This window comes from Aeromonas sp. MTB, assembly GCF_056632455.1.
Genome location: NZ_CP147026.1, coordinates 932,843 through 1,048,185, shown reverse-complemented (window position 1 = coordinate 1,048,185; position 115,343 = coordinate 932,843). Strand labels below are relative to the sequence as shown.

Sequence of the window (115,343 nt, the reverse complement as noted above, 5' to 3'; positions counted from 1 at the left end):
GGATCCCAAGGCGCTGGACGGCTCTGCCTACACCAGTCTGGGCTCCCTCTACTATCAGGTGCCCGGCTGGCCGGTCGGCTTTGGCGATGACGAAAAGGCAGAACAGCTGCTCAAGCAGGCGCTGTCCATCAATCCGGATGGCATCGACCCCAACTTCTTCTATGGCGACTTCCTGCTGGATCAGGGTCGCAAAGCCGAGGCCAAAACCTATCTCGACAAGGCGCTGGCCGCCCCGGCCCGCCCGGGCCGCGAAGTGGCCGACGAAGGGCGCAGAATGGAGATCCGCGATCGACTGGCCAAGCTATAAAACCCTGATGGATCAAAGAACTATTTAAACTCTGCCCACCAGCTTGCATACTGGTGGGCAGGGTTGTTTATGCCACGGCACGCCCTGGCGCTGAGCCAGATCGCCACACCCAACAAACCAAGGGAGAAAAGAATGCGGATCCTGCTGGTAGAAGATGATGTGATGCTGGGGGATGGTATGCAGGATGCACTGCGCCATAGCGGCTATACGGTGGACTGGCTGCAACAGGGGTTGCCCGCTCTGGCAGCCCTCAAGAGCGACGAGTTCGCCGCCCTGATCCTCGATCTCAACCTGCCCGACATCGATGGCCTCAGCCTGCTGCGCAAGTTGCGGCGTGAAGGACACCAGCTGCCGGTGCTGATCCTCACCGCCCGCGATGCGCTGGACGATCGGGTAGTCGGCCTCGATGCCGGCTCCGACGACTACATGGTCAAGCCCTTCGCCCTGCAGGAGCTCAACGCCCGCCTGCGCGCCCTGGTTCGTCGCAGCAAGGGGCAGGCTCAGGCGGTACTGGAGTATGGCGACATCCTCATCTATCCCGAATCCCAGCAGGTCACCTATCAGGGGGAGGCGGTCAAACTCACCCCCCACGAATACAAGTTGCTGCAGGAGCTGATCAGCCAGAGCGGCCGGGTGCTGAGCAAGGATCAGCTGCAACAGAGCCTCTACGGCTGGGATGAAGGTGCCGAGAGCAACGCGGTAGAGGTGCATATCCACCATCTGCGCAAGAAGTTCTACAGCGACCTCATCCGCAATATTCGCGGGGTCGGCTACATCATTCCGCAGCTCGAACAGCCAAGCCGGACACCCGCACGATGAAACGCCCGCGCTCCATTCGCCGCTTTCTGCTCACCGGTATCCTGACGCTGGTGAGCCTGAGTCTTACCATCAGCGCCTTTATCGGCTACATGGAGGCGAGCCACGAAATGGAGGAGCTGTTTGATGCCCGCCTCGCACAGTCGGCCCGCATCACCAACCAGCTGCTGGCTCGCTACATGGCCCAGCAGGGGCAACTGCCCGCCAACGGCACCGTCTATCAGGAGTGGGAGGCGCAAAATCCCGATGAGTGGCAAAAAGACCCCAGCCTCAACCTGACCGGCGAGGATCGGGAGATCACCCCCTACGGCCACGAGTTCGAACGCAATCTCTACTTCCAGCTGCTCGATGAAAAGGGCGGCTTGCTGCTGCGCGCCCCCAGCGCCCCGGATCAGCCGCTGGTCACCCTGGCTATCGGCTTTGACACGGTCGAAAAAGATAATCACCAGTGGCGCACCTTCACCCTCTACAACCAGCAGGAGCAGACCTGGCTGGTGGTGGCCGAACGGGACGACGAGCGCAGCGAACTGGCCAGCAAGATGGCCACCCTCACCATGCTGCCGCTACTGATCACCCTGCCGTTCCTGCTGGCCCTGCTCTGGTGGCTCATCACCCGCGGGCTGGCACCCCTGCGCCAGCTGGCCCAGGCCATCAGCGAACGTCACCCCGCCAACCTGAGCCCCCTCAGCCTCAAGATAAGCGCTCAGGAGCTGACCCCCCTCACCAACGAGATCAACCGGCTGATGCAGGCGCTGGCGGAGACCATAGAGCGGGAGAAGCAGTTCACCAACGAGGCGGCCCACGAGCTGCGCACCCCGCTGGCGGTGCTGCGGATCCACAGTGAAAATGCCCTGACTGCCGAAGATGAAGTGAGCCGCCAGCAATCCCTGCACAAGATGCTGCAAGCCCTCGATCGCAGCGATCGGCTGATCCGCCAACTGCTGACCCAGGCCCGTATCGACAACCAGCAGGGACTGGTGCTGACCGAGCTGGAGATAGGCCACCTGCTGCAAGGCACCCTGGCAACGCTGGCTCCCATCGCGCTCAAGAAGGATCAGCAGCTATCGCTGGAGTGTGAATTTCCGCTGCTGGTGATGGGGCAGGCCACCCTGCTCGAACTGCTGTTCAGCAATCTCATCGACAATGCGCTGCGCTACACCCAGCCGGAGGGTGAGATCAGGGTGCGGGTACTGCGAGAGGGCAACCGGGTGAGGGTGGATGTGAGCGACAACGGCCCCGGCATTCCCGCCAGCGCCTTGCCCCGGCTGTATGAACGCTTCTTTCGGGTCAATCCCCAGCAGGGGGATGGCGTCGGCCTTGGCATGGCCATCGTCTCGCGCATCGTCCAGTTGCACGGCGCCGACCTCGATGTCCACAACCGGCCGGAAAGGGGGCTGGAGGTGAGCGTGTTACTCCCGCTCCCGCCGGCAAGATAAGCGATAAGTAAAGAGCCCGCGATGCGGGCTCTTTACTTTCAATGACAATCTGGCTGCACGGTAAAGGTTCGACTGGAATCCACCGGGCCCAGCTCGGCCAGCAGCCGGCGGCCCAGCAGCACCGGATAGATCATCTTGCTGCGATCCCGCAGGGTAAACCATTCCTCATACACCTTGTCCCCCAGACAGATGGACATGGTCACCGTTGGCCGCTGCTCCATACCGCCCGCCCCGCGCACCGTCACGCTGCGCTCGACCCTCCGTTCGAACTGTTGTTTGACCAGTTTGCCGCTGTCGGCATCGGTCACCACCAGCATGAAGCGCACCCAGGGCTTGCCATCCCGTTTGAATCTGGTGATGGCGCGTGCATCGAGGGAAGAGGTGAGCGCTCCGGTGTCAAGCTTCATCTTCACCGCCACGCCGCTAGGCAAAATAAGCCCCTTCTCGATCCAGCCATAGCTGGTCGGGGTCTCAGCCAGCGCACTGCCACACAGTGCCAGCATCAGGGTGATCCCCACCATCATCTTGCCCATTTTACTGCCCTGCCTTGTCAATCCTGCGCCCAGATCTACCACAGTCCCATTGTGGGTCAATCCGATTTATTTCAGCTACTTGGATAATATCTGGCGGGTCAGGAGAGAGACGACAAAGTGTGGCCGAACGGCGGCCCAAGCGGGCGGGAATATCGAAGGAGAGCAAGGCACCGAACAGTGCTGGATGAAACTGGTGGTTAACCTCAGGTTGTGACGCCAAAGGCTACCACAAGGATTTACAAATTATCAGTCTTGTTCTGAAGGGATTTTTGCCTACACTGTTGTAAACCGGAGGGCCTGAAAACCACCGGTTTTTTTGCGCCTGCCGAAAATTTGCCACTGCAAAAGTGACTTTCAACAAGGCTCAATAAGGAATTTGTAATGCGTATCGAAGAAGACTTGAAGCTCGGTTTCAAGGATGTCCTGTTCCGCCCCAAGCGCTCTACTCTCAAGAGCCGTTCCCAAGTAAGCCTGACCCGTCAGTTCACCTTCAAACACACTCAGACCCAATGGCAAGGCGTACCCGTCATCGCCGCCAACATGGATACCGTCGGCAGCTTCGCCATGGCGCGCACGCTGGCCGGTTTCGAGATGATGACCGCGGTACACAAGCACTACAGCCTTGAGCAGTGGCAAGCTTTCGTCAACGAGACCGACCCGGCGCTGCTGGGCCATGTGATGGTCTCCACCGGCACCTCGGCTGAAGATTTCGCCAAGACCCGCCAGATCCTCGCCATGTCCGAAGCGCTGCGCTTCATCTGTGTCGACGTGGCCAACGGCTACTCCGAACACTTCGTCGAGTTTGTACGCAAGATTCGTGAAGCCTGCCCCAACCACGTCATTCTGGCGGGCAACGTGGTGACCGGCGAGATGGTCGAAGAGCTGATCCTCTCCGGCGCCGACATCGTCAAGGTCGGCATCGGCCCTGGCTCGGTCTGCACCACTCGCGTCAAGACCGGTGTCGGTTATCCGCAACTCTCCGCCATCATCGAGTGTGCCGATGCGGCCCACGGCCTCGGCGGCCAGATCGTCGGTGACGGCGGCTGCACCTGCCCGGGCGACGTCGCCAAAGCATTCGGCGGCGGCGCCGACTTCGTCATGCTGGGCGGCATGTTGGCAGCCCACGAGGAGTGCGGTGGCGAGATCGTCGATGTAGACGGCGAACCCTTCATGAAGTTCTACGGCATGAGCTCCTCCAGCGCCATGGACAAACATGCCGGCGGCGTCGCGGAATACCGCGCCTCCGAGGGAAAAACCGTACTGCTGCCCTACCGCGGCCCGGTCGAGAACGCCGTGCGCGACATTCTGGGCGGCGTGCGCTCCACCTGTACCTACGTGGGTGCCAGCCAGCTGAAAGAGCTCACCAAGCGCACCACCTTTATCCGGGTACGCGAGCAAGAGAACAACGTCTACGGCAAGGAGTAACCTGCCACAGACCGCCGTCACACGCTGACGGTTAGAAGCCAGTCAACCGGTGTGCTACCCTGCGCACCGGTTTTTTTGCATCTGGGATCCCGAGCCATGAGAACTCCCCTGCCCCCGTTTGACTGGGACATCTTCTGCTGCGTCGTCGACAACTTCGGTGACATCGGCGTCACCTGGCGACTCGCCCGCCAGCTAAAACGGGAGGGGAATATTGCGGCACATGGCGATGAGGTTCAGGTGCGGCTCTGGGTGGACGATCTGGCAAGCTTTGCCCGCATCTGTCCGGGCCTCGACCCGGCGCAGGATGGCCAGTGGGTCGATGGCATCTATATCCAGCACTGGCATGAGACCCTGCCGAGCGACATGACACCGGCCAGGGTGGTGATCGAGGCCTTTGCCTGCGAGCTGCCCGCCCCCTTCATAGAGCTGATGGCGAGCCAACCCAGCCCCCCATGCTGGATCAATCTGGAGTACCTCTCGGCAGAGAGCTGGGTCGAGGATTGCCACGGCCTCGCCTCGCCCCAGCGGGTGGGCAACCAGAGCCTCAACAAATACTTCTTCTTCCCGGGCTTTACCGCTAAAACCGGCGGTCTCCTGTGCGAGCACGACCTCATCGCCGAGCGGGAACAGTGGCAGCAAGATGATGCGGGACTGGCAGCCTACTGGGCCAGTCTCGGTTTGCCGCCAAAACAAGAGCACGAGCTGCGGGTCAGCCTCTTTACCTACGAGAGCGATGCGCTGAAGAGTCTGGTCGAGAGCTGGTGCCAAAGTGCCACGCCCGTCACCCTGCTGCTGCCGCAGGGGCGCTCTCTCAACGATGTGCTCACCGGTGCCGGTCTGACTGATGCCATCCCTGCAGCCAAAGCGGGGGATCTGCTCCACTCGGGCAACCTCACCATCAAGCTGCTGCCGATGACAGATCAGGCCGGTTACGATCGACTGCTGTGGAGCTGCGATCTCAATCTGGTGCGTGGGGAGGACTCCTTCGTACGGGCCCAGTGGGCGGCTCGTCCTTTCCTCTGGCACATCTACCAACAGGAGGAGGAGGCTCATCTGGTCAAGCTGGAGCAGTTCCTCGATCACTACTTATCCGATTTGCCCGCCGAATGTGCTCAATGGCTACGCTGGTTCAATCTAGCCCTCAATCGTGGCGAAGATTGCGGCGAACTTTGGGCTCAATGGCCCCGATATAGCGCCATTTGGCAGCAACATGGGCGAAGCTGGTCACAGAAGTTGCTCCGGGATGGGGATCTCGTCACACGGTTGGTGAAATTTTTAGAAAGCCGTATATAATCTGGCAGTTTTTATCCGTCCGTTTCACGAACAGGAATTTTTTACATGAAAACCGCACAGGAAATCCGCGCTGGTAACGTAGTCATGATCGGCACCGAGCCGATGGTGGTTCAGAAGGCTGAATTCAACAAATCCGGCCGTAACTCCGCCGTGGTCAAAATGAAGCTGAAGGGCCTGCTGAACGGCAGCGCTACCGAGACCGTCTTCAAGGCCGACGACAAGCTGGACGTTGTTCAGCTGGAACGTAAAGAGTGCACCTACTCCTACTTCTCCGACCCCCTGTATGTCTTTATGGACACCGAGTACAACCAGTACGACGTAGAGAAAGACAACCTGGGTGACGTGCTGAACTACCTGGTAGACGGCATGGAAGACATCTGCGAAGTGACTTTCTACAACGAGAAAGCCATCTCCGTAGAACTGCCGACCACCATCGTGCGCGAAGTTGAGTACACCGAGCCGGCTGCCCGTGGCGACACCTCCGGTAAAGTGACCAAGCCTGCCCGTCTGAAAGGAACTACCTACGAGCTGGCTGTTGCCGCTTTCGTAGAGATCGGTGACAAGATCGAAATCGATACCCGCACCGGCGAATTCAAGCGTCGCGTCAACTAATTGACCGCTTTGAATTGATTGCAAAAAAGCGAGCCACCGGCTCGCTTTTTTATTGCTTGCGAGTTGCCATCGCACCGCTTGCCTTCAGAAAATCCCGCCGCAGCCGCTAACCCAGATAACCGGGGGAGCACACTATGGCCAGATTATCCTTATCACTGCTGTTATTGACCTTGCTGGCTGGCTATGGGGCAGAGGCGAGCGAGGTCGCGCCCCCCGTTGCCGAGCCAATGCCCCTCGATCACTGGCAAGCGAGCGACTGGAAAGGGCAACCCGAAGCCACCCGGATCGAAAAGCAGACGGTGCTGTTCGCCAGACACGACAGTGAAAACTATCTGGGGCTCGCCATTTTACTGCCCGACTGGCAGCGCAGCGGCCAGCTCTGGCAACTGACTCGCGCCCTCGTCGACTGGGCTTTGATACCCTGCTGCTGCTGCCCTCCCCCCAACAGACCGAACTGGACCCAGCCGCCGAGAAAAAAGCGAAAAACAGCGATGAGTTTCGCAAGCAGTTTGCCGAGCGGATCAGCAAGCTGGCCGATGCCAAGCTGCAGGAGGGGGGCTTCAAGCTGATCCTGGCGCAAGGTACCGGCGCCGCCTGGACAGCCAACCTCATCGCCAGCGAACAGTTGCCAGCCCCCGATGCGCTGGTGCTGCTCGATGGCTTCTTCCCCAACCAGCAGAGCAACCAGACCTTGGCCAAACAGGTGGCTCAGGCGGCCATCCCCACCCTGGACCTCTATCAGGAGGATGGCGGTCGCTGGCCACTGCTGGCCGCCGAGGCCCGCAAAAGCGAGAGCCGGCGCAGCAACAAGCTCAACTATCGCCCCTACGCACTGATGGAGCTGGAGGAGACCCCCACCCGCATTCAGGGCTGGCTCAACCATCTGGGCTGGCTCTAAACCAGCCGCCACCGTGGCGCAATAAAGCGCGCGCCAGCTCACATCTGCCGGATAAAGCCCAACCCTGCCACGGCGACGATCTGGCCCTGACCGCATCCTCTTTGGCATCATGGCCTCTCGAACCTGAACAATGGCAGGAAGGTCCATGCAGCAAATCGTATTTCTCGACAGCGATACCCTGGATGCGGGCATCACCCTGCATCACCCCGACTTCCCCCACCACTGGCAGAGCTATCCAAGTACTACCCCGGAACAGGTGGTGGAACGGCTCAAAGATGCCAGCATCGCTATCATCAACAAGGTACGGATCGGCGCCGCCGAACTGGCCCAGCTGCCAGAGCTCAAACTCATCGCGCTCGCCGCCACCGGCAGCGACAACGTGGATCTTGAGGCGTGCCGCGCCGCCAACATCGGGGTGTGCAATATCCGCAACTACTCGGGCCCCTCGGTGCCGGAGCACGCCATGGCGCTGATGCTGGCCCTGTCGCGCAACCTCTTCTGCTGGCGCCAGTCGCTGCTGGAGGGGCGCTGGCAACAGAGCGGACAGTTCTGCTTCTTCGACCACAACATCATGGATCTGCACGGCAAGCAGCTTGGCATCATCGGCAAAGGGACGCTCGGACAGGCGCTCGGCGAGCGGGCCAAGGGAATGGGGATGACGGTACGCTACGCCCAGAGCCAGGTCGGCGCCAGTCACGACGAGGATCGCTTGCCCCTCGACGAGTTGCTGCAAAGTTCGGATGTGATCAGCCTGCACTGCCCGCTCACCCCCTACACCCGCAACCTGATTGGCGAGCGGGAGCTGGATCTGATGAAACCGGGCGCCCTGCTGATCAACGTCGGCCGTGGCGGGCTGGTGGATGAGGAGGCGCTGCTGCAAGCGCTGGCCAACGGCCGCCTCGGTGGCGCCGGTTTCGATGTGGCAAGCGTCGAACCCCCGCCACCCGACCATCCCTTGATGAAGGCGCTGCAATACCCTCACTTCATTCTGACCCCCCATGTGGCCTGGGCCAGCGAAGAGTCGATGCAGCGTCTCGCCGATCAGCTGATCGACAACATCAACGCCTTTGCCGCCGGTCGCCGCCAGCACCGGCTGGTGTAACCGCACGAGCGAGTCACCGCAAAATCGAGTGACCACACCATGCAAAACGGGACCAACAGGCCCCGTTTTGCATCTTCCGCACTCACTGCACACGCATCAATCGTCGTCATGCCATCTGTGCTTTTTATGCTTTTTGTACTTCTTGTGGTGCTTGTGATGGTGATGATCGTCGTCATCATCGTAATAGCGATCCTGGCTCTTGTGACCATCGCCGGTCTTGGCACCGATGGCAGAACCGCTCGCCCCGCCGACCCCGGCGCCGATCAGCTGACCGGTATCACCACCGACACTCTTGCCGATGGCGGCACCGCCCAGCGCCCCCACCGCACCGCCAAGGGCCGCTTCATTCTTGTTGCCCTTGTTGGCCGTCGCCGCACCACCAGCAGCACCGCCCAATGCCGCCCCCACCAGCGCACCGGTATCGCCACCCAGCTCCTTACCGATCATGGTGCCCGCTACACCGCCTGCGCCGCCACCCAAAATGGTATTGAGGGTCTCGGAGGAGTGCACGGTCGTGCTGCCAGCCAGCAAGGCGCCCAGCAGTGCCAGTGCGCGAAGAGCACGCGAATTCATCTCCATGGGTACTCCTGTCAAACCTGATTAATATTCAGCGGCACTATACAAAGCGCCACGGGGTTCGCCAGCCAGTAGAAATGAGGGATGCGACAGTCAATGGCCGCACGGCTACTGCCAAAAATGGAAGAGTAAAATCAAGCGATTGAATTTAAAGATTAAAATCACCAAAAAGCCAAACTATTACGGCAGGGTGACCCACAATCTGGTTGTCGTGTCCCGGCACAGGCCCGCCGCGCTGGGACAAAAGCTGTCAGTCAGCAGCCTCATCCGCCAAATGCCAGCAGTCCCGGCCAGCCTCCTTGCTACGATAAAGGGCTGCATCAGCACGCTCGAAGATGGGGTCGGCAACGGGTGAATGGCAGGCGCCGCCGATACTCAAGGTGACCTGTCCCTTGTGCTCACGCCACTGTTGATGTCGCACTACGTCCAGCAGACAATTGAGCTTCTCCGCCAGCTCATCCTGTGGCTGTTGCAGCAGAGCGGCAAACTCATCGCCACCAATCCGGTAAACCGTGCTCACCCCCAGCACATCAGCAAGGCAATTGGCCACCCGACATAGCACCTGATCGCCGAAGGCATGACCCCGACTGTCATTGAGTCCTTTGAAGTGATCAATATCAAACAGCAGCAGCCAGAAGCGCTCCCCCCTCAGCTCCAGCGCGCTCTTGTGCTGCTCGAAGGCTCGCCGGTTCATGATACCGGTCAGAGGGTCCCGCAACAGCGCATCCTGCCCCTTGAGGAAGCTGGCCCTGACCTGATCGATCTCGTTCAGGCTGCGTCGCACAAACCAGGTATTGGCCTTGGTGATGGGGGGAGAACTCTCCAGATTGCGCACGATACCGGTCAGTGAACCCGACACCAGCGCCTGCTCCTGGCGGAAGATCCGCACCAGCAGACTAAGTGTGCAACACCAGATGGCAAACAGGGAGATCAATGGCAAAACCACCATCTGCAGCGCCTCATAGAGGCTGTTGCGAAACAGCACGGGCGGCAGATAGATATTGAGATCCCAGCCAATATCCGCCAGCTCGCGCTTCAGGAAAGTGCCATGACACAACACATCCAGACCGAGCCACTGCTGGCCCTGATGTTGCTCGATAGGGTGATCTGCCAGCAGATCCATATTGCTGCCCACCACCAGCTGGCCGCTGTCGCGCAAGGTAAGATAGAGTGCGGCCTGATTGCCACCAACCGTCCGCTGTAGCGCCTGCTGCAGCGAGTCGAACGACATGTCGACCATCAGCAGCCCCAGCAGTTGCCCCTGATCGTCCCGCACCCGTTTGATCAGGCTGAGTATCAATTCATTGGTATTGTATTCAGGGTAGGGGCCAAACCAGACGAGCTCGTCGCCCGGCATGGTGGTCACCTGATACCAGGGTCGCAGCGCCGCCTGATAACCGGGGGGCGGTAGCCAGTCCGGGTAGCTGTCGATACGATCCGCGTTCAGGTTGTAAAAGTAGATGTAGTGGTTACCTGGTTTGATCTTGTGCGCAATGGCCCAGATGGGGGAGTCGGCCAGCCCGCCGCGAGCGATCTTCTCCTTGTCGAGCGAGGCCTCCAACACTGCCAGTTGCCGCTCATTGACCTTCACCATCTCGTGGATCAGGGACGCTTCAACGGAGGAGGCCATGTGGCCGAAGCCGGATACCGTCATATCGATATCCCTCAGATAGCTGGCAATAGCCATGATGATCGTCACTATCAGGATCATCAAACCAATTAATGCAGAGAGGGGGACCAGCACATAGTAGCGTTTATTGAGATACGAACGGCTCACATCACATCCGAACCAAGAAAACATACGGGGATTGTGGGAGAGAAAGGAGAGTGAATCATTGATTAATATCACTTTCGCGCCCCTTAAATGACACTTCCAACACTAACGAAACGTCATGGTTCGCAAACGAATATCAACTGACAGGAAAAACGCTAGTTACCCCGGGTTAACCCCGCTCTGCATTGCGGGTGTTATAGTCTATACCTGATTCGGCCGGTGCTGGACAAACCGTCCATCACCGGCTGCAACGCCAAGCAGAACAAGGAGATGTTATGAGCAGTCCGTTTATCGAACAGATCAAAGCACGTCGTACCATCTATGCCCTGGGCGACCAGGTGTCCCACACACCGGAGCAGCTGACGGCCCTGATCCAGGATGCCATCAGGCACAGCCCCTCCTCCTTCAACTCACAGAGCTCCCGTGCCGTCATCCTGTTTGGCGCCCAGCACCACAAGCTGTGGGATATCGTCAAAGCCGAGCTGAAAAAGATTGTGCCGCCGGAAGCCTACGCCCAGAGTGAGGCCAAGGTAGATGGCAGCTTCCGCGCAGGCTTTGGTACCGTGCTGTTCTTCGAAGACACCGACGTCATCAAGGATCTGCAGCAAAAATTTGCCCTCTACGCAGACAACTTCCCCATCTGGTCGGAACATGCCACCGGCATCGCCCAGTTTGCGGTCTGGACAACGCTGGCGCAGGAGAAAGTCGGTGCCTCCCTGCAGCACTACAACCCGCTGATCGACGAGGCGGTACGCAAGGAGTGGAACCTGCCCGCCAGCTGGCTGCTGCGCGCCCAGATGCCCTTTGGCAGCATCAAGCAACCGGCCGGTGACAAGACCTTTATCGACGACGCTACCCGTTTCCGCGTTTTCAAATAACCGTTGAGAAAGCAAAACGCCCCCGCATCTCGGGGGCGTTTTTATTGCGGCATACAGTGTTGATGGCGATGGTTCATACCGCAATCTGCGGTCGTAATACGCTCTATCCACCGCTCAGGTGAGCAGCGTCACCAGCAGGGACTCGACTTTCCCCAACGCCACCTTCACCTCGCGCCAGTCGCGGATCACCGCCACCACCGCCGGATTGAGCGGCGCATCGTCCCCTACCTGCACCACGGTGCAACCTGCACGCAGGGCGCTCTCGATACCGGCCGAGGCATCCTCGAACACCAAGCAACGAGCGGGCGAGACGCCAAGCCGTTCAGCCCCCAGCAGATAGGGCTCGGGATCGGGCTTGCCATTGATCACTGCTTCGGCCCCCACCAGTACATGGGGCAGCGGCAAACCGGCACAACTCAGGCGATGGCGAGCAACCCGCTCACTGGCGGAGGTCACAATGGCCCAATGCTCTGGCGGCAAGCGGCGCAGCAACTCGCCAGCCCCAAAGATGGCGTCGCCACCGGTATGCAGCATCTCCAGCTCGTCGAGGCGCGCCGCCTCCCGCTCCACATCCAGCTGCGGGGCCAGCGCCCGGATCACCTCACGTGAACGCATACCGTGGCACATAACCAGTACCGGCTCTGGGGCAAGCTGATGATGCTGACACCAGAGCCGCCACACCTTCTCCACATCGCCGGTCGAGCAGACCAGGGTGCCATCCATATCGAGCAGCAGGGCGGATACCGACAGGGTGATCGTGTTCATGCCAGCACTCATACAGGCACCCCGGCCAGCTCGGGCAGAGAGCCAGAGAGTGCATCGGCAAAGGCCTGCTGCTGGGCGGCACGCTCATAACAGGCCAACGCCTGCTCGGCACTGCCAGCCCACACTTGCAAGGGGCCGACCACAAACCCCTGTTGCAACAGGCTGGCGAGCAGCTCCCCCGTCTCCGGGGCCACCAATGGCTGGGCCAGCACCAGCGTGCCCTTGATCAAAAAGAGATAGCGTTGGGTAGACATGATATGGCTCCTTGTTCCGGTTCAGAGGAGGGCGATTCCCCCCTTGCCACGCCATTAGAACAAGGCGATTAGATAATTTATAATCAATAAATCACTACTTTGGATAACCAATTGGAATGAAATTCGACTTGAGGCAACTGCAGGCGTTTGTGACGCTGGCCGACACCGCCAACTACCGGGAAGCGGCCAGCCGCCTCTTTATCACCCAACCGGCCCTCACCAAGCAGATCCAGGGGCTGGAGCAGACACTGGGCTGCACCCTGTTCAAGCGGGGTCGCCACGGCGCCGAGCTGACAGCGCTCGGTGCCCAGCTGCTCACTCAGGCGAGTGCGCTGGTCGAGCACGGTCGGGAGTTCGAAAGCCATGCGCTGGCGGTGGCGAGCGGCGTGGCCGGTCGGCTCAAGATTGGCTTCGGTCTGTCAAGTTTCGCACTGGCCCCTGCGCTGGTGGCCCGCTTCAAACAGCAGGTCACGGACGTGATGGTCCATCTGCAGGATATGCCCTCCGCCATCCAGCAGGAGCAGCTGCTCTCCGGCCAGTTGCAGCTTGGCTTTATGCGCAGACCTCAGACGCCGCAGTTGCAGGAGCACAGACTGCTGATCGACCGGCTGGTGCTGGCGGTGCCGACACGGATGAGCGAGCCAGACCCGACCGCATTCGACGTCCAGCAGGCACTGACCAGTCAACCCCTGTTGCAGATGGTGGGCCACCGCTGCCCCGGTCTCAGCCAGCAGATCGCCGGTTTTCTCGGCGCCAATCGGCTGACCGGCATGGTTCAGGAGGCCGAAGATATCCAGACGCTGGTGGCGCTGGTCGCGGCGGGCATCGGCAACGCCATCCTGCCGCGCAGCGTCAGCTTTATCGCAGGGCCCGATGTCACCCTCTATCCCCTCTCAGGCCCCAGCTCCGAGTGGGAGGTCAGCATGGTATGGAATCCGGACTTTGCCGACCCCATCCGGGATCACTTCGTCAGGCAGGTGATCGCCAGCCATCCCCTGCCGGTGTCGGCCACGCCCGAGCGCTGAAACCAACGCTCGCTGGTAGCCAACATCGTGCCACGTCAAAACAGTGCGCCCCCATCAAGGGGGCGCATGCAGGACAAAAGCGGCAATGCGGCTCAACAGCTGGCGCAGTGGCTACGGTTTTTACCCGCCCCCTTGGCGCAATAAAGCGCCGCATCGGCCGCAGCCAGCAACGCCCCTTCCCCCTCCAGCAGTTGCTCTGCCGTGTAGGTAGCAATGCCAATGCTGGCGCTAAGCTGAATATTATTTGCCACCACGATGTCGAGATCGTTGATGGCTTGGCGGATTTCCTCCGCAATCCGCTGGGCCGTATTTTGGTCGGTATTGCCGAGGATCAGGGCAAATTCGTCACCACCAAAACGGCAGGGCAGATCCGCCGGACGCTGGCAGAAGGATTGCAGAAGATGGCCCACCAGCTGGAGCGAGCCATCTCCCATCTGATGACCAAGATGGTCATTGCACGCCTTGAAGTTATCCAGATCCAGCATGATGAGGGAGAGCGGGGTATGTTCCCGCATGCTGCGCCGCCACTCGTTATGCAAAAAACTGTTGAACAGCCGCCGATTAGCCAGTCCGGTCAAAGGATCGTGGAGGGAGAGGCTTTCCACTTCCAGCTCCAGCAGCTTGCGCTCGGTGATATTGATATGGGCGATGGAAAAATATTCGGCATCAAGACCGGGGACCGGCGCGACTCGCATCATAAACCAGCGCTGGGTGTCGGGGCTGTGGCAGGGGTATTCCAGATAGAACTTCTCCTGCTGATGACGGATAACCCGGAGGATCCCCTCCACGGCAGCCAATCCAGAGGGCTCGGCTTCAGCGTCACAAGCCCCCATATAATTGACCCCAATCCAGTTATATCCCTTGGGCATGCCGTTTTGCTCGGCAAACAGATCCCAGGCGAGATTGGTGTAATGGATCACGCCATCCCGATCTATCACCGATATCTGGTCTTCCAGCGAATCCAGCAGCGCAGCCAGATGATGGGCTCGCTCGGCGAAGTGACTCTGCCGCTTCTGTATATCATCCGCCATGGTGGCCATCCTGTGGCAAAAGTGGCATACCGCCATCTATTAACAATTGAGTCAGCAGATAGAGTAAAGCACCCCATTCCCACTTAGCCAACTGAGACCAAATTTCACCATCGAACACCATCCGGCAAGGTTTCAGGCCAGTTTCCCTGTTCCGGATAACAAGAGCACATCATGAGCATATGTATTTGATAAGTCACATTTAATGACCACACCACTGATTTTCGCAAGGGATGCCATCGCCCTCTCCATCCATTTTGGTGTTCGGGCAATGTTGCAAAAACCAGATTGCCTCCTCGCAGGAGGTCATCTGGGAACAATGCTGCCGACCATCACACTGGCGAATAAAGGTCGTTGCCTGTGGCGTGCTGACCTCCTCCTGATTGAAAGAGGAGACCGGCAATGGCGCCATCGACTCGGCCGAGAAACGGGTATAGATGGAAAAAAGGCCGACGAGCACCAGCAGGGGGATCAATTTGCCACTCCAGCTGCTCTTGCGACGTCGATAGGGGTTACTCCGCTCTCTGGTAGAAGTGGGTCGTGGCGGCTGACTTACCGCCCGAAATGATGGCGCCGCCGATGATGCGGCCGAGGGCACGGCATCCGCCAACGTGAGCGGGCGATCGGGGAAAAAGACCTGTAACGCCCTTGGCTTGCCATCCTGGCCACTACCGATCAGATAGGTGACACGCTCCCCCGGCTCTGGCACCCGGCCATCTGATTGCAGCGCCGTAACATGCACAAACAGCCCCGCACTGCGTGATCCATTGGTTGCCTGCTCGGCGCCATTTTGCTCCGGCGTAATAAATCCAAAGCCGCGCGCCTCGTTCCAGCTCGCGATCCGTCCCTGATAACGCATCTGTCCATCCTTGTTGTTATCCATGTGAGCACTATCTTGCCCGACAATCATGTTGCCCAAAAGTGCTGCGGCCCGACAGGGGGCCGCAGAGTCAATCTCAAAACGGTGATCGGGTGCAGCCTGCGTTAAGGATCAAGCCAGCCGGGACACCTTGATGATCTCGGCGATGCGACCCAGCATCCGCAGCGAGGTGTGATGCTCAGTGGCATCTGCGGCGGCGCAGGCATCCTCCAGAATGGTGATGGCGTAGTCGCGATCGTGACCATCCCGCGCTGCCGCCTGAATGGCCCAGCTAGTGCTCACCCCGCACAGATAGAGGTGGTCGATGTGATTGGCCCGCAGCGCAGGCTCCAGCGCCGTGCCATAGAAGGGACTGACCCTGGGCTTGGTCAGCACCAGATCGCCGGGCGGCACATCCAGATCCGGATGAAAGTCGGTGCCGCTGTCAGCCAAAGAGAGCGCCCCCAACTGGTGAGTGCGACCAAACATGGGAGACCCCTTGGGCTGCAGTTGATAGCCGCCGTCAAAGCCCACCTTGATCAGCACAACCAGCCATGAGCGCGGGCATGGGCCAGCGCCTGATTGGCATGCGCAATGGCATCCTGCTCCACCACGTGGGCTGCGGAGGCGGCAATGCGCCCGTCGGGGTGGGCGATGTCGTTGATAAAATCGATCACCAGCAGTGCCTTGTTCATCACCTTTGCTCCTTCGCGCATTCAGCCCGTGCTATCTGGTTTCTACCTGTCAAACCAGCCCCAGTGCATAGCGCAGCGCCATCTCCTTTAAGGGGCCAGCTTTATCCGCCAGATTGAGGGCCAGATTGCGGGCCAGCTTGAGGGGGCCAATCTCGTTGCTGAATACCCCGTAGAAGAGATCCATTCCCGACTGCATCAGCAGGTTGTCGGGGCGACGGCGCCGCTCGTAACGCTCGGCCAACGCCAGTTGATGCCAGTCGGCGCCAGCTCCTTGCAGCAGATCAGCCCAGCAGGCTACATCCTTGAAGCCGAGGTTGACCCCCTGCCCCGCCAACGGGTTGATGGTGTGGGCAGCATCGCCAAGCAACACCACCCGACCGGCGTGATAGTCGTTGGCGTGGCGGCGCACCAGCGGGAAGCTCCCCTTGCCGGTGACGGTAAATCCGCCGAGCCGGCTTGGGAAGTGGCGACGCACCTCGGCGGCAAGCCCTTCGTTGCTCATGGCTGCCAGCGCCCGGATCCGGGCCGGGCTGTCATACCACACCAGAGAGCCGTGCTGGCCTGGTAGTGGCAGGAAGGCGCGCGGGCCGCTCGGGGTGAACTGCTGCCAAGTGATATCTTCCTGCGCAAAGTCGGTGTCGATATTGATCAGCATGCAGTGCTGGCGGTACTCGAAGCGCGATACGCCGATACCCGCCAGCTTGCGGGTGTGGGATTCGGCACCATCGCAAGCCAGCACCCAGCGGGCCGCCAGCTCGGTGTCATCGTCCAGAGTCAGCACAGCTTCATCTGCACTCTGGCGCAGGCTGGTCACCGCCGCCGGGGTGTGGGTCTGGATGGTGGGGAAATCCTCCATCCGTTTGAGCAGGGCGAGCTGCACCAGCCGGTTTTCGATGATGTAGCCGAGCTGGGGCAGACCGAGATCGGCGGAATTGAAGCGGGTGGCAAAACCGTCCAGCTCCCAGGTCTCCAGCCGGCGGTAGGGGCAGAGCCGCATCTGCTGCAGATGGTGCCAGGCACCGGCCTGCTCCAGCAGCGCCACCGAGGCCTGACTGATGGCGGAGACCCGCAGATCCAGCGGCTGCTCCGGCGCGTAATGCTCCGGCAGTTGGGTCTCGATGACCCGCACCGAGAGGCCCTGAGCTGCCAGCAGGCAGGCGGTGGCGGCGCCCACCATACCGGCGCCGACGATGGCGATATCACACTGTTCCATACATTTATTCCTGAAAGGGTGCGTCCGGCGACAGCGCCCGGACGTGAACCGGATGGCTGCATGATAGCGCAAGGGCGACTGATAAACAGTGAGACAAACGGGGAATTGCTGCGTCAAATCAAGGAGAAAGCTTATTGAGCTTGCTGGCAACAGGTATCGGGTGAGCACCATTGCCAGCTGGATATTAGCTAGGCAGTATCCAGATTGCGGAGTAAAATGCGCGGTCCTTTGACCATGCCGATTTCAAAACAAGTCAAGAGAAGCAATGAGCAAGAAACTTCACATTAAAACCTGGGGTTGCCAGATGAACGAGTATGACTCGTCCAAAATGGCCGACCTGTTGGATGCCAGCAATGGCTACACCCTTACCGAAGAGCCCGAAGAGGCAGATGTCTTGCTGCTGAATACCTGCTCCATCCGCGAAAAGGCGCAGGAGAAGGTGTTCCACCAGCTGGGACGCTGGAAAAAGCTCAAGGCCAACAAGCCCGGTCTGGTGATCGGCGTGGGTGGCTGTGTTGCCTCTCAGGAGGGCGATGCCATCCGCCAGCGCGCTCCCTATGTGGATATCGTGTTCGGCCCGCAGACCCTGCATCGCCTGCCCGCCATGATCAAGGAAGTGCAAGAGGGCCGTGGTGCCCAGGTTGATATCGCCTTCCCCGAGATCGAAAAATTCGACAGCCTGCCCGAACCGCGCGCCGAAGGGGCCACCGCGTTCGTCTCCATCATGGAAGGCTGCTCCAAATACTGTACTTACTGCGTGGTGCCCTACACCCGCGGCGAGGAGGTGAGCCGACCGCTGGACGACGTGCTCTACGAAATCGCCCAGCTCGCCCAGCAGGGCGTGCGCGAAGTGAACCTGCTCGGCCAGAACGTCAACGCCTACCGCGGCCCGACCTTTGATGGCGGCATCTGCACCTTCGCCGAGTTGCTGCGTCTGGTGGCCGCCATCGACGGTATCGATCGCATTCGCTACACCACCAGCCACCCGATCGAGTTCACCGACGACATCATCGAAGTCTACAAAGACACCCCGGAAGTAGTCAGCTTCCTGCACCTGCCGGTGCAGAGCGGCTCCGACCGTATTCTGACAATGATGAAGCGCCCGCACACCATCCTGGAGTACAAATCCAAGATCCGTCGCCTGCGTGCCGCCCGTCCCGACATCACCATCAGCTCCGACTTCATCGTTGGCTTCCCGAACGAGACGGACGAAGACTTTGAAGCGACCATGAAGCTGATCGAGGATGTGGGTTTCGACATGAGCTTCAGCTTCATCTTCAGTCCGCGCCCCGGTACGCCGGCCGCCGACATGCCCGACGATGTCGACATGGAAGTGAAGAAAGCCCGTCTGGCCCGCCTGCAGCACGTCATCAACAACCAAGCGATGCAGATTGGCCGCGCCATGCTGGGCACCACCCAGCGCATCCTGGTGGAAGGGCCCTCCAAGCTCGACCCGATGCAGCTGTGTGGCCGCACCGAGAACAACCGGGTAGTCAACTTCGAAGGCCAGCACACCCTGATCGGCGGCTTTGCCGACGTGGAGATCACCGAGGTACGTCCCAACTCCCTGCGCGGCAAGTTCATCCGCGGCGAAAGCGAGATGAACCTGCGGATCGCCACCGCCCCGAGCGAAATCCTGGCCCGTCGCCCGGATAACGTACCGGACGAGCTGGGCGTTGCCGCCTTCACTCCCCATTAATCCCCTCCTCCCCATGCGCCCGGCGGATGGGGAACGCCTTGAGACGAGGATATTTTGAGCCGACACATCTCGACCCTGAATCTGCATCTGGAGCCCGCCGACAACCAGCGCCTTGCCAGCCTGTGCGGCCCCTTCGATGACAATATCAAGCAGCTGGAGCGCCGCCTCGGCGTCGAGATCAGCTACCGTGACAGCCACTTCCAGTTGGTGGGCAAACCGGCCCAGCTGGATGCCGCCGCCGTCATCCTCAAGCACCTCTATGTGGAAACCCAGCCCCTCAAGGGTGGCAAGGTGACCGATATCACCCCCGACATGGTCCATCTGGCCATTCAGGAGTCGCGGGTGCTGGAGCAGGATGACGAACCGGCGCCGAGCATCCCCTATGGCAAGGAGGTGACGGTCAAGACCAAGCGCGGTCTCATCAAGCCACGCAGCCCCAATCAGGCTCAGTACATTGCCAACATCGTGCGCCACGATATCTGCTTCGGCATAGGCCCAGCCGGTACCGGCAAGACCTATCTGGCGGTCGCGGCAGCCGTGGATGCACTGGAGCGTCAGGAAATTCGCCGCATTCTGCTGACCCGCCCAGCGGTGGAAGCAGGCGAGAAGCTGGGCTTCCTGCCCGGCGATCTCTCCCAGAAGGTGGATCCTTACCTGCGCCCCCTCTACGACGCCCTGTTCGAGATGCTGGGCTTTGAGCGGGTCGAGAAGCTGATGGAGCGCAATATCATCGAGGTGGCGCCGCTCGCCTATATGCGCGGAAGAACCCTCAATGACGCCTTTATCATTCTCGATGAGGCCCAGAACACCACCACCGAGCAGATGAAGATGTTCCTCACCCGCATCGGCTTCAACTCTAAGGCCGTGGTCACCGGCGACATCACCCAGGTAGACCTGCCGCGCAACGCCAAATCCGGCCTGCGCCACGCGCTGGAAGTGCTGCCAAAGGTCGATGGTCTGTCGTTCAACTTCTTCGAGTCCAAAGACGTGGTGCGCCACCCGGTGGTGGCCCGTATCGTGCAGGCTTACGAGGCATTCGATGCCAAACAGGCAACCGAGAAGGTGGCCGGCCAAACAAACTCCAGCAAAGAGAGTGAGCAATGAGCGTAACCCTGGATCTGCAACTGGCCAGTGCCAGCACTGACGGCCTGCCCACCGAAGCCCAGCTGCAAGGCTGGCTCGACGGCACCATTCTCGGCTTCCAGCAGGAGGCTGAAGTGACGGTGCGCATCGTCGACGAGGCGGAGAGCAACGAACTCAACCTCACCTATCGCGGCAAGGACAAGCCCACCAACGTGCTCTCCTTCCCGTTCGAGGCGCCACCCGGTCTGGAGCTGCCGCTGCTCGGCGATCTGGTGATCTGCCGTCAGGTGGTAGAGCGCGAGGCCGAGGAGCAGGGCAAGCCCCTCATGGCCCACTGGGCCCACATGGTTGTGCACGGCAGTCTGCATCTGCTAGGTTATGACCATATCGAGGATGAGGAAGCCGAAGAGATGGAAGCGCTTGAGCGCGACATCATGCAGGAGCTCGGTTTTGCCGATCCTTATCTGAACGACGAAGAGTAAAACGCCGGACGGTCATCGACTTGAAACAGCATATGGCCATCCTTATATAACCCGAACTATTTCAAGTGTGTTCATACGAGTAACCAAGAGAGAAAATGACCGACGATCACCCTAGTACCGGCTCGCCGAAGAAAACCTGGCTCGACAAACTCAGCCAACTCTTCCAGGGCGAGCCAAAAGACCGCAATGATTTGGTAGACGTGATAGCCGATGCCGAAGAGCGCGACCTCATCGATCAGGATACCAAGGACATGATCGAGGGGGTGCTGGAGATCGCCGATCTTCGCGTGCGCGATATCATGATCCCCCGCTCCCAGATGGTGACCATCGAGAAGTCCCAACCGGTGGATGCGATCCTGCCAGTGATCATCGAGTCCGGTCACTCCCGCTTCCCGGTGATCAACGAGGACAAGGATCATGTGGAGGGCATACTGCTCGCCAAGGATCTGCTCCCCTTCGGGTTTGGCGGCCATCACGCCAGCGAGCCGCTGCAGCTCGAGAAAATCTTGCGCCCCACGGTGATCGTGCCTGAAAGCAAACGGGTTGACCGTCTCCTCAAGGAGTTCCGTGAAGAGCGCTACCACATGGCCATCGTGGTCGACGAATTTGGTGGCGTCTCCGGTCTGGTGACAATCGAAGACATACTGGAACTGATCGTTGGCGAGATCGACGACGAGTTTGACGACATCGAGGATGAGCCGGACGAAATCCGCCGCCTCAGCAAGCGGGTCTTCTCCATCAGCGCCCTGACCGAGATCGAGGATTTCAACGACTTCTTCGGCACCAAATTCAGCGATGAAGAGGTGGATACTGTGGGTGGTCTGGTAATGCACGCCTTCAGCCACTTGCCAAAGAAGGGCGAGGAGATTGAGCTGGACGGCTACCTGTTCAAGGTGATGCATGCCGACCGGCGCCGTCTGCAGCAACTGCAGGTGAAGATCCCCGAACACCACGCGGCGGCGCAATCCGAGCCGCAATAGGCAGCTCTGCTCGATGTGTGAAACAACGCCCCGACCTCGGGGCGTTGTGCTCTCTGCCACCGGCATCGAGGCTCGCCGTTGCCACGCTTACAGGTTAAGATACCGGCCATTCGACCCCAGTTGCACACCAAGACGAGCACCATCGCCCGTGAGAATATCCCCTGTTACTTCCAAAATTCTGTTAAGCCTTAGCGCGCTGGCCTCTGGCGCCATCGCCGTGCTGGCCTTCTCCCCCTTCGGCTACTGGCCGCTGGTGATCCCCTCCCTGCTTGGCCTCTACGCTCTGCTGGACAAAGCCACGCCGAAACAGGCTGCCTGGCGCGGTTTTGGCTACGCTATGGGACTCTTTTTGCCGGGCCTGTGGTGGATCCACGTCAGCATGACCGAGTTTGGTGGCATCCCGCTGCCGGTCGCCTTTGTGCTGCTGGCCGGGCTCTCCGCCTATCTGGCCCTCTACCCGACGCTCGCCTGCTGGGTCTTTGCCCGCTTTTTTGGCGGCCGTCACTGGAGCCGCTGGCTGCTCGCCTTCCCGGCCCTCTGGTTGGTGGCTGACTGGCTGCGCGGCTGGGTGATGACCGGCTTCCCCTGGCTCTGGTTTGGCTACAGCCAGATCGACGGCCCCCTCAAGGGCTTTGCCCCCATTCTCGGGGTACAGGGCATCACCCTTGCTCTGCTGTTCTCCGCTTCCGCTATCTGGCTGGTGTGGAAGTCCCGCTCCCCTCTCTGGCTGGCGGTGCCTGCCATGCTGGTGGCCGGTGCTCACGGTCTGATGCAGCTCAACTGGGTGACCCGTGGCGAGCCGGTCAAGGTGGCACTGGTGCAGGGCAATATCGCCCAGTCCCTCAAGTGGGATCCGGAGGCGCTGGCCCCCACGGTGCGCACCTATCAGGACTTGAGCCGCGAGAATCAGGATGCCGACATCATCGTCTGGCCGGAATCGGCGATCCCGGCCATCGAGAAGGCGATGGGCCCCTATCTGGAGAATCTGGACAAGGCGATGAAGGTGAACGATACCGGCCTGCTGGCTGGGATCATTCACTACGACGAGCAGCAACAGCGCTTCTACAATACCGTGCTCGGCATGGGGGTGCAGGATGCGGATGGCAAGGAGTCCTACTTCTACAACCACCCCAACCGCTACAACAAGTACCACCTGCTGCCCATCGGCGAGTTCGTGCCATTTGAAGATCTGTTGCGCCCCATCGCCCCCTTCTTCAACCTGCCGATGTCCTCCTTCAGCCGGGGTGACGAAGTGCAGCCCAACCTGATCGCCAAGGGGCTCAAGTTTGCCGCCGCCATCTGCTACGAGATCATCTTCCCGGAGGAGGTACGCCGCAACGTCAATGCCGATACCGACTTCCTGCTGACCGTCTCCAACGATGCCTGGTTCGGCACCAGCATCGGTCCCTGGCAGCATATGGAGATCGCCCGGATGCGCGCGCTGGAGCTGGCTCGTCCGCTGCTGCGGGACACCAACACCGGCATCACTATCGTCACCGAGATCGACGGCAGCATCATCGGCCAGATCCCGCAGTTTGAAGCGGGCGTGCTGCGCAGCGAGGTACGTCCCGCCCACGGCGAGACCCCCTACATGCGCTTTGGCAGCTGGCCCCTCTATGGCCTGACCGTACTGCTGCTGGGTCTGGCGCTGGCGCTGCGCCCCAAGGCCCACCCCTGGGCCCGCGAGCTGTAATGGCCATCCACCATCCCTGATAAACAACGAGGCGCCCGCAGGCGCCTCGTTTTTTTACGACAGCTAATCACGCATCTTTTTGCAGGCAGCAGATCACATAGCCGTAACTGCCCAGATATTGGCGGTGGATGGCCACTTCCCGACTCAAGTCCTGCCAGGCGGGGCTCTCCCCCAGCTCGTCTCGATAGCGCACCAGATTGACCTCGATAGGGTCCAGATAGTTGTTCCAGGCGCTCATCGGCAAGGGAGTGTGTGACAGGCAGCGGTAGCCTGCCGCTTGTACCGTCTCAAGCAGGCCCGCCAGCGTCTGCAAGGCGGGATAATCCTGCTGCCAGAATGCCAATGCCTCCTCGGGCGGGTTATCGGTCAGCCAGACCGCATCACTCAGCACGATGCAAGCCTGTGGGCTCGCAAGCAGCGGACGCCACGCCTTCAGTGCATTGGCAACCCCCATCACGTAAGCGCTCCCCTCTGCCCAGATGAGGTCGGCCGGGGCCAGATCGTCCGGCAGTGCCGCCATGTTGGCGCAGAGGGTGGAGACATGCTCAAAGCCTGCTGCACGGGCGGAGTGCGCCACGGCGGCCAGCGCCTCCTCTTCCAGATCGATGGCCACAATGGCGGCATCGGTCACCTGAGCCAGCGCCATGGTCGAGGCACCGCGCCCGCAGCCCATGTCGAGGATCCGGCGCGGCCGAATGGGCAAGGCGGCAAACTGCTGCTGGGTGAAGGCGCGATCCCCCGGCCCCCAGTAACTCATGCCATCCAGCAGCTGGATAAAGTCTTTGATGTAACGCTCATGTTCATTCATATCTTTGCTCAACCATTGCAAGTGGTAGCGATCTTTCTCGCTAAAACCCTGTTTCATCACCCACGCGAAGTAGGCCTCCGGTGCCTCGCGCTGCAGTTGCAGCTGCCAGGCCTTGAATTCCTCACCGGAGCGCGGGCGCAGCCCTGCCAGATCCGCCAACAGATCCCGGGCGCGCTGCATCCGCGCCAGCTCCTCATCCAGCTCCCTGACCCGGGCCTGCAATGCCGCCTGATCTATCTCGCCAGCCAGACAGGCGAGGCACTGCTTGAGGCTGAGACCACCTGCCTGCAGGGCCTGCACCATCTGCAGTCGCTGCAGATCCCCCTCGTCATAGTGGCGATAGCCGTTGGCGGCCCGGGTGCCGGCAATCACCCCCAGCTTCTCGTAATAGAGCAGGGTGGAGCGGGCGAGGCCGCAGCGGCGGGCCAGTTCGGATATTTTCATGGCAATCACTCACGGTGCGGGCCCTCAGGTGACCCGATAGAGACGAGCTTAAACTGTAAAGCTATAGACAGGTCAACGCCCTTTTCCAGAGATCCGCCAACAAAAACGGCCACCCGAGGGTGGCCGTTGTCAGCGATAGGGCTGCGATGCTCTTGACTCAGAGACCGGCTGCCTCCAGATGCTCCACCAGCAGCTGCACGCTGCGGTTGCCGCGCCACTCGTTGACGTCAAGCCGGTAGACAAGCCGCACCCGTTTGACCGTGGCATCGGGCCAGCGCTTGAGATCGACGCCAAAGGCGATGGCATCCACCGCGTGACCGGAATCGGTGGTCAGCATCATTTTGAGGTGTTTCTCCCCCACCAGCCGCTGCTGCACCAGCACGAACTCGCCGTCAAACAGCGGCTCGGGGAAGGCCTGACCCCAGGGGCCGGAGGCGCGAATCAGCTCCGCCAGCTCGATATTGAGCTCATCCGGCAACAACTCGCCATCGGTGAGCAGCACCCCGGTCAAGAGCTCCGGCATCACCAGCTCGCTGATGACCGCCTCAAAGGCCCGACCAAACGCCTCAATGTTGGCCTTGGGCAGGGTCAACCCCGCCGCCATGGCATGGCCACCAAACTTGCCCATCAGGCCCGGGTGGCGGGTATCGAGCAGTTCCAGCGCATCGCGCAAGTGCACGCCGGGGATGGAGCGGCCGGAGCCCTTGAGCTCGCTCTCGCTGCTCTCGGCAAAGGCAATGACCGGGCGGTAGTACTTCTCCTTCACCTTGGAAGCCACCAGCCCCACCACCCCCTGATGCCACTCGTTGCGGTGCAGCACTATGCCCGACGGCACCTCGCCATCGCGAAACCGGATCTGCTCCAGAGTGGCGAGGGCCTCCTGCTGCATCCCCTGCTCGATCTCCTTGCGCTCCTGATTGAGGCTGTCCATCTCGGCCGCAAGCTGGCGCGCCAGATTGAGATCATCGCAGAGCAGACAGGCGACCCCGAGGGACATGTCATCGAGACGGCCCACCGCATTGAGGCGTGGCCCCAGTGCAAAACCGAGGTCGGCGGCGGTGAGGCGACGACCATCGCGGCCCGACACATCCACCAGCGCCTGAATGCCGGGGCGACAGCGCCCGGCCCGGATCCGCTGCAAGCCCTGATGGACCAAAATGCGGTTGTTGCCATCGAGCGCCACCACGTCGGCGACCGTGCCGAGGGCCACCAGATCGAGGTAATCCGCCACATTGGGGGCTCGCAACCCTTGCCGTTCGTACCAGCCGAGCTGACGCAGATGGGTGTTGAGGGCCGCCATCAGGTAGAAGGCTACCCCCACCCCGGCCAGCGACTTGGAGGGGAAATCGCAACCATGCTGGTTCGGGTTGACGATGGCATCGGCGTCAGGCAGCTCCTGACCCGGTAAATGGTGATCGGTAACCAGTACCTGCATGCCCGCCGCCTTGGCTGCCGCCACCCCGGCGATGCTGGAGATGCCGTTATCCACCGTGATCAGAAACTCGGCGCCGCGGGCCACCGCCAGCTCAACAATTTCGGGGGTGAGGCCGTAGCCAAACTCGAAGCGGTTGGGCACCAGAAAATCGATGTGGCGACCCCCCATGGCGCGCAGGGCCAGCACACACAGCGCCGAACTGGTGGCACCATCGCAGTCGAAGTCGCCGACAATCAGGATCCGTTTCTGGGCAATCAGGGCATCCGCCAGCAGCGGCACCGCCTGCTCCATCCCATAGAGGCGCTGGGGCGGCAACAGCTGGCTGGCGCTGCGCTCCAGCAGGGCGGGATCCTCTACGCCACGGCTGGCGAAGATTTGGCGAAGCAGAGGATGCAAAGTGGCAGGCAGATGGGAATCATCAACTCGCGGACGACGACGGATTTGCAGGGACATCAATATGATCCAGTATCTTGAGCAGCTGTTCGGGGCTCTGATACCCGCGCACCAGATCCCCGTCGGAGGAGACCCAGGCCGGCAGTACCTTGACCCCCAACCATTGGCTCAGGCCAATATTTTGGATAAGGGTCTCACTACATGCCGTTTGAGGCAAATAGGCTTTTAACGGATCATTTTGCAGCAGGGGATCGCTGCACCAGTCGGCGGCCCGCTCGGCGTGATCAATCACCGGATAGAGTGCCACGCTCACCCCGGATGCCTGCAGGTGTTGCAAGGTGCCGGAGAGCTGACGACGTTTGGCATCCTGCTCGCCGAGAAACAGTGCAACCCGGTGACGCTCATCACGGGCCTTGAGCACGATGGGGGCATGAGCCACCTGCGCCAGCCCAAGTCGGCGCTGCTCGCGCATACCCGAGATGGTCAGGTTCTTCATGTCGCGAGTCATATCCAGCATGACCCCCTGCACCACATAATCCCCTTTGGCATCGCTGTAGAGCACCCCCTGTGAGGTGCCCAGCATATACAACCCCGCAATCGGGGTCGGTTCAACCAGATAGACGGGAACCCCCAGCCGGGCCGTGATGGTCTGTTTCAAGGCTTGGGTATCCATCCCCGCTCTGGCAGCAAATGTGCACAAAAGCATCATTCCCAGTAGTAAATACTTCACTTGTTTACTCACGTGGTATGAATGAATCGACCCAGCAAACTACAGCAGCACAGCTCATCATTCAACCAGCTACTTACCAAAAAATTAATATCACTTTGTACCAAAAAAATGGCTCCCCCCGATTGCCAAGGACTCATAACGCCCGCAAGCTAGTCAGGACGACAGGAATAACGCGGCTTAGCCTCTGTTTTTCCTGACAAGAGTTCGCCCTTTGGTAAGGGTAATCAACGCGCTATCTTGTTTAATTTCGGAGGAAATAATGAGTCTGATTCAAGAGTTCAAAGCCTTTGCCGCCCGCGGCAACGTCATCGATATGGCGGTCGGTATCATCATTGGTGCCGCCTTCGGCAAAATTGTCTCCTCTTTTGTCGGTGACGTAATCATGCCGCCCATCGGCCTGATCCTGGGCGGCGTGGACTTCAGCGACCTGGCGGTCACTCTGAAGGCCGCAGAAGGTGCAACACCCGCCGTAGTTATCGCCTATGGTAAGTTCATCCAGACCATCATCGACTTTCTGATCATCTCTTTTGCCATCTTCATGGGACTGAAAGCCATCAACACCCTCAAGAAAAAGCAGGAAGAGGAAGCCGCCGCCCCGGCAGGCCCAACCAAGGATCAGGAGCTGCTGACCGAGATCCGTGATCTGCTGAAATCCCAGCAAGGGAAATAAGCGCCATCTCCTGTCGTGTAGAGATAAAAAACCGCCTGCTGGCGGTTTTTTGTTTTTGGGAGGCCAGCCACTCAAGCTCTGGGGTGATGCTCCCCGTGCAGCGCCTTGAGTCGCTCGTTGGCCACATGGGTGTAGATTTGGGTAGTGGAGAGATCCGCGTGACCCAGCAGCATCTGCACAACCCGCAGGTCTGCGCCGTGGTTGAGCAGATGGGTTGCAAAGGCGTGGCGCAAGGTATGGGGGGATAGCTCGCCGTTAATCCCGGCCCGCAGGGCATAGAGCTTGATGCGATGCCAGAAGGTCTGGCGAGTCATCATACGGGCCTGCTTGGAGGGAAATACCACATCCGAGCTGGTGCCCCCCAGCAGCAGGGTGCGGGCCTCCCGGTAGTAACGCTCCAGCCAGTGCATCGCCTCCTCGCCCATCGGCACCAGCCGCTCCTTGTTGCCCTTGCCCACTACGCGCACCAAGCCCTGACGCAAACTAACATGCTCGGCAGTGAGCCCCACCAGCTCGGAAACCCGCAGCCCGGTGGCGTAGAGCAGCTCCAGCATCGCCTTGTCCCGCAACTCCAGCGGGTCATCCACCAGCGGCGCACTCAGCAACGCATCCACCTCCGTTTCGCTTAAATCGGAGGGGAGTTTTTTCGGCAGCTTGGGCCCCCCCAGCAGCACGGTCGGATCATCGCTGCGCAGCTTCTCACGGTTGAGATACTGATAGAAACGGCGCAGGGCCGACAGGAAGCGGGCCGTACTGCTGGCCGCAAACTGGTGATCGACCCGCCAGGCGAGGTAGTGCTGGATCTCGTCCATCCCCGCCAGCAGCAGCGAGCTCCCCTGCTCGTCGAGCCAAAGGGAGAACTTCTCCAGATCGCTGCGATAGGAGCTGACCGTGTTGTCAGACAATCCCCGCTCCAGCCAGAGGGCATCGAGGAAGGGTTCAATCAGGGGATGGGGGTCAGGCTTGCTCATGGTGCGCTGCAATCAGGGGAAAGATGGCCCATTGTAACGCGCCAACTCCTTGGAAAGACAAGGCACTTTCATTGGAAAGGTAAGGCTCGTATGCCACGCCCCTTGCCGGGCGGTGAAGGTCGAATGGCAATCTGCTAGACTGGCGCCCTCCCCTTACGTTACCCATCGTGTTGCCAACATGGCGCTGCCCACACGAGCATGCGAGAACGCGCCAAAAGCAAGCGAGAAAGCGCCAACAGAGAGAAGAGCGATGAAGATTGGTCTGTTTTACGGTTCCACCACCTGCTACACCGAGATGGCTGCCGAGAAGATCCGCGCCCTCATCGGCCCCGAGCTGGTGGATATTCACAATATCAAGGATGTCTCCCTGCGCCGGATGGAGGATTACGAGATCCTGATCCTCGGCATCTCCACCTGGGATTTTGGCGAACTGCAGGAGGACTGGGAGTCCCGCTGGGAAGATATCGCCGATCTCCATCTGGAGGGACGCATCGTGGCCCTGTTTGGCCTCGGCGATCAGCTCGGTTATGGCGAATGGTTCCAGGACGCCCTCGGCATGCTGCACGCTCAGCTGGTGCCAAAAGGGGTCAAGCTGGTGGGCTACTGGCCCAACGAAGGGTACGAATTCGATGCCTCCAAGGCACTGATCGACGATGGCCGTCACTTCGTCGGGCTGGCCCTCGATGATGCCAACCAATATGACCAGACCGATCCGCGCATCGAGCAGTGGGTCGAGCAGATCCTGAGCGAAATTCACGCCCTGCTCTGATCTTTCCCACGTTTTGGCAAAACGACCCTGAGCGCCTGGCCCTGGCCGCCGGGCGCAGTTATCGCACCGATTTTCTCAATCGGTATCATCGCATGACGCTATAGCGACTTTTTTGTGCTGGTCTGCAACAATGGACTCGACATCCCATAACAATCAGAGCCGGATGTCGGAAGCAAACGGACAGACCAGAAAAGGATATTCTATGACTCCATTCTCCCTGTTGGCCCCCGCTATCGCCCGCGACGTGCTCGATCACGCACTGGCACTCGGGGCCGATTTCGCCGAGCTGTTTGTCGAGCGCAAGCGCCGCAGCCAGCTCAGCCTGCTCTCCAGCCAGATAGAGAACATCAGCGGCGGCCTCGATTTCGGCATCGGTGTGCGCCTCTGTTACGGCCACAAGGTGCTCTACGGCTACACCAACCAAGCCAGCCGCGACGAGCTGCTGCGCATCGTCACCCTGCTGGCGGCCAAAGACCGCCGCGACCCCGTGGTGACCGCCACCGCCTTCGATTTCACCCGCCTGAGCGATCGCAACCCGGTCGAGCTGCCGCTCTCGGCAGACAAGCTGCTGGAGCAGAAGATCGCCTATCTGCACGCCATGGATGCGGCGGCCCGCGCCGAGAGCGGCAAGGTGAGCCAGTTCTCCGGCAACGTGCTGGGCTGGGAGCAGGAGGTGGAGATCTTCAACAGCGAAGGGGTGCAAGTGGCCGATCGCCGCCACTACAACCGCATCATGGCCCAGACCATCGCCATGGAAGGGAGCGAGCAGAGCGTCGGTTACGAGGCCCCCGGCGCCCTGATGGGCTGGGAGCATGCCGATCGCATCGATCCGCGCGAGCTGGCCCTCACCGCCACCCGTCAGGCACTGGTGAAGCTGGGCGCGGCTCCCTGCCCGAGCGGCGCCCTGCCGGTCATCATGGAGAACGGCTTTGGCGGCGTCATCTTCCACGAGGCGTGCGGCCACCTGCTGGAGACCACCTCGGTGGCCAAAAAGGCGTCGGTATTCCACGACAAGATGGGCCAGCTTATCGCCAATCCGGTGGTCAATGCGGTGGACGAAGGGCTGCAAGGCAACGCCTGGGGCTCCATCAACGTCGATGACGAGGGGATGGAGACCCAGCATACCCAGCTCATCAAGGATGGCGTACTGACCGGCTTTCTGGTGGACAGAATGGGGGCCCTCAAGACGGGCTACGCCCGCACCGGCTCCGGGCGGCGCGAATCCTACAAGTACGCCCCCACCTCGCGCATGCGCAACACCTATATCGAACCAGGCAACCACAGCCTCGACGATATGCTGGCCACGGTGGAGCACGGCATCTACGCCAAAAAGATGGGGGGCGGCTCGGTACAGCCCGGCACCGGCGAGTTCAACTTCAACGTGCAGGAGGCCTACCTCATCGAGCACGGCAAAATCACCAGACCGCTCAAGTCGGCCACCCTGATCGGCACCGGCCCGCAGGTGCTGAAAGAGATCTCCATGGTGGGCAGCAATCTGGCGCTGGCCGCCGGCATGTGCGGCTCGGTCTCGGGCTCGGTCCCCACCTCGGTGGGCCAGCCGGCGCTGAAAGTGGACAATATTCTGGTGGGAGGGAACGCCTGATGAGCCAACTCGACATGAACCAACTGCTCACCCGCCTGCTGGACAAGGTGGCCGAACTCAACGCCGAAGCGGACATCATCGCCAATCAGGAGAGAGCCTTCTCCCTCAAGGCCGACAAGGGCGAACTCGGCGAATACAAGGTGACCAGCAGTCAGCAGCTCGGCATTCGTCTGATCAGGGAGGGCCGGGTCGGCATCGCCTACTCGGAATCCCTCGATGAGGCGGCGCTCGATGCCATGCTGCAGGATGCGCTAGATGCCAGCCGCTTTGCCAAGGTAGACCCGGATCAGCGCATCTCGGTGGCCAGTAGCCGGCTCACCACAGATTGCGCCGAGATCAATCAACCCGATACTACGCCGATTGAGGAGAAGATCGCTCTGGCCCTGCGCCTGGAGTCAGACATGCTGGCCATGCCCGATGTGAGCGGCGCCCCCTACAACAGCTTCTTCGAAGGGGAGAGCCAGCTCTGGCTCGCCAACAGTCAGGGCACCCTCTGCCAGCACGGTGAGTTCAGCGTCGGCTGCTACACCTCGGCACTGGTCGAACGGGATGGCCGCCAGTCGATGCACTCGCAAGGGCTGTATGGCCGTTGCTTTGACGAGCTGGATAGCCAGCGGCTCATCGCGCAGATCTACGCCGTCGCCAGCGACCTGCTGCCGGGCGAGGCAGTACCAAGCGGTCGTTACAGCGTCATCTTTAGCACCAACTGCTTCGCCAGCCTGTTTGGCTGCTTTCAGGGTGTGCTGTCGGGCAAGTGGGCCCAACAAGGGATCAACCCCTGGCGCAGCAAGATCGGCCAGAGCGTGGCGTCACGCTGGCTCACTCTGGAGAGCAGGGTCTATATGCCGAGCGGCATGAACATCAAGGCGTTTGATGGCGAGGGGGCGGCCAGCTCGGATCTGCTGCTGATTGGCGAAGGGGAGCTGAAGACCCTGCTCCATAACAGCGCCACCGCCCGCCACTTTGGTGTGGCCAGCAACGGCTCGGCCGCCCGCGGTGCCCGCAGCGCCCTCGATGTGACCGCTCGCCACCTAGTGTTTGGCGCGGGCCCTCACTGTGAAGCGGAGGTGCAGAGCGGCGACTATCTGGAGCTGGTCAAGCTGGATGGCCTGCATTCGGGTGCCGATGCGGTGAGCGGTGACTTCTCCTTTGGCGCGTCGGGCTTCCTCTGCCGCGATGGGGTGCGACTGCAGCCGGTGCGCGGCATCACGGTAGCAGGCAACTTCTACCGCCTGCTGGGCGAGCTGGAAGCGGTCGGTGACACCATGCACCACAACGACAGCAAGGGCTTCTACGCCCCGCAGATCCGTTTTGGCGGCCTCTCCGTCGCGGGCAAGTAAACGCCCCGACGAAATCTGCAAGCAAGAAAAAGGCGCCTGATGGCGCCTTTTTGCTCGTTATCTCGTCCGCATTGATGGCATGACTCAGGGCGAGAGCGGCTCGCGATGATATTCGGCGCAGCCGCACTCAGGGCAGGTATCGAGCTGCTGGGGATGCAGCACGGTATGGCGCCAGCCACACTGGTCGCACACCATGACCCCGAGCCCCACCCAGTCACCCGCTTCGTAAACCCCCTTGTGCTCCAGCTCGTCGGCCAGCTCGCGCCACTCCACCTGGGCTCGGTCGGTCACATCCGCCAGCCAGGACCAGGCGGTATCTTTGAGCGCCAGCATAAAAGCAGACTCTTCGACCTGCGCACTATCGTCATGGCGCCCCTCGTCATAGTTGCCCAGATCCCGCTTCACATACTCGGCGATGAGCGCCAGTTCGTCCTGAGTCAGGTCACTTGCTGCCTCCAGATAGGCCTGCACCTTGGCAATCATCCGGTTGAGGCGCTCCCCCTGGAACTCTTCAGTCTCTTGCCACTGTTTTTGCAGCTCGGCAATGAAGGCTTCGTACCCTTTTTGACGTTTGTCCATGGCTCTAACTCCTCTACTAAACCCTGATCTGGCCCGGCTTAAGGCCCAAGGGACGCTGGCGGTTGTTGCCGCCGCAGGATATGGGTATTCTATTGCGATTTCCCAGCTGATTTATCTATTCATTTCACAGATCCGGATGTCACCAATGCAAGAGCAATACGTTCCCCAATCAATCGAACCAGCAGTGCAAAAGCACTGGGATGCCAAGAAAACCTTCAAGGCCGTGGAGAAGGTAGACAAGGAGAAGTTCTACTGCCTGTCCATGTTCCCTTATCCGTCTGGTCGACTACACATGGGGCACGTTCGTAACTACACCATAGGTGATGTGATCTCCCGTTATCAACGCCTCAATGGCAAGAACGTGCTGCAACCCATAGGTTGGGATGCATTCGGTCTGCCGGCCGAGAACGCCGCGATCAAAAACAATACCGCACCGGCGCCCTGGACCTACGAAAACATCGAATACATGAAGAACCAGCTGAAGATGCTGGGTCTGGGTTATGACTGGGATCGTGAAGTCGCCACCTGCAAACCGGATTACTACCGCTGGGAGCAGTGGTTCTTCACCAAGCTCTACGAGAAGGGTCTGGTCTACAAAAAGACCTCCTCCGTCAACTGGTGCCCGAACGACATGACAGTGCTGGCCAACGAGCAGGTGGTCGACAACTGCTGCTGGCGCTGTGACACCCCGGTGGAACAAAAAGAGATCCCCCAGTGGTTCATCAAGATCACCGACTACGCCGAAGAGCTGCTCAGCGACATCGACAATCTGGAAGGCTGGCCGGAGATGGTCAAGACCATGCAGCGCAACTGGATTGGCCGCTCCGAAGGGGTCAACATCAGCTTCGCTATCGAGGGTCAGGCTGAGCAGCTGGAGGTCTACACCACCCGTCCGGACACCTTCATGGGCGTCACCTATGTTGGTATCGCTGCCGGTCACCCGCTGGCGCTGCAAGCAGCCCAGAACAATCCGGAGCTGGCCGCCTTCATCGAAGAGTGCAAGAACACCAAGGTAGCCGAAGCCGAGCTGGCCACCATGGAGAAGAAGGGCATGGCCACCGGCCTCTATGCCGTTCACCCGCTGGATGGCCGCAAGGTACCGGTCTGGGTCGCCAACTTCGTGCTGATGAACTACGGCACCGGCGCCGTTATGGCGGTTCCGGCCCACGATCAGCGTGACTTCGAATTCGCCACCAAATATGGCCTCGACATCAAGGCGGTGATCAAGCCGGTTGATGGCGACGTCGACGTGAGCGAAGCGGCTTACACCGAGAAGGGCGTGCTGTTCAACTCCGGCGAGTTTGATGGTCTCGACTTCCAGGGCGCCTTCGATGCCATCGCCAGCAAGCTGGAAGGGCTGGGCAAGGGCAAGCGCACCGTCAACTACCGCCTGCGTGACTGGGGCGTCTCCCGTCAGCGTTACTGGGGCGCCCCCATCCCGATGCTGACCCTGGCTGACGGCACAGTGGTGCCGACACCGGAAGATCAGCTGCCGGTACTGTTGCCGGAAGATGTGGTGATGGATGGTATCCAGAGCCCGATCAAAGCTGATGCCGAGTGGGCCAAGACCACCTACAACGGTCAGGAAGCGTTCCGCGAGACCGATACCTTCGACACCTTTATGGAGTCCTCCTGGTACTACGCGCGCTACTGCTCCCCGGACTACGACAAGGGCATGCTGGATCCGGCTGCTGCCAACCACTGGCTGCCGGTGGATCAGTACATCGGCGGCATCGAGCACGCCTGTATGCACCTGCTCTACGCCCGCTTCTTCCACAAGCTGCTGCGTGACGCTGGCCTCGTGAACAGTGACGAACCGTTCAAGCGCCTGCTCTGTCAGGGCATGGTGCTGGCCGACGCCTTCTACTACAAAGACGAGAAGGGCGGCAACGTCTGGGTCAGCCCGACCGACGTCAAGGTAGAGCGTGACGAGAAGGGTCGTATCACCAAGGCCATCGACAACGAAGGCCGTGAGGTAATGCACTCCGGCATGACCAAGATGTCCAAGTCCAAGAACAACGGCATCGACCCGCAGCTGATGGTCGAGCGTTACGGCGCCGATACCGTCCGTCTGTTCATGATGTTCGCCTCTCCGGCCGAGATGACACTGGAGTGGTCCGACTCCGGCGTAGAGGGTGCCCAGCGCTTCCTGCGTCGCCTGTGGCGCGTCACCTTCGAACACGTCTCCGGTGGCGCCGTTGCCGCGCTGGATGTGGCTGCTCTCACCAACGAGCAGAAAGCGGTACGCCGTGAACTGCACAAGACCATCGCCAAGGTGAGCGATGACGTGGGTCGCCGTCAGACCTTCAACACCGCCATCGCCGCCATCATGGAGCTGATGAACAATCTGGCCAAGCTGGGCAACGACGAGCAGGACCGCGCCCTGATGCAGGAAGCGCTGGAAGCTGTCGTTGTTATGCTCTACCCCATCACCCCGCACATCGGCTTCGAGCTGTGGAAGATGCTGGGCAAGGGCGACGACATCGATCACGCAGCCTGGCCGGTGGCCGATGAAGCGGCCATGGTCGAGACCGAGAAGCTGGTGGTGGTGCAGATCAACGGCAAGATGCGCGGCAAGCTGACCGTGCCGGCCGAGATCAGCCAGGCCGACGTCGAGAAGCTGGCGATGGCCGATGCCTCGGTACAGAAGTTCACCGACGGTCTGACCGTGCGCAAGGTGATCTATGTACCTGGCAAGCTGCTCAATATTGTCGCTAACTAATTGGCTGCCAACTGATTGGTTACCAACTGATCATTGCCAATCTGTGACAGCAAACGGATGATAACGGCGGGCCCTGCGCCCGCCGCTTTCCCTTAATGCAAAGAGGATTTTCTATGGGCACCATCTTCACCCGCTGGATGGCCATCGTGCTGGCTGGTCTGCTGCTGCAAGGCTGCGGCTTTCACATGCGCGGCAACGGCATTCCGAGCGAGCTGATGACCATGAAGGTCGTGGGCGACAACAAGAGCGACTTCTACCGGATGGTTACCACCCGCCTGAAGGCCTCTGGCGTGACCCTGGCCGACAAGGAGGGCATTCCGGTGCTCACTCTGGGCGGCGTAGGCAGCACCAGTCAGGTCGCCTCGGTCAACGCGCTGGGGACGGACACCGAATATGTGCTGGGCTTTGGTACCCAGTTCACCATCTCGGTACCGGGCAAGCCGACTCAGGTCTTCCCCATCAACTTCAACCGCAGCTTCCTCAACAAGCCGGATGCAGCGCTCGCCTCCTCCCGTGAGCAGGAGCAGCTCAACCGCGAGATGCAGGAGCAGGCGGCCAATCAGGTGATCCGGCAGTTGAGTCAGGTCAGCTTCTGATGCGGATCTACCCGGAACAATTTGGTGACCACCTCAAAGCAGGGCTTCGGCCCTGCTATCTCGTTTTTGGCGACGAGCCCCTGCTGCGACTGGAGGCCATCGATGCCATCCGTCAGGTCGCCCGCAAGCAGGGTTTCGATGAGCGCCACACCTTCGTGGTGGAACAGGGGCTGGACTGGAATCAGGTCTACGATGCCTGTCAGGCCATGAGCCTCTTCTCCGCCCGCCAGATCATCGAGCTGGAACTGCCCGCCAAGGTGGACAAGGATCTGGCTGCCCGTATCAGCGAAATTGGCAAGCAGCTTCATCCCGACCTGCTGCTGGTGCTGAGCGGCGGGCGCCTCAACCAGACCCAGATGAAGGCGGCCTGGTTCGACAAGCTCTACCAGATTGGCACCTATGTGCCGGTCAACCATCCGGAGCCCAAGTTCTTCCCCCGCTGGATGAGCGCCCGTTTTGCGCGTTTCGGCCTCAAGGCGCTGCCGGATGCCATCAACTTCATGTGCCACTCCTACGAGGGCAACCTGCTGGCCGCCAGCCAGGAGATCGAGAAGCTGACCCTGCTCTCGCCGCCCCAGCCCATCAGCGTCACCTATCTGCAAGAGACCATTATCCGTCACGCCCACTTCACCCCGTTCCAGCTGGTCGATACCCTGCTGGAGGGCAAGGTGAACCGGGCCCAGCGCATTCTGGCCGCCCTGCGGGCCGAAGGTACCGAGCCGGGGATGCTGGCCTGGACCCTCTGCCGCGAGCTGGAGCAGCTGACCGAGCTGTCGTTGGCGATGCGCAACGGCCAGCCGCTGGGTGAGCACTTCAGCCGCCTGCGCATCTGGCAGAGCCGCCAGCAGCTCATTCAGCAAGCACTGACCCGGCTGCCATTTGCCAAGTTGCAGCAACTGTGGCAACTGATGGCCCAATCGGACGATGCCCAGCGCCGCTTCGATACCGAACAGGCCTGGCTGATGCTGCAGACCATTGCCCTCGGCTTTCGTGATGGCACCCCGCTGCCGCTGGTGATGGAGAGCAGCCCGTGCTGAAGGCGCCTGTCGGTTTGCTTGGCGGCACCTTCGACCCCATCCATATCGGTCATCTTCGCCCGGCCATCGAGGCGCGCGATGCCCTCGGGCTGGCCGAGATGCGGCTGATCCCGAACCATATCCCGCCCCACCGCGCCAATCCGTTCTGCTCGAGCGAACAGCGCCTTGCCATGGTCAAACTGGCGGCGGCGGAGAACCACCACTTTGTGGTAGATGAGCGGGAGCTGAGACGAAACAAGCCCTCTTACACCATCGATACCCTGATCGAGCTGCGTCATGAACTGCCCGATACGCCGCTCTGTTTTCTGATGGGGATGGATTCCCTGCTGAGCCTGCCAAGCTGGCACCGCTGGCAGGAGCTGCTCGACTATGCCCATCTGGTGGTGAGCGTACGGCCGGGCTGGCAACCGGATTATCCGGCCGAGGTGGCGCAGTTGCTGGCGCGCCAGCACACCACAGATGCCAACGCGCTGCATCTGCGTCTGGCCGGTCATATCTGGCTGGCGGACAACCAGCCCATCGAGCTGTCAGCCACCCGACTGCGGGCCTTGCTGGATGCGGGACAAGACACCCGCTACCTCTTGCCCGAGTCGGTTGCGCACTATATTGATCAAGAGGGGCTCTACCGCGCCAACCGCCGCTAGCCCCTGTCGTAATCCCGCCCCACCCGATGGGAAACGGGAGTGACCATGATATAATCCGCCGCCCTGACGCAAACGCTGCGCGCCGGAATACAGGAGAGACTCATTGCAAGGCCAAGAATTGCATGCCTTTATCATCGACAAGATCGATGACATGAAAGGCCGCGACATCATCACCCTCGATGTACGCGGCAAATCCAGCATTACTGACACCATGATCATCTGTTCCGGCAACTCCAGTCGTCACGTCAGCGCCATTGCCCACCATCTGGCCAGCGAGGCCCGCCACGCGGGTCTGGATCTGCTGAGCGTGGAAGGGCAACTGAGCGGTGAATGGGTGCTGGTAGATATGGGCTCGGTGATCGTGCATGTGATGCAGGATGAACATCGTGACTTCTACCAACTGGAAAAGCTGTGGAGCGGTGCCGCCCAAATGAATACGCAATAAGAGCACAAGTGTAACGACCATGAAGATCCAGTTGATTGCGGTGGGCACCAAGATGCCCGCCTGGGTAGAGCATGGCTTCGAAGAGTATCGTCGCCGCTTCCCGAAAGACATGCCGTTTGAACTCGTCGAGATCGGCGCAGGCAAACGGGGCAAAAATGCCGACATTCCCCGCATCCTGCAGAAGGAAGGGGAAGCCATGCTGGCGGCTGCGGGGCGCTCGCGCATCGTCACCCTCGACATTCCGGGCAAGCCCTGGACCACGGAACAGCTGGCGACCCAGCTGGAGGCGTGGAAACTCGATGGCCGCGATGTCGCGCTGCTGGTAGGCGGGCCGGAAGGTTTGTCCCCCGAGTGCAAGGCTGCCGCCGAACAGAGCTGGTCACTGTCACCGCTCACCCTGCCCCATCCGCTGGTGCGGGTGCTGGTGGCAGAGAGCCTCTATCGGGCCTGGAGCATCACCACCAACCATCCGTATCATAGAGAGTGAGCCATGCGTCTCTGGAGTCTCACCTCTCATATTCACCCCTATCACAGAGAGTGAACAATGCAGTTCCTGCTCTTATTGCCCCCAAGGGTCTTGAGGTAAAGGCATGCTGAAACAACGCATCGAAATGCGCGATCACAGTGCCGAGGGCAATCTGTTCTTCCGGCGCACCCTGGTAGCCTACATCGGCATCGTCGTGCTGATGCTGGTGCTGCTGGGCAATCTCTATTATCTGCAGGTCGAGTCCTACGACACCTACCAGACTCGCTCCAACTCCAACCGTATCCGCGTGGTACCGGTGGCGCCACCACGGGGCCTCATCTATGACGCCAACGGCGTGCTGCTGGCGGAAAACCGCCCGGTCTACAGTCTGGAAATTGTGCCGGAAGAGACCAAAGATCTCGAAAAAACCGCCGACCAGCTGATCACCCTGCTGGGTCTGCCAGAGGGCACCAAGGAGAAGTTCCTCGCCGAAGTGAAGCGCCAGCGCCGCTTCAAGCCGGTCCCCCTCTACGAAAAACTGACCGAATATCAGGTAGCCCTCTTCTCGGTCAACCAGCACAACTACCCGGGCGCCAGCATCGAGGCCTACCTCAAACGCTACTACCCGTTTGGTGACACCCTCACCCACGCTTTGGGCTATGTGGCCAAGATCAACACCCGTGACGTGGAGCGCCTCGAGAAGGAAGAAAAACTCGCCAACTACGCGGCCACCAAGGATATCGGCAAGCAGGGGGTGGAGAAGTATTACGAAGATGAGCTGCACGGTGTGGCGGGCTATCAGGAGGTCGAGGTGAACAACCGCGGTCGGATTGTCCGCACCCTCAAGTTCCAGCCGCCTATTCCCGGCAAGGATATCTACCTCAATATCGACGTCCGGATGCAGCTCAAGGCCCAGCAACTGCTGGCCGGCCAGCGCGGCGCCATCGTGATGATGGACCCGAGAACCGGCGCCATCATCGCCATGGAGTCGAGCCCCAGCTATGACCCCAACCTGTTCGTGACCGGCATCTCCAGCGCCAACTACTCGGCGCTGCTCAACGATCCGGCGCGGCCGCTGGTGAACCGCACCACTCAGGGCATCTATGCCCCCGCCTCCACCGTCAAACCCATGATGTCGGTAATGGGGCTCAACGAGGGGGCCATTACCCCGGGCTATCGCTATTTCGGCGGCCCGAGCTTCTCCATTCCCGGTACCACCAAGAAGTTTCGCGACTGGCGCCGCTGGGGTCATGGCTGGCTCGATGTCTATCGCGCCATCGAGGTCTCGGCAGATACCTACTTCTACGATCTCGCCTATCGAGTCGGCATCGACAAGATCCACAGCTACATGACCAAGTTCGGCTTCGGTCAGTACAGTGGCGTCGACCTCTATGAAGAGACCAAGGGGGTCATGCCGTCCCGTGACTGGAAAATGGCCCGCTGGCGTCAGCCCTGGTATCAGGGGGACACCATCTCCATCGGTATCGGTCAGGGTTACTGGAGCGCCACGCCAATCCAGCTGGCCAAGGCGATCAGCATCCTGACCCAGAATGGTCACGACGTCACCCCGCACCTGCTCAAGAGCACCGCCTCCCAAGCGGGAGTGGTCGATGCTCCGATCAACCCGAACATGGCGCTCAAAACCAAGAGCGACAGCTACTGGCAGGTGGCGCGGGAGGGGATGTGGCGAGTGATCAACGGCCACGAAGGTACCGGCCGTCGCGCTTTTGCCAACACCCCCTATGTGGCGGCAGGCAAGTCCGGCACCGCCCAGGTGGTCAACATGAAAGAGAATCAGGTCTACAACGCCAAAACCATGAAAGTGGAGCATCGCGACAATGCCCTGTTTGTCGCCTTTGCCCCCTATGAAACACCCAAGGCAGTCGTGGCGCTGGTGCTGGAGAACGCCGGTGGTGGCAGTACCAATGCGGCCCCCGTTGCTCGCCAGATGCTGGATGCCTATCTGCTGCCCCCTGATCCGCAACTGCCACCGGCACCGGAAAAGCCGTCCCAACCGAGTGAGGTCGCTCCCAATGAGTAATTCTGCCCGCCAGCAGAGCATCTGGTACAAGCTGCATATCGACTTGCCCCTGCTGCTCGGTCTGCTGGCCGTGATGACCCTCTCCATGGTGGTGCTCTACTCCGCCTCCGGTCAGGATATGGACTCCATCGTGCGCCAGCTGGTGCGCGGCGGTCTCGCCTTTGCCCTGATGATCGGCCTGGCCCAGCTGCCCCCCTCCCTCTACGCCCGCTGGTCGGTGCCGCTGTTCGCCGTGGTGGTGCTGATGCTGATTGCGGTGGACGTATTCGGCCACATCGGCAAGGGGGCCCAGCGCTGGCTCGATCTGGGCTTTATGAAGTTCCAGCCCTCCGAGGTGATGAAGCTCTCCATGCCCATCATGGTGGCCGCCTGGCTCAGTCGCCACTCGCTGCCCCCCAAGTTCAGCCATGTAGTGATCGCCCTCATCATGGTGCTGCTGCCCACCCTGCTGATCGCCGCCCAGCCTGACCTTGGCACCTCCATTCTGGTGGCCGCCTCCGGCTTCTTCGTCATCTTCCTGGCGGGGCTCAGCTGGTGGCTGATCGGCTTGGCGGTCCTGCTGATGCTGGCCTTTATGCCGGTGCTCTGGTTCTTCCTGATGCACGACTACCAGCGCCAGCGGGTGCTGATGCTGCTCGACCCGGAGAAAGACCCGCTCGGCCGCGGCTATCACATCATCCAGTCCAAGATTGCCATCGGCTCCGGCGGCGTCTTTGGCAAGGGTTGGCTGCAAGGGACCCAGTCCCAGCTGGAGTTCCTGCCTGAGCGCCATACCGACTTCATCTTCGCAGTATTCAGCGAGGAGTTCGGTCTGGTAGGGGTTGCCCTGCTGCTGGTGCTCTACCTCTACGTCATCAGCCGCTGCCTGTTTATCTCGATGCAGGCCCAGAACAGCTTCGAGCGACTGCTGGGCGGCGCCATCACCCTCACCTTCTTCGTCTATGTGTTCGTCAACATGGGCATGGTGAGCGGCATCCTGCCGGTGGTAGGGGTGCCCCTGCCGCTGGTGAGTTATGGCGGCACCTCCATGGTGACCCTGATGGCCGGATTCGGTATCCTGATGTCCATTCAGACTCATAGAAGACTGCTCGCCTGATGAGACGGGTTGGATTGCTGCTCTCGCTCGCCACCACGATGGCGACCGCCGCCGTGGCGCCGGATCGGTTGGCCCTGCTCGCCGACCAGCAGCAGGTGCCGCTGGCGGAGCTGCAGGCCGCGGTCGCCCGCGCCCAGTTGCGCCAAGAGGTGCTCGACACCATCAGCAAGCCGTGGGAGGCCAAACCCTGGCATCGCTACCGGCCGCTGTTTGTTACCCCGGAGCGCATCCGTGACGGCCAGCAGTTCTGGCAGCAACATGCCGAGACGCTGGCTCGCGCGGAGCAGACCTATCGGGTGCCCGCCTCGCTCATCGTGGCCATCATAGGGGTCGAGACCTTCTACGGTCGCCAGATGGGCCATCATCCGGTGCTCGATAGCCTCTACACCCTGGGGTTCCACTACCCGGAGCGCAGCGACTTCTTTGCCAAGGAGTTTGCCCAGCTGGTGGTGCTGGCCAAAGAGGAAGGGTGGCAACTCGATGCCCTCAAGGGCTCCTATGCCGGCGCCATGGGGATGGGGCAGTTCATGCCCTCCAGCTACCGCCACTACGCCGTCGATTTTGACGGGGATGGCAAGCGGGATCTGTTTGCCAACCCGGTCGATGCCATCGGCAGCGTGGCCAACTATTTTGCCAGCCACCAGTGGCGCTGGGGCGAATCCGTGGTGGAACCGGCCCAGATCGGGTTGATGGCAGTCGAACCTCTACTCAGGCCTGAGCCCGAGTTAACACAACAGTGGTCAGAACTGGCGGCGGCAGGGATTGAGCTCGCCACGCCGCTGGCCCCACAGACGCCGGTCAAGTTACTGGCGTTTGCCCAAGCCGATGGACCGGAATACTGGGTCGCACGGCATAACTTTTATGTGATCACCCGTTACAATCGCAGCCCACTCTATGCGATGGCGGTGTATCAACTTAGCCAAGCCATTCAGGAAGCGTATGCATCTTCGTCACAAACTCCTCCCGCTCAGCCTGAGCTTGTTGCTGGCCGCCTGTAGCAGCCAGCCGGAACAGAGCGCCCCCGTCGAGCCGCAAGCACCGGTCAGCAAGCCACCCGTTATCGAGATCCCGCAAGCCACCGGCGCCATTCCGCGCCCCGAGCCCCTGAGTGCCAGCGGCAACCGGGACTACTGGATCGGCAAGCAAAAGCACGAGGTGTGGCGCGACATCAAACACTACAGCGAAGAGGGCACCGCCAGCTGGCTGTCGCCGGATCTGGACGGCCAGAAGACCGCCAACGGCGATGTGCTGGACAGCAAGCTGTTCAGTGCCGCCCACCGCAACCTGCCCATCCCGAGCTATGTGCGGGTCACCAATCTGGACAACGGGCTGGAGACCATAGTGCGGGTCAACGATCGCGGTCCATTCAACAGCCCGCGCCTGATCGACCTCTCCTACGCAGCGGCCAAGCAGCTGGAGATGGTCGATAGCGGTGAGGCCCGAGTACGGCTGGAGCTGATCAGCGACACTCCGGATCAGATGGTGATCATGGAGCCGATGAAGCCCATCGAAATGACTCCGACCACTCCGGCTGCGGCCTCCAACACGCTGTCGCAAGATGGCTTCCTGGGTGAACCGACCGCACTGGCGATGGCTACTCCCGCCGCCGATCCGGCTCCTGTCAAGGCACCCGCCGCCAAGCCCGCCAAAGCGGTACCAGTCAAGCCAGCACCAGCCAAGGCTGCAGCGCCCGCCAGCAGTGGGGATGGCAAGATGATCCAGGTACTGGCCAGCGGCTCCCGGGATCGGGCCGAGGCGATGGGCAAGGTGATGACCCAGCGTTACGGCGTGCCCTACCGGATCGATGCCCATGGCGCCATTTTCCGGGTGCTGATTGGCCCGGTCGCCGCCGACCAGCAGGCAAGTGTGCTGGAAAAAGTACGTCAGGGCGGGCTGGAACAGGCCTTTATCGTGCCCTGATCGCCCCACTTTGCCGCGGATGTGACTAACCGCTTACTCACTGTCATCACGTCGTTTTATGGCGTGATGACAGGGAGTGATGGATAAAAAACCAGTTCTGATCGCCATCTCGGGCTATAACCTGCGGGCGCATCTGGTATAGTTAGGCCCGCATTTTATCCCCATCTGGCTCGCAGGAATTTCAAGATGTCCAAATTTGCCCGTTCAGTTCTTCTGGCCTCACTGATCAGCGTAACCGCCCAGGCCAATACGCCGGTGCCGACACCGACCCCGAATGCCATGCCCATGGTGGTTCCCGCCGCGCCGGAGATCTCCGCCAAGGCCCATATTCTGATCGACTACTACTCCGGTCAGGTGCTGGCCGAGCAGAACGCCGAAGAGCGTCTGCCGCCCGCCAGTCTGACCAAGATGATGACCTCCTACATCATCGGCCAGGAGCTGCTGAAGGGGAACATCAAGCGCACCGACATGGTGACCATCAGCCAGAACGCCTGGTCCAAGAACTACTCCGACTCTTCCAAGATGTTTATCGAGGTGGGCAAGCAGGTCTCCGTCGATGATCTCAACAAGGGCATCATCATCCAGTCCGGCAACGATGCCTGCGTCGCCATGGCCGAGTTCCTGGCGGGCAGCACCGACTCCTTCGCCAGCCTGATGAACAGCTGGGCCGCCAAGCTCGGCATGAACGACAGCCACTTCATGAACCCGCACGGTCTGGATGCGGAAGGTCACTACAGTACCGCTCACGATATGGCCCGTCTGGGTCAGGCGCTGATCCGCGACCTGCCGGAGGAGTACAAGATCTACTCCCAGAAATCCTTCGTGTTCAACGGCATCACCCAGCACAACCGCAACCGCCTGCTGTGGGATCAATCCCTGCAAGTGGATGGCATCAAGACCGGCCACGTCAGTCAGGTCGGCTATAACCTGGTCTCCTCTGCCACCAACAACGAAGGCATGCGCCTGATCGCCGTGGTACTGGGCGCCAGCAGCGAAGCCTCCCGCGCCGCCGAGAGCAAAAAACTGCTCACCTACGGCTTCCGCTTCTTCCAGAGCCTGACCCCGTACAAGGCAGGCACCGAGCTGGTTACCCAGAAGATCTGGATGGGCGACAAACCGGAAGTGAAACTGGGCGTCGACAAAGATGTCTCCGTGCTGGTCACCCGCGGTCAGGGTAACAACCTGAAGGCTGATTTCCAGCTCGACAGCGAGCTGAAAGCGCCGCTGGCCAAGGGGCAGCGCGTCGGTACCGTGTTCCTGAAACAGGGCGACAAAGAGATCAAGCAGGTGCCGCTGGTTGCCCTGGAAGAGGTGCAGGAAGGTGGCTTGATGAGCCGTCTGTGGGACTATCTGGTACTGCTGGTCACCAGCTGGTTCAAGTAATCCAACGCACAATCCTCACCAAACAGCGGCGCCAACAGGCGCCGCTGCTGTCTGTGACCGGCAAAGGCAGTGAATAACCCTGTAAACTGCAGGTTCCGCCTCACCCTGATTTGTGGTAAAAAGCAGCACTTCCATCCTTGTCTGACCGATCCTGGCCTTGATCCCGGTCCGGGCAGCGCCCATATAGTTATGAGCCGTGCCCATATAGACTTGAAATGGCGGCCTCCACGGGCCATCGGCCACTAGCCATCCAAGATGAAGTCATCCCGGTGATGACGAAAAAGGTGAGTAAATGAATACCAAGTTTGATGAACTGCTGGAGTTTCCCTGCAAATTCCCGTTCAAGGTACTCGGCGTTGCCGACCCGGCACTGCCGGAAATGGTGGTTGAAGTGCTGCAGCAGCACGCCCCCGGCACCTACAGCCCGACCGTCCAGCCCAGCTCCAAGGGCAACTACCACTCGGTCCGCGTGACCGTGACTGCCCAGAGCAAAGAGCACATCGAAGCGATGTACCACGCCCTTGGCAAGATCGAGCTGGTGAAATACGTACTGTAATTTCTCTCTCGCCCCGTTCTGCGGGGCGACTGTTTTTGGCCGCAGCACGCCGCGAGGACGCCATGTCATCCCAGATCCCCGCCCAGTCCAGCCTGATTGTCAGGCAGCTGGGTCGCCGCCCCTACCAGCCGGTATGGGACGCCATGAAAGCCTTCACCGACAACCGCACCAGCGACACCCCGGACGAGTTCTGGGTAGTCGAGCACGATCCCGTCTACACCCAGGGCCAGGCCGGCAAGGCCGAACACCTGCTCAATCCGGGCAATATCCCGGTGGTGCAGAGCGATCGCGGCGGTCAGGTGACCTATCACGGCCCGGGCCAGCTGGTGCTCTACGTACTGGTGGATGTCCGCCGCTGCAAATTCTCGGTTCGCGAGCTGGTGACCGCGCTGGAGACAGCCATCATCAACACCCTCGCCAAAAGCGATATCCAGGCCTATGCCAAGGCCGATGCCCCCGGGGTTTATGTGAAAAATGACCTTGGTATGGAGGCAAAACTGGCCTCGCTGGGTCTGCGCATCCGCAAGGGGTGCTCGTTCCACGGGCTGGCCCTCAACATCAACATGGACATGACCCCCTTCCTGCACATCAATCCGTGCGGCTATGCGGGCATGGCCATGACCCAGACCAGCGCTCTGGGCGGCCCGCAAAGCGTGGCCGAGGCGCAATCCATTCTGGTGGCCGAGCTGGCTCGCCTGATTGGCTATCAAACAATAACAAACACCGAGAGTGAATCATGAGCAAACCCGTTCGTATGGAGCCGGGCGTCAAGCTGCGCGATGGCGACAAGATGGCCCTGATCCCGGTGAAATTCATGCCGGATCCCAACGAAGAACTCCTTCGCAAGCCGGACTGGATGCGGATCAAGCTGCCCCCCTCCAGCCAGAAGATCGAACACATCAAGAGCACCTTGCGCAAGAACAAGCTGCACTCGGTCTGTGAAGAGGCTTCCTGCCCCAACCTGGCGGAGTGCTTCAACCACGGCACCGCCACCTTTATGATCATGGGCGCCATCTGCACCCGCCGTTGCCCCTTCTGCGACGTGGCCCACGGCCGCCCGCTGGCACTCGATCCGGAGGAGCCGAAGAAGCTGGCGCTGACCATCAAGGAGATGAACCTCAAGTATGTGGTGATCACCTCGGTGGACCGCGACGATCTGCGCGACGGCGGTGCTCAGCACTTCGCCGACTGCATTCGCGAGATCCGCGAGCACAGCCCGCAGACCCGCATAGAGATCCTGACTCCGGATTTCCGTGGCCGGATGGAGCAGGCGCTGGAGGTGTTCCGCGAGACCCCGCCGGACGTCTTCAACCACAACCTGGAAACCGCGCCGCGCATGTATCGCGTCGCCCGCCCGGGCGCCGACTACAAGTGGTCGCTGGAGCTGCTGCGCCGCATCAAGGAGATGCACCCTCACGTGCCGACCAAGTCCGGTCTGATGATGGGCCTTGGCGAGACCAACGAAGAGATCGTCGAGGTGCTCAAGGATCTGCGCGCCCACGGCGTCAACATGCTGACCCTGGGTCAGTATCTGCAGCCGAGCCGCCACCACCTGCCGGTCAAGCGCTACGTGCCGCCAGCAGAGTTTGACGAGCTGAAAGATGTCGCCATGGAGCTGGGCTTTACCCACGCCGCCTGTGGTCCTTTCGTTCGCTCTTCCTACCATGCTGATCTGCAAGCCAAGGGCGAAGAGGTCAAATGATCTCGCACGACAGAGAGGCCAAATAACCGCCTCCATCTCAATTAAAAAGAGCGCCTATTGGCGCTCTTTTTAATTGAGATCACTGACAGTTGCAGCTTGATGTACTCATCAGCCGTGGTCGAAGATCCCCTGCTGATGCCAGCGTTGCAGCTGGGCCAGCACCCGGGTCTCCCGCGCCGTCCACTGGGGACAGGGCCCCGCCAGCTGGGTCTTGTTGGTCTGCAGCGCCTCGTCGAGGGCAAACCAGCCGGGCACGAAGCCAAGGCGGATCTCGTAGGGCTGCGGCTGGGGCGCCACCAGCTGATCGCCAATCCGGCACAAGTAGTAGAGCGAGCGGATGCAGTAGGCATCGAACCCCGGCTCGCGGGCGGCGCGATATTCACGGGTTTCGCCAAGCAGGCCCCCCACTTCCCGCAAATCGGCACCGCACTCCTCCAGCAGCTCGCGAGCGAGCGCCACATGGTGGCTCTCCCCCGCTTCAATGCCGCCCCCGGGGAACATCAGATCGCCATTGACCCGGGAGTGCACCAGCAGCAGCTCGTCACCACGGGGCACCACGGCGCGCACCGTGAGGCGCTCCAGAGTACGGCCATCGGTACGTACCTCGCCATGAACGAAAGAGAGATCGAACGGATTGGGCCAGCAGCTGGCCGGGGAGAACATCGTCATCACTGCATCAGGGCCGGTAGTTGCCATGCTGTAGCTGCTCGACAATTTCGGCAGCCCGCACATCGTAGCCATCCTGCTCTGTCTTGCTCAGGGTGTGGTAGATGCCAAAACGCTTGGCAGAGATCTCTGGCGCATCCTGAAACGACTCGCTCACCTTGCCCCACAGATAGGCCAGCCCATACTGTTTCTGGCCCATATAGAGGGTGCTGAGGGAGGTGAATATGCGGCTGTTCACCTTATCCCCCTCCTGATAGAGGGATAGGCCGTGCTGCAGGGTGGCGATGGCCTTTTCGGGGTCGCTCTTGGCGTAGATACCGCCGAGCGCCAGTTGCAGCTCGGGTTCATCCAGCGCCTTGGTACCTTCCAGCGCCATAAACTGCTGGCGAGCCAGCTCGTTGGTGTTGTTGGTCCAGTGCCAGAGCAGCAGGTAGGGATCTTGTGAATTGCGGGTCGCCGCATCGAGCTGGGCCAACTGATCCCCGGCCGCCAGCATGCCCTCGACCCGTGGACTCTTCTGCTCGCGGGCATTCTTGTATTCAATGCTGGTGGAGCGCTCGGCACATTTGAGATAGCGCTCAAGGTTGCGCATCAGCTCGTACTTGCGCCGATCCGTCCCCTCCTCCTTGAGATAGAAGCGACTGCGGATCACATCGGTACGCTCGTAGCGACACCAACCATCGTCCACCAGATCCTGGCAGAGCTCGGGATGATTGCCACAGATGTTGTGGATCCGATCGTCATTGCAGCCAGCCACGGCAAGGCCGACTGAAAGCATGATGAAGGTCTGTCGCAGGGGGAAATTGGCCATGGTTCACATCTTGTTGGTAACGCGGGTTGGTAACAACTGGCGCCTTTACGGGCCACCTCCGGCTAGCAAACCGGTTACATATCCATTACAATGCGCGCGCCATATAAGGCCGCGATTGCAGAATAATATAACGAAATATACACCCCTACACTGATCTGCATTCGACGAATTTTCTATTTACACCAACAACGTGAAATAAAGGATCTGGTCAATGACCCACGAGCACTACTTGCAAGCGTGGCAGGAGAGCCAGGAGCTCGCCGAAGCCATGCAGCCCTTGATTGGTCGCCTCTACCGACAACAAGGGGTCGAGATCACCCTCTACGGCCGCCCGCTGCAAAACGCCTCCACCATCGATATCCTCAAGGCCCACCGGGTCGTCCGCCGCCACCAGGGCGCGCCCCTCCCCATCCAGCAAAGCTTCCCCCTGCTTCAGGCCATCGTTGCCCTCAAACCCACCGCCGCCGAGGTTGACCTTGGCAAGCTGGCGGTTGGTTACTGGCAGGATCATCAGGATGAGGCGGGGATCGAGGACTATCTGCAAGCGCGACTGGCACCGGCCCTTGGCCGCAGCCAGATGCCGCAGCCGACCGACGTGGTGCTCTACGGCTTTGGCCGTATCGGCCGCCTGCTGGCCCGCCTGCTGATCGAGCGTACCGGCGCTGCCAATCCGCTGCGCCTGCGCGCCATCGTGGTACGCGGTGGTCGCGACGGGGATCTGGAAAAACGCGCCAGCCTGCTGCGCCGCGACTCGGTGCACGGCCCCTTCAACGGCTCCATCGAGGTAGATGTGGAGCGCAGTGCCATCATCGCCAACGGCACCTTCATTCAGGTGATCTACGCCAATAGCCCGGCCGACATCGACTACACCGCCTACGGCATTCACGATGCGCTGATCGTCGACAACACCGGCGTCTGGCGTGACGAGGCAGGCCTCTCCGAGCACTTGAAGGCGCGCGGTGCCGCCAAGGTGCTGCTGACCGCCCCCGGCAAAGGGGAGATGAAAAACGTGGTGTTCGGGGTCAACCATGAGGTGATAGGCCCGGATGACAGGATCATCTCCGCCGCCTCCTGCACCACCAATGCCATCACTCCGGTACTCAAGGTGATGCAGGAGCGGTACGGCATCCGCCACGGCCACGTGGAGACGGTTCACTCCTACACCAACGATCAGAACCTCATCGACAACTATCACAAAGGCGAGCGCCGCGGTCGCAGCGCAGCTCTCAATATGGTGATGACCAGCACCGGCGCCGCCAAGGCGGTGGCCAAGGCGCTGCCGGAACTCAAGGGCAAGCTGACCGGCAACGCCATCCGGGTGCCGACTCCCAACGTCTCGCTGGCGATTATCAATCTGTCGCTGGAGCAGGCCACCGATCGGGAGAGCCTCAACGCCTATCTGCAACAGATGGCGCTAAGCTCGGCCCTCCATCGCCAGATCGACTTCAGCGCTAGTACCGAGCTGGTCTCCTCCGACATGGTAGGTTCCCGTTATGCGGGCATCGTCGACTCCCAGGCGACCATCGCCGAGGGGGATCATTGTGTGCTCTACGTATGGTATGACAACGAGTTCGGGTACAGTTGTCAGGTAGTGCGGGTGATGGAGCAGATGGCTGGCGTAGTCCGCCAGGATCTACCTGCATAGACCCCGATAGGGTCTACCTGCATGGCCCGTCAGATCCCGCAGTTTATGGCTCAATAGTTCAAGGAGAAGGCCGGATGTCGTTTCAACAGGGTGAGTTTTTGCAAGCAATCAGGCAGATGCCCGAAGAGGTGTACGAGCGGCTCAAAACCGCAGTCGAGCTGGGCAAGTGGCCCGATGGCAAGCCCCTCACCGACGAGCAGAAGGCCACCTCCCTGCAAGCCGTGATGGCCTGGCAGGCGATGCATCTCGACAATCCCGAACATATGAACATAGGTCGTGACGGCGAAATCGTGATGAAGAGCAAGAGCGAGCTCAAGCGGCTGTTTCGTGAAGAAAATCAGCCAGTTGAAGAGGAGATAGTGCGGGTCAATCTCAACCACTGAGACCGCTCGCCATCCCGTCTCGCGGCGGCCAATCGAATAGCGAGAGAGCAATACATAGTTCGATAAAGAGTGCGATAAATAGCAAAGAGGGGAGCCATCATGGCTCCCCTCTTTTTCCCTCTCTCTGCAGGGTGACTCATCCCCCTCATCCCCGGCCCTTCTCCCGCCAGGGGAGAAGGGAGCAGGCTCGCAGCCTGCAGACAGTAAGCGGGCCACCTGCAGGCGATCTTCATGGCAAGCCTCGTGGCCAACCGCACCTCGCTCTATTCCCTCTCCCGCCGGGAGAGGGTCAGGGTGAGGGCCGCAATGCTCAGGGCGTCAGCTCCCCGCGCAGGGACTGCTGCATCAACTCGCGAATGCGGTGGGAGGGCAAATCCTGGCTCAGCAGGAAGTGGAGCTTGGTGAGCGCAGCTTCGGCGGTCATGTCAAAGCCCGAGATCACCCCGGCCCGCGACAGGGCGTTGCCGGTGGCATAGCCCCCCATATTGACCTTGCCGTGCAGGCACTGGCTCAGGTTGACGATGATGACGCCGCGGGCCGAAGCCTCGGAGAGCAGCGCCAGCATGGCCGGGTTTTGCGGCGCATTGCCGACCCCGAATGACAGCAGGATCAGCGCCTTCACCGGCTGTTGCAGGATGTTGGCGATCACCTCGCTGGAGATCCCCGGATAGAGGGTCACCACGCCGATGGGCTGGGGGGTGATGTCGTGCAGCACCAGCGGCCGCTCGGAGGGCACGCCCAGCTCGCCCGCCTCCAGCGAGATGGCGATCCCGGCATTGAGCAGCGGCGGATAGTTGGGGGAGTCGAAGGCGTGGAAGCCGTCTGCATGCACCTTCTTGCTGCGGTTGCCGCGATAGAGCTGGTTGTTGAAGAACAGCGTCACCTCGTGGATCGGGTAGTTGGCCGCGATATAGAGGGCGTTGAGCAGATTCTGCTGACCGTCGGAGCGCAACTCGGCCAACGGGATCTGGGAGCCGGTGATGATGACCGGCTTGTGCAGATCTTCCAGCATGAAGGAGAGCGCCGAGGCGGTGAACGACATGGTGTCGGTGCCGTGCAGGATCACGAAACCATCGTATTTCTCGTAGTTGTCGCGAATATCCTCGGCGATGCGCTGCCAATCCGCCGGGGTCATGTCGGAGGAGTCGATGAGGGGCGCATATTCGTGGATATGGTAATCCGGCATCTCGGGGCGGTGGAACTCGGGCATCCGCGCCAGACAGTCTTCCATAAAGCCCGCCATCGGCACGTAGCCGTGATCGGAACGCTGCATCCCAATGGTGCCGCCTGTGTAGGCAATGTAGATAGACTTCTTCACACCCTCTCCTCTTGATGAAGTGAACACCGCCGGAACATGAACCATGTCGGGGTGAACCACAATGTCAACGCCCGCCAGCGCCTCTGCGTGCAGCGGAAACCGGCGAATTATAGAGACTGGCGCCCCAAATGACAGCCGTTCCATGCACCCTTTTCGGCTTTTCTGCCCTCTACCTACATAGTGCTAAATGTCACAATAAACCACTAAAACGAGCATTAATACGACAAAGATGGAATTAAACGATGCTTTTTGCTACAATCCGCCGGATTTTACTAAAATCTCATCTGGATGCCTGAGCATTTCAGGCCCGCACAAGCCCCATCTTTCCTGGGGCGGGGAGATGTTTCCCCTTCTTTGTTGGCGCATGAGCCACACTGTTTTCATCCCGGCTGAATCTGTAAGTCTTTTGCTATGAAAGACACAGCCAATCAACATGGGAGTACTGAATGTTACAACTTGATTCCTACGCAACGCTGGTCGCTGCCACTCTGGTATTGCTGCTTGGCCGGGTGTTGGTTACCCGAGTCGGGCTGCTGCGTACCTTCAACATCCCCAAACCGGTAGCCGGCGGCCTGGTGGTCGCGCTGGTACTGCTGCTGCTGCGCTCCACCCTGCAGATGGAGCTGCAATTTGATACCAGCCTGCAAACCCCGCTGATGCTGGCCTTCTTCGCCTCCATCGGTCTCTCCGCCGATCTCGCCAGCCTGAAACGCGGCGGCAAGGCGGTGGTTACCTTCCTGATGGTGGTCACCGGCCTGCTGCTGGTGCAGAACAGTCTGGGTGTCGGTCTGGCGACCCTGCTCGGTCTGGATCCCCACATGGGGCTGCTGGCCGGCTCCATCACTCTCTCCGGCGGCCATGGCACCGGGGCGGCCTGGAGTGCCACCTTCTCCGAGAAGTACGGCGTGCAATCCGCCGCTGAGCTCGCCATCGCCTGTGCCACCTTCGGTCTGGTGCTGGGCGGCCTGATCGGTGGCCCGGTCGCCCGCTATCTGGTGAAGAAAGTGCAGGTGCCCGGTGAGGAGCACAATCAGGATGAGGCCCCCCAGGGCTTCGAAATGCCTGATATGGAGCGCCCCCTCACCACTTTCAGCGTTATCGAGACGCTGGCATTGATCGCCATCAGCCTCAAGGGCGGCGAGCTGCTCTCTGCTTCCCTCAAAGGGGGCGCCTTCGAGCTGCCGATCTTTGTCTGCGTGCTGTTTGTCGGCGTGCTGCTGCGCAACGTCCTGACCCTGCTAAACTGGCATGAGGTGAGCGATCGAGAAGTCTCCCTGCTGGGCAACGTCAGCCTGTCACTGTTCCTCGCCATGGCACTGATGAGCCTGAAATTGTGGGATCTGGCCAGCCTGGCCCTGCCCATCTTCATTCTGCTGGCCGCCCAGACAGTGGCGATGGCGCTCTACGCCATCTTCGTCACCTTCCGGGTGATGGGCAAAAATTACGATGCGGCCGTACTGGCGGCAGGTCACTGCGGCTTTGGCCTGGGGGCCACCCCGACCGCGATTGCCAACATGCAGGCCATCACCCAGCGCTTCGGTCCCTCCCACCTGGCGTTTCTGGTAGTGCCCATGGTGGGCGCCTTCTTTATCGACATCATCAACGCCATGGTGATCAAGCTGTTTATGGCGATGCCATTCCTGTAATTCCCTTTCCGTCAGACGTATATGATCAGAGCCCACCTTTCGGTGGGCTCTTTGTTTGTTCTCTACTCGCCAGCTGACGCAGGCAGAGCCGTGGCACGTATCCGGTACCAGGGTGACCCGCGAGCAACCCGGACGGAGCTTAATCCCCACATCCCGCACTCCCCCCGAACAACAAAAAGCCCCGCACTCGACAGAGGGCGGGGCTTGTTTATGTCAGCCGGAACAGACCGGGACGTGCACCTTACAGGATAAAGGTCGACACCTGCTGGTTCAGGTCAGCAGCACGCCCTTTGAGGCTGTGGGCCTGATCCAGATCGCGCATGGCGGCGGCGGTGATCTCGTCACTCACATCCTTGATGGCGGTGGTGTTCTGGGTGATCTCGCCAGTCACCTGGGTCTGCTCCTCGGCGGCAGTGGCGATCTGACCCGCCATGTCGGAGATGAGGGAGATGGCGCTGGTGATCTCTTCCAACGCACGCACCGCCTGATCGGCATCCTGCACACTGTTGTCCGCCAGCCCCTGACTGGTCTGCATCAGGCTCACCGCGCGGGCAGTGGTCTGTTGCAGGGTCTCGATGGTGGACTGGATCTGCTGGGTGGAGTCCTGAGTACGGCGCGACAGCACCCGCACCTCATCAGCCACCACCGCAAAACCACGACCCTGCTCACCAGCACGGGCCGCTTCAATGGCCGCGTTCAACGCCAGCAGGTTGGTCTGCTCGGCAATCCCCTGAATGGTGGAGAGAATGCTGGTGATGGCCTGCGCGTGGCGGCTCAGCTCCCCGATCACCTCGGTCGCCTGCCCCACCTCTTCGGCCAGACCATTGATGGACTGGCGGGTCTTGTTGACCAGCATCTTGCCCTGCTCACTGCTCTGGGCAGATTGCTGGGCAGCGGCGGCGGTGTTCTCGGCGTTGCCGGCGATCTCCATGGTGGCGCTCGCCATCTCGGTGACCGCCGTGGCGACCATGGTCACCTCCTGCTGCTGACGCTGCAACTCGTCCACCGCGGCCTGGTTGGTCACCAGACTGCGCTCGGCATCGGCGTTCAACTCGTTGGCCAGCTGACGGATATTGCCGATCAGCTGATGCTGGCTGCCGACGAAACGGTTGAAGCTGTTGGCCAGTTGGCCCACTTCGTCGTTGGCGTCGATCTTGATACGCTGGGTCAGATCACCGTTACCATCGGCAATGCGGGCCAACGCCTGGGAGACCTTGGTGAGCGGGCCAAGCAGCATGCTGACCAGCCAGGAGATAGCGAGGATGCTACCCACCAGCACCAGTAGCGCCATCCCCAGCTGGGTCATCAGCAGGGAGGAGAGCGGCGCTTCCAGCGCGGCCTTGTCCAGCACCAGTACCAGTTCCCAGTCTGTGTCGGGGATATCAACCGCCCACAGCAGCTTGTCGCGACCTTCGTTGTCGAAATAGGCCGACACCAGATCCTTGCTCGCCTTGCTCTGCTCGATCAGAGCATTGGTCAGATCATTGTCGATCTCGCTGGCCGGTTTCATCGCCTTGGCAGCATCCTTGTAGGCGATGATGGTGCCATCCTTGTGCATCATGATGGCGAAACCGTCGGCAGGCAGCTGCATCTTGGTCACGTCTTCCACCAGCGAGGCGATGGAGAGGTCACCACCGACGACCCCGCCAGAAACCGGCTGGGCCAGGGTCACCACCATGATGTTGTAAGCCACGTCGAGATAGGGTTTGGTGACAATCAGGCCACCTTTGCTCATCGCCTCCTGATACCAGCCACGAGAGCGCGGGTCGTAGCCATCGCGGTTGATGGAAGGATCTGAGTCATTCATCTTGCCGCTGCTCTCACCGAAATAGGTGAGCTGGAAACGGCCGGAAACTTGTGCCTGTTGCAAGGCATTGAGGGGTTCGGCACTGGCCTTGTTGCCGAGCGCCTGGATCACGTCGCGACGGGCGGCGAGCCAGTCGCTGACTCGCTCGGCCTGCTGGGTACCCAGCCGTTGCAACTGCTCCTGGCTGCCTTGCAGCAACAGGGACTTCTGGCTGCTATAGCTCTGCCAGGAGAGCAACAAAATCACCAACGAAAGGGCGATCACCACTGACAACAGTATCTTCTGCTTGAGTGACAGGTTTTTCATCATGTGTTCTTCTTATTGAGGTGAGGAGCGGGTTTTTCCCTAAATTGCACAACACTACACGTAGTCATTAGCGACCCGAATGGCCAAAACTGAACCTGAAAATGGGTCGGCGGGCGATATTTTCTACCGAGGTGGAGAAAAGTGCACCAGAAATTGACGGCATGAGCCGCACAAGCCAAGGCAACCCTGTTTATTCCTTCCACAATTGGCTAGAATATCCCGTTTTTAAATCACATCGACCCTGAGAGTTTTCACGATGTTCGAAGTTAATCCCGTATTAAATAAACTTAAGGAGCTGTCTGAGCGGACCGAGCTTCTTAGGGGGTACCTTTGACTATGACGCCAAGAAAGAGCGTCTAGAAGAGGTCAACGCCGAGCTGGAACAGCCGGACGTATGGAATGAACCCGAGCGCGCACAGGCGCTGGGCAAAGAGCGCGTAGCGCTGGAAAACGTGGTCGGCACCATCGACACCCTGACCCAGGGCGTGGATGACGTCGAGATGCTGGTGAGCCTGGCCGTGGAAGGGGAAGACGAAGAGACCTTCAACGAAGCCATCGCCGAATCCGAACAGCTGGAAGCCAAGCTGGTGGATCTCGAGTTCCGCCGCATGTTCTCCGGTCAGCACGACGGCTCCGACTGCTATATCGACATCCAGTCCGGCTCCGGTGGTACCGAAGCGCAGGATTGGGCCAACATGGTACTGCGCATGTACCTGCGCTGGGGCGATGCCCACGGTTACAAGCCCGAGCTGATTGAATGCTCCGAAGGCGACGTGGCTGGTATCAAGTCCGCCACCATCAAGTTCACCGGCGAATATGCGTTCGGCTGGCTGCGTACCGAAACCGGCGTTCACCGTCTGGTTCGCAAGTCTCCGTTCGATTCCGGTGGCCGCCGTCACACCTCCTTCTGTTCTGTGTTCGTCTACCCCGAGATCGATGACGATATCGATATCGAGATCAACCCGGCGGATCTGCGGATCGACGTCTACCGCGCCTCCGGTGCCGGTGGTCAGCACGTTAACCGAACCGAATCCGCAGTGCGTATTACCCACGTTCCGACCGGTGTCGTGGTACAGTGCCAGAACGACCGTTCCCAGCACAAAAACAAAGACCAGTGTATGAAGCAGCTGAAAGCCAAGCTCTACGAGCTGGAAATTCAGAAGCAGAACGCTGAGAAACAAGCCCTGGAAGAGACCAAGTCTGATATCGGTTGGGGCAGCCAGATCCGTTCCTATGTGCTGGATGACTCCCGTATCAAGGATCTGCGCACCGGCGTCGAAACCCGTAATACCCAATCGGTGCTCGACGGTGACTTGGACAAGTTTATCGAAGCCAGCCTGAAATCAGGTCTGTAAACAAGCAGGAATCACCATGTCTGAACAAACCATCACTCCGGAAGTCGACCAAACTCTCGAACTCAACAACGAGATGACCGAGCGTCGTTCCAAGCTGGCCGCCCTGCGCGCCCAGGGTAATCCTTTCCCCAACGACTTCCGTCGCGACAGCCTCTCTGGCGATCTGCACGCAGAGTTCGACGACAAAAGCGCCGAGGAGCTGACGAGCCTGGGTAAACGGGTGAAGATTGCCGGTCGCATCATGACCCGCCGGATCATGGGCAAGGCTTCTTTCGCCACCCTGCAGGACATGGCCGGCAAGATCCAGGTCTACGTCACCCGTGACGACCTGCCGGAAGGTTTCTACAACGAGCAGTTCAAGAAGTGGGATCTGGGCGACATCGTGGGTGTCGAAGGTACCCTGTTCAAGACCCAGACCGGTGAGCTCTCCGTTCACGTTTCCGATATCCGCCTGCTGACCAAGGCGCTGCGTCCGCTGCCCGAGAAGCACAAAGGCCTGACCGACCAGGAAGCCCGCTGCCGCCAGCGCTACCTGGATCTGATCGCCAACGAAGAGTCCCGCAAGACCTTCATGATCCGCACCCAGGTGGTTGCCGGTATCCGCAAGTTCTTCAACGAAAAGCGCTTCATGGAAGTGGAAACCCCGATGATGCAAGTCATCCCGGGTGGTGCCTCCGCGCGTCCGTTCGTCACTCACCACAATGCGCTGGACATCGACATGTACCTGCGTATCGCTCCGGAGCTCTATCTGAAGCGTCTGGTGGTCGGTGGCTTCGAGCGTGTCTACGAGATCAACCGCAACTTCCGTAACGAAGGTATCTCGGTTCGTCACAACCCCGAGTTCACCATGATCGAGTTCTACATGGCCTACGCCGACTACATCGATCTGATGGACCTGACCGAAGAGCTGCTGCGCACCTTGGCGCAGGACATCCTGGGCGACACCAAGATCCGTTACGCCAAAGAGGGCGAAGAGGGCCTGACCATCGATTTCGGTCAGCCGTTCCAGCGCCTCACCATGGTCGAGTCCATCCTGAAGTTCAACCCGGATGTAACCCTGGACGATCTGGCTACCCTCGAGAGCGCCAAGGCCGTTGCCAAGCGTCTGCACATCGAGCTGATGAAGGGATGGGAACTGGGCCACGTGATCACCGCGATCTTCGAAGAGACTGTGGAGCACATGCTGCTGCAACCGACCTTCATCACCGAGTACCCGGCCGCCGTTTCTCCGCTGGCTCGCCGCAACGACGTGAACCCGGACGTAACCGACCGCTTCGAATTCTTCATCGGTGGCCGCGAGCTGGCCAACGGCTTCTCCGAGCTGAACGATGCAGAAGACCAGGCCAAGCGCTTCCAGGATCAGGTTGATCAGAAAGAAGCTGGCGACGACGAAGCCATGTTCTACGACGCAGACTTCGTCACCGCACTGGAACACGGCCTGCCGCCGACTGCCGGTCAGGGTATCGGTATCGACCGTCTGGTAATGCTGTTCACCAACAGCCACACCATCCGTGACGTCATTCTGTTCCCGGCCCTGCGTCCGCAGAAGTAAGGCCCACAGAAGCCAGCTAAATCCCTTGGGTCAATCCCGAGCGTGATAGCCCATAAAAACGCCCCGCGACTGCGGGGCGTTTTTTTATAATGCTCACAACAATTGACGAATGCTTACCGCTTATGAGGCTGGCGGTAGCAGCCACTCTCCCTGCCACAAGGTGACGGCCAGACCGGCCATCAGTACCCGCGCCTCCTGCAGTTCAAGCCGCAACTCACCACCACGGGCCGAAATCTGACGGGCCCGCAGTTGCCGTTTACCAAGCCGTTCGGCCCAGAAGGGCACCAGAGCGCAGTGGTTGGAACCAGTAACCGGATCCTCATCGACGCCCACCCAAGGGGCGAAATAGCGGGAGACAAAGTCATGGTTCGGGTCGTTTGAGGGCGCCGTCACTATCACCCCCCGTCCCGGCAGGGCGCGCAGAGCATGAAAATCAGGCGAAAGCGTACGGATCTCCTCTTCACTTGCCAGTTCCAGCAAGAACTTGGCCCCGACCGCCAGGGTCTGTCGTGGCTGGCAGCCGAGCGCGGCAGCATAGGCTAGGTCCAGAGTCAGTGGAGCCAATGCGATACGTGGAAAATCGAGCCAAATCCACTCATCTTCGCGCTGGGCCAGCAGCTCACCACTACGGGTCTCGAAGCGGATAGTCTCGTGTGCAGCTACCGCCCCTGTCTGCCACAACACATGAGCAGCCGCCAAGGTGCCATGACCGCAGAGATCAACCTCGACTTTCGGCGTGAACCAGCGCAACTGATAATGGGCTCTGCCAAGTTGTACCAGAAAGGCTGTCTCGGAGAGGTTGAACTCGGCCGCCATCGCCAGCTGGCTGGCATCCGGCAGGGCGGGTCCCAATACAACCACTGCGGGGTTGCCACCAAGGGGCTGCCGACTGAACGCATTGACATGAAACAATCTGATATTGGACATGGCACTTCCTGTGTTATCAAGTGGCTCTCATTTAACGCCCTTTATACCACGCCCCTCTTTTGCTGCGGGAACAGGCGTACCTCTGCCCCTTTAATGCATTAATAGAATAAAGAAGACATTTTTATTCTTTGTTGTTATCCAACACGCCCTTTAATCTGGCCAAAAATCAGACCATGGAAGACGCGTGTGATGCAATTGAAGGATTCCCCATTCAACCTCTCCCCTCTCTCTGACGAGCAGCAACGTCAGCTGGGCCAGGTACTCTCGACCCTCAATACCCAGCAACTGGCCTGGGTGAGCGGATATCTCTACGGCCTCTCCCAGAGCGGTCACCAGAACGTTGCTGCCAGCGCCGCCGTGGCTGCGCCCAGCGGCAGCCTGACCATTCTCTACGGCTCCCAGACAGGCAACGCCAAAGGGGTCGCCACTGCCATCAAGGCGCAGGCCGAGGCCCGCGGCCTACCCGTCACCCTAGCGTCGATGGCCGACTACAAACCCAAGCAGCTCAAGAAAGAGAGTCACCTGCTGGTGGTAGTGAGCACTTACGGGGAGGGTGAACCACCTGAAAGCGCCGTCGATCTGTTCGAGCAACTTAAAAAAGGCAAGCTTGGCAAGCTGGACGGGCTCAAGTTCGCGGTACTGGGGCTGGGTGACAGCTCCTACGAATTTTTCTGCCAGACCGGCAAAGATTTTGACAACTTCCTCGCCACCGCTGGGGCCGAGCGCATTTATGAGCTCGCCAGCCTCGATGTGGATTATCAGGATGCAGCCAAGTCGTGGGGCGAACAGGCGCTCAACGCCATTGCCGCGACCCTCTCTACCGGTGTGGCCAGCAGCAGCGTGACCAGCGCGGTGCAGCAGGCGGTTGGCCACAACCAGTACAGCAAGGAGAACCCCTTCCCTGCCCGCCTGTCGGTCAATCAGAAGATCACCGGCCGGGATTCCACCAAGGATATCCGCCATATAGAGATCAATCTGGCCGACTCCGGCCTCACCTATCAGCCGGGGGATGCCCTCGGTGTCTGGTTCGACAATGACGCCGAACTGGTGGGTGAAGTGCTGGCCCTGACCGGCCTCTCTGGCGATGAAGCCACGGCCCAGGGCACCTTGCGCGCCGCACTGACCAGTCACTTCGAACTGACCCGGCTGTACGGCGGCTTTATCACAGGACTCGCTGACATATCGGACAACGCAGCGCTGAAAGATCTGGCAGGCGACAAGGCCCAGGTCAATGCACTGGTGGCCTCCGCTCAGGTGGTGGATGTACTGAAACGCTTCCCGACCGCCCTCACGGCCGAGCAGCTGGTCAGCCTGCTGCGCCCCCTCACCCCGCGCCTCTACTCCATCGCCTCCGCCCAGAGCGAGGTGGAAGAGGAGGTGCACCTGACCGTCGGCGTGGTGCGCTACCCGCAGGAAGATGGCACAGTGCGCTCTGGCGCAGCCTCCTCCTATCTGGCGGATCGGCTGATTGAGGATGGCGAGGTGCGGGTATTCGTGGAGCACAACGACAACTTCCGCCTGCCTGCCAACCCAGATACCCCCGTCATCATGGTGGGTCCGGGCACCGGCATCGCCCCGTTTCGTGCCTTTATGCAGGAGCGGGAAGCTCAGGGCGCAGAAGGCAAGAACTGGCTCTTCTTCGGCAACCCCCACTTTACCCAGGATTTCCTCTATCAGGTGGAGTGGCAGCGTTATGTGAAATCGGGGCTGCTGTCGAAGATCTCGCTAGCCTTCAGCCGGGATCAGGCCAACAAGATCTATGTGCAGGACCGCCTGCGCGAGGCAGGGCTTGAGCTCTACCAGTGGCTGGAAGCAGGCGCTCACTTCTATGTGTGTGGCGACGCCAACAAAATGGCCAAGGATGTGCAGGAGGCCCTGCTGGATGTAATTGCCGAACACGGCCACAAGAGCCGTGAGGAAGCAGAAGAGTATTTGAGCGAATTGCGTCGTGCCAAACGTTATCAAAGGGATGTCTATTGATGAGCAAACAACCTCTTTCTCACCCAAAAGCGGGACCGGTCGAAGGGCCGCTGGCCGACAACGAGCGCCTCAAGCGCGAGAGCAACTTCCTGCGCGGCACCATAGAGCAAGATCTGCAGGACCCGCTCACCGGCGGCTTTAACGGCGACAACTTCCAGCTGATCCGCTTTCACGGCATGTACCAGCAGGATGACCGCGACATCCGCCCGGAGCGCGCCGCCCAGAAGCTGGAGCCGCTGCACAACGTCATGCTGCGTGCCCGCCTGCCGGGTGGGATCATCACCCCGGCCCAGTGGCAGATCATCGACAAGTTCGCCGAAGAGCACAGCCTCTACGGCAGCATCCGCCTGACCACCCGTCAGACCTTCCAGTTCCACGGGGTATTGAAGCGCGACATCAAGCTGATGCACCAGACCCTCAACAGCACCGGCATCGATTCCATCGCCACCGCCGGCGATGTGAACCGCAACGTGCTCTGCACCAGCAACCCGGTGGAGTCCGAGCTGCATCAGGAGGCCTACGAGTGGGCCAAGAAGATCTCCGAGCACCTGCTGCCCAAGACCCGCGCCTACGTGGAAATCTGGCTGGACGGTGAAAAACTGGGGCAGGATGAGGAGCCGATCCTGGGGTCCAACTACCTGCCGCGCAAATTCAAGACGACCGTGGTGATCCCGCCTCACAACGACGTGGATATCCACGCCAACGATCTCAACTTCGTGGCGATTGCCGAAGGTGGCAAGCTGGTAGGCTTCAACGTGCTGGTGGGCGGTGGCCTCGCCATGACCCACGGCGACACCACCACCTACCCGCGCAAGGCGAGCGACTTTGGCTTTATTCCGCTCTCTCACGTGCTGGAGGTGGCGGCCGCCGTGGTCAGCACCCAGCGCGACTGGGGCAACCGGGTCAACCGCAAGAACGCCAAGACCAAGTACACCCTTGAACGGGTTGGCGTCGAAGCCTTCAAGGCCGAGGTGGAGAGCCGCGCTGGCATCCAGTTCGGGCCGGTTCGCCCCTATGAGTTCACCAGCCGTGGCGATCGCTTCGGTTGGGTCGAGGGGATCGACGGCAAGCACCACCTCACCCTGTTTATCGAAAATGGCCGCCTGCTGGACTTCCCGGGCAAGCCGCTCAAAACCGGCATGCTGGAGATCGCCAAGGTGCATCAGGGGGATTTTCGCCTGACCGCCAACCAGAACCTGATCATCGCCGGGGTACCTGCCAGCGAAAAAGCCAGCATCGAAGGGCTGGCACGCCAATACGGCCTGCTGGATGACGGCGTAAGCGAGCAGCGCAAGCAGTCCATGGCTTGTGTAGCCCTGCCCACCTGCCCGCTGGCGATGGCCGAGGCCGAGCGCATGCTGCCCGCCTTTGTCACCGACATCGAAGGGCTGCTGGCCAAGCACGATCTCGCCGATGACGCCATCATCTTCCGGGTCACCGGTTGCCCCAACGGCTGCGGCCGCGCCATGCTGGCAGAAGTGGGTCTGGTGGGCAAGGCGCCCGGCCGCTACAACCTGCATCTGGGGGGCAACCTGGAGGGCACCCGCATTCCGCGCCTCTATCAGGAGAACATCACCGAGCCGCAGATCCTGGCCGAACTGGACGCGCTGATCGGCCGCTGGGCCACCGAGCGCAATCAGGGTGAGTGCTTCGGCGACTTCGTGATCCGGGTTGGGGTGATTGCCCCCGTTATCGACTCTGCGAGGGACTTCTATGCCGCTTAATCTGCCGCTTAATGTCACTGAAGATGGCCGCCTTGACCTGCAGGCACTGCTGGCCCTCGGCCGTGAGGAGCAAGTCGAGGCACTCGCGCCCCTCAACCGGGAGCTGGATCCCATGAGTGCCCCCGAGCGGGTGCGCTGGGCCCTGGCAAATCTGCCGGGGGAGCATGTGCTCTCATCCAGCTTCGGCATTCAGGCGGCGCTGATGCTCCATCTGGTAAGCCGCGAGCGGGCCGACGTGCCGGTAGTGCTGACCGATACCGGTTATCTCTTCCCGGAGACCTACCGTTTCATCGACGAGCTGACCGAGCGCCTCGCACTCAACCTGAAGATATACAAGGCCGCGTTGTCACCGGCCTGGCAGGAGGCGCGATTTGGCCTCCTGTGGGAGCAGGGGGTGGAGGGGATCACCCGCTACAACCAGCTCAACAAGGTGGAGCCGATGGACCGCGCCCTGCGTGAGCTGGGGGCCCAGACCTGGTTCTCCGGCCTGCGCCGGGAGCAGTCCGGCAGCCGTGGCAAGCTGCCGGTGCTCGGCATCCAGCGCGGCCGCTTCAAGTTCCTGCCGGTGATCGACTGGAGCAACAAGGATGTCTTCTACTACTTCAAGGAGTTCGACCTCCCCTACCACCCGCTGTGGGAGCAGGGTTATCTCTCGGTGGGCGATGTCCACACCACCGCCAAGTGGGAGCCGGGCATGAGCGAGGAGCAGACCCGCTTCTTCGGCCTCAAGCGCGAGTGCGGTTTGCACGAGGAAAATGGCGAGAACGACGGCTCAGGCATCTAATCCCGTCTTGAAAACCCAACAAAACAACAAGGGCATCCGAAGATGCCCTTGCTGTTATTTGCCCATTGGCATTCGTCCGTCAGCGGCGCTGCCAGGTCTCGAAGCTATAGGGGTGCGGGTTCTTCTCATCGGCAGGGTGGCTCTCGCAATCAACGCGTTGCCACTGACCATCGTCAAAAGCAGGGAAGCGGGTATCCCCCTCCACCGCCAGATCGATGCGGGTCAGGTAGAGACAATCCGCGCTCGGCAACATCTCGGCATAGAGATGACCACCACCGATCACCATCAACTCCTCCACCGAGCTGCCTGCCAACAGCGCCAGCGCCGCCTCGACGGAGCCCACCACCTCAATGCCCTCAGCCTGATAGTCGGGATTGCGGCTGATCACCAGATTGCGCCGTCCGGGCAGCGGTCGACCGATGGATTCGAAGGTTTTGCGCCCCATCAATACCGGTTTACCGAGGGTGACACGCTTGAAGTGGGCCAAGTCAGCAGGCATATGCCAGGGCATCAGGTTATTCTTGCCGATCACCTGCTTTTTCGCGAGGGCAGCAATCATAGAAATCTTCACGGTATCAGTATCTCACTTCACCATTCATATAATGGGGCGGTTACGATACACGACCAGAGACGGAATAGCCAAACCGAAACTGAGGGCACCGACGATAAAGAGCGCCTTGAGGCCGTTCTCCACCGCACTCTGGATCAACTCCATGGTCACGCCGTTGATGTTGAGCTCTACCACCGCAATCATGGTCTTGAACGCATAACTGCCCGGGATCATCGGAATGATGGAGGCAACGCTGAACACCGGACGCGGCGCCAGCAGACGGCGCGACCAGTAGACGCAGACAAAGCCGACCGTGGTAGCCGCCGCCAGCGTCGCCCACTCGATGGGCATACCATAGTGGATCAGCAGGGTACGTAAGCTGTGGGCCAGCGCGCCGCCCATGGCGCAATACTTCAGCATCCGTGGTGGCACGTTGAACAGCATGGCAAACCCCACCGCCGGAATGGAGGACCAGAAAGCATCCTTGGCCAGTAGCCAGAGCAAATCCATCATACTTTCCACCCCCAGATCCCCGTGACCGACATGGCGAGAATGATGCCGGTATTGATCCGTGCGCTGATGGTGAGCAGGGCAACCCCGTTCCTGCTGGCCGATACAGAGTCGACAGCCTTCATACCTTCCACCCCCAGATCCCGGTGACCGACATGGCCAAAATGATACCTATGGCGGCGCTGATGGTCAGCAGGGTCGCAGTCCCCCAGCGGGCCAGCCCCATGTTGAAGTAGCCCTTCACCATATCGGAGACCGCATTGATCAGCGGAAAGCCCGGCACCAGCAGCAGCACGCTGGCCGCCATGGCGAGATAGGGCTGGTCACCCCAGTTGAAGAAGGTGGCGCTGGAGGAGAGCAGGGTGGCAATAAAGCCGGTGGCGGCAAAGTTGATGAGCGGGCTGTGGTGATGGCGAGCCATCAGCTGGCGCACCCGCATCGCCACGGCAGATGAGAAGCAGGTCACCAGGAAGATGGGCCAGTCACCGCCAAACAGTAGGCTAAAGGCACCACAGGAGAGCCCCACCATGGGGACCACCAACCAGGGGTGATAGTGGAAAGGGACGATGGCTTCGAGGCGCTGGCGCACTTCACGGGCACCGATCAGCTCTTTTTCCGCCATGATGCAGATCCGCTGGATCTCGCACACCACCTGCATATTGATGCCATGTTCGCGCACCCGCCGGGTAGTGGTAACACAGCCCCCCTGATAGAGGCTGGTGAGCACGATGGCACTGGAAGAGATGGCCATCTCGACACTCTCCAGCCCCAGCGCCATCCCCAACCGCACCGTGGTCTGCTCGATGATCCGGCTCTCCGCCCCGAACTGGGCCAACATCTGACCCACCTTGACGATAATGCGGGTGATCTCTGTCTGTTGCTCCCGCGACAACACCCGTCTTGGTGTGATACTTCTCATAATCCCTTCGAGTCGTAGCAATAAAAATTTCGGCCATATTAGCCTAACTTTTACTGTTATTCATCCACCCCTATCACAACCTGACTAATTAGTTATTACAAGAAGGAGAAAAGAAATTACATCACAAATACATTACGACTAACATTAAAAACCATAACAATCAGGTCGCCAGGAATCCCCTTTATTATGGCCTCACCGATTTGGCTGAAATATCATTCAAGGGGGTTATTGCAGATTATTTACGACGTCGATAGTCCGCCAGACGGATTATTTTACCACTGCCATCGCTTTCAGGCGGAGGGTCCCCCTCTTCTCTGAACTGGCTCATTTCGCTGCGCATCAAATAAAAAGATTCCCGCATCATGTTGGTAATCCGGATACAGCTATCAAGATTGTTTTTCGCCAGACGGCGCTGACCATCAATCTTGAACTGCAGCCCGCGCAGACGGCGCTGCTGATCGGGGCTCGCTCGGGCCATCAACTGGTCGATCTGCTGCTCCAGAATCGCATCCAGCCGGGAGGGCTCACTCGCAGCCAACGCCTTCAGGGTGTCAAAATCAGGCAACTCCATATGCCCTCCTTGGCGACTATTGCTGGCAACACACTGCGGTACCACACCATCACGTCCCAGCCATATAAATCTGTATATACGATGCGGCGAAAAAGGGTTCAATCCATCCACTGGGGACTAAACCGGACAATGGTCACTACGAGGGTGTCTATCTATTTTAATTGTGTTTGGAAACAAGCGATTGTTTTTAATTCAGGCGAGATAAAACACTTATACATTTTAGGTTGTGATTTTCTGTTTTTTATTGCAAATAAAAATCCGGGTGGCCTTATTTTGCTTCATTCGACACTTTATTCTTCCCTCACCGACCCGCGTCATCTCCTGACGGTTTAACATATCTCACTGATTATGTTATTTTAATTGCCACTTTTATCGGACATTCAAGAGCAGACCATGAGCAAGGCAAAAATCGGTATCGTCACCGTCAGCGATCGCGCCAGCGCGGGCATCTATGAAGACCTCTCCGGCAAGGCCATCATCGACACCCTGAACGCCTATCTGACCTCGGAGTGGGAACCTGTCTATCAGGTGATCCCCGATGAGCAGGAGCAGATTGAAGCGACCCTGATCCGGCTGGCGGATGAAGAGCAGTGTTGCCTTATCGTCACCACAGGCGGCACCGGCCCGGCCAAGCGGGATGTCACGCCGGAAGCGACCGAGGCGGTATGTGATCGCATGATGCCGGGCTTTGGCGAGCTGATGCGGGCCGAATCCCTCAAGTTTGTGCCGACTGCTATTCTATCGCGCCAGACTGCCGGACTGCGCGACGATACCCTGATCGTCAATCTGCCGGGCAAGCCCAAATCAATCCGCGAATGTCTGGATGCAGTTTTCCCTGCCATCCCCTACTGCATCGATTTGATGGAAGGGCCGTATCTCGAGTGCGATGAAACTGTCATCAAGCCATTTAGGCCGAAAAAATAGCGAACCCGACCATAAAAAATAATGGCGAGCCACGGCTCGCCATTATTTTTAACTCATCTGTCTGCGCAGAGAAACCGCATCAATTATTTGCGGCCAAATACTTTTACGCCCGCTTTGCTGCGCTCTGAATTACCGTACACTTCGATTTTTTTCACACAACGGCGCGAGCCCAGTGATTTCCACTCGGTCTCTTTATCACTGCTCATTTCCCGATCGAAACGAATGGTCTTGGTACGATCACCACCATAGGTCACCACCACCCGATCCAGGGTCAAATCACGCTCCGCCTTCACCTTGATATATTTGGTCTGACGGCAAACCACCAAAGGAATTGTCGCACCATGATCACCGGCTCCCAGCAAAATAGTCCGCCCCAGCGTGAACTGATCGTCACCGGCATGGCTGGCTGACGCCACCACCAGCAAGACACCACCCAGCAAGCTGCGTGCAGAAAAACGGGAATTCCAGATAGACATCAAGGACATAACACCTCCAATAAAAAATGGAGTGTGATGATAAGGGTTAAACCATAACGGAAGCTGTATCACGGCTGAATTTGCTGCGAATGTGCGGGGATAAACAGAGAAAACAGCACGACTTTTCGGCAAAAAGAGAAGAGCCGCAGATAGCGGCCCTTGCGGCAAGAGAGCGCTTAGCGCTCCATGATTTGGGTCACGTCATCTTTCTTGATCATTACCTCGCGCCCTTCATGATCGTAATAGCGATACATGCCGGTGCTCTCGTCCAGCTTGGGTTTGCTCTCTGTGGTGATCATCTTGCCATCCTTGGTGCTCATGATGTATTGGGAGCTGCATGCCACCAGCCCCAGGGCACACACCAGGATCATCATCAGTTTTTTCATTGCGGCCTCTTCTGCGATCATCCTCACAACGAGGATGTTTCTTGAAGCCTAGTTCAATCGCACGGCACGGGATGGCGGGATGAGCAAAGCGGGATCGCCGTCAATAATCAGCGACTTAGCCTAGTTATCTGGCCGGGTGGCGAGCGCAATGAAAAAGGCCGGACATCTGTCCGGCCTCTTCTTTCAAGCGCAAATGCGCAATCATGACTTGGCAGGCTGACGCTCACCGGTCACGGTCGGGTTCTTGGGATCGGAACTCCACTCGTACCAACCACCGTCGTAGACGCTGATCTGTTTCCAGTCCATCAGCCAGGCGTAGAAGAAGGCCTCGGAGGCGCGCCAGCCGGTACCGCAGTAGAACGCCGCCTGCTGGGTTGGCTCGATGTCCCACTGGTCCCACATGGCGAGGATCTCGCGGGCCGGCTTCATGGTGCCGTCCGGGTTGTGGAAGTCGCTCATGCTGTTGGCATCGACGCCACCATGACCCCACTTGGCCCCCGGGATATCGCCCTTCGGCTTGATGTAGCTGTAACCTGAGGTGTTGCCGACAAACTCGTCCCAGGTACGCACACTGACCAGCGCGCTATCGGGCTTCTTGAGCAGCTCTTTCGCCTGACTTAGCGTGGTGTAGTACTCGGGGTGAGCGGGAATGGCCACGCCAAACTCCTTCACCGGCTCATATTTGTTGGGCAGACCCGTTTCGGTGCGCAGATGCTGGATAAACCAGGCATCCAGACCACCGTCCAGCAGGCGTACATCTTTCACCCCCGCATACATCATCAGGTGCGCGGCACGGGCAGCCGCCATGGTGTTTCGACCATAGAGGATGACGGTGGTGTCGTGACGGATGCCGTTATCCAGCAGCAGCTTCTTGAGCGCTTCGTCAGAGACCTTGTTCCACAGCGGCTCCTCTTCGAGGCTGTTGGTATCGATATAACCGGCCCCCGGGATGTGGCTGATGAGGTAGGCCTTGGGTGAACCCCAATCCACTTCAAACAGCTTCCAGTCACCCTTGGGCGCAGCGGCAACCGGCTTGCCCTCTTGCAGATCCGCCAACCAGCGCGGATAGACCAGCTGCTGCCAGCGTGCCAGCGACTCGCGCGGTGCGGCTTGCCACCCTTGCAGCTCGAACAGCTGCTTGATCCCCTGCTTGCGCAGCAGACGGGCCACCTCGGCCACTTCGCGGGACGCACCGTAGAGGGCAACCGGACGATCGGCCTTCAGCCCCTTGATCTCGAGCGCCTTTGGCCACTCTTCATCGCTGTATTTCCACTCGGCAGAGAGGTTCTCGGCGCCCACCACATGGCCGCCCTGCTTCTCCCCTTCCATCGGCCACCCCTGATAGAAGTAGCTGGCGCGGGTATCCAGGATGACAGCCTGTTTGGCCTTGGCATCGGCCAGCGAGAGCGGTGGCAACTCCCCTGCCACGGCGGGCAGGGCACACCAGAGCAGTAAGGTCGCCAGCGCGGCCTGCAGGAAGCGAAGATGTCGTTTCATGGTGATTTCTCGATTCATAGTGAACAAGGTTAAAAAATGGAGCGACCCAGCCGCTCGGCCAGCAGCTCCAGCGCCGCCGTGCCCGCCAGCGAGTTGCCAGCTTTGTTGAGCTCGGGCGACCAGACACAGACGCAGAGCTCGCCCGGGATCAGGGCGATGATACCGCCGCCGACACCCGATTTGCCCGGCATGCCGACCCGATAGGCAAAATCGCCCGCCTCGTCATAGAGGCCGCAGGTGGCGAGCAGGGCGTTGACCTGCTTGGTGGTACGGGCGGGCAGCAGCGGCACGCTCTCGCCCAGTGGCACACCACGGTTGGCCAGATAGATGAATGCCCGCGCCAGATCGACGCAGCTCATGCGGATGGCACAGGCATTGAAGTAGCTTTGCAGCACCTTGTCCACTTCGTTTTCGAAGTTGCCATAGGCCTTCATCAGATAGGCGATGGCGGCGTTGCGGGCAGAGTGTTGATATTCGGAGCGGGCTACCACCTGATCCGCCATGATGGCCGGATTGCCGGAAAGGCGGCGCACAAGCTCGAGGGTACGCTGACGGGGCGCAGTGAGGCGGGTCTCCAGCAGATCGCTCACTACCAGCGCCCCGGCATTGATAAAGGGGTTGCGGGGGATCCCCTGCTCGAACTCGAGCTGAACCAGCGAGTTGAAGGGCTGGCCGGAGGGCTCCTTGCCGACACGGGCCCAGATCTCCTCCTCCTGATAGAGGGTGAGTGCCAGGGTCAGGCTCAGGGCCTTGGAGATACTCTGGATGGAGAAGGGTTCAAAAGCGTCACCGGCGGTGAACAGCTCCCCCTCGACGGTACAGACTGCGATACCCAGCCGATCGGCAGGCACCTGAGCCAGTGCCGGAATGTAGTCGGCCACCTTGCCTTGTCCCAGCAACGGGCGCACCTCTTCAAGGATGCTGGCCAGTAATTCGGATGACAACACCATAAGCAATAAGCGATTCCATGACTAAAACAGCGGTGGAGATCCCATCCCCACTGACAAAAATCCCGCCAGCGGCGGGATTTTTCAGTTACCCACAACAAGGCGCCAGATGCGGCAGCCTTGTATCAGGCCGGTTCACCGTACCAGAGGTCGAACAGCTCGGTAACGACCACGGCTTCCATCCCCTTGCCTTCCAGCCAGGATTTGACGGCGGCGCGGTCTTCTTCGGTACACTTGCCCAGTTGCTGGGTACAGATCATCCCTTCCCAGGCCAGGTGACCGGAGCCGGCAAAAGCCAGTTTACGGGGTTCAACAACCTCATCGATCATCGCATCGACTACCGCATCGATGGTCTCTTCGGCAGTGCCGACCGGGAAGTTGAAACTGATGTCGAAACCCATTTCCTGGAATTCATCGACGCGCAGTTTCTTGCGCAGGCGGCGGCTACGATTGGCCATGATAGCTCCTCAAGTTAGTTGATACGCTAGGTGTGTTGACGTGCCAGCTTAGCTGACACGCTTGAAAATCAGATCCCAAACCCCGTGGCCGAGACGGTGGCCACGTTGTTCAAATTTGGTCAGCGGACGCCAGTCCGGACGAGGCACCCAGTTGCCGGTGGAAGAGGTGTTCTCGTAACCCTCGGCGGCGCTCATCACTTCCAGCATATGCTCGGCATAGTTTTCCCAGTCGGTCGCCATGTGGAACACGCCACCGATGGCCAGCTTCTGGCGAATATCCTGGGCAAATGCAGGCTGTACGATGCGGCGCTTGTGGTGACGGCTCTTGTGCCAGGGATCCGGGAAGAAGAGCTGCAGGCAGGAGAGTGAACCGTTCGGGATCATGTGCTCCAGCACTTCCACCGCATCGTGGCAGATCACCTTCAGATTGGTGACACCCGCTTCCTGAGCGGTACCCAGACAGGCGCCCACGCCCGGGGAGTGCACTTCAATGCCGATGAAGTTCTTCTCGGGGGCATTCTTGGCCATCTCTACCAGAGAGGCGCCCATGCCAAAGCCGATCTCCAGCACCACAGGTGCTTCACGGCCAAACAGTGCGACCAGATCGAGCTGCTTTGGCTCGAAATCGATGCCCATGACCGGCCAGAGCTCTTCCAGGGCCTTCTCCTGCCCTTTGGTCAGGCGGCCTTCGCGACGGACAAAGCTGCGGATCTTGCGCATGAACTTGCCGTCTTCGTTAAATACATCTTGGGTCACAGGCATAATGGTCTCGTTATTTCATCAATCCGGGTAATACATCTTGTGTTCGATCCCGAGCGGGACCGCTCGCGGCTCGGCATTTCATCGACCCGCGAAAACAGGGGAGCGAATTATCCCAAGATAGGCCCAAGGCGCAAGTGTTTCGCGCAACAAATATTCCGGCCATCCACTTCCCTGCTCCCTCACTGGCATCACCACACCGACTAACCGTCTAATATAATCCGCAGTAGAGTCGTTCCAGCCCTTTTTTGGCGATTTTTGTGACAATCATTGCCTCATTTCTGAAATCTGATACAAACGGATAACCTGGCGGTCGAATGGAGCGACCGCCCACATGCCGAGAGAATTGTCTATGCAGCCGTTTTTTGCCCAGCGCTTCGAGAAGGTTGAACCTTCCTTTATCCGTGAAATCCTCAAAGTTGCCGCCAATCCGGAGATCATCTCCTTCGCCGGTGGCCTGCCCAATCCCCACCTGTTTCCGGTCAAGGCGATCGATCAGGCCTGTCAGGATGTACTGCGCGAACAGGGGGCTGCCGCCCTGCAATATGCGGCGACCGAGGGCTTCGCCCCGCTGCGCCAATATATTGCCGACCGCTATCTGGCCCGCCACGGCATGCAGATCAATCCGGACAACATCCTCATCACCAGCGGCTCCCAGCAGGCGCTGGATCTGCTGGGCAAGGTGCTGATCGACGAGGGTCAGGATCTCATCATCGAAGAGCCGGGTTACCTTGGCGCCATTCAGGCTTTTTCTGTCTACCAGCCCACCTTCAAGCCGATCACCCTGGAAGAAGAGGGACTGGACCTGGCAGCGCTGGATGCGCTGCTGGCAAGCGGATCCAATGCCAAACTGCTCTACGGCGTGCCCAACTTCCAGAACCCGAGCGGTGTCTCCTACAGCCGCTCCAACCGCGAGGCACTGGCCGAGCGGCTGGTTCGCCACGAGCTGTTGATGGTGGAAGATGATCCCTACGGCGAGCTGCGCTTCGAAGGGGAGCATCTCCCCCCCATTGCCAAGCTGGCGCCAAACAATACCGTGCTGCTCGGCTCTTTCTCGAAAACCGTGGTGCCTGCCTTCCGTCTGGGCTGGATGGTGATGCCGGAGTGGCTGCGCAAGAAGGTGACCATCGCCAAGCAGGCGACCGATCTGCACAGCAACGCCTTCAGCCAGCAGGTGCTGCACCGCTTCCTGACCGACAACTCCCTCGACGCTCACTTGGAGAAAATCAAAGAGGTCTATGGTCGCCAGCGTGCCGCCATGGAGGCCGCGCTGGCCCGTCACTGCCCGCCCGGCGTCAGCTACACCCGACCGGAAGGGGGTATGTTCCTCTGGCTGACCCTGCCAGCCCACATCAGTGCCATGGCGCTGTTTGACGAGGCGATCAAGGAGAAGGTGGCCTTCGTACCCGGCGCCCCCTTCTACGTGCGACCCGAGATCAAGAACACCCTGCGCCTGAGCTTCTCCTGCGTCGATGAAGCGACCATCGAGGAGGGGGTCAAACGCTTGGCCCGCGCCCTCCAGCGCATGCTCTGATCGCCCAAGCCAAACCGTATCAACAAAAAAACCAGCGAGTGATCGCTGGTTTTTTATGCTCCCCATTCAACCGTTCAGCCAAACAGGGTCTTGCAAAACTGCTTCATCGGAATGGGGCGGCTGTAACGATACCCTTGCAGATAGTCAACGTGGCGCGCCCGCAGGTAGTCCGCCTGCGACTGCTTCTCGACCCCCTCCGCGATCAGGATCAATTCAAGTCGCTTCGCCAGATCAATCACGTTTTCAACGATATGACTGGAGAGTGCATCCGTGCCGATCATCTCTACAAAGCTCCGGTCAATCTTGATTGCATCGACCTGAAACTGTTGCAGATAGGTGAGACTGGAGTGACCGGTGCCAAAATCATCGATAGAGATCAACACGCCCAGTTTGCGCAACTCGGCAAACATCCGGGCCGTTGTCTCATCAGCCACCAGCAGTTCACGCTCAGTCAGCTCCAGCCCTAAATCAACGGGATTGTCCTTAAACGCGTCGAGAAACGCCTTGCAGTCAGCCAACAGGTCGAGATCCTGAAAGTGCTTGGCGCTGATATTGAAGCAAAAATGAAACTTTGCCGGCAGCTTGCGGGCATAAGGGGAGAAGTGGTCGCGCACCTGGGCCATCAACAGGCTGGTCATGGGCACGATAAGCCCGCTATCTTCCGCCAGCGGAATAAAGCGATCCGGCGAGATCATCCCCTGCTTGGGATGCTGCCAGCGCATCAGCACCTCACAGCCACGCCACTGCTCATCCTCACCGGAGACCACCGGCTGCAGGTAGGGGATAAACTCCTCTTCGATCAACGCCCGCTTGAGCTCCTCCGCTGGTGAGCTGCTACGCCCCATCAGCCTGAAGGTGCCGAATCCAATCAGCAGCGCCAGCAGCGGAGAGAGGAACAAGGTATATCTGGAGTAGCGCCATGCGTGACTCCAGTAGTCATGCACCGTGACCCGGGTGACGACCTGATAGGGGAAATCGGCCGAAGCGAGGGCAATATAACCCTCTTCTGTCGGAGAGGGCGCCGCCCCGACCTGACCTGAGCCAAACAGAGCCCTCTGCCCCACCACCAGAGCCATCGGGGAGTTCTTGCTGGAGATCTCCAGGGTATTGCGCAGGTAGTAGCCATCTACACCGATCAGCACACTCCCCTTGTCCGTTTCATGACGCAGCACGATCAAGGGGCGATCCGGTGTGACCTCATTGCCTGGCAGCAGTTGCAACCTGCCATCCACATAGCGGTCGGGATTGAAGGGGCCATCGTAGTCACCATAGAGCGAGGTGCAATAGATGTGGCTGCCGACAGCCAGATTGGCGGAACGGACATAAGGCACCGTGGCCACCTGTTCGCGCAGCAGTTGTGCCGCCTCCTTGCACGAGTGACCAAGCATCCCCTTCACATTGATGGCTGCCTGCCGGGCATGGCCGATGGAGCGCTCAAACATCACACGGGCATGCTGCAACCGTGAATCGGCATCACGCTCTGTCTCCGTCACCGTCTGCCAGATAACGGCAACAACCCCCAGCAGCAGGATCCCGCCCCCCATCAGCAGCGCCAACAAAATCCTCGAGTAAAGCTGGCGACGTTTCAAACGACGAAATGGCATGGCGGCCTCTTTGATGCTCGGATAATGGGTGACAGCCTCGGTGGACAGGCGAAAAGGGTCGCCATAATAGCGATTGTTCAACAAATGTCCACCCAACAAAAATCAATCAATTCAAACTATTGTTCAACAATATGTCGTAAGAAGAGGATAGAGTTAACAAACGTCAAACAGAAAACTCCCGAAGCACGTCTCACTTGTTGAAGGGAAGCCACACCATTAAAGTTGAGCAAACGGCAGCAGGAGCATGCAGCGATGAAGATTCTTATTACCGGAGGAACCGGCTTTATCGGCCGCAAGCTGGTTGCCCATCTCAAGGTCAATCACGAGGTCGTGGTCTTGAGCAGGCAGGGGAGCCGCGCCTACTCCCTGCTCGGTCACGATATCAAGGTATTGGATAACCTCGACCGGCTCGATGACCTCAATGACGTGGACGCGGTGATCAATCTGGCCGGCGAACCCATCGCCGCCGGACGCTGGAGCGAGTCGCGCAAACAGCTGCTCTGCGATAGCCGCTGGCTGTTGACCGAGCAGCTGGTGGATCTCATCAAGCTATCCAGCACGCCGCCCAAGGTGCTGATCAACGCCTCCGCCATCGGCTGGTATGGCAGACAGGGTACCGAAACCCTCGACGAGCAGTGCCGTTCTCCCAACGACGAGTTTACCCACCAGCTCTGCCAGCAGTGGGAGACCCTGGCGCAGGAAGCCCAGAGCCGCCAAACCCGGGTCTGTATCGTGCGGATCGGACTGGTGCTTGGCATGGATGGCGGCGCCCTGCCCAAAATGCTCCCTCCCTACCGACTCGGACTCGGCGGCCCCATGGGATCGGGCAGCCAGATGATGAGCTGGATCCATGTGCAGGACCTGGTGCGCGCCATGCTGTTCTTGCTGGATCACGAAGAGTGCAGCGGCATCTTCAACGGCACTGCCCCTCATCCGGTCAGCAACCGGGAGTTCAGCCAGACCCTTGCCACCACGCTGCACCGTCCACACATCTTCTTCGTCCCGGCGCCGCTGTTGCAACTGGTGATGGGGGAAGCGGCAGATCTGCTACTCACTGGACAAAAGGTGATACCAGCGCGGCTGCAACAGGCCGGTTTTCACTTCAGCTATCCCGAGCTGCCGAGTGCCCTCACCAATCTGCTGCGCGAGCCCCGCTAACTCACACCCGCTCGCGGCGTCCGCTCGTCAGCACCTCGCATAACAAGAAGCCCAGCCAATGGCCGGGCTGCTCGTTTATTGTGGCTGCGCTATTGCACCTTGTGTGCATCGGCTCGCGTTGGCGGGATTACAACAACCCCTGACCCAGTCCCCGCAGCCGATCGCTCAGGGTGCCAGCCAGCAGCTGGCGCTGCATCCCCTGCCCCGCCAGCGTCACCAGCAGTGCCCCCAGCGTCGGCAGGCCGAGCCAGATAGCCCAGTGGAACTGCCACTGCCCCTCGAACCACCACCACTGCAGGCCAAAGGAGCAGAGCTCCACCACCATGGCGGCACAGAGCCCCGCCAGCGCACCACTGGCCACCAGCTCCCAGCGCAGCATCTTTTTCAGTAGTTCGCTGCTGGCGCCCAAGGTACGCATCAGCAACAGCTCGCGCCGACGCTGGGCCATGCTGGCCTGAGTCTGGGTCAGCAGCACCAAGAGCGCCGCCACTGTCACCAGCCCCAGCATCAACGCCAGTGCCCGGCTCACCTGCTCCGATACCTGAGTGAGCCGCGCAATCAGGTCATCCACATCGATAAGACTCACCGTGGGGTGGCGGCGAATAAGCTCCACCTCGGCAGAGCGCCCAGCCTCGGGCAATCGGTAACTACCAAGCCAGGTTCGGGAGAAGGGTGCCAGCAGATCCTCGGAGAAGATCATGTAGAAGTTGGGGCGCATATTGTCCCACTTGATGCTGCGCAAACTGGTGACCCTGGCGCCGAAGCTGCGCCCCTCGATGGTAAAGGCGAGCATGTCCCCCAGCTTGATATCGAGTCGCTTGGCTAACTCGCTATCCACCGACACCTCGCCGGGCCCGGCAAGCCATTTACCGGCCACCAGCTTGTTGTCGATTGGCAGGGTTGCCGTGGTAGTGAAGTTGAGCTCCCGATCGACCCCTTCACGACCACTGCTGGCCCCCTCGCCCACCGCCTCACCGGCGATATGGGTCAGCCTGCCGCGCACCATGGGATAGAAATCGGAAGTGGTGGCCCCGGCTGCCGCCAGCTCGCTCAGGATCCCCTCCCGCTCGTTCTCGGCCACATTGACCAGAAAACGGTTGGGCGCATCGACGGGAAGACGTGCCGAAAACTCATCCAGCAGATCGACCCGGGCCGCCCATAGCAAGCCAAAGAGCATCAATGCCAGCGCAAAGCCCGCCAGCTGGAACAGGCCACTGCTGCGCTCGCGCGACAGGTGGGCCAGCGCCAGCCGCAAGGCATGAGGCCCGCTCACTCTTGCCCCCAGCCGCAACATCAGCGCCGCCAGCAGGGCCAGCAGCCCCATCAGCAAGCCCATGCCCCCCACCAGACCCAGCGCCAGCCGTACATCGGCGGTAAAGCCCCAGACCAGCGCAAACAGCCCGAACAGGCCGACCGGCAGGGCCAGCCAGGGGGGAATACCCGCCTCCAGCTCCCGGCGCAATACCCGCAGCGGCGGCACTTTCAGCAGCCGCAAGAAAGGCACAAAAGCGAGCAGCAGGGTGATAAAGAGCGCCACCGCCACCCCCAGCGCAAAGGGGCGCCAGGAGGGGGGGGGCAGATCCGGCGGCAGCAGGTCCCCCAGCAGCTGCAAGGTGATCCACTGCATGGCTGTGCCCGCCACCAGACCCAGCAACGCACCAATCAGCGTCAGCGACAGCAGCAGGGTTCCCATCAGTTGCCAGAGCGAGCGACGAGATGCCCCCAGGGTCTTGAGCAGCGCCACCATATTGGTCTGGCGCTCGGCAAAGTGGCGCACCGCAATCCCCATCGCCAACGCCCCCAGCAACACCCCGCTTAGCGAGGCAAGCCGGAAGAAACGCTCGGCATTGGCCAGCGAGCGACCCACTTGGGATTCGCTGTCATCCGGTTTGATCCACTTCTGTCCGGCCTGTAATTGCGGCAGCAGCCACTGTTCGTAACGGGCCAGCGATTCCCGCGGCCCCTTGAACAGATAGCGCCACTGCTGGCGGCTGCCGGGGAGCAGGGCGCCGGTCGCTTCGATATCGGCACTGTGGATCAGTGCACGCGGCGCCAACAGGAAGGGGCTGAAGCCCTGATCGGGCTCCTCGCCAAGCAGGCCTGCCACCTTGAGCACCGTATTGCCCACCTCCAGCTCATCCCCCGTTTTGGCCTTGAGCAGCTGCATCACCCGGGCGGAGAGCCAGATCTCGCCGGGAGCCGGGGCGCGGGCAGGTTCCAGAATGAGCTTGCCGTAGAAAGGGAAACCGTCGGGCACCGCCCGAATGGAGGCAAGCTGCAACGCATCACCGTGAAACAGCATGCTGTTGAAGCTGACGGTGGTCTGCACCGCCAAGCCATCCTGTTTCGCTCGGGCCAGCCAGCCATCCGGCAGCGCAGCGGCAGTGCGCAACACCCGATCCGCTCCGATAAAGTCTCGGCCCGACGCCTTGAGTCCGGCATCGAGCCGATCCGCAACCAGCGCCACACTCAAGACGCACGCCACGCTAAGCGCTAGCGCCAGCACAAACCAGCGCAGTTCGCCGCTGAAACCTTCCCGGCGAAGCAGTCGCCATCCCAATCGCCACTGCATCATCCCTTGCATCTCCCACCTGACCCGCAGCTCACCCCGTTACACCACATCATGGGGCACCTCGCGCTCCAGCCGACCCGCCGTCATGACCACTTGCCGCTGGCAACGCTCGGCCAACTGATGGTCATGAGTCACTACCACTAGCGTGGTGCCATGCTTTCGATTGAGTTCAAACAGCAGCTCGATCACCTTCTCGCCGGTCTTGCTGTCGAGGTTGCCGGTCGGCTCGTCCGCCAGCAGCAGGCTTGGACGAGTCATAAAGGCGCGGGCAATGGCCACCCGCTGCTGCTCACCGCCGGAGAGCCGTGGCGGCAGATGGTGCAACCGCTCGCCAAGCCCGACCGCCGCCAGCAGTTCACGGGCTCTTGGCTCGCAATCCCGCTCGCCGCGCAACTCGGCGGGCAGCATCACATTCTCCAGCGCCGTCATGGTCGGGAGCAGCAGGAACGACTGGAACACAAAGCCGATCTGCTCGGCGCGCAATCGGGCCCGCCCCTCCTCATCCAGCTCGCCCAAGGATTTGCCGAGGATTTCGATATCCCCCTGACTCGGCAGATCGAGCCCGGCCAGCAGTCCCAGCAGGGTGGACTTGCCGGAGCCGGAGGCGCCGACCAGAGCCACCGTCTCGCCGCTATTGACTTGCAGATCGATCCCTTCAAGGATGGTGAGGCTTTCCTGGCCGAGGCGAACCGATTTGCCGAGGCCCTTGACGACAATAATGGGGGTTGAACTCATGCTCTGTATCCTTTGTTCCAATCCCTTGATGACAATCCATAGCGGGAGTTGAATTGATGGTACGTATTCTGTTTGCCTTGTTGGTTGGCCTCGGCAGCCTGCTCTCGTCGGCTCAGGCCCAGACCCTGCTGGTACTGGGAGATAGCCTGAGCGCCGGCTATCAGATGCAGGTTGAGCAGAGCTGGCCCGCCCTGCTCAACCAGAAATGGCAGGAGGAGGGGGGCAAACACACTCTGCTCAATGCCAGCATCAGCGGTGAAACGACCCAGGGGGCGCTGGCCCGTCTGCCCGCTCTGCTGAAGGAGCACAAGCCGGACTGGCTGCTGATCGAACTGGGAGGCAACGATGGCCTGCGCGGCTTCGCACCGACCATTACCCGCCAGAATCTGGCCAGCATGATCGCGCTCGCCAAGGAGCAGCAGACCCGTGTGGTGTTGACCCAAATCCAGCTGCCCCGCAACTATGGTGCCCGCTATTTGCGCCAGTTCGAACAGATCTTTCCCGAGTTGGCCCTGGCTAACGATCTGCCCCTGCTGCCCTTCTTTATGGATGATATTGCGCTGCGCCCTGAACTTATGATGAACGATGGCATTCATCCCACCCCGGCGGCCCAGCCACAAATCCGCGATAAAGTCGCCCGCTTTATGGAGCCGCTGCTCAGCCAATAAGCCCGCCGTCTATCACCAATATCCCATAACAAAAAATCCCGCCAAAATCGGATGTTTTGAATGGTCGACGATCTCTGCGTGGCACCTTGATTCAACCTATCCATCGCCAATACCCAATAACAACACATCCCGCCGAAGCGGGATGTGTTGTTATTGATTTAGCATAACCGGCAGGCAGCTTCTCAGCTTTCCAGCACCTGACGCAGCCGCTCCTGGGCCACGCCGACCAGCAAATCGGGCTGGAATTTGGAGATAAAGCGGTCGCACCCCACCTTCTTGACCATGGCTTCGTTGAAGTTGCCGCTCAGGGAGGTGTTGAGGGTGATAAAGAGATCGGACATACGCGGATCACTACGCACCTCGTGGGTCAGGCGGTAGCCGTCCATCTCCGGCATTTCGGCATCGGTGATCATCAGCAGGATCTCGTCGGTCACCTTCTTGCCAGCATCGCACCACCCCTTGAGCAGGGTCAGCGCCTGTAAACCATCCTGACACTCGATCACCTCAAGCCCAAGCTGGCCCAGGGTCTCGCGCACCAGATTGCGGGCGGTGCTGGAGTCATCGACGATCAGCACTTTGCGTCCATGCATCTCGGGCAGGATCTCCCGATCCAGCACCTCTTCGGAGATGCGGATGTCATAGGTGATGATCTCCGCCAATACCTTCTCCACGTCGATGATCTCGACGATCTGCTCCACTCCATCTTCGGGAATGCGGGTGATGGCGGTGAGGTAGTTGGCACGCCCGGCAGAGCGCGGTGGCGGCAGGATATCCTTCCAGGTCATGTTGACGATGTTGGCCACCTGCCCCACCAGAAAGCCCTGAATGGTGCGGTTGTACTCGGTGATGATGAGGTTGGATTCACTGTCGATGGGCATGGGACGCATGCCGATGGCGCTGCGCAGGTTGATCACCGGGATCGAGGTACCGCGGATATTGGCCACCCCGCTGATATTGTGATGGGAGCCCGGCATCTTGCTCAGATGGGGCAACTTGACCACTTCCCGTACCTTGAAGACGTTGATGGCGAACATCTGACGGGTGCCGAGACGAAACATCAACAACTCGAGGCGGTTTTCACCCACCAGTTGAGTTCGTTGATCAACGGAATCCAATATACTCGCCATACGCTGATATCCATCTGATTATTAATCGACTCTATTATAGAGGCTGCCCGCCAGGAAAGGCAGGCGCATTTTCAACCAGAGCGACCAACCAGACAAAAAAAGTGAGGCCGAAGCCTCACTTATCTCATTGATTTTAAAATCAATAGCTACAGACAGACTTCCAGCTGCCATCGGTTGCCTTGGGCTCGCTGCTGGTCCACCAGTTCGCCTGCCACACTACCTTGTTATGGGTAATGCGATCACCGCCATTGGCATGATCCCCCTGCGGCCAGCTCGGATAGGCCTTGTAGGCCGCCGGATTGACGTTCTGGCTGCTGCAGCTGGTACCCGGATTCTCGCCGCCACCCGAGCCCAACACGGCCTCCGGCAGGGTCGGGAACTCGGCCTTGAGACCAATGGTCTGGCTGCCGCTGATGATGCGCATGCCGCTTGGCACGCCAGCAGCGGGCAGGTAGTAGGTCATGGCGACTTCAATCTCGGCCCCCGGCGCCAGAGTCTGCCAACCCGGCAGGTTCATGGCGACCTTGTGGAAATCCTTCTCATTGGCAATACCTTCCGAGTTGTCGTTGCCACCGCTCTCCACCACTTTCAGGCCCATGCCACTCTGATCCGTGATGGTGTCAGAGGTAGAGGTGGGCACCAGAAACTCGATGCGCGCGCCGCCCGGAATGGTCTGGGTCGACTTGTTGACCAGCTTGAGTTTCGGGTTGATCGGATAGTTGGAGTCCCCTTCCTTGAAGCCGGAGAGGCTGACCTGGATGTCGAGCTGGGCGCTCGGCGCGGCCAGATCGTTTTGCTTGGTGTTGTACGGAGTTGCCTTGGCAAACTTCTCATAAGCCAGGGTGGTCAGGGTACTGCCCATGCCGTACTCGTTCTTGGCCGGATCGAAGGCGTAATCACCCGCCATCTCCCAGAACATCACGCCACCCAGACCGCGCTTGATGATGTAGTCGAGCTTGTGGCCCATGGACTCTTCATCTTCGGTTGAGAGGAACACCTTCTTCTCTTCGTTCCACAGCCAGGGCGCGTGGGCCTTCTCATCGTAGTAACGCACATACTTGCCCTGCATCACGTGAGCCGGATTGTTGGGATCCAGACCCCAGGCAGTGCCATAACTCGGCAGCGTGGTGATGCCGAGGCTGGCTGCATGCTCCAGGTTTTTGGCATGCCACATGGGCACGGCGCCACCGCCGATCTCTTTGCCGTTCTTGTCGAGATCATGCCAGATGTTGTCGATGCCGACCGCCCCGTTGCCGCACGGAATGGTGCTGCCAGCTGTGCCCGGCTGGCACTCGTTCTGGCTCGGCAGGGCTGCCTTGCCACCCAGCCCATGACTGCCACCGCTCACCCCCTGCCAACCGCGGGTGTAATAGGGCACGCCAACGTTGATCTTGCCAGCCGCCAGCGCACCGCGGAAGTAGTGAGCAGACCAGGCGGCGTTGAGGTAACCGATACCGCCAAACTGGGTCTGGGTATAGACGCCCCAATGGGAGAGCTCGGGGTCGGCATTGTTGTCGAACAGGGCCGCGTTGTGACCGACAAAGTGGTTCCAGGCGCCGTGGAAGTCATAGGTCATCAGGTTGACGTAGTCGAGGTACTGGGTGACCTGGAAGTTCTCCATCCCGCGCAGCAGATAGGCCGAGGCCGGTGAGGCGATGGTCAGCATATACTTGCGGCCATCTTCGTTACCGGCGTTGTCGAGCCGCGCCCGCAAGGTCTTCATCAGCACCTCGTAATTGGCAAACAGCTTGGCCCGGCACTGGTTGGAGAGCGGGAAGTCGTTGGGATTGCCCGCATCCTTCATCGAGGTGGGGTATTCGTAGTCGATATCGACCCCGTCAAAACCGTACTGGCGGATAAAACTCACCGCCGAGTCAGCCAGGGTGTTGATACCGGCAGTATTGACCGAGCAGTCACCCTTGGTAGTGGCGGTGTAGAAGCCGCGGGTATCGGCCCAGCCGCCGACCGAGATGAGGGTCTTCACGTCCGGATACTGCTTCTTGTACTTCGACAGCAGGTTGAAGTGGCCCTTGTAGGCGAATTCAGGATCCATCTCGGCACCCGGCACGCCATCCCAAGTCATCTTGGTGGCTGCATCGTCCACCTTGATAGTGTGGCTCTGCTCATCCACCGCCGCGAAGGCGTAGTTGATGTGGGTGATCTTGTTCCATGGAATATCGCTCACCAGATAGGCGGGCAGGCCGTTCTTGCCTGTGCGCCATGAGGTGAAGTAGCCGATGACCCGACGGGCATGGTCATCCCCCATGCACTCGTAACCATCCGGGCGATAGATCTGGCGAATGTCACAAGAGAGGTTGCCACCGGTGGGCGGCAGCGCGGCCTCCTCGACATTGACGGTCACCGCCGCCGACTCGCCGCTCAGATTGGTCTTGTCAGTGGCCACCAGCTTGAGGGCGGCACTGCCTTTGGCATCCGGTGTCCAGTTAACCTGCCAGGGGGCAGTGGTATCTTCGCCCACCTTCTTGCCGTCGACATAGAGCTCGACTTTGGCCACATCGTTGTTGGCATCGGTGACGTTACCGCTCACCGCCACACTGCGACCCAGGGTCACCTTGGCGCCGCTGGCCGGGCTGCTGATGCTCAACTTGGGCCCCTCTGGCGCGACCACGGCGGCGACATTGAAGCTCGAATCCGCCTCGCTCAGCACCTTGCCATCTTTATCCAGCGCGCGAGCTTTGAGGGTATGGCCCCCCACTCCGGCGGCGCTCCAGCTGGCACTCCAGGGCGAGGCGCTCGCCGTGGCGACCAGCGTGCCGTCGACAAGATATTCCACCCGGGCCAAGGCCGTTACCGGGCCGCTCAGGCTCACCGCCAGCGCCACGCTGGCTCCTTCGTTGAAGCTGGCACCGGCAGCCGGTGAGCTGATGGCTACGCCGAGCGCAGGAGGAGGCACCTCGCCACCATAGGGCTTCCAGGCATCTGCCCAGACCACACCGACACCCGGCTCATAGTGATAGGGGGATGCCCCGCACCAGCCTGAATAGGGAAACTCTTTGCACTCGTAGAGGGCACCGACGTTGCTGACGATATCGCCAGCCTTGTAGGCAGTACCGGATTTATAGGCGGGATAAGCGGCCTGAGCCCAGGCGGGCGCAGCCGCAAGGGCGACCAGCATGGCAAGCCTGCTGGGTCTGAAGAGCTGTTGCATATTGTTATCTTCCTTGTTTTGTCTTGGCTTGGTCACCAAGGCAAAGAACAATCGCAACCTGCATGATGGGCGCAGACAACTGGCAATGGACCTGCCACAAAAACCACCCCTCACCCAGGGAAACCCCGCTATCTGGATCCACGAGCGAGACCGGAAGCATTGCGCCCCGACATCACTGCCGGTTTGCCCTTTACCTGGGTTCCGTGAGGAACGAACCCAGTATAGGAAGGCGACAAGATCCCCTCAATCTTTATTCTCAAAGAGAATTATCCCCTGCCACGAAAGCGTCATGATCTCAGGGTTAAAATTGATTGAATTATCAAAAAAATCATATCGTTACTGGGATCATAAAAACGCTTTCCCGCACCTTCCCAGATTCATTTAATGTGCGTTGGCTCACTGGTATGACATGCCAGAAATGTGACAATGCGCGCCCTTGGTCAACGAGCCAAGGCTATGGAATCACTGGCAAAAATAAAAAAGGAACACCTATGAAAGGTACTCGTACCCTGCTGTCGCTGGCCGTGGGGCTGGCACTTGCATCCTCAGGCGCCCATGCGGCATTTGTCTGCCCGTCCGATCCGGCTCAACTCACCCCCATCCCGACCATTCAGGGTACAGGCTCCGCCAGCGCGCTGGCTACCCAGACCGTGACCGACAATAACGGCAAGGTGACCGGCAAAATCAGCCCGGGCACCTTCAATGTTCGCGGTATCGTGACGACGCTTGGCCAAAGTCTGACCAAGGGTTTCTATCTGACTGACCCGGTGGGCGATGGCAATCCGGCCACCTCTGATGGCATCTTTGTCTATCTGAACGACAAGGACTTCGCGACCAAATATAAAGACGTCAAACCGGGAAGCGAAGTCTGTCTGGAAGCACAGGTGCAAGAGTTTTACGGCGGCACCCAGCTGACCCCGTTAGTCGACAAGGCCACCAAAAAAGTCCACTTGCAAGTCACCGCACAAGGGCTGAATGTGCCGACCAGCGTATTGCAGGTCAATGAAGGGGAGACGCTGGCGCAGGCACTCAATCGCCACGAAGGGATGCGGGTACGTCTCGACAGCAGCAGTGACCTGCACCTGACCCGCAACTACGGCTTCGACTACAAGGTCTATCGCAACAACGTAGAGTTGGCCCACAAAACCCCGCAGATCAAACCGACCCAACTTCATGTTGCCAACAGTGCGGACGCTGTCGCACTAGCCACCCAAAATAGCAGCAACCGTCTGGTAGTCGAGTCTGATTACAAAGCGCCGGATGGCGTACTGCCCTGGTTCCCTGGCTGGGATGCCGATCAGGGTTATCTGCGCATCGGTGATCAACTGACCGGGCTGGAGGGGGTGATCGTATACAACAAGGATGCCTTCCGTCTGGTGGTACCGAGCGATGTCACCCTGACTGCCGGCGCCCTGCTGCGCAGCCCTGAAGAGGATCGTCAAGACGCGCCGGCTCGCCTCGCTGGCAGCGATCTGCGGATCGGCAGCTTCAACGTGCTCAACTACTTCACCAGTCACTCCAGCATCGGCGGTGCACTCAATATCCTGTGCAAGGATCAGGCGGATGCCGACAACGCCAAAGGTTGCAACCGGGGTGCCAAGAGCCAGCCCGAGTTCGAGAAGCAGCGCACCAAGATCGTCAATGCCATTACCGCAATGGATGCCGATCTGCTCGGCCTGATGGAGATGGAGAACAACGGCTTCGAGGATAACTCGGCCCTCCACAATCTGGTGACCCGCCTCAACGAACAGCAGAAGGATGCGAGCAAACACTACGCCTATGTCCGCCTGCCGGTCACTGCCCTTACCGATGGCAAGTTCTTCGGTGGAGACGCCATCATGGTGGCAATGCTCTACCGTCCTGCCCTGCTCACCCCCAGCGGGGATGCCAGCGTCATCAAGCTGCCGGAGCAGCGCTACACCACTGGTGGTGTGGCCAAGACAGCCGGTCAGCGCGACTCGCTGGTTCAGACCTTCACCCTCGCCAAGAGCAAGGAGCCGCTGACACTGGTGGTCAACCACCTCAAATCCAAGGGGTCAGGCTGCTACGAAAATGGCGATGGCAAGTCAGAACCGGCCGACCTGCAGGGCAAGTGCACCGAGTTCCGGGTCTCTGCCGCCAAGGTGCTGGGTGAGGCGGTCAGCAAACTGCCGGGCCAGGTGCTGCTGGTGGGCGACTTCAACTCCTACGCCAAGGAAGATCCGATCCGGGTACTGACCGACTACAACCCGGCCACCAGCGAGCGGAAGATCGTATCGGCCTCCCACACCTTTATCGGTGAGCAGTCCTATGAACAGCTCGGTCGCGAAGTGACTCGCAGCTACGGCCTGATCGATCTCAACGTCAAATTCAACAAGGAGAAAGCCATCTCCTACAGCTACGACGGGGAGCTGGGCACCCTGGACTATGCCCTCGCCAACCCGGCGCTGGCCAGCAAGGTGGCAGGTGTCGCCGACTGGCACATCAACTCCTTCGAGAGCTCCCTGTTCGAATACGGCAGCCAGTACACCGGCTCCCTGCTCAAGTCTGACAACCCCTTCAGTGCCTCCGACCATGATCCCATCATCGTCGACCTGAGACTGGAGAGCGATGCCACCAAACCGGACACCTCCTCAGGCGGTGGTGCACTGGGACTCGGCCTGCTGGCCCTGTTGCCGCTGGCCTGGCGACGTCGCCGTTAATCACAGGCGCATCTGAATAGTGCAAGCAAAGCCCGCGACTCTCGCGGGCTTTTTCATTCAGGTCATTGGATTTACAAATGAAAGGCGCGGACGTATGGAGAAAATAAATGATGGAGAAAACAAAAAGGCCACCGCGATGCGGTGGCCTTTTGCTTCTTGTAACAAGAATTTGGTGGAGCTACGCGGGATCGAACCGCGGACCTCTTGCATGCCATGCAAGCGCTCTCCCAGCTGAGCTATAACCCCGATTTGTGTGAATGACCGGCAGTCACTCTGAATTTGGTGGAGCTACGCGGGATCGAACCGCGGACCTCTTGCATGCCATGCAAGCGCTCTCCCAGCTGAGCTATAACCCCAAATTCGGTACTGAACGAATGGTTCTGGCGGCCATTCATCCTAAATAATGGTGGAGCTACGCGGGATCGAACCGCGGACCTCTTGCATGCCATGCAAGCGCTCTCCCAGCTGAGCTATAACCCCACAAAGGTCGGCTTGGGTGATACACACCACACAGCCCTGGGTATTCAATACAACAATCAAGAATCTGGTGGAGCTACGCGGGATCGAACCGCGGACCTCTTGCATGCCATGCAAGCGCTCTCCCAGCTGAGCTATAACCCCTTTGATTCCAGATTGTTCGAGGAGAATTTGGTGGAGCTACGCGGGATCGAACCGCGGACCTCTTGCATGCCATGCAAGCGCTCTCCCAGCTGAGCTATAACCCCAACTCACCTCGGCGCTGACGAAGTTATCTCCGGCAACGGAGGCGCATGATAGGCATCACCCGCTTTGCTGTCAACCCTAAAATAACCGCGACTGATTCGTTTAGTCAAAATTGCAGCAGTTCGCTGTTTTTACCAGCAAGGCGCGTGCTATCTCTCTGTTTTATGTCACAAATCGGCTCAAGCACCTATAAAGGAGAGGCCGTGCAGCAAGCCTCTTTCCCCGTGCAACGCCCCCCGCTCTCAGACCTCTCTATGCTGGCTGGTAATCAGCTTCTCCCCCGTCACCTCGGGAAAGCCTTTCCATAAAGGGCATTGCATTTGAAAACCCTTTCCATGATTTTTGTAAATTTACAACACGGAAAGTTGATCTGGCTCACAAATGACCATAGGATCAAACCGTGACCCAGGTCACACACCATAACCATAAATGACAGAGCGATGAGGTAAACCATGTTTGAGAATCTGGCAGTCCTGTTCCACCTGCGCGGTGCAACCACCAAGAACGGCGTTGTAGAGAAAGATGCCTATGCCCCCTCCACCCGTGAATACTACTTCCGCTACGGCAAGTAATTGCTGAAAGCCTTTCACGGAAAACGTAATAAAACTACAACACACATCATCACACAGCCCTTTCGAGGCGCTGTCCTGTCCGGGCCAGATGTTCCACGGCCAAACCTGAACTCCACCAAACAAGAATGGGGCCCGCAGGCCCCATCTTTTATTGCTCCGGATTGTCAGCTGGCTTGTCGGCAAACCTTGTAACCCTGAAACGGCTCAGAGCTTGATCCAGGCATCGGCCCAGGCCGTACCCTTGCCCGGCTCATAAGCCCAGGCGGCACCGGCGCACCAGCCGGTGTAGGGGTGCGGTTTGCACTCGTAGCTGGCACCGCCGTTGCTGACCCGCTCGCCCGCCTTGTAGGGAGTCCCCTCTTTATAGACGGGATAGTCAGGCGGCGTTACGCCCCCCTCCTCCCCTTTCACCAGCAGGCTATGGGTGGCGCTACGGCTCAAGCTCCCTTCATCGGTCACCGTCAGTTTGATCTCCAGCTTGGTATCGCTGGCCGGCTTGGGCAGAGTCAACTCCAGAGTGACCTGATCCAGAGCCGGGGCAGAGGCACCGGCTGGGATTGTCCAGGCATAAGTCAGCGGCTTGCCTTCCGGATCGCTGGAGTGCTGGCCGGAGAGAGTCACCTTGCTGCCACCTTCGGCCTGCGCCGGGCCGGTGATATTGGCCACCGGCGGCAGGTTAGTGCCACCGCCGTTATCCTCGATCACCACCTCCGGATAGAAGTGCTGAACGCAGCGGCTGTAATCCCCTGCCTTGAAGGCGCTGAAACGGGTCTGGTAGCCCACCAGCTTGCACGCGTAACTCTTGCCGCCGTTGGGGTTCTCTGCCACATAGCTCCAGTCCTGCTCCCAGTAGATGGGCAAGGCACCAGCGCCATTGTCGTCAAACACCTTCATATTCTTGCAACCCAGCACCTCGTCGGATGGCACCGCCACCCCGAGGTAGTTGGCAAACTCGCGGTAGTAGTTGATGCGATTCTGGGACTGGGCATGCTCGACCGGACCGCCGCACTCCACCCCGCCATTGATGATCTGGGTGGTGACCCCGAAGCCCGGCACCAGACCGTTCTGCTTGTCATGGTCATTTGGCTGCCAGGTGCCATCGATGACATGGAGCATGGAGGGCTTGGGCGGCTGCGGATAGGTATAGAAGAACACCGCGCTGGCGAGGTTCAGCCAGGTGTCGGCCACCAGATCGGGACGGTCGAGCAGGGTGCGCACCGTGCCGAACATCGCCTCGGAGAAGGGGCCATAGTTGTAGTTGTAGGAGAGCTGTTTGGCGCCGCGGCCAAAGTAGCTCTTGAACTCGCCATTGTCGAACGTACCGCACGGCCACTGCTGACCCTGCCACACATCGGGGCGGCACTCGGCGTTGTAACCACCGCGCATGGTCTCATTCCATCCCATCTCGCGCACGTAGACCAGCGCCTGACGCCACTCGGCCTCCGGGCGCCAGTTTTCATGGCCACCGGTCTCCTGGGCGAAGTGGGCGAACATAGTTGCCAGCGTCTTGCGGCAGATGGCGTCAGCATCGCGGCCGTCGCTGTAGTCACTGCACAGGGCCGGGAACTTGGCCGCCGCCTGCAACAGGCCACGATAGGTGTACTCGGGGGCGCGTAGCGGGAACAGGTAGTTGAACTGGCTCTCGCTCAGCAGGCTTTCGACCCGCTTGACGTTGCCCGGGTTGTCGGCACGGCCCGGCTGCACCGCCTCGACCACCAGATTGTCCCGGGTAGCGATGGAGGCCTTGACCGCTTCCATCGCCGGGAAGTCGGTCAGCGCCTTCTCTTTGGCATCCAGCTCGGCCTGGCTCATATAGACGGGGGTGGTGCTGCCATCCGGCGGGGTAGGCGTCGGCGGATTGGGCTTGTCATCGCCACCGGTGTCCGGCGGGGTCACTTCCCCTTCGCCGACAAGCTTCCACGGGGTATCCCACTCATTGGCGGCCGCCATGCCCGGAGTCTGACCCGGGTTGACCCACCACTTGGCCTCGAAAACCTGGCCGTTGTAATTGACCTGGCTGCCGCCCGGGTAGGATTTGTTGATGTCGTATGCCTCGGCCGCCCACAGGTGGCCGCTCAGCATCATGCCGGCAAGCAGAAGGGTGATGCGGTTTTTTTTCATTATTGTTGCTCTCTATGGTTTTGTGGCAAAAGGCGGAGTCCGCCTGAACAGGCTCCGCCATCTTCATCATGGACTCAACCTAGGGGCAGCTTGCCGCCCCGACATCCAGCCAGACATCGTGCTTGCCCGGCTCGTTGCCTTGAGTCCACCACTTGGCCTTCCACTGACGGCCATTGTGGTTGGTCAGCTCCCCGCCGTTGTAGGCAACGGTAGCGCTCCAGCCCAGCTCAACCTGACTCGCCAGCGCCCACTGATCGGCGGCGCGGCCCGGTTCATTGCCCTGAGTCCAGTACTTGGCACGCCATACCAGCTGGTTGTGGCTCACCTTGTCGCCACCGTTGTAGACCTTGCTGGCCTGCCATGCGGGAACATTCGCCGCTTCCGGATCTGTGGTGTTGCAAGAGCCGTCGACCACGGGCTCCAGCGTCAGCACGATGCGCCCTTCGCTCTGATGTACCCCGTCCGAGACGCTCACACTCAGCTCATGCTGCTCGCTGGTGGTGACAACCGGCGGTAACAGACGCAGGTTGGCACTGGTCTCGCCCTCCGCCTGCCAGCCCGCCGGGAAGTGCCAGCGGTAGCTGAGCGCATCCCCCTCGGGATCGTTCGCCTCGGCGGTGATGGTCAGCCACTCACCACCGATGCCGCCGAGTTGTGCCGGCACGGTTACTACCGGAGGCTGGTTCTCCACCACGCCCTGATCCAGCGGCCGCCCGTTGACGGTAAATGAGAGGGTCTGCTGCGGTGGCAACAAGCTCTGCTGTACCAGTGTCTGGCCACGGCACTGGATAGTGGCGCGACCGGGCTCGCTGGCGGTGGGCAGGTTGATGTGGAACTTGTTCATGACGCTGCTCGCCGCTCTGTGATTGGCCAGCCTGAAGCGCTGCAGACCATCGCGGGTCTCCACCTGCAACTGGCAGTCATTGCCGGACAGGGTGTTGCTGTCATCCGGATAGGTGAAGCCGTAAGCGCCGTACAGAGCCGGATAGATGTAGCTGCGCAGGGCTCCTTGCGGATCGTAATAGCCCACCAGGGTGGTCACCGGCACGCCGAACTGCTCGGGCTTGCGCGCAACTTTGGTATCGATGGGGGAGACCTCCACCCAGCTCTGGCCATCCGAGGTGAAGCTCTTCTTGAAGCCCCTGCTCACCAGGATATCCTTGCCGTTGATAAAGAGGTGGCTGTTGTAACTGGCCCCGTGATCGATGGTCAGACTGCGTCCCCGATTGTCCGCAGAGGCAACCGGCACCCGGATATCACGGGTCCAGCGACCATCCCACATGGCGACCCTGACCAAGCCGTAGTCCGCCAGCAGGGCACTCAGTCCTGCCTCGCTCAAGGCATCCATGGGGGCATCGACCTTCTCGATCCCCTCGATTGTGTGCTGATAGGGCTCCATCCTGGCCGTCGCACTGTTCCACTTGCTAAAGCCGGTGGCCGAGTTGGCATCGAACACCGCCTTGCTCTCCAGAAAACGCTGGATAATGGCGGCCGAATTGGGGGTATAGAGGGTGAAACGGTTGGCGCCGGAGAGAGGGCGGCCGCCCGCCATCGCATCGTGCCCAAACTTGCGGCCATCGAACGGTGGCTGGCACTGGCCATCCAGACAGGCATCCTCATTGGTGCGGGTCGGCGAGAAGTTGGGGATGAAACGGTGTTTGTCACTGTCCCAGCCCCAACTGGAGTTGAGCTGATCGGCACTGCGATGAACCGAGCCGCGGAAACCATCTACATAGTGGCCAAGGCCGAAGTTGTGACCCACCTCGTGGCTGAACTCGTTGCCCAGCGAATCATCCAGCGTGACGATGCCACCGCCACCGGAACCACCGTGCACCTGAACCCCATTGGCATACTTGCCGCGACTGTTGTGCGCCGTCAGCTGGGCCACCACAAAGGGATGGCTCCCCTCCCCTTCACCGGCGCTGCTGTTGATGCCGTAGTTGGCATTGTCGATCCCGTGGGAGATAAGCTCCTTGCCGATGCGCTGACGCATGGTGCCGCCAGCCCCCTTCGCTCGGGTCAAAATCGGTCAGCAATGTACCGTTGGGCAGCATCACCTCAGGTAGGGAGAGCGGTGCATACTGACTGACAATCATCCGGCTGGCCGGAATGGTCTGGAAGTATTCGCGATGTGCCTCCTTGTCATTGGCAAAGGCAAAGCGATCCCGTGGCGTGGTGAGCATGCCAATGTCGATGGTGTGCAGCAGCAGCTCGCCGGGGGCGCCGACCTTGATGTCACGCAGTTCACCACTGAGATTGCCCTGACGAACGGAGAGGTTCAGTCCGGGCTGGATCCACTCGGCAGGCAGCTCGCCGCTCCAGGTATCCGCTGCATAGGTGATGCGGTTGTTCTCCAGCTCCCCCTCACGGAACCACTGCCCATTGGCAAACTTGAACTGCAGGGTCTGGCCACGGGAGACGGTCACCTGTCGCTCGCCATAGAAGGCCGTCGAGTTATAACCGGCGCTGGAGCGGATCCGCACCATCTTGCCCTCCAGCTCCGGGCTTACGGGCAGGTAAATATCCCGAACCCAGCGGCCGTCGGCGGTCTGGATCTCCACCAGCGCGCGCCCGGTCAGCCGTTCCTTGAGGAAGGCGCCGCTCTTGTCGTTCAGTTTGGCCAAATCAGCACTGCTGCTGATGACGGCAGTGCTGCCGCTCTCCGGGATGAAGCTCACTCCCCCTTCGGGAACCCCCGCGAGGTGGTAGACAGTCTCGGGCAGCGCCGATGGCGGTGACAAGGTCAGGGTGCCAAGCAGCGTGCCACTGCCGTCACGGGCCTCCACCGTCATCTGGGTCACCCCGTCGGCCTGGAGCGGTTTCACCAGCAGCAGGCTCTTGCGCAGGCTGGTCAGGATGGGTTGGCGATCCCCCTCCTTGGGATGAGACGGCAGGATCTGGCTCTGGGCAAACTGCACGCTGGCAGCCAGGCTGCCGGTCAGATCGCTTTGCGGTGTCGTCTCATTGAATATCAGGGGCGAGGTGGTGGCAGACAAGGGGCCAGCCGCCAGGGTTGCCATGATGAGGGCAGCGATTCGGGTCACATTTGTGGTCATTGTCGGGTTCTCGTTCATATTGCTACCGGGAATGAGGGGCATGTCGCCATGCCCCGTCATCGGTGAGGAGGCCTCAGTTACAGCTTGCTGCCCCGATAACCAGCCAGACATCGTGCTTGCCCGGCTCATTGCCTTGAGTCCACCACTTGGCCTTCCACTGACGGCCGTTGTGGTTGGTGAGATCCCCGCCGTTGTAGGCAACGGCTGCGTTCCAGCCCAGATCAACCTGACTCACCAGCGCCCACTGATCGGCGGCTCGGCTCGGCTCATTACCCTGAGTCCAGTACTTGGCACGCCATACCAGCTGGTTATGGCTCACCTTGTCACCGCCGTTGTAGACCTTGCTGGCCTGCCATGCGGGAACGTTGGCTGCTTCCGGATCTGTGGTGTTGCAAGAGCCCCCTTCACCGCCTTCGTTGATTGGCGTGACGGTGAGACGGGTGGCCGCGTTGGCATCGAGTGCGCCATCGGAGACGGTCACAGAGAGGTCATAACCGGTTTCGACATCCACCGCCGGACCGGTGACCACCAGGGTGGCGCTGTTCTGGCCGGTCGCCGTGATACCGGCAGGCACTTGCCATTGATAGATCAGCTCGTCGTCGTTGGGGTCGGATGCCTTGGCAGTGATGGTCACCTGCTTGCCCTCTTCCACCTTGACGCTGGCAGGCAAAGTCACCACCGGAGGCAGGTTGGGCTGCGGCGCCTTGTTGGTCACCACCACCTGATCCCTGGCGGTCAGTTGATGGTCATCAGTCACAGTCAGTTCGAATACCAGCGCGGTATCTGCACTGACGGCATTCACATCGACCCGCACCTTGGCCTGCGTGGTATCGCCCAGCACAGCTTGCGGGCCGGAGACCTGCTTCCAGCTGTAGGTCAGAGAGCCTTTTTCCGGATCATGGGAGGCTGAGCCATCCAGCGTCACCTCGGTCGGGCCGGTGACACTCAGATCGCTGCCCGCGTTGGCTACTGGCGGCTTGTTGGCTGGCGGGGTAACCCCTTCACCGTGACCGAGACCTTCATGCATGGCGTTGAGGATGTCGCCGTTGTCGGCATCGATCTCCCAAGAGAAGAGCCCGCCCAGCTTGTTGGCCAGCACGTATTGGCCTTTCGCCTTGACCGAGCGCTCGTCGTCATAGGTGATCAGCTCGCCGGTGGAGGGCTTGAACAGGGTGGCCGCTTCGGCAGTCTCGTCGTAGTTGTACTCCCAGCCCGCCCCCATGTGGCTGTTGACGATGTGGCGATAATCCAGCACGCCATCTTCCCAGGTGCCCTTGATCTTGCCGGTGGCGGTGCCGGTGAAGGGGTCATTGCCCTGATAACCGCTCACCCCTTTCCAACCGCGACCGTAGGCGGCGGCACCGATCACCAGCTTCCCGGAGTCGACCCCCTGCGCCAGCAACTGCTGCACCGCTGCATCAGTGTTGTAGCGCTTGTTGGCCGAGCCGTTGGTGGCCTGATAGAGGTTGGCCTGATGACCCAGGGAGGTATTGCTCCAGGCACCGTTGTAGTCGTAACTCATCACGAAGAGGTGATCCATGTACTGCTGGGCAGCCTTGTAATCCACATCCTCAATCTTGTCGTAACCGGCACCGATGGCAGAGGTGAGCTGATAGGTGCGACCGGTCTCGGCCTCCAACTCGTCGAGCATGGCGCGCAGATCCTTCATGATCAGCACATAGGTTTCACCATCTTTGGTCTTGTCCCCCAGATTGGGGTTGGCACCGTCGCCGCCCGGGAACTCATAGTCGATATCGACACCGTCGAAGAACTTCCAGGTCTGCAGGAACTCCTTGACCGAGGCGACGAACACGTCACGCTTGGCCTTGTCATGCATGAAGAAGAAGGGGTCGGAGAGGGTCCAGCCACCGACGGAGGGGAGGATCTTCAGGTCCGGATAAGCCTGCTTGAGAGCCATCAGATTGCCGAAGTTGCCCTTGTAGGGCTCATCCCAGGCGACCAGTGACCCCTGCCCTTTTTGCAGCGCGGCCCAGGGATCGTGAATGGCGACCTGGAAATCCTTGCGCCCGGCACAGGCACGTTGCAGCGCCTGGAAGCTGCCGGCAATCTCTTTGAGGCTGTCGTTGAGGCCATCACCGCCACAGATCGGGGTGAAGCCATAGAGGATATGGGTCAGGTTCTGGGCCGGCAACTTGTCCACGGTGAAGTTGCGATCATAGACCCCCCACTCCACATAGTAGGTACCGACCACCTTGCCGGACTTGTTGACATAGGGTTTGTTATTCTCCTGCAGGGCAGGCTTGAGCGGTGCGAGGTGGCTGCCATCGGTATCGGCGACCACGATCTCCTTGGCATCAGACAGGGTGCAGCCATCGCCGTTGCACAGCGCGACCTGCATCTGATAGCGGCCCCCCTTGTGCACCTTGAAGGTGGCTGTGCCAGCGCCGGAAGAGGGACCGGACCACACCTCCTTGCCATCCAGCAGCACCTTGGCACTCTGGCCGATATCGCCGTTCCAGATATTCCAGGTGACGGTCACATCGGCGCCATTCTTCACCTTGACCAGCTCGTTATAAGCGGTCGCGGACTGGCTGACTTCGACGATGGCAAACTTGGTGGGGCCCCAACCGATGGCGGGTTTGCCGGGAGCCGCCGCATAAGCGGCGGCGGAGGCGAGCAGGGTGCCGACCATCATGGCCAGCAGTGCAGGTTTTGGACTTAGCATATTGCTTTCCTTTTCGTTATTGGAAAAACGAAAGGGCAACGCAACACGACAGGTGACACAAAAACGGCCACCCCTTGGCAAAGGCAGCCTGCATTCTACTGTGGTGGCCCCGCTATCCTAGGCCGTCTTGACCCTTAGACCGGAAGCTTTGCGTCCCGACTTTTCAATCGGTTTGCCCTTGTCACAACGTTATTTCTGGCGATAAATAATCGCCGATTGACTGTAGGGTAATTCTGATAAGTAAGCAAATCGGACCATTGCCAGCCCACCAGTTACCAACCCTGACAATTACCCACTTTCAAGAAATTAATGTTTAAAAAACAGCCGGATATGCAGACCTAATCTCATCACCTCCAACCAGATACCTCACACCATTTTTTTGATCTGCATCACACCAAATTGAGAAAAATCAATGAGTAAGAACAATATGCGACAAAAGACCCATCTGTGTCGCAACTAATGAATTTATAATCGCCGCTTTGCATGGCCAGCAGGTGTCTTCATGCCCAACGAACTGCCCTCACGCACCCGGTTATCCAGATACGACAAATTTGTTCGTTTGACGATTTATGCCTTGCCACTGGCCGGGATGATCTGGCTTATCAACAGCCTCAATGGCTGGCAAAGGGCGCCGCTTGCCAGCACCTTGCTAGTCCAGAGCTACCTTATCTGCACCTTCTGGCTCTATCGCCACTACCGCTACCATCTGCACCGCCAGTGGCAGCATCTGAGTGAGGCGCTCAAGATCAACGAAACCACCGCCGAACTGGCCCGCAACTCGGCGCAATACCAGACCGAAGAGGCCTTTCTGGAGGATCTGCTCAGACGAGCCGTAATGTTGATCCCGGGAGCCGAGATGGGCTGCCTGATCAAGCTGCTGCCGGGCACAGGCATGTTGAGATATGAAGCGGCCATCGGCATGGATCTGGTGAAACTGCGGCGGATCAATCTGCCGCTGGAGCACACCTTTCAGTACAAGCTGACTCAGGGGCGCTGCAACAAAACACTGCTGATCAACGACCTGTCGAAGATAAATGCCACCATGCCCCTGTCCGAACAGGACAGAGAGCTGCTGGTCAACTGCACCGACCTGCCCATCCAGGCCACGCTGGCGACCCCGATCCATATCGATGGTCAGCTCTACGGCATGATCAATATGGACAGCAGCAAACGTAATGCCTTTACCCGCTACGACAGCCACCTGATGGCGATCCTGGCGCGGGATATTCGCCACGCCATCACCATTTATCAGCAGTCCCGCCGCATCTATCAGCTGGCCAATACCGACCAGCTGACCGGGCTCGCCAATCGACAGCAATTCGAACTCGCTCTGCAAGCACAGCCGGAAGGCACCCTGCTGCTGATCGACATGGATAATCTCAAGCAGCTCAATGACAGCAGTGGCCATTTGGCCGGTGATCAGGCCCTGCGCCTTATCGCAGATGGCATACGCCAGCACTTCGGTCAGGGGGTGATTGCCGCCCGCTTCGGCGGGGATGAGTTTGTGCTGCTCACCACTCTGACACCGACCGAGCTGCAACAGACGATGGCCAGGCTGACGGCCATGCTGGCCAGCGCCTCCCCGACTATCTCGTGCAGCATGGGGATGGCCCCCTATCGCGGCGACTTTGCTGCCGCGTTTGCCAGAGCCGATGCCGACATGTATCAACACAAGCGGCACCACAAAGAGCAGCGTGCGGCACAGATGCCAGCAAGCGGGGAGAGCATTAATCACTAGCCCGGAAGGGCCGCTTTGCAGGCACAAAAGAGAAGCTGGGTGGGGAAACCGATTGGCAGACCCGCCAGAATGTGGCGAAGCGGGGAGAAAAAACGGGGCATGACTGGCATGCCCCGCCACCATTCAATGCTTATTTACAGCTGGCGGCTCCCACATCCTGCCAGACGTCGTGTTTGCCGGGCTCATTGCCCTTGGTCCAGTACTGCGCCTTCCACTGACGGCCGTTATGGGTGGTGAGCTCGCCACCGTTGTAGGCCACATTGGCATCCCAACCCAGTTGCACCTTGCTCACCAGCAGCCACTGATCCGCGGTGCGACTAGGCTCGTTGCCCTGGGTCCAGTACTTAGCCTGCCACACCAGCTGGTTATGGCTCACCTTGTCGCCGCTGTTATAGGTGCTTGCCGCTTTCCAGACTGGCCAGTTGGCCGCATCCGGATCGGTCGCCGTGCAACCACCGCCGCTGCTGGCCGGTTTGACCGTCAGACGGGTTGCCGCACTGGCATCCAGCCCGCCGTCGGAGACGGTGACGCTCAGGTCATAGCCGGTGTCGCTGGTGACGCTCGGGCCGGTGACTACCAGAGTGGCGCTGTTCTGGCCCGTTGCGGTGATGCCTGCCGGCACGCTCCACTGATAAGTGAGCGGATCACCGTTCGGATCGGAGGCGGTCGCCTTGATGGTCACCTGCTTGCCCGCCTCCACAGAGGCCGTGGCAGGTAGACTCACCACAGGCGCCAGATTGGCCTGCGGCGCCTTGTTGGTCACCACCACCTGATCCTTGGCACTCAACAGCTGGTCATCGGTCACCGTCAGCTCGAACACCAGATTGATGTCGGCAGTCACCGCATCGAGTACAACACGGGCCTTGGCCTGAGTGGCATCGAGCAGGGCAGCCTGCGGGCCGGAGATCTGCTTCCAGCTGTAGCTGAGCGCGCTGTTTTCCGGATCGTGGGAGGCCGAACCATCCAGCGTCACCTCGGTCGGGCCGGTCACCTTGAGGTCACTGCCCGCGTTGGCCAGCGGCGGCTTGTTGGCTGGTGGAGTGGTTCCCTCGCCGTGACCCAGACCCTCGTGCATGGCATTGAGGATGTCGCCGTTGTCGGCGTCGATCTCCCAGGAGAAGAGGCCACCGAGCTTGTTGGCCAGCACATACTGCCCCTTGGCCTTGACCGAGCGATCGTTGTCATAGGTGATGAGATCGCCGGTCGCCGCCTTGAACAGATAGGGCGCCTCGGCCACCTCGTCGTAGCCCTTCTCCCAGCCCGCCCCCATCCGGTTGTTGACGATGTCGCGGTAATCCACCACCCCGTCCTCCCAGGTGCCTTTCACCTTGCCGGTCGCCTTGCCGGTGAAGGGGTTGTTGCCCTGATAACCGCTCACCCCGGTCCAGCCACGGCCATACATGGCGGCACCAACCACCAGCTTGCCCGGTTCAACCCCCTGCGCCAGCAGCTGATTCACTGCCTTGTCGGTGGTGTACTTGGTATCGGGGTCCCAGCTCGCCGCATAAAGGTTGGTCTGGTGACCGAGCTCGGTGTTGCTCCAGGCACCGTTGTAGTCGTAGGTCATCATGAAGATGTGGTCCATGTAGGGCTGGGCCGCTTTGTAGTCCACATCCTGGATCTTGTCGCCCCCCGCTCCAATGGCGGAAGTGAGCTCATACTGGCGACCGGTCTCGGCCTCCAGCTCGTCGAGCATGGCCCGCAGCTCCTTCATCAGGGCCACATAAGTGGCACCATCACTCGGGCTGCCCAGTTTCGGGTTGGCACCCTGTCCGCCCGGGTACTCCCAGTCGATATCCACACCGTCGAAGAACTTCCAGGTCTGCAGGAACTCTTTCACCGAGCCGACAAACACATCGCGCTTGGTTTTGTCACCGAGGAAGTAGAAGGGATCGGAGAGGGTCCAGCCACCGACCGAGGGGAGGATCTTGAGGTTCGGATAGGCCTGCTTGAGCGCCATCAGGGCGCCAAAGTTGCCCTTGTAGGGCTCGTCATGAGCAGTGAGGTTGCCTTGCGGCATCTGGATGGCGGCCCAGGGATCGTGCATCGCCACCTTGAAGTCCGCCCGGCCGGCGCACGCCCGTTGCAGCGCCTGGAAGCTCCCTTCGATCTCCTTGAGGCTGTCGTTGAGGCCATCCCCGCCGCAGATGGGGGTGAAGCCATAGAGGATATGGGTCAGGTTCTGGGCCGGGATCTTGTCCACCGTAAACTTGCGGCCATAGACTCCCCACTCCACATAGTAAGTCCCCACCACCTTGCCGGACTTGTTGGCGTAGGGCTTGTTGTTCTCCTGCAGCGGCGCCTTGAGTGGCGCCAGATGGCTGCCGTCGGTATCGGCGACCACGATCTCCTTGGCATCAGAGAGGGTACAGCCATCGGCGTTGCACAGCGCCACCTGCATCTGGTAGCGCCCCCCTTTCTTCACCTTGAATTTGGCGCTGCCCGCTGCGGTCGAGGGGCCGGACCACACCTCCTGACCATTGAGCAGCACCTTGGCACTCTGGCCCAGATCGCCGCTCCAGAGGTTCCAGTTCACCTCCACATCGGCGGCATCCTTTACCTTGACCAGATTGTTGTAGGCAGTAGCCGCCTGATCGACTTCAACGATGGAAAACTTGGTGGGGCCCCATCCGATGGTCGGCTTGCCGGGCGCCGCAGCATAAGCGGACGAGGCGCAGCACAGACCGACCGCAAGGGCCAGCATGGTAGGCTTTGGACTTAGCATTTTTTATATTTCCCTATTTCGTTATGTTGGCAACGAAAAGGGCTACGCCCTGACAGGTAACGCAGACGGCAGTGCGGCCTCTTGGCAAAGGTGCACAACAACCTGTGGTGGCCCCGCTATCTCAAGTACGGCTCATCCCTGGACCGGAAGCTTTGCGTCCCGACCTTGCGATCGGTTTGCCCTTCGGTTACTTCATTTGCGATGCAAAAAATCGCATCCCGACTATAGAGTGAGCCAATCCGGTCTGCCACTGTCGGCGTTGAACGACAGTGGCAAGCCAATACTGTAACTGGCGGCGATTGCGCTGGAAGATGAAGAGATCTTCGCCAATAAATCTCTGTTTTCGGCATTCATCCATGACCAGGGCCTGCGGGATCATTGCACGGTTTTGTGAGCCGGTTCACGGCTAGCTGCCCCGGATGCGGCTAGCGCAGCAGCAGGCTGTTCATCAGGGCTCGCAGTTTGAGTGGTTTGACCGGTTTGCTGATGTAGCCATACCCACGCTCGCGGATCTGCACCTGCAGCTCGCTCTTGCGATCAGCGCTGATGATGATGCCTCCCAGCTCGTCGCCACACACTCGCTGGAGGGCTGCGAGCGCCTCCAACCCGGTCTTGCCATCATCGAGGTGGTAGTCGGAGAGCACCAGTCTCGGCACAAACCCCTCTGCTACCAGCGCCTCGGCTTCGGCCAGATCGACGGCGCAGCGCACCTCGCAGCCCCAACGGCCGAGCAGGGTGCTCATGGCGGTCAGAATGTCCCGCTCGTTGTCGATACAGAGCACGGCTACACCTTCCAGCTGGCTGTCACGCACCACCGGCGCCGCCAGCTGATGGGCCGTGACCGGCCGGGTCGCCAGATTGAGGGTCACCGCAAAGACAGATCCCTTGCCCGGCCAGCTCTGCAATGTGAGCTGATGACCGAGCACCTGCGAGATGCCGCGGGCGATGGCGAGCCCCAGACCTAGCCCCTGCTCCTTGGCGGTGCGGGAGTGATCGAGGCGGGAGAACTCGTCGAAGATCGCCTCCTGCTTGTCTTGCGGGATACCGGGGCCGTTGTCCCATACCTCAATGCGGATCTTCTCCCCCATCCGGCGGCAACCAAGCAGCACCCTGCCGCCCGGGTTGTAGCGAAACGCATTGGTCAGGAAGTTCTGCAGCACCCGGCGCAGCAGCCGCACATCGCTGTGCACCGCGTGCTTGCTCTCCACCACCGAGAAGTGGATCCCCCCCGCCTGCGCCAGTACGCCAAACTCCGCCTTGAGGTTGTCGAGCAGATCGCGCAGGGCAAAGTCGAGCTTCTTGGCCTTGAACTTGCCCGCTTCGAGCCGCGAGATATCGAGCAAATCGGTGATGAGATCCTCGGTCGCCCCCAGCGCATCGTCGATATGGCGGGCGATGCGGGCCTGCTCACCAGCATCGGGCAGCATCTCCAGCAGGGAGGAGGTAAACAGCTTGGCGGCATTGAGGGGCTGGGTCAGATCATGGCTGACCGCCGCCAGAAAACGGCTCTTGGATTGATTGGCCCGCTCCACCTGCTGGTTCACCAGCAGCAGTTGACGGTTGAGATCGGAGAGCTCACGGGTGCGCTCGGCCACACGCGCTTCCAGATGTTCGTTCGCTTCGCGCAGCACCCGCTCCGCATCGCGAAACGGCGTGATGTCGGTAAAGGTCATGACAAAACCGCCGGCTGGCATGGGGTTGCCCTGCATCTCGATCACCCGCCCGTCCGGGCGCTCCCGCGCCGAGATATGGGCGCTGCCCCGCTTCATAAAGGCGACCCGCCGCGCCACGTGATCCTCGATATCACCGGGGCCACAGAGCCCCTGCTGGGCGTTGTAGCGGATGATCTCTTCAATAGGACGCCCTGCCTGAATAAGCCCCGGCGGATAGTGGAACAGCTCGATGTAGCGGCGGTTCCAGGCCACCAGACGAAGCTCCCTGTCCACCACCGAGATCCCCTGCCCGATATGCTCGATCGCCCCCTGCAGCAGGCCACGGTTGAAGCGAAACACGTCGGAGGCCTCATCGACTATGGTGGCGATCTCCTCGAGCTGCATGTTGCGCCCCTGCAGGGCCGAGGCGAGCACCAGCCGTGCCGATGAGGTACCAAACACCCCCGCCAGCAGCCGCTCGGTGTGGGCAATCAGCTCGGCCGAAGCCTGCATCTGGGGCGCCAGGGTGCCGCCCCGCTCACCGGCGAAACGACCAAAGGCGCGTTTGACCCGGCTTGAGCCGACAAAGCGGGCCGCCAGCATCTCCAGCTCCTTGACCGAGACCCGCGCCTGATAGAGGGCGGCGGTATCGCGACTCGGCTTGCCGACAAAGTTGGCCGCCTGCAGCCGCTCGCTCACCGCCGGACGGGAAAGCAGCGAGCCAGCCACATAGCCGAGCAGGTTGAAGAGCAGGCTCAGGAAGATGCACCAGGCCCCGAGACTCAGCTCGCGAAACGCGGGCCAGTCCGGCGGCGCCAGCAGCTCGGCCAGTGGTGAACCGGCCAGCAGCCCGCTCTCCACCAGCAGGGTGACGAACCAGAGGCTCACCCCGAGGCTCAACCCAAGATAAACCCCCTTGCGATTGCCGTGACGCCAGTAGAGGCCGAGCAGCAGGGCCGGCGCAAACTGGGCCACCGCGCCAAAGGAGAGATAGCCGATGCGCGACAAGCTGGTGAGATCGCCGAGCCAGAGGTAAAGCCCCCAGGCCGCCAGCAAGATCAGCAGGATGGCACCACGGCGCACCTGCAACAGCAGCCTTACCAGCCGCTCGTCGCGCCCCTGCCGCCAGAAGCGGCGCAGCAACACCGGCAGCACCAGATCGTTGCTCACCATGATCGCCAACGCGATGGTGCAGACGATCACCATGCCGGTGGCCGCCGAAGTGCCGCCGAGAAACGCCAGCATCGCCATGCCATCGAAACCGAGGGCCATCGGCAAACTGATCACATAGGTGTCGGAGGCCATATCGGCACCCACCCACTGCTTGCCCGCCAGCGCCAGCGGCCAGATAAAGAGTCCCATCACGAACAGGTAAAGCGGGAAGATCCAGCGCGCCCAGTGAAGATCCTGCCCCTGATTGTTCTCCACCACAGTCACATGAAACTGGCGCGGCAGGCAGATAACGGCGCACATCGCCAGCACCGTATAGATGGCAAGCTCCAGCAGGTTGCCGGGGCTCACCGCCACCACCTGCGCAAAGAAGTCGCGGGTCACCTGCTCGTGAGCTTCGCCGGGTTTGCTCAAGATCAGCCAGAGAGCGAAGCCCCCCACCGCGATAAAGGCCAGCAATTTGACCACCGACTCGAAAGCGATGGCCACCACCATCCCCCTGTGGTGCTCGGTGGCATCGAGATGGCGGGTGCCGAACAGGATGCTGAACAGCGCCAGCAGCAGGGTAACCCCGAGCGCCAACTCGCTGGTATTGCTGGTCGGGCTGATGCCGCCGCTGTTGACCATCAGCAGATCCAGCCCGGTGACGATGGCTTTGAGCTGCAACACCAGATAGGGGAGGATCCCCATGATGGCGATAAGGGCGATCACCATGGCGAGCCGCTGGGATTTGCCGTAACGGGCAGCAATAAAGTCGGCGATGGAGGTGATGTGTTCCCGTTTGGCTACCAGAATAAGGCGTGCCAGCAGCCGCCAGCCAAACAGAAAGACCAGCATGGGGCCAAGGTAGATGGGCACCGGCGACCAGGGCGATTCACTCGCCTGCCCCACGGTGCCGAAGAAGGTCCAGGAGGTGCAGTAGACCGCCAGCGACAGGCTGTAGAGCAGCGGTTGCCCCTTGAGACGGTGCCGTTTGTGCTTGTCTGCCACGAAGGCGATCAGAAACAGCAGCCCCAGATAGGTGAGCGACAATCCGATCAGCAGCCATCCCTGGTGCATCGATAACTCCTTGTCCATGTTGAGTTTTTGTATACAACCTCGCCAGTCTAGAGAGGCTGCAGCCAAAAGTCATCCCCTTCGGACAGATTGAAATTATCGTTTTTCAATAAGTTTTATCTTGACTGTATATCGCAAAACAATAAACATTGCCGGTGTGAATATTGATAAACGATAAACTTTACCTTTCAGATAAAACCATCACAGTGAGGAATGAGATGATCTCCAACAAACTCGAACGCTCGAGCATGCTGATCGAATGGCTGCTACTGTTGGCACTGCTGGCGACCCCTTTGATCACCTTGCTGGAGGTGTGGACCCCCTTCGGTGGCGCCGATTTTCTGCAGGAGAAGCTCAACACCATCTTGAGCCGTCCCGGCATCAATCCTGCCGACTATCCCCTTCACTTCTCCACCCGGCTGCTCGGCACCCTGGTACAGCTGTTGCCGGATCTGGTCTTTATGATGATGCTCTGGCAACTGCGTCAGCTGTTTCGCGGCTACCGCGCCGGTCTGCTCTTCACCTTCGAGCAGATCCGCCGCTACCGGCAGATCGGACTGCTGCTCTGTGCAACCTTCCTGGTCGAATTGATCCTGACCCCCTTGCTGGATACGGTGCTCACCATGAGAGGCCCGGAAGTACTCGGTACCATAGCGCTGAGTACCTCCGATTTCCGGGTACTGCTGGCGGGACTGATCGTACTGGCGCTGGCACTGGTCATGCGCGAGGCCAAACTGCTGGCCGATGAACAGCAACTGACGGTGTGAGGAACGTATGCCCATTATCATCCGACTCGATGCCCTGCTGGCCGAGCGCAAAATGACCGCCCGCGAGCTGGCCCAGCGCATCGACATCACCGAGGCCAACCTCTCGATCCTCAAGAATGGCCACGCCAAGGCGGTGCGCTTCTCCACCCTGGAGGCCATCTGCCGTGAACTCAAATGCCAGCCCGGCGATCTGCTGGGCTACGAGCAGGAGCGCTAATCCCTTATGAGTCGTCATATCACCCTGTTTGCCCTGTGGCTGCTGCCGCTGTGGGCCTGCGCTGGCAATGACGCGAGCGGCCCCCGCTACCATATCGAGCAGGGCGCCAGCGCCAATGTGCTGCAAGTGCGCCTCACCATGCAGGGCAAACCTCCCTTTACCCTGCTACCCGCTCGTCAGTTGCCGGGCAGTGCCACGCCGGTTTCCCCCGCGCTGATCTGCCTTGCAGACAACCAGCCGGTTGCCCTCAACCAGCCCTTCTCCTGCAAAGAGGTTGGCTGGCAAATCACGCTCACACCCGCTCCGGCACTGGGTGCAGATGCCTCGGCCCAACAGTCGCTTCTGTTTGCTCCCAACCAGTGGCTATTGACCGAGTGGGGTAACTTTGTGCGCCAGATGGGGAGTCGCCAAGGAAAGGTTTGTCTGCCGGATGGCAGCTGCCAACCACTGCCGGATGTCAACCAGCCGCCGCTGATCCTGCCGTTTGGTCTGGACACAGTGCCCGTCACCAAGCCGGATCCGCGGCTGGTGCTGAGCCATGACGAGACCGCCAACCAGCTCGATCTGCCGGCCTTGCAGCAGCAACTGAATGAGATCATCGACTATCTGGCCTTCCAGCTCGATGTGGATCCTCCCACTCATCCATGGCAACTGGTGTGGCTGGGGCGGGATGTGGCGACCCGCTCCCTTGGCGGCGCCGCCGGAGATCAGGTGTTTGTCGCCAACTATCCCACCGAGGCTGGCAAACCGACGCCACAGGCCCCCTTGCGCCTGCTGCGCACCTCGGCCCACGAGGCGGTGCATATCCTCAGCGCTCGCCACTCTGCTCCACAACCCACCTGGGTCAACGAGAGCCTCGCCGAGTACCTCGCCATCAAGGCGCTGCGCCGCTTTCGGCTGCATCAGGTCACGGCGGTCAACGAGCTGGCCGAGCGGGGCAAACTGCTACCCCATAGCGAGAGCGGCCTCTATCGGGCCGCTCGCGAGGTGCTGGCGGGCGATCGCTCCTACTACCCGCTCTTTTACATCAAGGGGAGCGCCTTCTGGGAAGCGCTGGAGCGGGAGCTGCAGCACAATGACGTAACGCTGGCCCAACTGCTGCCCCAACTGGGCTGGCTGCCGGATGGCCGCTTTGATGCTGCATCCAATGAGCTGCTTGCTGGCACCATCGGCTCGGATACCTGGCACCGCCTCAGCCGCCTCTATCTGGGCGAGCAGCAGTAACGCCGCAAACCGCAGCAACGAAAAAGGGAGAGCCGTGGCTCTCCCTTTTGTTAGGTGAAATAGACAAATATCAGGCTGGAGCACTCTCCTGCGCAGACGGCGCAAAGGGGCGCAGCCGCAGGAAGAACACCGGCAACACCACCAGCACCATCAGGAAGAAGATGCCACCGCCGAGAGGCTCGAACAGCACGCCGCAGAGCGCCATCAGGGCCGCCACCGTCATGCCGAGGCCAAGGGCCGCATAGAGCGCCTGAGTCGGGATCAACTGCTCGGCCGGTAGCTGACGGGTCATAAAGCGCACCGCCCCCAGATGGCTCATGCCAAAGGTGACCGAGTGGAGCAGTTGCCCCAGCACCAGTACCCACAACTCGGTCGAGGCCCCCAGCAATACCCAGCGCCCCACACAACCGATGGCACCGGCGATAAAGAGACTCTGGGCGCCAAAGCGTTGCAGGAAACGCTTGTCGGCGGCGAACATGCAGATCTCCGCCACTACCCCGAGCGCCCAGAGATAGCCGATGATGGTGCCGCTATACCCTTGCGCCTTCCAGTAGATGGCGCTGAAACCGTAATAGGCGGCGTGGCTCCCCTGCAGCAACGCCGTCAGCAACAGGAAACGGCGCACCGGTGCGCTGCGCAGAGTCGCCAGCAAAGAGGCCTTGGCCCGCTCGCCCTGACTATCCTGTGGCGCCGGATAGAGCGGCAACCAGCTGAGCAGCAGCATCAGCGCCAACCCCGCTACCATGGTGTGCAAAATCCAGTCGCTACCAAAATTCCCCACCAGCGCCCCCACCAAGGTCGAGGCGACAATAAAGGCAAAGGAGCCGCACAGCCGCACCTTGCCGTAATCGAGGTGCGCCTGCACCACCATGCGGGTCGCCAGCGCCTCCCCCACCGGCATCAGGGTCGGATAAATAAAGTTCGCCAGCAGGGTCAAGCCCACCAGCCACCAGAGGTTATGACTGAGATAGAAACCGAGAAACGCCAGCAAACTGAGCAGGGAGAGCAACCGGGTAACCGGCAACAGATGGCCCGCCCCCTTGATCTGCCCCATCACCATCAGGTTGCCGGCAAAGCGGATCGCCATCCCCGCCCCCAGCAGGAGACCAATCATCTCGGCGCTGACGCCCACCCCCTCCAGCCAGAGCGACCAGAACGGCAAGTAAGCGCCGTAGACAAAATAGAAGGCGCCGAAAAAGAGCGCTAACCAGGAGAACGCGGGCATAAATCCTCTGCAACCGGATGACGGGAGCAGAATGATAACCCATCCGCCCCCGCAGATCCCGATGGAAACCCCGCGAAGAAAACGAAAAAACTTCAATAAAATTGAACTATTACCGAAGAGGTGGGGTCTACTTGGTAACACCTCCTCCTGGTTAGTGTTGCAATCCTTCCACCCGCCCATGGCGGGTTTCTTTTTTAGGCAAACATCTGCTCTGCTCCATCGTCACAACATTGCGGCGACAAAAAAGGGGCCGAAGCCCCTTTGATCATCTGCGTCTGTTGTTTGCTCTTTAGAATATGTATTTGACCCGTGCACTCAGGTTGCGGCCCGGTTCGGTCATCATGCTGTTATCGGAGCCCTCGGCACGACCGGCGATACGCTCGTAGCTGGTGTACTCCTTGTCAAACAGGTTGAAGACCCCGACGTTGAGCTGCAGGTCGGTCATCGGGTTGAACTGGGCGTACATATCTACCACACCCCAACCGGCGCTCTTCACGTAATCCTTGCCTTTGCTGTCTTTACGGACTTTGTCCATGTCGTCAGCAAAGCGCAGCGCGGTGTTGAAGTTCCATTGGGACTGTTCCAGACGCACACCGACGGAGCCGTTGAGCGGGCTCAGGCTGTTGATGTAGTTGCCATCCCCATCCTTGCCTTCGATGTAGGCGAGGTTGCCCCATACATTGACGATGTCGTTGAGCCAGTAATCCGCCTTGGCTTCGACCCCTTTGGTGGTCGCCTTGCTCAGGTTCTGGTACTGGTAGACGGCGGTTCTCCCCTCTTTGCCCACTTCCACCATCTCGATGAAGTCTTCGAACTTGTTGTAGAAGCTGGCTACTTCATAGCTGAAGCCGTTGCTGCTGCCACGCACACCGAGATCGATGCCGTCGCTGCTCTCCGGATTGAGGTTCGGGTTGGGCTCGATGCGATAGCCGTACGCCTGATGGTTCAGGGTGGAGAAGGCGCTGTCATACATGGGGGCCTTGAAGCCGTGGCTGTACTGGGCGAACAGGTTGGCCGCCTCGTGGGCCTTGAACACCAGACCCAGCTTGGGTGACAACTCCCCTTCCGAGAACTTGTGCAGCTTGTCGCCTGTGTAGGCCGGATCGTTGTCCGGAGTCATCCGGTAGTAGTCATAACGGGCACCCGGGGTCAGTACCCAGCGCTCGCCAAACTTGATCTCGTCAAAGGCCCACAGGGCGCTGCGCTCGCTGGTGGTAGCCGGGAAACTCAGCTCGTTGTAGCCGACAAAATCACCGGGAGTCGTCGGCCCCTTGTAACGGGTACGTTCGTTGTCGGTGTGTTCGTATTCAGCCCCCCAGGCCAGGCGGTGGTTGGCGACCGCCTTGTGGAACTGCAGCTGGGCGCCGATGTTCTTCTGATCGAACACGTTGTGATCCAGCGAGTTTTTGGTCACATAGGGGTTGCCGGGGCTGACCGGATACTTGGATGAGGCGTACTGATCCAGCGTCTGCTTGGTGCGGGCGAAGTAAACCTTGCTATCCATCCGATCGGCCCAACCTTGATTCAGCGCGATGCCGTGATCCAGCACCACAGAGAGGTTGTCGGTCTGCTTGTCGGTGATGGGCTGATCAAAGACACGGGCAGTACCGGTACCGACCTTGTTGAGCTTGACCGCATCCGGCTCCTCGCCATCGGTCAGGTAGTCAACGGTCAGCTTGAGGAACTGCTCATCGGAGAGGTTCCACTTGCTCTTGAGCAGCAGGGCGTGGGTACCGATATCGAAGTCGTTTTTGGTGGAGTCGAAATTCTGGGTCACACCGCCATCGCGCCAGGTGTAGCGCAGCAGGTTCTCCACTTCACCAGTGCGCAGGGCGCCGGTAAAGCCCGCCATCTTCTGGTGGCTGCTGGAGGCGTAACCGCTGGTCACATCCAGATAACTATCCTTGCCCTTGAGGAAGTCGCTGGCATCCTTGGTGGTGATGGCAATCACGCCACCCAGCGCATCGGAGCCGTAGGCCGCAGAAGCGGGCCCCTTGGCCACTTCTACCTGCTTGATCATGTCGGTATCGAAGTAGCTCTGGCCAACACCGCCCTTGCTGTAGGCATCATTCTGGCGCACACCGTCGCGCACCACCTTGACCCGGTTTTCACCCATGCCGCGGATGATGAAGGTCTGCGCATCACCCTGACCGCCGAGCACGGTCACACCGGGTTCGTAGCGGAACAGGTCGGCGACGTTGGTGACGACCTGCTCTTCAATCTGCTTGGCGGTGATCACCGAGATGGGGCCGGAGACATCTTCCAGTTTTTGCTCCATCCGTGAGCCGCTGACGACCACGACTTCATCCGCCTTCTGGGTGGCAGCAAAGACCTGGGAGGAGAGACCGGCCGCCACGGCGAGGGCAACCAGAGAGAGTGCGTTATGATGGGTCACAGCGAATCCTTATTGAGAACTATTATCAAACAGACCGCATATTACCCGGCTCCCGACAAAGATCAACAGGAAACGAAATCATTCTCATTTGTTTTGAACCAAATTGGTTTTACACTGTCGCCCTGTGTTGCCCTTATTCTCTATTAGCCCCCCGAGATGCACCGGCATCCGGGCATATCAGCCGTGAGATCCCATGATTAGACGACTTCCCCTGCTCGCCCTGCCGCTGCTACTGGCAGCCTGTGCCACCCCCACCCAACCGACCCAGTCATCACAGTTGCAGACGCTCTATGACTACCGGCTAAGCGGCGAAAGAGAAGCAGACCTGACGCTGGAGCAGGCAATCGCGCGCATTGCCGACGCCGACATCATTCTGGTGGGTGAGCTGCACAGCCATCCCGCCGTGCATCTGTTGCAATCGCGCCTGCTGAGCGGGCTCTACACCGCAAGTCAGCAGCACGGTCGGCCATTGGCCCTCTCCATGGAGCAGTTCAGCCGCGCCGATCAGAAGACGCTGGATGCCTATCTGGCGAATCAGATTGGTGAAGCGGCCTTGATCCGCGAAGGCAACGCCTGGCCCAACTATCCGAGCGACTACCGCCCGCTGGTAGAGTTTGCCAAGGCTCACCGGATGCCGGTGATCGCCGCCAACGCCCCCAAGCCGCTGGTGAGCTGTGTCGGTCAGGAGGGGGCTGAGTGGCTCGACAAACTGCCCGCGTCGCGTCGCAGCCAGCTGGCCCGCCAGCTGACGCTGGGGGATGATCCCTATCGCCAGAAATTTATGGCCTCCATGCACCACGGCGATGCCGACAGCAACGCCCGCCGCTTCGCCGCCCAGACCAGTTGGGATGACACCATGGCCGAAAGCATGGTGGATTATCTCGCCAAGCACCCGGGCCAGCAGATCATGCATATCGCCGGCAATTTCCACGTCGAGGGGGGGCTTGGGCTCGCCAGTCGCATCGCCAGCCGCAATCCTGCCCTCAAGGTAGCGCTGGTCGTGCCCCGTACAGATGAGACCTCTGTTGCAGATCCCGCAGCCGATGTGCAGGTAACCATCATGCCGCTGCCTAAGCGCTGGCAAAACAGTGACGAGATGAAGCAAGATATGGGCGCGCTGCATCAATCCCGCAGTCGTGACTGCAGCCAGTGGCTGCAACCCTAATCTTCCAGGAAACGGCGGGTAAAATATGGATGTGTTACTGATCATCGATGTGCAGCAAGGCTTGTTCAACGAGCCCCGTTACCGCCAGGAGCAAGTGCTGGCCAATATCAATCGGGCTGCGGCCCATGTCAGGCAGCAACAGGGACGGGTCATCTATATCCAGCATGACTCGCCCCCCGGTACCGAACTGGAACCGGGCACCCCGGGTTGGCAGTTGCACAGTGCGCTGCAACCGGCCAAGGGGGAGAGCCGGGTACGCAAGACAGCCTGTGACAGCTTTCTCGATACCGAGCTTGCCTTCCTGCTGGCCGAGCAGCCGGTCGATCGGCTCATTCTCTGTGGCTGCGCCACCGATTTTTGCGTCGATACCACGGTGCGCAGTGCGGCCTCCCATGGGTTCGAGGTGCTGGTGTTGAGCGATGGTCACACCACCGCCGATCGCCCCCACCTGAGCGCGGCCCAGATCACCGAGCACCATCACTGGATGTGGCGCCACCTCAGCCTGCCGGAGGGGCACAGTGTGACCCTGCTCACCACCGACGAGCTGCTGGCAGTAACACCCGCCCTGCAGCCGTGCTAATCTGCGAGCCTCGCCTCGTTTCTCACTGGAGTCTGTCGTGCGCCTGTTGTCTGCCACCCTGTTGTTGATTGTTCCCCTGCTGTCGGCCTGCTCCAGCTTGCCCGGACAGAAGTATGACGGGCCGGAGCCCCTGTTTCTGACCCACATCAACGAGGAGGGGAGCAAGCGCTTCACCTTTGAAGCCGCGCCCAACGACACCTTGCCGCGCGGCCTATCGGCAGCCCAGAGCCAGCGGCTGCTGGAGCAGCGGGAGGCGTTACAGGAGAATCTGCTGACCGAGACCCTGGCGACCAAGCAGTATTGCCGCCAGGGCTACATCGTACTGAGCCAGACCTCCTGGAAGGTGCGGGGAGAGTGCAACGAAACGGCCACCGACGCCGATCGTCGCGCTTTTCCCAACAAGGCCAGCTGGCAGGATTGATCAGGCCGGATGAGATAACGCAATAAAAACGGGCAGCCAATTGGCTGCCCGTTTTGTTATGACGGCTGTCGTGGTCGACAGGGATCGTCAGACCGGCGCATCGGCCGGGCTGGTGAGCTCGGCACCGTTGTCGATGCGCTTGTGCCCCTCCACCAGATGGACGAAATCCACCAGCTCGTCACCGGAGACCGCGAACGCCTGACCGAAGCCCTTGACGAACAGCCCCTGCTCCGGCTTGAGGCGGAACAGTTTGAAATCCTTGAGGTTGGAGAGACCCTTGATGATCTCGCCAAAACGCCCCTCCAGCGCAGCGACCGCCTTGCTCCAGCGGGCGTCGTCACGGGCAACCACTTCAGCCACCGCATCGAAGGTCAAGCGCTTGCGGGCAAACAGCTCGCGGGCACCGCTCTCATCCTCGATCAGCATCAGGGATACCCGCGGCACCTGTTGCAAGTTGCGGGCGTGGCGGGCGATCTCGGAGATCAGCACATAGTAGCCATCTTCCTGCAGCACGAACGGGGCATAGCTGGCGTTGGGATTGCCTTCGCCATCGACGGTGGCGAGCTGCAGGGTGCGGCAGCTGTCGCGAAACTCGCGGATCTCCGGTTGCAGGCGGTTCTGCAGACGCTCCTGACGTTCACTCATGCTTTGACTTCCTCTTGAGAGTTGTGGCGCAGCGCCATAAAACGGGTGACCTGATCGTCCAGCAACTGGCGTTTCTCGTCGCGACCCAGATAGACCTTGAAAATGCAGCGGCCGGAGTGACCGAAGAACTGGAAGGAGTGCCCCTCCTTGCCCATGAACAGCTTGCTGACCAGCGCAATCCCCGCCACGTTGTCGAGCTTGAGATGACCATGCAGCTCACCGTCGCGGCCCATCAGGTTGTAGTAACCGCGTGCGTCCTTGCCTTTCGGGAAGGGGGCTTTTACCTCGAAGATGGAACCTTCTGATTCGACGATGGTGGTCACCGGGCCCCAGTCGGCCAGATCTTCCAGCAGACCTTGTGCGCGATCGGCGGGTAGCAGGGTCACCAGCTCGGCGGGCAGATGGCGAACCACCTCCCATTCGCTGATGGCAAGCTGGGCCGCCAGGGTGGACGGATGAGCGCCGGGATCCTGCTCCAGCAGCGCGTGAATGCGTTGTGCAATGCTCATGTTTTCTCCCTCTGCGGGACCAGGTCGTCCCGCTGTTTATCATGGCGGCTACTCTAATAAAGCACCGAAACCAATGCAATTGATAATTGCTATCATTATCAGTGCATTTTTTCCAAAGCCTTGATATTCTCGGCGGCACACCCGTTTCATTCACCCCTTCGGAGGTTAGCATGGGCCGTCGTCTTGCCCTCGCCATCACCCTGCTCTGCAGTTCACTGTCCCCATTCTCTGCCGTTGCCGCCGACGGACAGAAAGAGCGTATCGTCAGTATCGGCCCCGCCACCACAGAACTCATTCTGGCACTTGGTGGTGAATCGAGCCTGATCGCCACCGATGTCAGCAGCCCCTTGCCAAAAGGGTTGCCCAAGGTGGGTTATCACCGGGCGCTGGCCGCCGAAGGGATCCTGAGCCTCTCCCCCACCCGACTGGTGGGCAGCGACGAGATGGGGCCGGCCCCGACCCTGGATCAGCTGCGTCGTGCCGGGGTCAAGGTGGAGGTGCTGGATACCGCGCCGACTCTCGCCAACCTCAACCAGCGTATCGACACCCTCTCCAGCCTGCTGGGCGATAAAGCCGCTGGCGATCGCCTGAAGGCAGAGATCCAGGCCCAGACCGATCAGCTGGCGGCGCAAGCCAAACAGAACAAACCGCTCAAGGTCGCCTTCCTGCTGCTGCACAAGGGGCAACCCACCAGCATCGCCGGAGGGGACACCACAGCCAGCGCGCTGATCTCGCTGGCAGGCGGCATCAATCCGGTCGCCGAGTTGCGCA

The 115,343-nt window shown here is 60.2% G+C and carries 95 protein-coding genes, 5 tRNA genes, 3 pseudogenes and 3 riboswitches (2 of these 106 running past the window's edge); of the genes and pseudogenes, 54 read left to right on the top strand and 49 right to left on the bottom strand.

All coding sequences use genetic code 11. The features are described 5' to 3' along the window. The 3 genes from WBR25_RS04905 to WBR25_RS04895 form a co-directional block, all read left to right on the top strand. Positions 1-307, top strand: the 3' portion of a protein-coding gene (locus WBR25_RS04905) for a tetratricopeptide repeat protein (RefSeq protein WP_479749496.1). It extends 326 nt beyond the left edge of the window; only the last 307 of its 633 coding nucleotides appear in the window; its start codon lies beyond the left edge, outside the window; it ends in the stop codon at positions 305-307. Between the two features lie 132 nt (positions 308-439). Further along, entirely contained in the window at positions 440-1,126 is a 687-nt protein-coding gene (locus WBR25_RS04900) for a response regulator (protein ID WP_005335091.1), read from the top strand. Continuing rightward, the gene (locus WBR25_RS04895; RefSeq protein WP_479749495.1) at positions 1,123-2,559 is read left to right on the top strand and encodes an ATP-binding protein; all 1,437 of its coding nucleotides are present in this window, start codon (positions 1,123-1,125) and stop codon (positions 2,557-2,559) included. The genes WBR25_RS04900 and WBR25_RS04895 overlap by 4 nt, the downstream gene beginning before the upstream one ends. Before the next feature lie 38 nt (positions 2,560-2,597). Here the strand turns inward: WBR25_RS04895 and rloA3 are convergent, their stop codons facing one another. Continuing rightward, positions 2,598-3,092, bottom strand: a complete 495-nt coding sequence (gene rloA3, locus WBR25_RS04890) for a retropepsin-like aspartic peptidase RloA3 (protein ID WP_323910935.1) — start codon at positions 3,090-3,092, stop codon at positions 2,598-2,600. A gap of 381 nt (positions 3,093-3,473) precedes the next feature. Here rloA3 and WBR25_RS04885 point away from each other — a divergent pair, with 381 nt between their 5' ends. The 5 genes and pseudogenes from WBR25_RS04885 to WBR25_RS04865 all read left to right on the top strand — a co-directional run bounded on the left by WBR25_RS04885 (position 3,474) and on the right by WBR25_RS04865 (position 8,422). After that, a complete protein-coding gene (locus WBR25_RS04885) occupies positions 3,474-4,517 on the top strand; it encodes a GMP reductase (RefSeq protein ID WP_005348017.1) in 1,044 nt (347 codons plus the stop codon). Between the two features lie 96 nt (positions 4,518-4,613). Continuing rightward, positions 4,614-5,810, top strand: a complete 1,197-nt coding sequence (gene earP, locus WBR25_RS04880) for an elongation factor P maturation arginine rhamnosyltransferase EarP (RefSeq protein ID WP_479749494.1) — start codon at positions 4,614-4,616, stop codon at positions 5,808-5,810. 45 nt (positions 5,811-5,855) lie between these two features. Next, complete coding sequence (efp, locus tag WBR25_RS04875) at positions 5,856-6,422, top strand: elongation factor P (RefSeq protein WP_005362323.1); 567 nt, start codon at positions 5,856-5,858, stop codon at positions 6,420-6,422. 134 nt (positions 6,423-6,556) lie between these two features. Continuing rightward, positions 6,557-7,320, top strand: a pseudogene (locus WBR25_RS04870) (DUF3530 family protein). A 145-nt stretch (positions 7,321-7,465) separates the two neighbouring features. Then, positions 7,466-8,422: a D-2-hydroxyacid dehydrogenase gene (locus WBR25_RS04865; RefSeq protein ID WP_236288913.1), complete on the top strand. Its 957-nt coding sequence runs from the start codon at positions 7,466-7,468 to the stop codon at positions 8,420-8,422. Between the two features lie 96 nt (positions 8,423-8,518). On the opposite strand, the gene WBR25_RS04860 is transcribed toward WBR25_RS04865, so the two are convergent. Next, on the bottom strand, positions 8,519-9,001 hold the full coding sequence (locus WBR25_RS04860; protein ID WP_069526422.1) for a YMGG-like glycine zipper-containing protein: 483 nt from the start codon (positions 8,999-9,001) through the stop codon (positions 8,519-8,521). 247 nt (positions 9,002-9,248) lie between these two features. Then, positions 9,249-10,799, bottom strand: coding sequence for a sensor domain-containing diguanylate cyclase (locus WBR25_RS04855; protein WP_162516197.1), 1,551 nt, complete (start codon positions 10,797-10,799; stop codon positions 9,249-9,251). Positions 10,800-11,047: 248 nt separating this feature from the next. Between WBR25_RS04855 and WBR25_RS04850 the strand changes: the two genes are divergently transcribed. Then, a complete protein-coding gene (locus WBR25_RS04850) occupies positions 11,048-11,650 on the top strand; it encodes a nitroreductase family protein (protein ID WP_005348028.1) in 603 nt (200 codons plus the stop codon). Between the two features lie 114 nt (positions 11,651-11,764). Here WBR25_RS04850 and WBR25_RS04845 read toward each other — a convergent pair whose 3' ends face one another. Further along, on the bottom strand, positions 11,765-12,415 hold the full coding sequence (locus WBR25_RS04845; protein WP_479749493.1) for an HAD-IA family hydrolase: 651 nt from the start codon (positions 12,413-12,415) through the stop codon (positions 11,765-11,767). 8 nt (positions 12,416-12,423) lie between these two features. Next, positions 12,424-12,669, bottom strand: a complete 246-nt coding sequence (locus WBR25_RS04840; RefSeq protein ID WP_129503447.1) for a hypothetical protein — start codon at positions 12,667-12,669, stop codon at positions 12,424-12,426. A gap of 116 nt (positions 12,670-12,785) precedes the next feature. Here WBR25_RS04840 and WBR25_RS04835 point away from each other — a divergent pair, with 116 nt between their 5' ends. Next, on the top strand, positions 12,786-13,694 hold the full coding sequence (locus WBR25_RS04835; protein WP_257124470.1) for a LysR family transcriptional regulator: 909 nt from the start codon (positions 12,786-12,788) through the stop codon (positions 13,692-13,694). Between the two features lie 92 nt (positions 13,695-13,786). On the opposite strand, the gene WBR25_RS04830 is transcribed toward WBR25_RS04835, so the two are convergent. The 4 genes and pseudogenes from WBR25_RS04830 to WBR25_RS04815 form a co-directional block, all read right to left on the bottom strand. Further along, positions 13,787-14,725, bottom strand: a complete 939-nt coding sequence (locus WBR25_RS04830) for a sensor domain-containing diguanylate cyclase (protein WP_307896341.1) — start codon at positions 14,723-14,725, stop codon at positions 13,787-13,789. A 199-nt stretch (positions 14,726-14,924) separates the two neighbouring features. Beyond that, complete coding sequence (locus WBR25_RS04825) at positions 14,925-15,581, bottom strand: cold shock domain-containing protein (protein ID WP_307896821.1); 657 nt, start codon at positions 15,579-15,581, stop codon at positions 14,925-14,927. 132 nt (positions 15,582-15,713) lie between these two features. Continuing rightward, positions 15,714-16,276: pseudogene (locus WBR25_RS04820) on the bottom strand (cysteine hydrolase family protein). Between the two features lie 49 nt (positions 16,277-16,325). Next, positions 16,326-17,489 (bottom strand): FAD-dependent oxidoreductase, encoded by a 1,164-nt coding sequence (locus tag WBR25_RS04815; RefSeq protein ID WP_307896340.1) that lies wholly within the window; start codon positions 17,487-17,489, stop codon positions 16,326-16,328. A 265-nt stretch (positions 17,490-17,754) separates the two neighbouring features. On the opposite strand from WBR25_RS04815, the gene miaB reads away from it, so the two are divergent. The 5 genes from miaB to lnt all read left to right on the top strand — a co-directional run bounded on the left by miaB (position 17,755) and on the right by lnt (position 23,426). After that, complete coding sequence (miaB, locus tag WBR25_RS04810) at positions 17,755-19,188, top strand: tRNA (N6-isopentenyl adenosine(37)-C2)-methylthiotransferase MiaB (RefSeq protein WP_005335132.1); 1,434 nt, start codon at positions 17,755-17,757, stop codon at positions 19,186-19,188. A gap of 54 nt (positions 19,189-19,242) precedes the next feature. Further along, positions 19,243-20,292, top strand: coding sequence for a PhoH family protein (locus tag WBR25_RS04805; RefSeq protein ID WP_157162094.1), 1,050 nt, complete (start codon positions 19,243-19,245; stop codon positions 20,290-20,292). Next, the gene (gene ybeY / locus WBR25_RS04800; RefSeq protein ID WP_005354089.1) at positions 20,289-20,753 is read left to right on the top strand and encodes an rRNA maturation RNase YbeY; all 465 of its coding nucleotides are present in this window, start codon (positions 20,289-20,291) and stop codon (positions 20,751-20,753) included. Before WBR25_RS04805 ends, ybeY begins: the two co-directional genes overlap by 4 nt. Before the next feature lie 95 nt (positions 20,754-20,848). Continuing rightward, the gene (gene corC / locus WBR25_RS04795; protein ID WP_005354092.1) at positions 20,849-21,733 is read left to right on the top strand and encodes a CNNM family magnesium/cobalt transport protein CorC; all 885 of its coding nucleotides are present in this window, start codon (positions 20,849-20,851) and stop codon (positions 21,731-21,733) included. A gap of 148 nt (positions 21,734-21,881) precedes the next feature. Then, positions 21,882-23,426, top strand: a complete 1,545-nt coding sequence (gene lnt, locus WBR25_RS04790) for an apolipoprotein N-acyltransferase (protein ID WP_307896339.1) — start codon at positions 21,882-21,884, stop codon at positions 23,424-23,426. Between the two features lie 67 nt (positions 23,427-23,493). Here the strand turns inward: lnt and WBR25_RS04785 are convergent, their stop codons facing one another. From WBR25_RS04785 to WBR25_RS04775, 3 genes are all read right to left on the bottom strand, one after another. Continuing rightward, a complete protein-coding gene (locus tag WBR25_RS04785; protein ID WP_307896338.1) occupies positions 23,494-24,678 on the bottom strand; it encodes a MerR family transcriptional regulator in 1,185 nt (394 codons plus the stop codon). A gap of 157 nt (positions 24,679-24,835) precedes the next feature. Next, positions 24,836-26,566, bottom strand: a complete 1,731-nt coding sequence (recJ, locus tag WBR25_RS04780) for a single-stranded-DNA-specific exonuclease RecJ (RefSeq protein WP_479749492.1) — start codon at positions 26,564-26,566, stop codon at positions 24,836-24,838. Continuing rightward, positions 26,532-27,179 (bottom strand): disulfide isomerase DsbC N-terminal domain-containing protein, encoded by a 648-nt coding sequence (locus WBR25_RS04775; RefSeq protein ID WP_005335146.1) that lies wholly within the window; start codon positions 27,177-27,179, stop codon positions 26,532-26,534. Before WBR25_RS04775 ends, recJ begins: the two co-directional genes overlap by 35 nt. Before the next feature lie 316 nt (positions 27,180-27,495). Between WBR25_RS04775 and mscL the strand changes: the two genes are divergently transcribed. Continuing rightward, entirely contained in the window at positions 27,496-27,906 is a 411-nt protein-coding gene (mscL, locus tag WBR25_RS04770) for a large-conductance mechanosensitive channel protein MscL (RefSeq protein WP_047438040.1), read from the top strand. A gap of 71 nt (positions 27,907-27,977) precedes the next feature. On the opposite strand, the gene xerD is transcribed toward mscL, so the two are convergent. Further along, entirely contained in the window at positions 27,978-28,877 is a 900-nt protein-coding gene (gene xerD / locus WBR25_RS04765) for a site-specific tyrosine recombinase XerD (RefSeq protein WP_307896336.1), read from the bottom strand. Positions 28,878-29,127: 250 nt separating this feature from the next. Between xerD and fldB the strand changes: the two genes are divergently transcribed. The 3 genes from fldB to WBR25_RS04750 all read left to right on the top strand — a co-directional run bounded on the left by fldB (position 29,128) and on the right by WBR25_RS04750 (position 32,589). After that, complete coding sequence (gene fldB, locus WBR25_RS04760) at positions 29,128-29,646, top strand: flavodoxin FldB (protein WP_307896335.1); 519 nt, start codon at positions 29,128-29,130, stop codon at positions 29,644-29,646. Between the two features lie 202 nt (positions 29,647-29,848). Beyond that, positions 29,849-31,249, top strand: a complete 1,401-nt coding sequence (locus WBR25_RS04755; RefSeq protein ID WP_479749491.1) for a TldD/PmbA family protein — start codon at positions 29,849-29,851, stop codon at positions 31,247-31,249. Beyond that, positions 31,249-32,589 (top strand): TldD/PmbA family protein, encoded by a 1,341-nt coding sequence (locus WBR25_RS04750; protein WP_479749490.1) that lies wholly within the window; start codon positions 31,249-31,251, stop codon positions 32,587-32,589. Before WBR25_RS04755 ends, WBR25_RS04750 begins: the two co-directional genes overlap by 1 nt. An 84-nt stretch (positions 32,590-32,673) precedes the next feature. Here WBR25_RS04750 and WBR25_RS04745 read toward each other — a convergent pair whose 3' ends face one another. Then, positions 32,674-33,168 carry a zinc ribbon-containing protein gene (locus tag WBR25_RS04745; protein WP_005335155.1) on the bottom strand — a complete coding sequence of 165 codons (495 nt, stop codon included), beginning with the start codon at positions 33,166-33,168 and terminating at the stop codon, positions 32,674-32,676. A 145-nt stretch (positions 33,169-33,313) separates the two neighbouring features. Here WBR25_RS04745 and leuS point away from each other — a divergent pair, with 145 nt between their 5' ends. From leuS to lipA, 14 genes are all read left to right on the top strand, one after another. Beyond that, a complete protein-coding gene (leuS, locus tag WBR25_RS04740) occupies positions 33,314-35,890 on the top strand; it encodes a leucine--tRNA ligase (RefSeq protein ID WP_479749489.1) in 2,577 nt (858 codons plus the stop codon). 113 nt (positions 35,891-36,003) lie between these two features. After that, a complete protein-coding gene (locus WBR25_RS04735; protein ID WP_005335160.1) occupies positions 36,004-36,486 on the top strand; it encodes an LPS-assembly lipoprotein LptE in 483 nt (160 codons plus the stop codon). Continuing rightward, positions 36,486-37,523, top strand: a complete 1,038-nt coding sequence (gene holA, locus WBR25_RS04730; RefSeq protein ID WP_479749488.1) for a DNA polymerase III subunit delta — start codon at positions 36,486-36,488, stop codon at positions 37,521-37,523. Before WBR25_RS04735 ends, holA begins: the two co-directional genes overlap by 1 nt. After that, complete coding sequence (nadD, locus tag WBR25_RS04725) at positions 37,517-38,167, top strand: nicotinate-nucleotide adenylyltransferase (RefSeq protein ID WP_479749487.1); 651 nt, start codon at positions 37,517-37,519, stop codon at positions 38,165-38,167. The genes holA and nadD overlap by 7 nt, the downstream gene beginning before the upstream one ends. Positions 38,168-38,270: 103 nt before the next feature. Next, entirely contained in the window at positions 38,271-38,612 is a 342-nt protein-coding gene (gene rsfS / locus WBR25_RS04720) for a ribosome silencing factor (RefSeq protein WP_005335165.1), read from the top strand. A gap of 19 nt (positions 38,613-38,631) precedes the next feature. Then, positions 38,632-39,099: a 23S rRNA (pseudouridine(1915)-N(3))-methyltransferase RlmH gene (rlmH, locus tag WBR25_RS04715; RefSeq protein WP_005335166.1), complete on the top strand. Its 468-nt coding sequence runs from the start codon at positions 38,632-38,634 to the stop codon at positions 39,097-39,099. Between the two features lie 103 nt (positions 39,100-39,202). Further along, the gene (gene mrdA / locus WBR25_RS04710; protein ID WP_040066816.1) at positions 39,203-41,119 is read left to right on the top strand and encodes a penicillin-binding protein 2; all 1,917 of its coding nucleotides are present in this window, start codon (positions 39,203-39,205) and stop codon (positions 41,117-41,119) included. Continuing rightward, on the top strand, positions 41,112-42,215 hold the full coding sequence (gene rodA / locus WBR25_RS04705) for a rod shape-determining protein RodA (RefSeq protein WP_005335170.1): 1,104 nt from the start codon (positions 41,112-41,114) through the stop codon (positions 42,213-42,215). The genes mrdA and rodA overlap by 8 nt, the downstream gene beginning before the upstream one ends. Beyond that, on the top strand, positions 42,215-43,213 hold the full coding sequence (gene mltB / locus WBR25_RS04700; RefSeq protein WP_421290381.1) for a lytic murein transglycosylase B: 999 nt from the start codon (positions 42,215-42,217) through the stop codon (positions 43,211-43,213). The genes rodA and mltB overlap by 1 nt, the downstream gene beginning before the upstream one ends. Further along, positions 43,155-44,135, top strand: a complete 981-nt coding sequence (locus tag WBR25_RS04695) for a septal ring lytic transglycosylase RlpA family protein (RefSeq protein WP_479749486.1) — start codon at positions 43,155-43,157, stop codon at positions 44,133-44,135. The genes mltB and WBR25_RS04695 overlap by 59 nt, the downstream gene beginning before the upstream one ends. Positions 44,136-44,321: 186 nt before the next feature. Beyond that, positions 44,322-45,518: a D-alanyl-D-alanine carboxypeptidase family protein gene (locus WBR25_RS04690; RefSeq protein WP_005335176.1), complete on the top strand. Its 1,197-nt coding sequence runs from the start codon at positions 44,322-44,324 to the stop codon at positions 45,516-45,518. Between the two features lie 292 nt (positions 45,519-45,810). Further along, a complete protein-coding gene (gene ybeD, locus WBR25_RS04685; protein ID WP_005335178.1) occupies positions 45,811-46,074 on the top strand; it encodes a DUF493 family protein YbeD in 264 nt (87 codons plus the stop codon). 62 nt (positions 46,075-46,136) lie between these two features. After that, a complete protein-coding gene (gene lipB / locus WBR25_RS04680) occupies positions 46,137-46,814 on the top strand; it encodes a lipoyl(octanoyl) transferase LipB (RefSeq protein WP_040066806.1) in 678 nt (225 codons plus the stop codon). Further along, positions 46,811-47,776 carry a lipoyl synthase gene (lipA, locus tag WBR25_RS04675; RefSeq protein WP_005335190.1) on the top strand — a complete coding sequence of 322 codons (966 nt, stop codon included), beginning with the start codon at positions 46,811-46,813 and terminating at the stop codon, positions 47,774-47,776. Before lipB ends, lipA begins: the two co-directional genes overlap by 4 nt. Positions 47,777-47,884: 108 nt before the next feature. Here the strand turns inward: lipA and WBR25_RS04670 are convergent, their stop codons facing one another. After that, entirely contained in the window at positions 47,885-48,445 is a 561-nt protein-coding gene (locus WBR25_RS04670) for an NUDIX domain-containing protein (protein ID WP_139494096.1), read from the bottom strand. A 7-nt stretch (positions 48,446-48,452) separates the two neighbouring features. Continuing rightward, positions 48,453-49,253: a DUF2989 domain-containing protein gene (locus tag WBR25_RS04665; protein WP_139494095.1), complete on the bottom strand. Its 801-nt coding sequence runs from the start codon at positions 49,251-49,253 to the stop codon at positions 48,453-48,455. Positions 49,254-49,464: 211 nt separating this feature from the next. On the opposite strand from WBR25_RS04665, the gene WBR25_RS04660 reads away from it, so the two are divergent. Both WBR25_RS04660 and WBR25_RS04655 read left to right on the top strand, forming a co-directional pair. Then, on the top strand, positions 49,465-50,898 hold the full coding sequence (locus WBR25_RS04660; RefSeq protein WP_479749485.1) for a glyceraldehyde-3-phosphate dehydrogenase: 1,434 nt from the start codon (positions 49,465-49,467) through the stop codon (positions 50,896-50,898). Positions 50,899-50,972: 74 nt separating this feature from the next. Then, on the top strand, positions 50,973-51,281 hold the full coding sequence (locus WBR25_RS04655) for a YeaC family protein (RefSeq protein ID WP_479749484.1): 309 nt from the start codon (positions 50,973-50,975) through the stop codon (positions 51,279-51,281). 310 nt (positions 51,282-51,591) lie between these two features. On the opposite strand, the gene ansA is transcribed toward WBR25_RS04655, so the two are convergent. After that, the gene (gene ansA, locus WBR25_RS04650) at positions 51,592-52,599 is read right to left on the bottom strand and encodes an asparaginase (protein ID WP_005335195.1); all 1,008 of its coding nucleotides are present in this window, start codon (positions 52,597-52,599) and stop codon (positions 51,592-51,594) included. A 446-nt stretch (positions 52,600-53,045) separates the two neighbouring features. On the opposite strand from ansA, the gene gltS reads away from it, so the two are divergent. After that, positions 53,046-54,245 (top strand): sodium/glutamate symporter, encoded by a 1,200-nt coding sequence (gltS, locus tag WBR25_RS04645; RefSeq protein ID WP_005348115.1) that lies wholly within the window; start codon positions 53,046-53,048, stop codon positions 54,243-54,245. Positions 54,246-54,486: 241 nt separating this feature from the next. On the opposite strand, the gene WBR25_RS04640 is transcribed toward gltS, so the two are convergent. Further along, positions 54,487-56,358: a methyl-accepting chemotaxis protein gene (locus WBR25_RS04640; protein ID WP_479749881.1), complete on the bottom strand. Its 1,872-nt coding sequence runs from the start codon at positions 56,356-56,358 to the stop codon at positions 54,487-54,489. A 256-nt stretch (positions 56,359-56,614) separates the two neighbouring features. On the opposite strand from WBR25_RS04640, the gene prfB reads away from it, so the two are divergent. Beyond that, a protein-coding gene (gene prfB, locus WBR25_RS04635; RefSeq protein WP_100645262.1) for a peptide chain release factor 2 occupies positions 56,615-57,713 on the top strand; the annotation gives its coding sequence in 2 pieces (ribosomal slippage) (positions 56,615-56,689 and positions 56,691-57,713; 1,098 coding nt in all). A gap of 16 nt (positions 57,714-57,729) precedes the next feature. Next, positions 57,730-59,265: a lysine--tRNA ligase gene (gene lysS / locus WBR25_RS04630; RefSeq protein ID WP_005335201.1), complete on the top strand. Its 1,536-nt coding sequence runs from the start codon at positions 57,730-57,732 to the stop codon at positions 59,263-59,265. A gap of 120 nt (positions 59,266-59,385) precedes the next feature. Here lysS and WBR25_RS04625 read toward each other — a convergent pair whose 3' ends face one another. Further along, entirely contained in the window at positions 59,386-60,192 is an 807-nt protein-coding gene (locus WBR25_RS04625) for a PhzF family phenazine biosynthesis protein (RefSeq protein ID WP_167573416.1), read from the bottom strand. 189 nt (positions 60,193-60,381) lie between these two features. Between WBR25_RS04625 and WBR25_RS04620 the strand changes: the two genes are divergently transcribed. The 3 genes from WBR25_RS04620 to WBR25_RS04610 are packed head-to-tail and all read left to right on the top strand — an operon-like array spanning position 60,382 to position 64,680. Continuing rightward, entirely contained in the window at positions 60,382-62,172 is a 1,791-nt protein-coding gene (locus tag WBR25_RS04620; RefSeq protein WP_479749483.1) for an assimilatory sulfite reductase (NADPH) flavoprotein subunit, read from the top strand. Continuing rightward, positions 62,172-63,896, top strand: coding sequence for an assimilatory sulfite reductase (NADPH) hemoprotein subunit (gene cysI, locus WBR25_RS04615; RefSeq protein WP_479749482.1), 1,725 nt, complete (start codon positions 62,172-62,174; stop codon positions 63,894-63,896). The genes WBR25_RS04620 and cysI overlap by 1 nt, the downstream gene beginning before the upstream one ends. After that, positions 63,886-64,680: a phosphoadenylyl-sulfate reductase gene (locus WBR25_RS04610; RefSeq protein ID WP_479749481.1), complete on the top strand. Its 795-nt coding sequence runs from the start codon at positions 63,886-63,888 to the stop codon at positions 64,678-64,680. The genes cysI and WBR25_RS04610 overlap by 11 nt, the downstream gene beginning before the upstream one ends. Positions 64,681-64,759: 79 nt before the next feature. Here WBR25_RS04610 and folA read toward each other — a convergent pair whose 3' ends face one another. The 5 genes from folA to WBR25_RS04585 form a co-directional block, all read right to left on the bottom strand. After that, positions 64,760-65,251 carry a type 3 dihydrofolate reductase gene (gene folA, locus WBR25_RS04605; protein WP_041234339.1) on the bottom strand — a complete coding sequence of 164 codons (492 nt, stop codon included), beginning with the start codon at positions 65,249-65,251 and terminating at the stop codon, positions 64,760-64,762. Positions 65,252-65,275: 24 nt separating this feature from the next. Further along, the gene (locus tag WBR25_RS04600) at positions 65,276-65,743 is read right to left on the bottom strand and encodes a threonine/serine exporter family protein (protein ID WP_026035076.1); all 468 of its coding nucleotides are present in this window, start codon (positions 65,741-65,743) and stop codon (positions 65,276-65,278) included. After that, positions 65,740-65,865, bottom strand: coding sequence for a hypothetical protein (locus WBR25_RS04595; RefSeq protein ID WP_479749480.1), 126 nt, complete (start codon positions 65,863-65,865; stop codon positions 65,740-65,742). Before WBR25_RS04595 ends, WBR25_RS04600 begins: the two co-directional genes overlap by 4 nt. After that, on the bottom strand, positions 65,862-66,659 hold the full coding sequence (locus tag WBR25_RS04590) for a threonine/serine exporter family protein (protein ID WP_005348133.1): 798 nt from the start codon (positions 66,657-66,659) through the stop codon (positions 65,862-65,864). The genes WBR25_RS04595 and WBR25_RS04590 overlap by 4 nt, the downstream gene beginning before the upstream one ends. A 235-nt stretch (positions 66,660-66,894) precedes the next feature. After that, positions 66,895-67,230, bottom strand: coding sequence for a DUF3135 domain-containing protein (locus WBR25_RS04585; protein WP_201932310.1), 336 nt, complete (start codon positions 67,228-67,230; stop codon positions 66,895-66,897). A 393-nt stretch (positions 67,231-67,623) separates the two neighbouring features. Between WBR25_RS04585 and mog the strand changes: the two genes are divergently transcribed. Next, the gene (gene mog, locus WBR25_RS04580) at positions 67,624-68,154 is read left to right on the top strand and encodes a molybdopterin adenylyltransferase (protein ID WP_005348144.1); all 531 of its coding nucleotides are present in this window, start codon (positions 67,624-67,626) and stop codon (positions 68,152-68,154) included. 83 nt (positions 68,155-68,237) lie between these two features. Here mog and WBR25_RS04575 read toward each other — a convergent pair whose 3' ends face one another. The 6 genes from WBR25_RS04575 to trmB all read right to left on the bottom strand — a co-directional run bounded on the left by WBR25_RS04575 (position 68,238) and on the right by trmB (position 72,680). Further along, on the bottom strand, positions 68,238-68,639 hold the full coding sequence (locus tag WBR25_RS04575; protein ID WP_040066783.1) for a DUF2541 family protein: 402 nt from the start codon (positions 68,637-68,639) through the stop codon (positions 68,238-68,240). A gap of 167 nt (positions 68,640-68,806) precedes the next feature. Continuing rightward, positions 68,807-69,016: a YgdI/YgdR family lipoprotein gene (locus WBR25_RS04570; protein WP_005335219.1), complete on the bottom strand. Its 210-nt coding sequence runs from the start codon at positions 69,014-69,016 to the stop codon at positions 68,807-68,809. Between the two features lie 201 nt (positions 69,017-69,217). Further along, positions 69,218-70,513 (bottom strand): sulfurtransferase, encoded by a 1,296-nt coding sequence (locus WBR25_RS04565; protein ID WP_479749479.1) that lies wholly within the window; start codon positions 70,511-70,513, stop codon positions 69,218-69,220. 29 nt (positions 70,514-70,542) lie between these two features. Next, complete coding sequence (gene glsB, locus WBR25_RS04560; protein WP_005348151.1) at positions 70,543-71,463, bottom strand: glutaminase B; 921 nt, start codon at positions 71,461-71,463, stop codon at positions 70,543-70,545. A gap of 122 nt (positions 71,464-71,585) precedes the next feature. Then, positions 71,586-71,918, bottom strand: coding sequence for a YggL family protein (locus WBR25_RS04555; RefSeq protein WP_005348158.1), 333 nt, complete (start codon positions 71,916-71,918; stop codon positions 71,586-71,588). 48 nt (positions 71,919-71,966) lie between these two features. Then, positions 71,967-72,680 (bottom strand): tRNA (guanosine(46)-N7)-methyltransferase TrmB, encoded by a 714-nt coding sequence (trmB, locus tag WBR25_RS04550; protein WP_124928700.1) that lies wholly within the window; start codon positions 72,678-72,680, stop codon positions 71,967-71,969. A 349-nt stretch (positions 72,681-73,029) separates the two neighbouring features. Here trmB and WBR25_RS04545 point away from each other — a divergent pair, with 349 nt between their 5' ends. After that, complete coding sequence (locus WBR25_RS04545) at positions 73,030-74,211, top strand: aminotransferase-like domain-containing protein (protein ID WP_157162072.1); 1,182 nt, start codon at positions 73,030-73,032, stop codon at positions 74,209-74,211. 74 nt (positions 74,212-74,285) lie between these two features. On the opposite strand, the gene WBR25_RS04540 is transcribed toward WBR25_RS04545, so the two are convergent. Continuing rightward, complete coding sequence (locus tag WBR25_RS04540) at positions 74,286-75,815, bottom strand: EAL domain-containing protein (RefSeq protein ID WP_279463677.1); 1,530 nt, start codon at positions 75,813-75,815, stop codon at positions 74,286-74,288. A 252-nt stretch (positions 75,816-76,067) separates the two neighbouring features. Here WBR25_RS04540 and WBR25_RS04535 point away from each other — a divergent pair, with 252 nt between their 5' ends. Continuing rightward, a complete protein-coding gene (locus tag WBR25_RS04535) occupies positions 76,068-76,973 on the top strand; it encodes a TIGR01777 family oxidoreductase (protein WP_201942380.1) in 906 nt (301 codons plus the stop codon). A gap of 127 nt (positions 76,974-77,100) precedes the next feature. On the opposite strand, the gene WBR25_RS04530 is transcribed toward WBR25_RS04535, so the two are convergent. Both WBR25_RS04530 and WBR25_RS04525 read right to left on the bottom strand, forming a co-directional pair. Continuing rightward, complete coding sequence (locus tag WBR25_RS04530; RefSeq protein ID WP_479749879.1) at positions 77,101-79,548, bottom strand: ABC transporter permease; 2,448 nt, start codon at positions 79,546-79,548, stop codon at positions 77,101-77,103. 36 nt (positions 79,549-79,584) lie between these two features. Continuing rightward, positions 79,585-80,280 carry an ABC transporter ATP-binding protein gene (locus WBR25_RS04525; protein WP_139410242.1) on the bottom strand — a complete coding sequence of 232 codons (696 nt, stop codon included), beginning with the start codon at positions 80,278-80,280 and terminating at the stop codon, positions 79,585-79,587. 56 nt (positions 80,281-80,336) lie between these two features. Here WBR25_RS04525 and WBR25_RS04520 point away from each other — a divergent pair, with 56 nt between their 5' ends. Beyond that, positions 80,337-80,948 (top strand): arylesterase, encoded by a 612-nt coding sequence (locus tag WBR25_RS04520; protein ID WP_479749478.1) that lies wholly within the window; start codon positions 80,337-80,339, stop codon positions 80,946-80,948. A 182-nt stretch (positions 80,949-81,130) separates the two neighbouring features. Here the strand turns inward: WBR25_RS04520 and WBR25_RS04515 are convergent, their stop codons facing one another. Both WBR25_RS04515 and WBR25_RS04510 read right to left on the bottom strand, forming a co-directional pair. After that, positions 81,131-82,075 (bottom strand): chemotaxis protein CheV, encoded by a 945-nt coding sequence (locus tag WBR25_RS04515; RefSeq protein WP_005362471.1) that lies wholly within the window; start codon positions 82,073-82,075, stop codon positions 81,131-81,133. A gap of 139 nt (positions 82,076-82,214) precedes the next feature. Next, positions 82,215-85,244 carry a glycosyl hydrolase family 18 protein gene (locus WBR25_RS04510; RefSeq protein WP_479749477.1) on the bottom strand — a complete coding sequence of 1,010 codons (3,030 nt, stop codon included), beginning with the start codon at positions 85,242-85,244 and terminating at the stop codon, positions 82,215-82,217. A gap of 115 nt (positions 85,245-85,359) precedes the next feature. Continuing rightward, positions 85,360-85,442, bottom strand: a riboswitch (cyclic di-GMP riboswitch). Between the two features lie 293 nt (positions 85,443-85,735). On the opposite strand from WBR25_RS04510, the gene WBR25_RS04505 reads away from it, so the two are divergent. Continuing rightward, complete coding sequence (locus WBR25_RS04505) at positions 85,736-87,925, top strand: ExeM/NucH family extracellular endonuclease (protein WP_479749476.1); 2,190 nt, start codon at positions 85,736-85,738, stop codon at positions 87,923-87,925. 170 nt (positions 87,926-88,095) lie between these two features. On the opposite strand, the gene WBR25_RS04500 is transcribed toward WBR25_RS04505, so the two are convergent. From WBR25_RS04500 to WBR25_RS04465, 8 genes and pseudogenes are all read right to left on the bottom strand, one after another. Then, a tRNA-Ala gene (locus WBR25_RS04500) sits at positions 88,096-88,171 on the bottom strand. Positions 88,172-88,205: 34 nt separating this feature from the next. Next, positions 88,206-88,281, bottom strand: a tRNA-Ala gene (locus tag WBR25_RS04495). A 48-nt stretch (positions 88,282-88,329) separates the two neighbouring features. Next, a tRNA-Ala gene (locus WBR25_RS04490) sits at positions 88,330-88,405 on the bottom strand. A gap of 65 nt (positions 88,406-88,470) precedes the next feature. Continuing rightward, positions 88,471-88,546: transfer RNA gene (locus WBR25_RS04485), tRNA-Ala, on the bottom strand. Between the two features lie 28 nt (positions 88,547-88,574). Next, a tRNA-Ala gene (locus WBR25_RS04480) sits at positions 88,575-88,650 on the bottom strand. A gap of 774 nt (positions 88,651-89,424) precedes the next feature. Then, positions 89,425-91,341 carry a glycoside hydrolase family 19 protein gene (locus WBR25_RS04475; protein ID WP_479749475.1) on the bottom strand — a complete coding sequence of 639 codons (1,917 nt, stop codon included), beginning with the start codon at positions 91,339-91,341 and terminating at the stop codon, positions 89,425-89,427. A 79-nt stretch (positions 91,342-91,420) separates the two neighbouring features. Next, positions 91,421-94,397, bottom strand: a pseudogene (locus tag WBR25_RS04470) (M66 family metalloprotease). A 73-nt stretch (positions 94,398-94,470) separates the two neighbouring features. Further along, positions 94,471-97,083: a glycosyl hydrolase family 18 protein gene (locus WBR25_RS04465; protein WP_479749474.1), complete on the bottom strand. Its 2,613-nt coding sequence runs from the start codon at positions 97,081-97,083 to the stop codon at positions 94,471-94,473. A gap of 99 nt (positions 97,084-97,182) precedes the next feature. Further along, positions 97,183-97,270, bottom strand: a riboswitch (cyclic di-GMP riboswitch). A gap of 315 nt (positions 97,271-97,585) precedes the next feature. On the opposite strand from WBR25_RS04465, the gene WBR25_RS04460 reads away from it, so the two are divergent. Beyond that, a complete protein-coding gene (locus WBR25_RS04460; RefSeq protein ID WP_479749473.1) occupies positions 97,586-98,821 on the top strand; it encodes a sensor domain-containing diguanylate cyclase in 1,236 nt (411 codons plus the stop codon). Between the two features lie 130 nt (positions 98,822-98,951). On the opposite strand, the gene WBR25_RS04455 is transcribed toward WBR25_RS04460, so the two are convergent. Together WBR25_RS04455 and WBR25_RS04450 are read right to left on the bottom strand one after the other, a co-directional pair. Further along, positions 98,952-101,546, bottom strand: a complete 2,595-nt coding sequence (locus WBR25_RS04455; RefSeq protein WP_479749472.1) for a glycosyl hydrolase family 18 protein — start codon at positions 101,544-101,546, stop codon at positions 98,952-98,954. Between the two features lie 103 nt (positions 101,547-101,649). Then, positions 101,650-101,737, bottom strand: a riboswitch (cyclic di-GMP riboswitch). Positions 101,738-101,971: 234 nt separating this feature from the next. Continuing rightward, positions 101,972-105,427: a hybrid sensor histidine kinase/response regulator gene (locus WBR25_RS04450; protein ID WP_479749471.1), complete on the bottom strand. Its 3,456-nt coding sequence runs from the start codon at positions 105,425-105,427 to the stop codon at positions 101,972-101,974. Positions 105,428-105,642: 215 nt separating this feature from the next. Here WBR25_RS04450 and WBR25_RS04445 point away from each other — a divergent pair, with 215 nt between their 5' ends. From WBR25_RS04445 to WBR25_RS04435, 3 genes are read left to right on the top strand one after another with little or no spacing between them, the layout of a single operon-like run. Further along, positions 105,643-106,191: a DUF2975 domain-containing protein gene (locus tag WBR25_RS04445; protein ID WP_076495674.1), complete on the top strand. Its 549-nt coding sequence runs from the start codon at positions 105,643-105,645 to the stop codon at positions 106,189-106,191. A 7-nt stretch (positions 106,192-106,198) separates the two neighbouring features. Then, entirely contained in the window at positions 106,199-106,408 is a 210-nt protein-coding gene (locus tag WBR25_RS04440) for a helix-turn-helix domain-containing protein (RefSeq protein ID WP_005335250.1), read from the top strand. Between the two features lie 6 nt (positions 106,409-106,414). Further along, positions 106,415-107,632, top strand: a complete 1,218-nt coding sequence (locus tag WBR25_RS04435) for a hypothetical protein (protein ID WP_479749470.1) — start codon at positions 106,415-106,417, stop codon at positions 107,630-107,632. A gap of 70 nt (positions 107,633-107,702) precedes the next feature. Here the strand turns inward: WBR25_RS04435 and WBR25_RS04430 are convergent, their stop codons facing one another. Both WBR25_RS04430 and WBR25_RS04425 read right to left on the bottom strand, forming a co-directional pair. Continuing rightward, positions 107,703-108,857, bottom strand: coding sequence for a 3-phenylpropionate MFS transporter (locus WBR25_RS04430; protein WP_479749469.1), 1,155 nt, complete (start codon positions 108,855-108,857; stop codon positions 107,703-107,705). A 289-nt stretch (positions 108,858-109,146) separates the two neighbouring features. Then, positions 109,147-111,252 carry a TonB-dependent hemoglobin/transferrin/lactoferrin family receptor gene (locus WBR25_RS04425; RefSeq protein WP_479749468.1) on the bottom strand — a complete coding sequence of 702 codons (2,106 nt, stop codon included), beginning with the start codon at positions 111,250-111,252 and terminating at the stop codon, positions 109,147-109,149. Between the two features lie 193 nt (positions 111,253-111,445). Here WBR25_RS04425 and WBR25_RS04420 point away from each other — a divergent pair, with 193 nt between their 5' ends. The 3 genes from WBR25_RS04420 to WBR25_RS04410 are packed head-to-tail and all read left to right on the top strand — an operon-like array spanning position 111,446 to position 113,418. Then, the gene (locus tag WBR25_RS04420) at positions 111,446-112,417 is read left to right on the top strand and encodes a ChaN family lipoprotein (RefSeq protein WP_429105492.1); all 972 of its coding nucleotides are present in this window, start codon (positions 111,446-111,448) and stop codon (positions 112,415-112,417) included. Positions 112,418-112,442: 25 nt separating this feature from the next. Then, positions 112,443-112,997: a cysteine hydrolase family protein gene (locus WBR25_RS04415; protein ID WP_429105493.1), complete on the top strand. Its 555-nt coding sequence runs from the start codon at positions 112,443-112,445 to the stop codon at positions 112,995-112,997. A 37-nt stretch (positions 112,998-113,034) separates the two neighbouring features. Next, the gene (locus tag WBR25_RS04410) at positions 113,035-113,418 is read left to right on the top strand and encodes a hypothetical protein (protein WP_005335256.1); all 384 of its coding nucleotides are present in this window, start codon (positions 113,035-113,037) and stop codon (positions 113,416-113,418) included. An 87-nt stretch (positions 113,419-113,505) separates the two neighbouring features. On the opposite strand, the gene hutZ is transcribed toward WBR25_RS04410, so the two are convergent. Both hutZ and hutX read right to left on the bottom strand, forming a co-directional pair. Continuing rightward, positions 113,506-114,063, bottom strand: coding sequence for a heme utilization protein HutZ (hutZ, locus tag WBR25_RS04405; RefSeq protein WP_005335257.1), 558 nt, complete (start codon positions 114,061-114,063; stop codon positions 113,506-113,508). Further along, positions 114,060-114,572: a heme utilization cystosolic carrier protein HutX gene (gene hutX / locus WBR25_RS04400; RefSeq protein WP_058057835.1), complete on the bottom strand. Its 513-nt coding sequence runs from the start codon at positions 114,570-114,572 to the stop codon at positions 114,060-114,062. Before hutX ends, hutZ begins: the two co-directional genes overlap by 4 nt. A 170-nt stretch (positions 114,573-114,742) precedes the next feature. Between hutX and WBR25_RS04395 the strand changes: the two genes are divergently transcribed. Beyond that, positions 114,743-115,343, top strand: the 5' portion of a protein-coding gene (locus tag WBR25_RS04395; protein ID WP_479749467.1) for a heme/hemin ABC transporter substrate-binding protein. It continues 251 nt past the right edge of the window; the window shows 601 of its 852 coding nt (coding positions 1-601); the start codon lies at positions 114,743-114,745; the stop codon falls past the right edge of the window.

Bases quoted from the DNA above. Each gene is read 5' to 3' on its own strand.
- mltB (WP_421290381.1), top strand. From the start codon at position 42,215: ATGAGACGGGTTGGATTGCTGCTCTCGCTCGCCACCACGATGGCGACC.
- lysS (WP_005335201.1), top strand. From the start codon at position 57,730: ATGTCTGAACAAACCATCACTCCGGAAGTCGACCAAACTCTCGAACTC.
- WBR25_RS04535 (WP_201942380.1), top strand. From the start codon at position 76,068: ATGAAGATTCTTATTACCGGAGGAACCGGCTTTATCGGCCGCAAGCTG.
- mrdA (WP_040066816.1), top strand. From the start codon at position 39,203: ATGCTGAAACAACGCATCGAAATGCGCGATCACAGTGCCGAGGGCAAT.
- lipB (WP_040066806.1), top strand. From the start codon at position 46,137: ATGTCATCCCAGATCCCCGCCCAGTCCAGCCTGATTGTCAGGCAGCTG.
- WBR25_RS04590 (WP_005348133.1), bottom strand. From the start codon at position 66,659: ATGAGAAGTATCACACCAAGACGGGTGTTGTCGCGGGAGCAACAGACA.
- WBR25_RS04430 (WP_479749469.1), bottom strand. From the start codon at position 108,857: ATGCCCGCGTTCTCCTGGTTAGCGCTCTTTTTCGGCGCCTTCTATTTT.
- WBR25_RS04665 (WP_139494095.1), bottom strand. From the start codon at position 49,253: ATGGCCAATTTCCCCCTGCGACAGACCTTCATCATGCTTTCAGTCGGC.
- gltS (WP_005348115.1), top strand. From the start codon at position 53,046: ATGTTACAACTTGATTCCTACGCAACGCTGGTCGCTGCCACTCTGGTA.
- WBR25_RS04695 (WP_479749486.1), top strand. From the start codon at position 43,155: ATGCATCTTCGTCACAAACTCCTCCCGCTCAGCCTGAGCTTGTTGCTG.
- WBR25_RS04520 (WP_479749478.1), top strand. From the start codon at position 80,337: ATGGTACGTATTCTGTTTGCCTTGTTGGTTGGCCTCGGCAGCCTGCTC.
- WBR25_RS04900 (WP_005335091.1), top strand. From the start codon at position 440: ATGCGGATCCTGCTGGTAGAAGATGATGTGATGCTGGGGGATGGTATG.
- WBR25_RS04860 (WP_069526422.1), bottom strand. From the start codon at position 9,001: ATGGAGATGAATTCGCGTGCTCTTCGCGCACTGGCACTGCTGGGCGCC.
- holA (WP_479749488.1), top strand. From the start codon at position 36,486: ATGCGGATCTACCCGGAACAATTTGGTGACCACCTCAAAGCAGGGCTT.
- WBR25_RS04435 (WP_479749470.1), top strand. From the start codon at position 106,415: ATGAGTCGTCATATCACCCTGTTTGCCCTGTGGCTGCTGCCGCTGTGG.
- rlmH (WP_005335166.1), top strand. From the start codon at position 38,632: ATGAAGATCCAGTTGATTGCGGTGGGCACCAAGATGCCCGCCTGGGTA.
- WBR25_RS04745 (WP_005335155.1), bottom strand. From the start codon at position 33,168: ATGGACAAACGTCAAAAAGGGTACGAAGCCTTCATTGCCGAGCTGCAA.
- WBR25_RS04440 (WP_005335250.1), top strand. From the start codon at position 106,199: ATGCCCATTATCATCCGACTCGATGCCCTGCTGGCCGAGCGCAAAATG.
- WBR25_RS04625 (WP_167573416.1), bottom strand. From the start codon at position 60,192: ATGTCCAATATCAGATTGTTTCATGTCAATGCGTTCAGTCGGCAGCCC.
- WBR25_RS04660 (WP_479749485.1), top strand. From the start codon at position 49,465: ATGACCCACGAGCACTACTTGCAAGCGTGGCAGGAGAGCCAGGAGCTC.
- mog (WP_005348144.1), top strand. From the start codon at position 67,624: ATGAGCAAGGCAAAAATCGGTATCGTCACCGTCAGCGATCGCGCCAGC.
- WBR25_RS04420 (WP_429105492.1), top strand. From the start codon at position 111,446: ATGATTAGACGACTTCCCCTGCTCGCCCTGCCGCTGCTACTGGCAGCC.
- recJ (WP_479749492.1), bottom strand. From the start codon at position 26,566: ATGTCCCTGCAAATCCGTCGTCGTCCGCGAGTTGATGATTCCCATCTG.
- WBR25_RS04775 (WP_005335146.1), bottom strand. From the start codon at position 27,179: ATGGATACCCAAGCCTTGAAACAGACCATCACGGCCCGGCTGGGGGTT.
- cysI (WP_479749482.1), top strand. From the start codon at position 62,172: ATGAGCAAACAACCTCTTTCTCACCCAAAAGCGGGACCGGTCGAAGGG.
- WBR25_RS04690 (WP_005335176.1), top strand. From the start codon at position 44,322: ATGTCCAAATTTGCCCGTTCAGTTCTTCTGGCCTCACTGATCAGCGTA.
- WBR25_RS04505 (WP_479749476.1), top strand. From the start codon at position 85,736: ATGAAAGGTACTCGTACCCTGCTGTCGCTGGCCGTGGGGCTGGCACTT.
- WBR25_RS04510 (WP_479749477.1), bottom strand. From the start codon at position 85,244: ATGCAACAGCTCTTCAGACCCAGCAGGCTTGCCATGCTGGTCGCCCTT.
- WBR25_RS04525 (WP_139410242.1), bottom strand. From the start codon at position 80,280: ATGAGTTCAACCCCCATTATTGTCGTCAAGGGCCTCGGCAAATCGGTT.
- corC (WP_005354092.1), top strand. From the start codon at position 20,849: ATGACCGACGATCACCCTAGTACCGGCTCGCCGAAGAAAACCTGGCTC.
- WBR25_RS04460 (WP_479749473.1), top strand. From the start codon at position 97,586: ATGCCCAACGAACTGCCCTCACGCACCCGGTTATCCAGATACGACAAA.
- WBR25_RS04845 (WP_479749493.1), bottom strand. From the start codon at position 12,415: ATGAACACGATCACCCTGTCGGTATCCGCCCTGCTGCTCGATATGGAT.
- WBR25_RS04735 (WP_005335160.1), top strand. From the start codon at position 36,004: ATGGGCACCATCTTCACCCGCTGGATGGCCATCGTGCTGGCTGGTCTG.
- WBR25_RS04475 (WP_479749475.1), bottom strand. From the start codon at position 91,341: ATGAAAAAAAACCGCATCACCCTTCTGCTTGCCGGCATGATGCTGAGC.
- efp (WP_005362323.1), top strand. From the start codon at position 5,856: ATGAAAACCGCACAGGAAATCCGCGCTGGTAACGTAGTCATGATCGGC.
- rloA3 (WP_323910935.1), bottom strand. From the start codon at position 3,092: ATGGGCAAGATGATGGTGGGGATCACCCTGATGCTGGCACTGTGTGGC.
- WBR25_RS04825 (WP_307896821.1), bottom strand. From the start codon at position 15,581: ATGCGTTATCAGGGACGGATCGCGAGCTGGAACGAGGCGCGCGGCTTT.
- ybeD (WP_005335178.1), top strand. From the start codon at position 45,811: ATGAATACCAAGTTTGATGAACTGCTGGAGTTTCCCTGCAAATTCCCG.
- WBR25_RS04455 (WP_479749472.1), bottom strand. From the start codon at position 101,546: ATGCTAAGTCCAAAGCCTACCATGCTGGCCCTTGCGGTCGGTCTGTGC.
- WBR25_RS04600 (WP_026035076.1), bottom strand. From the start codon at position 65,743: ATGATGGATTTGCTCTGGCTACTGGCCAAGGATGCTTTCTGGTCCTCC.
- WBR25_RS04785 (WP_307896338.1), bottom strand. From the start codon at position 24,678: ATGAAAATATCCGAACTGGCCCGCCGCTGCGGCCTCGCCCGCTCCACC.
- WBR25_RS04840 (WP_129503447.1), bottom strand. From the start codon at position 12,669: ATGTCTACCCAACGCTATCTCTTTTTGATCAAGGGCACGCTGGTGCTG.
- WBR25_RS04620 (WP_479749483.1), top strand. From the start codon at position 60,382: ATGCAATTGAAGGATTCCCCATTCAACCTCTCCCCTCTCTCTGACGAG.
- WBR25_RS04450 (WP_479749471.1), bottom strand. From the start codon at position 105,427: ATGCACCAGGGATGGCTGCTGATCGGATTGTCGCTCACCTATCTGGGG.
- WBR25_RS04750 (WP_479749490.1), top strand. From the start codon at position 31,249: ATGAGCCAACTCGACATGAACCAACTGCTCACCCGCCTGCTGGACAAG.
- WBR25_RS04755 (WP_479749491.1), top strand. From the start codon at position 29,849: ATGACTCCATTCTCCCTGTTGGCCCCCGCTATCGCCCGCGACGTGCTC.
- mscL (WP_047438040.1), top strand. From the start codon at position 27,496: ATGAGTCTGATTCAAGAGTTCAAAGCCTTTGCCGCCCGCGGCAACGTC.
- WBR25_RS04585 (WP_201932310.1), bottom strand. From the start codon at position 67,230: ATGGAGTTGCCTGATTTTGACACCCTGAAGGCGTTGGCTGCGAGTGAG.
- WBR25_RS04575 (WP_040066783.1), bottom strand. From the start codon at position 68,639: ATGTCCTTGATGTCTATCTGGAATTCCCGTTTTTCTGCACGCAGCTTG.
- ybeY (WP_005354089.1), top strand. From the start codon at position 20,289: ATGAGCGTAACCCTGGATCTGCAACTGGCCAGTGCCAGCACTGACGGC.
- WBR25_RS04655 (WP_479749484.1), top strand. From the start codon at position 50,973: ATGTCGTTTCAACAGGGTGAGTTTTTGCAAGCAATCAGGCAGATGCCC.
- WBR25_RS04835 (WP_257124470.1), top strand. From the start codon at position 12,786: ATGAAATTCGACTTGAGGCAACTGCAGGCGTTTGTGACGCTGGCCGAC.
- WBR25_RS04830 (WP_307896341.1), bottom strand. From the start codon at position 14,725: ATGGCGGATGATATACAGAAGCGGCAGAGTCACTTCGCCGAGCGAGCC.
- WBR25_RS04670 (WP_139494096.1), bottom strand. From the start codon at position 48,445: ATGACGATGTTCTCCCCGGCCAGCTGCTGGCCCAATCCGTTCGATCTC.
- WBR25_RS04530 (WP_479749879.1), bottom strand. From the start codon at position 79,548: ATGATGCAGTGGCGATTGGGATGGCGACTGCTTCGCCGGGAAGGTTTC.
- WBR25_RS04515 (WP_005362471.1), bottom strand. From the start codon at position 82,075: ATGGCGAGTATATTGGATTCCGTTGATCAACGAACTCAACTGGTGGGT.
- WBR25_RS04815 (WP_307896340.1), bottom strand. From the start codon at position 17,489: ATGGAACAGTGTGATATCGCCATCGTCGGCGCCGGTATGGTGGGCGCC.
- lipA (WP_005335190.1), top strand. From the start codon at position 46,811: ATGAGCAAACCCGTTCGTATGGAGCCGGGCGTCAAGCTGCGCGATGGC.
- fldB (WP_307896335.1), top strand. From the start codon at position 29,128: ATGAAGATTGGTCTGTTTTACGGTTCCACCACCTGCTACACCGAGATG.
- WBR25_RS04555 (WP_005348158.1), bottom strand. From the start codon at position 71,918: ATGGCCAATCGTAGCCGCCGCCTGCGCAAGAAACTGCGCGTCGATGAA.
- WBR25_RS04445 (WP_076495674.1), top strand. From the start codon at position 105,643: ATGATCTCCAACAAACTCGAACGCTCGAGCATGCTGATCGAATGGCTG.
- WBR25_RS04595 (WP_479749480.1), bottom strand. From the start codon at position 65,865: ATGAAGGCTGTCGACTCTGTATCGGCCAGCAGGAACGGGGTTGCCCTG.
- WBR25_RS04565 (WP_479749479.1), bottom strand. From the start codon at position 70,513: ATGAAACGACATCTTCGCTTCCTGCAGGCCGCGCTGGCGACCTTACTG.
- WBR25_RS04540 (WP_279463677.1), bottom strand. From the start codon at position 75,815: ATGCCATTTCGTCGTTTGAAACGTCGCCAGCTTTACTCGAGGATTTTG.
- WBR25_RS04465 (WP_479749474.1), bottom strand. From the start codon at position 97,083: ATGCTAAGTCCAAAACCTGCACTGCTGGCCATGATGGTCGGCACCCTG.
- WBR25_RS04640 (WP_479749881.1), bottom strand. From the start codon at position 56,358: ATGAAAAACCTGTCACTCAAGCAGAAGATACTGTTGTCAGTGGTGATC.
- glsB (WP_005348151.1), bottom strand. From the start codon at position 71,463: ATGGTGTTGTCATCCGAATTACTGGCCAGCATCCTTGAAGAGGTGCGC.
- rodA (WP_005335170.1), top strand. From the start codon at position 41,112: ATGAGTAATTCTGCCCGCCAGCAGAGCATCTGGTACAAGCTGCATATC.
- WBR25_RS04895 (WP_479749495.1), top strand. From the start codon at position 1,123: ATGAAACGCCCGCGCTCCATTCGCCGCTTTCTGCTCACCGGTATCCTG.
- miaB (WP_005335132.1), top strand. From the start codon at position 17,755: ATGAGCAAGAAACTTCACATTAAAACCTGGGGTTGCCAGATGAACGAG.
- WBR25_RS04570 (WP_005335219.1), bottom strand. From the start codon at position 69,016: ATGAAAAAACTGATGATGATCCTGGTGTGTGCCCTGGGGCTGGTGGCA.
- WBR25_RS04545 (WP_157162072.1), top strand. From the start codon at position 73,030: ATGCAGCCGTTTTTTGCCCAGCGCTTCGAGAAGGTTGAACCTTCCTTT.
- WBR25_RS04855 (WP_162516197.1), bottom strand. From the start codon at position 10,799: ATGTTTTCTTGGTTCGGATGTGATGTGAGCCGTTCGTATCTCAATAAA.
- xerD (WP_307896336.1), bottom strand. From the start codon at position 28,877: ATGAGCAAGCCTGACCCCCATCCCCTGATTGAACCCTTCCTCGATGCC.
- leuS (WP_479749489.1), top strand. From the start codon at position 33,314: ATGCAAGAGCAATACGTTCCCCAATCAATCGAACCAGCAGTGCAAAAG.
- trmB (WP_124928700.1), bottom strand. From the start codon at position 72,680: ATGCCTGTGACCCAAGATGTATTTAACGAAGACGGCAAGTTCATGCGC.
- WBR25_RS04415 (WP_429105493.1), top strand. From the start codon at position 112,443: ATGGATGTGTTACTGATCATCGATGTGCAGCAAGGCTTGTTCAACGAG.
- hutX (WP_058057835.1), bottom strand. From the start codon at position 114,572: ATGAGCATTGCACAACGCATTCACGCGCTGCTGGAGCAGGATCCCGGC.
- WBR25_RS04865 (WP_236288913.1), top strand. From the start codon at position 7,466: ATGCAGCAAATCGTATTTCTCGACAGCGATACCCTGGATGCGGGCATC.
- WBR25_RS04610 (WP_479749481.1), top strand. From the start codon at position 63,886: ATGCCGCTTAATCTGCCGCTTAATGTCACTGAAGATGGCCGCCTTGAC.
- WBR25_RS04850 (WP_005348028.1), top strand. From the start codon at position 11,048: ATGAGCAGTCCGTTTATCGAACAGATCAAAGCACGTCGTACCATCTAT.
- earP (WP_479749494.1), top strand. From the start codon at position 4,614: ATGAGAACTCCCCTGCCCCCGTTTGACTGGGACATCTTCTGCTGCGTC.
- WBR25_RS04885 (WP_005348017.1), top strand. From the start codon at position 3,474: ATGCGTATCGAAGAAGACTTGAAGCTCGGTTTCAAGGATGTCCTGTTC.
- hutZ (WP_005335257.1), bottom strand. From the start codon at position 114,063: ATGAGTGAACGTCAGGAGCGTCTGCAGAACCGCCTGCAACCGGAGATC.